At 71.5% G+C, this 115,343-nt stretch carries 101 protein-coding genes, 2 pseudogenes and 1 riboswitch (1 of these 104 running past the window's edge); of the genes and pseudogenes, 52 read left to right on the plus strand and 51 right to left on the minus strand.

Annotated features, from left to right (window positions below):
* Positions 1-359: 359 nt before the first annotated feature.
* Positions 360-1,244 carry a phytanoyl-CoA dioxygenase family protein gene (locus LWF15_RS23215; protein WP_408623833.1) on the minus strand — a complete coding sequence of 295 codons (885 nt, stop codon included), beginning with the start codon at positions 1,242-1,244 and terminating at the stop codon, positions 360-362.
* Between the two features lie 54 nt (positions 1,245-1,298).
* Positions 1,299-2,432, minus strand: a complete 1,134-nt coding sequence (gene kdd, locus LWF15_RS23220) for an L-erythro-3,5-diaminohexanoate dehydrogenase (RefSeq protein ID WP_232813021.1) — start codon at positions 2,430-2,432, stop codon at positions 1,299-1,301.
* A 71-nt stretch (positions 2,433-2,503) separates the two neighbouring features.
* Between kdd and LWF15_RS23225 the strand changes: the two genes are divergently transcribed.
* A complete protein-coding gene (locus LWF15_RS23225) occupies positions 2,504-3,886 on the plus strand; it encodes a KamA family radical SAM protein (protein WP_408623869.1) in 1,383 nt (460 codons plus the stop codon).
* Here LWF15_RS23225 and LWF15_RS23230 read toward each other — a convergent pair.
* Positions 3,859-4,299, minus strand: coding sequence for an Lrp/AsnC family transcriptional regulator (locus tag LWF15_RS23230; protein ID WP_232813023.1), 441 nt, complete (start codon positions 4,297-4,299; stop codon positions 3,859-3,861). The two genes, LWF15_RS23225 and LWF15_RS23230, sit on opposite strands and share 28 nt — an antisense overlap.
* Positions 4,300-4,490: 191 nt before the next feature.
* Between LWF15_RS23230 and LWF15_RS23235 the strand changes: the two genes are divergently transcribed.
* On the plus strand, positions 4,491-5,411 hold the full coding sequence (locus LWF15_RS23235) for a 5'-3' exonuclease (protein WP_269810714.1): 921 nt from the start codon (positions 4,491-4,493) through the stop codon (positions 5,409-5,411).
* Positions 5,412-5,429: 18 nt separating this feature from the next.
* On the opposite strand, the gene LWF15_RS37775 is transcribed toward LWF15_RS23235, so the two are convergent.
* The 7 genes from LWF15_RS37775 to LWF15_RS37780 all read right to left on the minus strand — a co-directional run bounded on the left by LWF15_RS37775 (position 5,430) and on the right by LWF15_RS37780 (position 12,771).
* Positions 5,430-8,219, minus strand: a complete 2,790-nt coding sequence (locus tag LWF15_RS37775; RefSeq protein ID WP_232813025.1) for a DEAD/DEAH box helicase — start codon at positions 8,217-8,219, stop codon at positions 5,430-5,432.
* Between the two features lie 155 nt (positions 8,220-8,374).
* Complete coding sequence (gene tatC, locus LWF15_RS23245; RefSeq protein ID WP_232813026.1) at positions 8,375-9,271, minus strand: twin-arginine translocase subunit TatC; 897 nt, start codon at positions 9,269-9,271, stop codon at positions 8,375-8,377.
* A gap of 48 nt (positions 9,272-9,319) precedes the next feature.
* On the minus strand, positions 9,320-9,628 hold the full coding sequence (gene tatA / locus LWF15_RS23250; RefSeq protein WP_232813027.1) for a Sec-independent protein translocase subunit TatA: 309 nt from the start codon (positions 9,626-9,628) through the stop codon (positions 9,320-9,322).
* Positions 9,629-9,732: 104 nt separating this feature from the next.
* Complete coding sequence (locus tag LWF15_RS23255) at positions 9,733-10,020, minus strand: hypothetical protein (protein WP_232813028.1); 288 nt, start codon at positions 10,018-10,020, stop codon at positions 9,733-9,735.
* Positions 10,021-10,110: 90 nt separating this feature from the next.
* The gene (locus LWF15_RS23260) at positions 10,111-10,392 is read right to left on the minus strand and encodes a hypothetical protein (protein WP_232813029.1); all 282 of its coding nucleotides are present in this window, start codon (positions 10,390-10,392) and stop codon (positions 10,111-10,113) included.
* A 376-nt stretch (positions 10,393-10,768) separates the two neighbouring features.
* A complete protein-coding gene (locus LWF15_RS23265) occupies positions 10,769-11,767 on the minus strand; it encodes a helix-turn-helix transcriptional regulator (protein ID WP_232813030.1) in 999 nt (332 codons plus the stop codon).
* Complete coding sequence (locus LWF15_RS37780; RefSeq protein WP_232813031.1) at positions 11,764-12,771, minus strand: helix-turn-helix transcriptional regulator; 1,008 nt, start codon at positions 12,769-12,771, stop codon at positions 11,764-11,766. Before LWF15_RS37780 ends, LWF15_RS23265 begins: the two co-directional genes overlap by 4 nt.
* Before the next feature lie 71 nt (positions 12,772-12,842).
* Here LWF15_RS37780 and LWF15_RS23275 point away from each other — a divergent pair, with 71 nt between their 5' ends.
* Entirely contained in the window at positions 12,843-14,018 is a 1,176-nt protein-coding gene (locus LWF15_RS23275) for a DUF3866 family protein (protein ID WP_232813032.1), read from the plus strand.
* A gap of 370 nt (positions 14,019-14,388) precedes the next feature.
* Here LWF15_RS23275 and LWF15_RS23280 read toward each other — a convergent pair whose 3' ends face one another.
* From LWF15_RS23280 to dop, 7 genes are all read right to left on the minus strand, one after another.
* Positions 14,389-14,769, minus strand: coding sequence for an FKBP-type peptidyl-prolyl cis-trans isomerase (locus LWF15_RS23280; protein WP_232813033.1), 381 nt, complete (start codon positions 14,767-14,769; stop codon positions 14,389-14,391).
* Between the two features lie 115 nt (positions 14,770-14,884).
* Positions 14,885-15,862 carry an FKBP-type peptidyl-prolyl cis-trans isomerase gene (locus LWF15_RS23285; RefSeq protein ID WP_232813034.1) on the minus strand — a complete coding sequence of 326 codons (978 nt, stop codon included), beginning with the start codon at positions 15,860-15,862 and terminating at the stop codon, positions 14,885-14,887.
* 133 nt (positions 15,863-15,995) lie between these two features.
* Complete coding sequence (pafA, locus tag LWF15_RS23290) at positions 15,996-17,357, minus strand: Pup--protein ligase (RefSeq protein WP_232813035.1); 1,362 nt, start codon at positions 17,355-17,357, stop codon at positions 15,996-15,998.
* Between the two features lie 152 nt (positions 17,358-17,509).
* Entirely contained in the window at positions 17,510-18,388 is an 879-nt protein-coding gene (gene prcA / locus LWF15_RS23295; RefSeq protein WP_232813036.1) for a proteasome subunit alpha, read from the minus strand.
* Positions 18,385-19,203, minus strand: a complete 819-nt coding sequence (prcB, locus tag LWF15_RS23300) for a proteasome subunit beta (RefSeq protein WP_232813037.1) — start codon at positions 19,201-19,203, stop codon at positions 18,385-18,387. Before prcB ends, prcA begins: the two co-directional genes overlap by 4 nt.
* 142 nt (positions 19,204-19,345) lie before the next feature.
* Complete coding sequence (locus LWF15_RS23305; RefSeq protein WP_231442057.1) at positions 19,346-19,546, minus strand: ubiquitin-like protein Pup; 201 nt, start codon at positions 19,544-19,546, stop codon at positions 19,346-19,348.
* A gap of 130 nt (positions 19,547-19,676) precedes the next feature.
* Complete coding sequence (dop, locus tag LWF15_RS23310; protein ID WP_232813038.1) at positions 19,677-21,197, minus strand: depupylase/deamidase Dop; 1,521 nt, start codon at positions 21,195-21,197, stop codon at positions 19,677-19,679.
* A 280-nt stretch (positions 21,198-21,477) separates the two neighbouring features.
* On the opposite strand from dop, the gene LWF15_RS23315 reads away from it, so the two are divergent.
* Complete coding sequence (locus tag LWF15_RS23315; RefSeq protein ID WP_232813039.1) at positions 21,478-21,906, plus strand: DUF3054 domain-containing protein; 429 nt, start codon at positions 21,478-21,480, stop codon at positions 21,904-21,906.
* Between the two features lie 99 nt (positions 21,907-22,005).
* Here LWF15_RS23315 and arc read toward each other — a convergent pair whose 3' ends face one another.
* The 3 genes from arc to LWF15_RS23330 form a co-directional block, all read right to left on the minus strand.
* The gene (gene arc, locus LWF15_RS23320; protein ID WP_232813040.1) at positions 22,006-23,745 is read right to left on the minus strand and encodes a proteasome ATPase; all 1,740 of its coding nucleotides are present in this window, start codon (positions 23,743-23,745) and stop codon (positions 22,006-22,008) included.
* Between the two features lie 307 nt (positions 23,746-24,052).
* A complete protein-coding gene (locus LWF15_RS23325) occupies positions 24,053-25,129 on the minus strand; it encodes a tRNA (adenine-N1)-methyltransferase (protein WP_232813041.1) in 1,077 nt (358 codons plus the stop codon).
* Between the two features lie 88 nt (positions 25,130-25,217).
* The gene (locus LWF15_RS23330) at positions 25,218-26,342 is read right to left on the minus strand and encodes a site-2 protease family protein (protein ID WP_232813042.1); all 1,125 of its coding nucleotides are present in this window, start codon (positions 26,340-26,342) and stop codon (positions 25,218-25,220) included.
* Between the two features lie 208 nt (positions 26,343-26,550).
* Between LWF15_RS23330 and LWF15_RS38215 the strand changes: the two are divergent.
* The 4 genes and pseudogenes from LWF15_RS38215 to LWF15_RS23345 form a co-directional block, all read left to right on the plus strand.
* Positions 26,551-26,688: pseudogene (locus LWF15_RS38215) on the plus strand (PD-(D/E)XK nuclease family protein); the annotation flags it as partial.
* 384 nt (positions 26,689-27,072) lie between these two features.
* Positions 27,073-27,819 (plus strand): annotated as a pseudogene (locus tag LWF15_RS38220) (RecB family exonuclease); the annotation flags it as partial.
* A gap of 675 nt (positions 27,820-28,494) precedes the next feature.
* The gene (locus LWF15_RS23340) at positions 28,495-29,241 is read left to right on the plus strand and encodes an ABC transporter ATP-binding protein (RefSeq protein WP_232813044.1); all 747 of its coding nucleotides are present in this window, start codon (positions 28,495-28,497) and stop codon (positions 29,239-29,241) included.
* 1 nt (position 29,242) lies between these two features.
* A complete protein-coding gene (locus LWF15_RS23345) occupies positions 29,243-31,774 on the plus strand; it encodes an ABC transporter permease (RefSeq protein ID WP_232813045.1) in 2,532 nt (843 codons plus the stop codon).
* A gap of 67 nt (positions 31,775-31,841) precedes the next feature.
* On the opposite strand, the gene LWF15_RS23350 is transcribed toward LWF15_RS23345, so the two are convergent.
* On the minus strand, positions 31,842-32,558 hold the full coding sequence (locus LWF15_RS23350) for an HAD family hydrolase (RefSeq protein WP_232813046.1): 717 nt from the start codon (positions 32,556-32,558) through the stop codon (positions 31,842-31,844).
* A 196-nt stretch (positions 32,559-32,754) separates the two neighbouring features.
* Here LWF15_RS23350 and LWF15_RS23355 point away from each other — a divergent pair, with 196 nt between their 5' ends.
* A complete protein-coding gene (locus tag LWF15_RS23355) occupies positions 32,755-33,627 on the plus strand; it encodes a PAC2 family protein (RefSeq protein ID WP_285624404.1) in 873 nt (290 codons plus the stop codon).
* A gap of 46 nt (positions 33,628-33,673) precedes the next feature.
* Here the strand turns inward: LWF15_RS23355 and mshC are convergent, their stop codons facing one another.
* From mshC to LWF15_RS23375, 4 genes are all read right to left on the minus strand, one after another.
* Complete coding sequence (gene mshC, locus LWF15_RS23360; protein ID WP_232813047.1) at positions 33,674-34,930, minus strand: cysteine--1-D-myo-inosityl 2-amino-2-deoxy-alpha-D-glucopyranoside ligase; 1,257 nt, start codon at positions 34,928-34,930, stop codon at positions 33,674-33,676.
* Between the two features lie 75 nt (positions 34,931-35,005).
* Entirely contained in the window at positions 35,006-35,866 is an 861-nt protein-coding gene (locus LWF15_RS23365; RefSeq protein WP_232813048.1) for an SCO1664 family protein, read from the minus strand.
* A gap of 8 nt (positions 35,867-35,874) precedes the next feature.
* On the minus strand, positions 35,875-36,441 hold the full coding sequence (locus LWF15_RS23370; protein ID WP_232813049.1) for a DUF3090 domain-containing protein: 567 nt from the start codon (positions 36,439-36,441) through the stop codon (positions 35,875-35,877).
* Positions 36,442-36,450: 9 nt separating this feature from the next.
* Entirely contained in the window at positions 36,451-37,182 is a 732-nt protein-coding gene (locus LWF15_RS23375; protein WP_232813050.1) for a histidine phosphatase family protein, read from the minus strand.
* A 68-nt stretch (positions 37,183-37,250) separates the two neighbouring features.
* On the opposite strand from LWF15_RS23375, the gene LWF15_RS23380 reads away from it, so the two are divergent.
* A complete protein-coding gene (locus tag LWF15_RS23380) occupies positions 37,251-38,180 on the plus strand; it encodes an aldo/keto reductase (RefSeq protein ID WP_232813051.1) in 930 nt (309 codons plus the stop codon).
* 62 nt (positions 38,181-38,242) lie between these two features.
* On the opposite strand, the gene LWF15_RS23385 is transcribed toward LWF15_RS23380, so the two are convergent.
* Positions 38,243-40,501, minus strand: coding sequence for a SulP family inorganic anion transporter (locus tag LWF15_RS23385; RefSeq protein ID WP_232813052.1), 2,259 nt, complete (start codon positions 40,499-40,501; stop codon positions 38,243-38,245).
* A gap of 345 nt (positions 40,502-40,846) precedes the next feature.
* Positions 40,847-41,221: a primosomal protein gene (locus tag LWF15_RS23390; protein ID WP_232813053.1), complete on the minus strand. Its 375-nt coding sequence runs from the start codon at positions 41,219-41,221 to the stop codon at positions 40,847-40,849.
* A gap of 115 nt (positions 41,222-41,336) precedes the next feature.
* Here LWF15_RS23390 and LWF15_RS23395 point away from each other — a divergent pair, with 115 nt between their 5' ends.
* Positions 41,337-41,588, plus strand: coding sequence for a DUF5703 family protein (locus tag LWF15_RS23395; RefSeq protein ID WP_232813054.1), 252 nt, complete (start codon positions 41,337-41,339; stop codon positions 41,586-41,588).
* A 44-nt stretch (positions 41,589-41,632) separates the two neighbouring features.
* Here LWF15_RS23395 and LWF15_RS23400 read toward each other — a convergent pair whose 3' ends face one another.
* Complete coding sequence (locus tag LWF15_RS23400; RefSeq protein ID WP_408623871.1) at positions 41,633-42,889, minus strand: M20/M25/M40 family metallo-hydrolase; 1,257 nt, start codon at positions 42,887-42,889, stop codon at positions 41,633-41,635.
* 266 nt (positions 42,890-43,155) lie between these two features.
* On the opposite strand from LWF15_RS23400, the gene LWF15_RS23405 reads away from it, so the two are divergent.
* The 4 genes from LWF15_RS23405 to LWF15_RS23420 all read left to right on the plus strand — a co-directional run bounded on the left by LWF15_RS23405 (position 43,156) and on the right by LWF15_RS23420 (position 50,272).
* Positions 43,156-44,832 (plus strand): MASE1 domain-containing protein, encoded by a 1,677-nt coding sequence (locus LWF15_RS23405; RefSeq protein ID WP_232813056.1) that lies wholly within the window; start codon positions 43,156-43,158, stop codon positions 44,830-44,832.
* A gap of 63 nt (positions 44,833-44,895) precedes the next feature.
* Positions 44,896-46,695 carry a DUF429 domain-containing protein gene (locus LWF15_RS37785; RefSeq protein ID WP_232813057.1) on the plus strand — a complete coding sequence of 600 codons (1,800 nt, stop codon included), beginning with the start codon at positions 44,896-44,898 and terminating at the stop codon, positions 46,693-46,695.
* A 45-nt stretch (positions 46,696-46,740) separates the two neighbouring features.
* Positions 46,741-47,916, plus strand: coding sequence for a 4-hydroxybenzoate 3-monooxygenase (locus LWF15_RS23415; protein WP_232813058.1), 1,176 nt, complete (start codon positions 46,741-46,743; stop codon positions 47,914-47,916).
* 103 nt (positions 47,917-48,019) lie between these two features.
* Positions 48,020-50,272, plus strand: coding sequence for a putative bifunctional diguanylate cyclase/phosphodiesterase (locus LWF15_RS23420; protein WP_232813059.1), 2,253 nt, complete (start codon positions 48,020-48,022; stop codon positions 50,270-50,272).
* Here LWF15_RS23420 and LWF15_RS23425 read toward each other — a convergent pair.
* Positions 50,253-51,002 carry an IclR family transcriptional regulator gene (locus LWF15_RS23425; RefSeq protein WP_232813060.1) on the minus strand — a complete coding sequence of 250 codons (750 nt, stop codon included), beginning with the start codon at positions 51,000-51,002 and terminating at the stop codon, positions 50,253-50,255. The two genes, LWF15_RS23420 and LWF15_RS23425, sit on opposite strands and share 20 nt — an antisense overlap.
* 81 nt (positions 51,003-51,083) lie before the next feature.
* Between LWF15_RS23425 and pcaH the strand changes: the two genes are divergently transcribed.
* Genes pcaH through pcaC form a run of 4 tightly spaced genes read left to right on the plus strand, consistent with a single transcriptional unit; the run spans position 51,084 to position 54,083 of the window.
* The gene (pcaH, locus tag LWF15_RS23430) at positions 51,084-51,866 is read left to right on the plus strand and encodes a protocatechuate 3,4-dioxygenase subunit beta (protein ID WP_232813061.1); all 783 of its coding nucleotides are present in this window, start codon (positions 51,084-51,086) and stop codon (positions 51,864-51,866) included.
* Positions 51,863-52,429, plus strand: a complete 567-nt coding sequence (gene pcaG, locus LWF15_RS23435) for a protocatechuate 3,4-dioxygenase subunit alpha (RefSeq protein WP_232813062.1) — start codon at positions 51,863-51,865, stop codon at positions 52,427-52,429. The genes pcaH and pcaG overlap by 4 nt, the downstream gene beginning before the upstream one ends.
* Positions 52,430-52,434: 5 nt before the next feature.
* Positions 52,435-53,679, plus strand: a complete 1,245-nt coding sequence (locus LWF15_RS23440; RefSeq protein WP_232813063.1) for a lyase family protein — start codon at positions 52,435-52,437, stop codon at positions 53,677-53,679.
* Positions 53,676-54,083, plus strand: coding sequence for a 4-carboxymuconolactone decarboxylase (pcaC, locus tag LWF15_RS23445; protein ID WP_232813064.1), 408 nt, complete (start codon positions 53,676-53,678; stop codon positions 54,081-54,083). The genes LWF15_RS23440 and pcaC overlap by 4 nt, the downstream gene beginning before the upstream one ends.
* On the opposite strand, the gene LWF15_RS23450 is transcribed toward pcaC, so the two are convergent.
* A complete protein-coding gene (locus LWF15_RS23450; RefSeq protein WP_232813065.1) occupies positions 54,084-54,710 on the minus strand; it encodes a LysE/ArgO family amino acid transporter in 627 nt (208 codons plus the stop codon). It lies immediately after the preceding gene.
* Positions 54,711-54,779: 69 nt separating this feature from the next.
* Here LWF15_RS23450 and LWF15_RS23455 point away from each other — a divergent pair, with 69 nt between their 5' ends.
* Entirely contained in the window at positions 54,780-55,670 is an 891-nt protein-coding gene (locus LWF15_RS23455; RefSeq protein ID WP_232813066.1) for a LysR family transcriptional regulator ArgP, read from the plus strand.
* A gap of 2 nt (positions 55,671-55,672) precedes the next feature.
* On the opposite strand, the gene LWF15_RS23460 is transcribed toward LWF15_RS23455, so the two are convergent.
* The gene (locus tag LWF15_RS23460; RefSeq protein WP_232813067.1) at positions 55,673-56,170 is read right to left on the minus strand and encodes an ATP-binding protein; all 498 of its coding nucleotides are present in this window, start codon (positions 56,168-56,170) and stop codon (positions 55,673-55,675) included.
* Complete coding sequence (locus LWF15_RS23465; RefSeq protein ID WP_232813068.1) at positions 56,167-56,553, minus strand: STAS domain-containing protein; 387 nt, start codon at positions 56,551-56,553, stop codon at positions 56,167-56,169. Before LWF15_RS23465 ends, LWF15_RS23460 begins: the two co-directional genes overlap by 4 nt.
* Before the next feature lie 158 nt (positions 56,554-56,711).
* On the opposite strand from LWF15_RS23465, the gene LWF15_RS23470 reads away from it, so the two are divergent.
* Positions 56,712-57,293, plus strand: coding sequence for a biliverdin-producing heme oxygenase (locus LWF15_RS23470; protein WP_232813069.1), 582 nt, complete (start codon positions 56,712-56,714; stop codon positions 57,291-57,293).
* A gap of 15 nt (positions 57,294-57,308) precedes the next feature.
* Positions 57,309-59,552, plus strand: coding sequence for a SpoIIE family protein phosphatase (locus tag LWF15_RS23475; protein WP_232813070.1), 2,244 nt, complete (start codon positions 57,309-57,311; stop codon positions 59,550-59,552).
* Here the strand turns inward: LWF15_RS23475 and LWF15_RS23480 are convergent.
* Both LWF15_RS23480 and LWF15_RS23485 read right to left on the minus strand, forming a co-directional pair.
* Positions 59,534-59,851, minus strand: a complete 318-nt coding sequence (locus LWF15_RS23480) for a DUF202 domain-containing protein (protein WP_232813071.1) — start codon at positions 59,849-59,851, stop codon at positions 59,534-59,536. The genes LWF15_RS23475 and LWF15_RS23480 overlap by 19 nt on opposite strands.
* Before the next feature lie 5 nt (positions 59,852-59,856).
* Positions 59,857-60,219 (minus strand): YidH family protein, encoded by a 363-nt coding sequence (locus LWF15_RS23485; RefSeq protein ID WP_232813072.1) that lies wholly within the window; start codon positions 60,217-60,219, stop codon positions 59,857-59,859.
* Positions 60,220-60,387: 168 nt separating this feature from the next.
* On the opposite strand from LWF15_RS23485, the gene LWF15_RS23490 reads away from it, so the two are divergent.
* From LWF15_RS23490 to LWF15_RS23515, 6 genes are all read left to right on the plus strand, one after another.
* On the plus strand, positions 60,388-61,314 hold the full coding sequence (locus tag LWF15_RS23490) for an LLM class F420-dependent oxidoreductase (protein WP_232813073.1): 927 nt from the start codon (positions 60,388-60,390) through the stop codon (positions 61,312-61,314).
* Positions 61,315-61,409: 95 nt separating this feature from the next.
* A complete protein-coding gene (locus LWF15_RS23495) occupies positions 61,410-62,162 on the plus strand; it encodes an enoyl-CoA hydratase (protein ID WP_269810708.1) in 753 nt (250 codons plus the stop codon).
* A 105-nt stretch (positions 62,163-62,267) separates the two neighbouring features.
* Positions 62,268-63,524 carry an FAD/NAD(P)-binding protein gene (locus LWF15_RS23500; protein ID WP_232813075.1) on the plus strand — a complete coding sequence of 419 codons (1,257 nt, stop codon included), beginning with the start codon at positions 62,268-62,270 and terminating at the stop codon, positions 63,522-63,524.
* A gap of 19 nt (positions 63,525-63,543) precedes the next feature.
* Positions 63,544-65,406: an FHA domain-containing protein gene (locus tag LWF15_RS23505; protein WP_232813076.1), complete on the plus strand. Its 1,863-nt coding sequence runs from the start codon at positions 63,544-63,546 to the stop codon at positions 65,404-65,406.
* A gap of 66 nt (positions 65,407-65,472) precedes the next feature.
* A complete protein-coding gene (locus LWF15_RS36785; protein ID WP_269810709.1) occupies positions 65,473-67,827 on the plus strand; it encodes a zinc ribbon domain-containing protein in 2,355 nt (784 codons plus the stop codon).
* 4 nt (positions 67,828-67,831) lie between these two features.
* On the plus strand, positions 67,832-69,445 hold the full coding sequence (locus LWF15_RS23515) for a serine/threonine-protein kinase (RefSeq protein WP_232813077.1): 1,614 nt from the start codon (positions 67,832-67,834) through the stop codon (positions 69,443-69,445).
* Between the two features lie 6 nt (positions 69,446-69,451).
* On the opposite strand, the gene LWF15_RS23520 is transcribed toward LWF15_RS23515, so the two are convergent.
* From LWF15_RS23520 to LWF15_RS23530, 3 genes are read right to left on the minus strand one after another with little or no spacing between them, the layout of a single operon-like run.
* Positions 69,452-70,612 (minus strand): BTAD domain-containing putative transcriptional regulator, encoded by a 1,161-nt coding sequence (locus LWF15_RS23520; protein WP_232813078.1) that lies wholly within the window; start codon positions 70,610-70,612, stop codon positions 69,452-69,454.
* Positions 70,609-70,929, minus strand: a complete 321-nt coding sequence (locus LWF15_RS23525) for a thioredoxin family protein (RefSeq protein ID WP_232813079.1) — start codon at positions 70,927-70,929, stop codon at positions 70,609-70,611. Before LWF15_RS23525 ends, LWF15_RS23520 begins: the two co-directional genes overlap by 4 nt.
* Before the next feature lie 17 nt (positions 70,930-70,946).
* Positions 70,947-71,870: a DMT family transporter gene (locus LWF15_RS23530; RefSeq protein ID WP_232813080.1), complete on the minus strand. Its 924-nt coding sequence runs from the start codon at positions 71,868-71,870 to the stop codon at positions 70,947-70,949.
* A gap of 51 nt (positions 71,871-71,921) precedes the next feature.
* Here LWF15_RS23530 and LWF15_RS23535 point away from each other — a divergent pair, with 51 nt between their 5' ends.
* Together LWF15_RS23535 and LWF15_RS23540 are read left to right on the plus strand one after the other, a co-directional pair.
* A complete protein-coding gene (locus LWF15_RS23535; RefSeq protein WP_232813081.1) occupies positions 71,922-72,875 on the plus strand; it encodes a LysR family transcriptional regulator in 954 nt (317 codons plus the stop codon).
* A complete protein-coding gene (locus LWF15_RS23540) occupies positions 72,866-73,519 on the plus strand; it encodes a GntR family transcriptional regulator (protein WP_232813082.1) in 654 nt (217 codons plus the stop codon). The genes LWF15_RS23535 and LWF15_RS23540 overlap by 10 nt, the downstream gene beginning before the upstream one ends.
* Here the strand turns inward: LWF15_RS23540 and LWF15_RS23545 are convergent.
* The gene (locus tag LWF15_RS23545) at positions 73,494-74,048 is read right to left on the minus strand and encodes an Rv1733c family protein (protein WP_232813083.1); all 555 of its coding nucleotides are present in this window, start codon (positions 74,046-74,048) and stop codon (positions 73,494-73,496) included. The two genes, LWF15_RS23540 and LWF15_RS23545, sit on opposite strands and share 26 nt — an antisense overlap.
* Before the next feature lie 122 nt (positions 74,049-74,170).
* A complete protein-coding gene (locus LWF15_RS23550; RefSeq protein WP_232813084.1) occupies positions 74,171-75,733 on the minus strand; it encodes an LCP family protein in 1,563 nt (520 codons plus the stop codon).
* 143 nt (positions 75,734-75,876) lie between these two features.
* Between LWF15_RS23550 and LWF15_RS23555 the strand changes: the two genes are divergently transcribed.
* A complete protein-coding gene (locus LWF15_RS23555; RefSeq protein WP_232813085.1) occupies positions 75,877-76,620 on the plus strand; it encodes a VOC family protein in 744 nt (247 codons plus the stop codon).
* A gap of 3 nt (positions 76,621-76,623) precedes the next feature.
* On the opposite strand, the gene LWF15_RS23560 is transcribed toward LWF15_RS23555, so the two are convergent.
* Both LWF15_RS23560 and LWF15_RS23565 read right to left on the minus strand, forming a co-directional pair.
* Positions 76,624-77,106: a VOC family protein gene (locus tag LWF15_RS23560; protein WP_232813086.1), complete on the minus strand. Its 483-nt coding sequence runs from the start codon at positions 77,104-77,106 to the stop codon at positions 76,624-76,626.
* Positions 77,107-77,182: 76 nt separating this feature from the next.
* Positions 77,183-77,512, minus strand: a complete 330-nt coding sequence (locus LWF15_RS23565) for a putative quinol monooxygenase (protein ID WP_232813087.1) — start codon at positions 77,510-77,512, stop codon at positions 77,183-77,185.
* A 144-nt stretch (positions 77,513-77,656) separates the two neighbouring features.
* Here LWF15_RS23565 and LWF15_RS23570 point away from each other — a divergent pair, with 144 nt between their 5' ends.
* The 3 genes from LWF15_RS23570 to LWF15_RS23580 all read left to right on the plus strand — a co-directional run bounded on the left by LWF15_RS23570 (position 77,657) and on the right by LWF15_RS23580 (position 79,356).
* A complete protein-coding gene (locus LWF15_RS23570; RefSeq protein WP_232813088.1) occupies positions 77,657-78,331 on the plus strand; it encodes a DUF2975 domain-containing protein in 675 nt (224 codons plus the stop codon).
* A complete protein-coding gene (locus LWF15_RS23575) occupies positions 78,328-78,570 on the plus strand; it encodes a helix-turn-helix domain-containing protein (RefSeq protein ID WP_285624482.1) in 243 nt (80 codons plus the stop codon). The genes LWF15_RS23570 and LWF15_RS23575 overlap by 4 nt, the downstream gene beginning before the upstream one ends.
* 66 nt (positions 78,571-78,636) lie before the next feature.
* Positions 78,637-79,356, plus strand: a complete 720-nt coding sequence (locus LWF15_RS23580) for a hypothetical protein (RefSeq protein ID WP_232813089.1) — start codon at positions 78,637-78,639, stop codon at positions 79,354-79,356.
* Positions 79,357-79,359: 3 nt separating this feature from the next.
* Here the strand turns inward: LWF15_RS23580 and LWF15_RS23585 are convergent, their stop codons facing one another.
* On the minus strand, positions 79,360-80,568 hold the full coding sequence (locus tag LWF15_RS23585) for a type III PLP-dependent enzyme domain-containing protein (protein WP_232813090.1): 1,209 nt from the start codon (positions 80,566-80,568) through the stop codon (positions 79,360-79,362).
* Between the two features lie 360 nt (positions 80,569-80,928).
* On the opposite strand from LWF15_RS23585, the gene LWF15_RS23590 reads away from it, so the two are divergent.
* The gene (locus tag LWF15_RS23590; RefSeq protein ID WP_408623873.1) at positions 80,929-83,202 is read left to right on the plus strand and encodes a HelD family protein; all 2,274 of its coding nucleotides are present in this window, start codon (positions 80,929-80,931) and stop codon (positions 83,200-83,202) included.
* A 66-nt stretch (positions 83,203-83,268) separates the two neighbouring features.
* On the opposite strand, the gene LWF15_RS23595 is transcribed toward LWF15_RS23590, so the two are convergent.
* The 3 genes from LWF15_RS23595 to LWF15_RS23605 all read right to left on the minus strand — a co-directional run bounded on the left by LWF15_RS23595 (position 83,269) and on the right by LWF15_RS23605 (position 87,292).
* A complete protein-coding gene (locus LWF15_RS23595; RefSeq protein WP_232813092.1) occupies positions 83,269-83,712 on the minus strand; it encodes an OsmC family protein in 444 nt (147 codons plus the stop codon).
* Positions 83,713-83,734: 22 nt separating this feature from the next.
* A complete protein-coding gene (gene ppdK / locus LWF15_RS23600; RefSeq protein ID WP_232813093.1) occupies positions 83,735-86,419 on the minus strand; it encodes a pyruvate, phosphate dikinase in 2,685 nt (894 codons plus the stop codon).
* A 177-nt stretch (positions 86,420-86,596) separates the two neighbouring features.
* Positions 86,597-87,292, minus strand: a complete 696-nt coding sequence (locus LWF15_RS23605; RefSeq protein WP_232813094.1) for a hypothetical protein — start codon at positions 87,290-87,292, stop codon at positions 86,597-86,599.
* 67 nt (positions 87,293-87,359) lie between these two features.
* Between LWF15_RS23605 and LWF15_RS23610 the strand changes: the two genes are divergently transcribed.
* On the plus strand, positions 87,360-88,565 hold the full coding sequence (locus tag LWF15_RS23610) for an amidohydrolase family protein (RefSeq protein WP_232813095.1): 1,206 nt from the start codon (positions 87,360-87,362) through the stop codon (positions 88,563-88,565).
* On the opposite strand, the gene LWF15_RS23615 is transcribed toward LWF15_RS23610, so the two are convergent.
* From LWF15_RS23615 to LWF15_RS23625, 3 genes are all read right to left on the minus strand, one after another.
* Positions 88,543-89,535: a nicotianamine synthase family protein gene (locus LWF15_RS23615; protein WP_232813096.1), complete on the minus strand. Its 993-nt coding sequence runs from the start codon at positions 89,533-89,535 to the stop codon at positions 88,543-88,545. The two genes, LWF15_RS23610 and LWF15_RS23615, sit on opposite strands and share 23 nt — an antisense overlap.
* Entirely contained in the window at positions 89,532-90,134 is a 603-nt protein-coding gene (locus LWF15_RS23620; protein WP_232813097.1) for a GNAT family N-acetyltransferase, read from the minus strand. The genes LWF15_RS23615 and LWF15_RS23620 overlap by 4 nt, the downstream gene beginning before the upstream one ends.
* Positions 90,135-90,214: 80 nt before the next feature.
* The gene (locus LWF15_RS23625) at positions 90,215-91,150 is read right to left on the minus strand and encodes a LysR family transcriptional regulator (protein ID WP_232813098.1); all 936 of its coding nucleotides are present in this window, start codon (positions 91,148-91,150) and stop codon (positions 90,215-90,217) included.
* A 72-nt stretch (positions 91,151-91,222) separates the two neighbouring features.
* Between LWF15_RS23625 and LWF15_RS23630 the strand changes: the two genes are divergently transcribed.
* The 3 genes from LWF15_RS23630 to LWF15_RS23640 all read left to right on the plus strand — a co-directional run bounded on the left by LWF15_RS23630 (position 91,223) and on the right by LWF15_RS23640 (position 93,041).
* Positions 91,223-92,185: an EamA family transporter gene (locus LWF15_RS23630; RefSeq protein ID WP_232813099.1), complete on the plus strand. Its 963-nt coding sequence runs from the start codon at positions 91,223-91,225 to the stop codon at positions 92,183-92,185.
* A 78-nt stretch (positions 92,186-92,263) separates the two neighbouring features.
* Positions 92,264-92,572 (plus strand): hypothetical protein, encoded by a 309-nt coding sequence (locus tag LWF15_RS23635; protein ID WP_232813100.1) that lies wholly within the window; start codon positions 92,264-92,266, stop codon positions 92,570-92,572.
* Positions 92,573-92,588: 16 nt separating this feature from the next.
* Positions 92,589-93,041, plus strand: a complete 453-nt coding sequence (locus LWF15_RS23640) for a GNAT family N-acetyltransferase (RefSeq protein WP_232813101.1) — start codon at positions 92,589-92,591, stop codon at positions 93,039-93,041.
* Here LWF15_RS23640 and cydC read toward each other — a convergent pair.
* From cydC to LWF15_RS23655, 3 genes are read right to left on the minus strand one after another with little or no spacing between them, the layout of a single operon-like run.
* Positions 93,025-96,474, minus strand: a complete 3,450-nt coding sequence (cydC, locus tag LWF15_RS23645; RefSeq protein ID WP_232813102.1) for a thiol reductant ABC exporter subunit CydC — start codon at positions 96,472-96,474, stop codon at positions 93,025-93,027. The genes LWF15_RS23640 and cydC overlap by 17 nt on opposite strands.
* Complete coding sequence (cydB, locus tag LWF15_RS23650; RefSeq protein WP_232813103.1) at positions 96,471-97,472, minus strand: cytochrome d ubiquinol oxidase subunit II; 1,002 nt, start codon at positions 97,470-97,472, stop codon at positions 96,471-96,473. Before cydB ends, cydC begins: the two co-directional genes overlap by 4 nt.
* A 30-nt stretch (positions 97,473-97,502) precedes the next feature.
* Positions 97,503-98,966 carry a cytochrome ubiquinol oxidase subunit I gene (locus LWF15_RS23655; protein WP_408623875.1) on the minus strand — a complete coding sequence of 488 codons (1,464 nt, stop codon included), beginning with the start codon at positions 98,964-98,966 and terminating at the stop codon, positions 97,503-97,505.
* 142 nt (positions 98,967-99,108) lie between these two features.
* Here LWF15_RS23655 and LWF15_RS23660 point away from each other — a divergent pair, with 142 nt between their 5' ends.
* From LWF15_RS23660 to LWF15_RS23720, 13 genes are all read left to right on the plus strand, one after another.
* The gene (locus LWF15_RS23660; RefSeq protein WP_232813105.1) at positions 99,109-99,486 is read left to right on the plus strand and encodes a BlaI/MecI/CopY family transcriptional regulator; all 378 of its coding nucleotides are present in this window, start codon (positions 99,109-99,111) and stop codon (positions 99,484-99,486) included.
* A gap of 7 nt (positions 99,487-99,493) precedes the next feature.
* Positions 99,494-100,483: a M56 family metallopeptidase gene (locus LWF15_RS23665; protein ID WP_232813106.1), complete on the plus strand. Its 990-nt coding sequence runs from the start codon at positions 99,494-99,496 to the stop codon at positions 100,481-100,483.
* Positions 100,484-100,665: 182 nt separating this feature from the next.
* Positions 100,666-101,592, plus strand: coding sequence for an ABC transporter ATP-binding protein (locus tag LWF15_RS23670; protein WP_232813107.1), 927 nt, complete (start codon positions 100,666-100,668; stop codon positions 101,590-101,592).
* A complete protein-coding gene (locus tag LWF15_RS23675; protein WP_232813108.1) occupies positions 101,589-102,455 on the plus strand; it encodes an ABC-2 transporter permease in 867 nt (288 codons plus the stop codon). Before LWF15_RS23670 ends, LWF15_RS23675 begins: the two co-directional genes overlap by 4 nt.
* Positions 102,456-102,477: 22 nt before the next feature.
* Positions 102,478-103,689: a sensor histidine kinase gene (locus tag LWF15_RS23680; RefSeq protein ID WP_232813109.1), complete on the plus strand. Its 1,212-nt coding sequence runs from the start codon at positions 102,478-102,480 to the stop codon at positions 103,687-103,689.
* Positions 103,686-104,372 carry a response regulator gene (locus LWF15_RS23685; protein ID WP_232813110.1) on the plus strand — a complete coding sequence of 229 codons (687 nt, stop codon included), beginning with the start codon at positions 103,686-103,688 and terminating at the stop codon, positions 104,370-104,372. The genes LWF15_RS23680 and LWF15_RS23685 overlap by 4 nt, the downstream gene beginning before the upstream one ends.
* Before the next feature lie 752 nt (positions 104,373-105,124).
* On the plus strand, positions 105,125-108,154 hold the full coding sequence (locus tag LWF15_RS36790) for a sensor histidine kinase (RefSeq protein WP_332879926.1): 3,030 nt from the start codon (positions 105,125-105,127) through the stop codon (positions 108,152-108,154).
* Positions 108,151-108,576, plus strand: a complete 426-nt coding sequence (locus tag LWF15_RS23695) for a roadblock/LC7 domain-containing protein (protein WP_232813111.1) — start codon at positions 108,151-108,153, stop codon at positions 108,574-108,576. Before LWF15_RS36790 ends, LWF15_RS23695 begins: the two co-directional genes overlap by 4 nt.
* Entirely contained in the window at positions 108,573-108,968 is a 396-nt protein-coding gene (locus LWF15_RS23700) for a DUF742 domain-containing protein (protein WP_232813112.1), read from the plus strand. The genes LWF15_RS23695 and LWF15_RS23700 overlap by 4 nt, the downstream gene beginning before the upstream one ends.
* Positions 108,952-109,551 (plus strand): GTP-binding protein, encoded by a 600-nt coding sequence (locus tag LWF15_RS23705; protein WP_232813113.1) that lies wholly within the window; start codon positions 108,952-108,954, stop codon positions 109,549-109,551. The genes LWF15_RS23700 and LWF15_RS23705 overlap by 17 nt, the downstream gene beginning before the upstream one ends.
* Positions 109,552-109,650: 99 nt before the next feature.
* On the plus strand, positions 109,651-110,607 hold the full coding sequence (locus tag LWF15_RS23710) for a glycine betaine ABC transporter substrate-binding protein (RefSeq protein WP_232813114.1): 957 nt from the start codon (positions 109,651-109,653) through the stop codon (positions 110,605-110,607).
* A 1,009-nt stretch (positions 110,608-111,616) separates the two neighbouring features.
* Positions 111,617-114,022 (plus strand): glycosyl hydrolase, encoded by a 2,406-nt coding sequence (locus tag LWF15_RS23715; RefSeq protein WP_232813115.1) that lies wholly within the window; start codon positions 111,617-111,619, stop codon positions 114,020-114,022.
* A 450-nt stretch (positions 114,023-114,472) separates the two neighbouring features.
* A riboswitch (cyclic di-AMP (ydaO/yuaA leader) is annotated at positions 114,473-114,607 on the plus strand.
* A 38-nt stretch (positions 114,608-114,645) separates the two neighbouring features.
* On the plus strand, positions 114,646-115,343 hold the 5' portion of the coding sequence (locus LWF15_RS23720; RefSeq protein WP_232813116.1) for a C40 family peptidase. Its footprint extends 124 nt past the window's final position; only the first 698 of its 822 coding nucleotides appear in the window; the start codon lies at positions 114,646-114,648; the stop codon falls past the right edge of the window.

The raw sequence follows: 115,343 nt of genomic DNA on the forward strand, positions 1-115,343 counted from the left end.
TGGCTTTCGATCGGGGCGACGAGAAGAACATTAGCCCTTCTTCGTTCAGCCGGTCAAATCCGCGTTTCGCGTTCCTGACCAGCGGTAAAACATTCATCAGCGGCAATAGTCAGAGCTCACCCCTATGCCCGGCGAAGGGCAGAGAAATGCGTTCTTGACCATTTCCGAAGATGAAGGCCACCTACCTCGACACCGGCCGCTCACGCGTCCGTTGCTGTCCAGGTCCACCGGCCACCGAAGTGACTGGCGGAGGGCCTCGGAAAACATTACCGGCTCCGGTGTGGGAGTCCAGACCGGACGGGTGCGACGCCGGTCACAATCAGGCAACGACCGCCGCACCCGCCCGGTAGGCCGGGACCTCAGGCCTCCCCCATCACCAACCCCTCGATCGTGTGCTTCTGGCTGATCGGCTCGAGCTGGTCCACCACCGGGCAGACCAGGTGGTCACGAACCCTCTGCGGCAGCGCCTCCCAGTAGGGCCGGGTCACCGCCATGTCGTGCCGCTCGGCATTGCCGGCCCCCGGCGCGTCCACCCCCAGCACCAGCACCGGCCGGGCCTTGGACGAGGAGTTCTTGGTACCGCGGTGGACGGTCAGGGCCGAGCGCGCCGAGATGTCGCCCATCCGCGGGTACTTGCGCACGGCCCGCTCCGCGTAGCGGTCCCAGTCCGACCGGTCGGGGAACATGCCGTGCTTGAAGTTCTCCGCCCAGTCCCACTGGGTGCCCGGCGCGATCTCGAACGGGCCCATGTCCTCGTCGGTGTCCACCGCGGTCAGGTTGAAGGCCAGCGACGTGAGCCGTCCGCCCCGCCGGGTCTCGTCGGGCATCGGGAAGTCCCGGTGCCACGGCTGGTCCATCGCGCCGGCCAGCGGGACGTCGAACCCCAGCTCGATCACCTCGTACCGCGGACCGAGCACCGCCCGGCAGACCTGCCGTACCCAGGGGTGGTCGACCAGGTCGACGAAGCCCCGCATCTGCTCGGGGTGGATCTCGACGTAGTACCGCTTCGGGCCGCGACCCACGGCACCACCGGGCCGCGCCAGAGCCTCCTTGAAGGCGATGTCGATGTCCTCGCGCATCTGTTGCGCCCACTCCCGCGAGAACGCACCTTGTTTCGCCACGATCCCGTCGCCGTAGAGCGCCTCCACGATCGCCGTGGTCTCGCTGTCGGCGCCCTCCGGTACCGGAATCGTGGTGGGCCGCAGGCTGGACAGACTCTTGTTCACATCCTTGTGCACAGTCATCTCCTTATAGGAAACCGCCATCTGCCCCGGGGCAAGGGCAGGCGCTCCCAACGGTCAGATCCGGGCGGCGAACAGCGCCTGCACCCCCGCCGACCCCCGGAACTCGCGCAGGGCCAGCTCGGCGTGCCCCACCGAATACCCGTTGCCCACCAGCATGGTCACGTCGGCGGCGAGCGCCTCCGCCCCCAGCGCCGCGGCGCTGAACGAGGTGGCCATGGAGAAGAAGATGACAGTGCCCCGCTCGGCGGTGGCCAGGACGGCGCCGTGCTCGCACCCGGGCACGTCGACGCAGAGCACCGTGACGTCGGCGGGACCCCCTGCGGCCCGGACCTTCTCGGCCAGCAGCACGGGGTTGCGGGCATCGGCGACGACCACGGTGGTGGCCAGCGGCTGCGGGTCGAGGCGGGAGGCGGCGAGCAGGGCCTGCCGTTCTTCCGGCGAGCGCACCACCCCGATCCGGTGCGTGGCACCGGCCGAGCGGGCGGCGGCCAGTGACAACGACCCGCTCTTGCCGGCCGCCCCGATCACGCACACCACCGAGCCGGGCCGGGGGCTGCGGACCGGCTTGCGGCTGGAGACGACGGTCAGGTCGTCGTTGTCGGGCAGCACCCGCTCCGGGTAGCCGATCGTCATGCCCTTCACCGCCACCTCGCCGACCACGCGCGCGGTGAGCGACGGGGCGCCGCACACGTCGAACACCGCCAGCGCCTGCTCCGAGGGCAGGTCGTCGGGCAGGACCGCGGCGATCGAGCGGCCGAAGAGCACCGCCTGCCCGGAGCAGGGCACCTGTTCGGAGAGCCCGTCCCAGGCCGAAAGGTCGCTCAGTGCCAGCGGTGTGGCGGTCAGCGAGACCAGGGTGGCCACCTGCTGCCCCTGCTTCAGCCCCAGCGGTGACGTCGGCCCGACCTCGAGCACCGTCCCGATCAGCATCCCCCCGGACCCGGTGACCGGGTTGTGCATCTTCCCCCGTTCCTCGACGATCGAGCGCACCGCCTCGCGGATCGCGGCCCCGTCGCCGTCGTGCTCCTGGAACAGCTGGTGATAGCTCGCGGCGTCGAGGTTCAGCCGCTCCACGGCCAGCAGCACCTCGTCCTCCGCCACCGGCGACGTGGCGTCCAGACGCCACGCGGCCTGCGGCAGCACACCCTCCGGCTCGAGCACCCGATGCAGACCCAGCTCATGTCCCATGCTGAAAATCCTCCTGTCAAACTCTCCTGATCCAGCAAATTTTCTCTTACGATCTAGCGGTGACGGAACTCATGGCGGCAGAAATTCCGATCGCCCGGACGGCTCAGCCGTACCGGTACGAGCGGCGAGAGCTGGTCGAGCCGGACTGGACCCGCTTTCCAGGGTGGCGCAACGTCACCCCTGAGGAGTGGTCGAGCGCCCAGTGGCAGCGGGCGCACTGCGTGAAGTCGCTGAAGCAGCTGCACGAGGTGCTCGGATCGATGGCGCCGCCGGAGTTCTACGACGACGTGGCGCAGGACCAGCAGCGGTTCGCCACGATGTCGATGCTGCTGCCGCCGCAGATGCTGAACACCTTCCTCCCCCATGAGGCGAGCTGGCCGACGTCCAAAATTCTGACTGACCCGGTACGGCGCTACATGCTGCCCATGGCCTCCGACCGCCACCCTGTGTGGCCGAGTCACCCGATGGCGAGCCGGGATTCGCTGCACGAGCACGACATGTGGGTGGCCGAGGGCCTGACCCACCGCTACCCCACCAAGGTGCTGGCGGAACTCGTTCCCACCTGCCCCCAGTACTGCGGGCACTGCACACGGATGGACCTGGTGGGCACCTCGACCCCCACCGTCACCAAACTGCGGCTGGCAGGCAAGCCCGCCGATCGCTACGACGCGATGCTTGCCTACCTACGAAGCAATCCTGGGGTACGCGACGTGGTCGTCTCCGGAGGCGACGTCGCAAACGTCCCTTGGAAACAACTGGAGTCGTTCCTGACCCGGCTTCTGGAGATCGACTCGATCAAAGACGTCCGTCTGGCCACCAAGGCCCTCATGGGCCTACCTCAGCACTGGTTGCAGAAGGACGTCCTCGAGGGCGTCGAGCGGGTCGCCCGTCAGGCGCGTCGGCAGGGGGTGAGCCTGGCCGTGCATACCCACGTGAACACGGTGAACTCCGTGACGCCGCTGGTCGCCCAGGCGGCCCGCGCTCTGCTGGAAGCCGGCGTGCGCGACGTCCGTAATCAAGGGGTTCTGATGCGGGGCGTGAACGACTCCCCCGAAGCGCTGCTGGATCTCAGCTTCGCGCTGCTCGACGAAGCCATGATCACGCCGTACTACTTCTACATGTGCGACATGATCCCGGCCTCGGAGCACTGGCGGGTCTCCCTGTCGCATGCCCAGGAACTGCAGCACGCGATCATGGGCTACCTACCGGGATTCGCCACCCCGCGCATCGTCTGCGACGTACCCCTGGTGGGTAAGCGCTGGGTGCACCAGGCGCACACCTACGACCAGGTGCACGGCATCTCCACCTGGACCAAGAACTACCGCACGTCGATCGAGGCCGCCGACGAGGAGGCCATCACCCGCGAGCACCCCTACTACGACCCCATCGACACGTTGCCGGAGTCGGGGCAGCAGTGGTGGGCCGCTCAGATCGACAGTGGGCGCGCCTCGTAGGGAGTGGACAGCACGATCGTGGTGCGGGTGCGCACCCCGGCCACCGCGCGGATCCGGGCGAGCAGTGCCTCCAGCGCGGCGGGCGTGGCCACCCGCACCTTGAGCAGGTAGTTCTCGTCGCCGGCGACCGAGTAGCAGGCCTCGATCTCGCTGATCGGGACCAGCCGCTCGGGCACGTCGTCGGGGGCCGAGTGGTCCAGCGGGGTGACCGACACGAACGCGGTGAGCGGGAGATCGACCGCCTCGGACTGGACCACCGCCGTGTAACCCCGGATGATGCCGCGCTGCTCCAGCCGCCGTACCCGCTGGTGCACCGCGGACGTGGACAGTCCGGTGGCACGCCCCAGGTCGGTGAAACTCATCCGGCCGTCCTGGGACAGGAGCCGGAGAATCTGTCGGTCGATCTCCTCCATCCGGCGAAGGCTACCGGCACGAACTGACTGGTGGCACAGGGTTTGTGTGCGGGTATCGACACATCGCTCAGCGTCACTCCCGCGGACCGCAGAAGGTGGCTCACAGCGATCGTCCATAGCATTCTCGTAACCACGGGAGGGATGGCAGGATCACCCTCGTGCCAGCATTCCCGGATCCTCGCCCCGAGCTGATGCTGCTCGACGCCGCGTCGCTCTACTTCCGTTCCTTCCACGGTGTGCCCGACTCCTTCACCGCCCCCGACGGCACCGTGGTCAACGCGGTCCGCGGATTCCTCGACTCGGTGGCCTACCTGGTCACCCTGCGCGGGCCGCAGCGCGTGGTGGCCTGCTGGGACAACGACTGGCGGCCGGCCTTCCGGGTCGCCGCGATCCCCTCCTACAAGGCGCACCGGGTGGCCAACCCGCGCACCAACACCGAGGAGGTCCCCGACCTGCTGGTGCCGCAGGTCCCGCTGATCGTCGAGGCGCTCGAGCTGCTGGGCATCTGCCGGGTCGGCGCCGACGGCTACGAGGCCGACGACGTGATCGGTACCCTCACCGCCCGCCAGGTCGCCGCCGGGCGCGGTGAGGTGGACGTGGTCACCGGCGACCGGGACCTCTTCCAGCTTGCGGACGATGCGGCGCGGGTTCGCGTGCTGTACGTGGGTCGCGGGGTACGGAAGCTGGAAATGGTGGACGAGGCGTGGCTTTCGGCCAAGTACGGGGTCACCAGTGGGCCGATGTACGCCGAGATGGCCACCCTGCGGGGAGACCCGAGCGACGGCCTGCCGGGAGTGGCGGGCATCGGCGAGAAGACGGCCTCGGGCCTGCTCAAACGGTTTGGCTCGCTGAGCGCCCTGCGCGCAGCCGCCGCCGACCCCGCCTCCGACCTCTCCCCCGGGCAGCGCAAGAAGCTCGTCGAGGCCTCGGACTACCTGGAGGCCGCGCCGGCCGTGGTCACCGTAGCCCCCGACGCGCCCATCCCCGACCTGGACGACGAACTGCCCTCCACGCCGCCCGATCATCAGGCCCTGGTGGCCTTCGCCGAGAAGTGGGGCGTGGAGAGCAGTGTCAGCCGAGTGGTTCAGGCGATGACCAAGGCCACCGCCTGAACCCTCTCAGGTGTGGGCTCAGGTGCGGGGCGGGCCGGCCGCGACGACGCCGCGGCTGACCGCCTCGACCGCCGCCCGGGCCGTCCTGACCAGGGCCGGGTCGTCGCTGGCCTGGGCGATCTGGCCGAGCAGGTCGATCACCTGCTTGCACCAGCGCACGAAGTCACCGGCGGCCAGGTCGGCGTCGCGCAGGACGGCCTGCAGCGGCTGCCCGCTCGCCCAGCGGTGGACCGCCCAGGTGATGCCCGCGTTCGGCTCGGGAGTGACGTCCAGCTTGTGGGCGCGCTCCTCGTCGTCCAGGTTGGACCAGATCCGGGTCATCGTGTCGAGCGCCACCGCCGGAGCGCCCTTCGGGATCCGCGGGGTGAGACCCTGCTCGTCGCGCCGGGACTCGTAGACCACGGCGCTGACCACGGCGGTGAGACCGGGCACGTCCAGGTCCTTCCAGACGCCCTTGCGCAGGCACTCCGAGACCAGCAGGTCCGACTCGGAGTAGATCCGGCGCAGCTGCTCACCGGCCGGGGTGACCTTGTCCCCGGCCAGGTAACCGCGCTCGCTGAGCAGGTCGCAGACCCGGTCGAAGACCCGCGCGATGGTGTTCGTGCGGCCCTCGATCCGGCGGACCAGCGCATCCGTCTCGCGCTTGAGCCGGAAGTACCGCTCGGCCCAGCGGGCGTGGTCCTCCCGGTCGGCGCAGCCGTGGCAGGGGTGGGTGCGCAGCTGGCGGCGCAGCCGGTTCAGCTCCTCGTCGTCGTTGTCCGCCTTGGCCTTCTTCGGGCGCTGCCGGCTGACCACGTCGTCGTGCCTCATCGCCCCCAGCGCATTACGCACCGAGGAGGCCAGGTCGCGGCGGTTGGCGGCGTCGCGGCCGTTGAAGTTCTTCGGCACGGTGATCCGGGTGGTGGCCTCGACCGGGACGGGCACGTCCATCAGCGACAGCCGGCGCACCTGGCGCTCGATGGTCAGGATCGACGGACGAGGGCCCTCCAGGCTGTTCCCTCCGGCGACACCGGGGTCGAGCACGACCGCCCAGCCGGGCTTACGCCCGCCCGGCACCCGGATCACGTCGCCCTTGCGCAGCCGCTCCAGAGAACCGATGACGTCGGCGCGCTGGTCCCGGGAGGCGTTGCGGGACAGCTGGGTCTCCCGTTCGCCGATCTTGCGCCGCAGGTTGGCGTACTCCCTGAAGTCGCCCAGGTGGCACTCCATCGCCCCGGCGTAACCCTCGAGCGCCTCTTCCTGCTTGCGCGCCTGCTTGGCCAGCCCGACCACCGCACGGTCGGCCTGGAACTGGGCGAACGACGTCTCCAGGATCTCCCGGGCCCGCGAGCGGCCGACCTGGCTGACCAGGTTCACCGCCATGTTGTAGGTGGGCCGGAAGCTGGAGCGCAGCGGGAACGTCCGGGTGGAGGCCAGACCGCCGACCACCTCCGGGTCGAGCCCGGGCTGCCAGAGCACCACCGCGTGGCCCTCGACGTCGATGCCGCGCCGCCCGGCCCGCCCGGTGAGCTGGGTGTACTCCCCCGGCGTGATGTCCGCGTGGGTCTCGCCGTTCCACTTGACCAGCTTCTCCAGCACCACGCTGCGGGCCGGCATGTTGATGCCCAGGGCCAGCGTCTCGGTGGCGAAGACGGCCTTGACCAGGCCGCGGGTGAACAGTTCCTCCACGACCTCCTTGAAGGCCGGGAGCAGGCCGGCGTGGTGGGCGGCAACCCCGCGGCTGAGCGCCTCGGCCCATTCCCAGTAGCCGAGCACGGCCAGGTCCTCGTCCGGGATGTCGGCGGTGCGCGACTCGACCACGTGCCGGATCTCGGTGCGCTCCTCCGGCGAGGTCAGGCGGATGCCGGAGTACAGGCACTGCTGCACCGCGGCGTCGCAGCCGGCCCGGCTGAAGATGAAGGTGATGGCCGGCAGCAGCCCGGCGTTGTCGAGGGCGTTGATCACCTCGATCCGGCTGGGGGTGGCGTTGGGCCGCCGACCGCCCCGGGCGAACGTGCCCCGGCTCTTGGACCCCCGGGCCGTGGTGCTGCCCCCGCGCCGGCCGCCGGCTCCCTGGAACTGCCGTTCGCGCCGGTTGGCGTCGCGGGTGATCTGCAGCAGCTCCGGGTTCAGGCCGTCGTCCGACTGCCCCTCGGCGAAGAGGTCGTACAGCTGCCGGTTGGCCATGATGTGCTGCCACAGCGGCACCGGGCGGTCCTCCGAGACCACCACCTCGGTGTTGCCGCGCACGGTGTCCAGCCAGGCGCCGAACTCCTCGGCGTTGCTCACCGTGGCCGACAGGCTGACCAGCAGCACGTCGTCGGGCAGGTGGATGATCACCTCTTCCCAGACCGCGCCGCGGAACCGGTCGGCCAGGTAGTGGACCTCGTCCATCACCACGTAGGCCAGGCCGTCGAGGGCGTCGGAGTCGGCGTAGAGCATGTTGCGCAGCACCTCGGTGGTCATCACCACCACCGGGGCGTCGGCGTTGATCGCGGTGTCCCCGGTGAGCAGGCCGACGTTCTCGGCGCCGTGCATCCGGGCCAGGTCGGCGTACTTCTGGTTGCTCAGGGCCTTGATCGGCGTGGTGTAGAACGCCTTGCGCCCGGCGTCCAGCGCCAAGAAGACGGCGAACTCGCCGACCACGGTCTTGCCCGAACCCGTGGGGGCGGCCACCAGCACCCCCCGCCCGTCGGCCAGGGCCTCGCAGGCGTCGATCTGGAACGGGTCAAGGTCGAACGGGTACCGGGCCCGGAAGCGGTTGAGCGGGGTTTTCGCCTCCTCGTTGCGCTTGCGAGACGCGGCAAATCGTTCGGCAGGCGACGTCACCCCGCTTACGCTACCCGCCGGTGCTCGGGAGCGAGAACCGGTATGGCACCCGGCCCCGCTCCCGGCCGCAATCTGTGCTCGGCCAGGGCGCGTTCGTAAGTCGCTGCCGTGGCGAGGAGGTGCCCGGCAGCAGGCATGGACTTACAAGACACGACCTAACTGCGGTCGAGCGGTTCCGGCGCGTCGATCGGCGAGCTGCCCTCGTCCGCACCACTGTTGCCGCCCAGCGGGCTGGCCTCGTCGTCGCCCAGGCCGAACACCGGGTCGTCGGCACGCCGTTTCGCCCGGCGCCGGTCGAAGAACAGGCTGACGAACACCGACGCCACGTACAGGCCGACCAGCGGCAGCGCCATGATGATCATCTGCACCGCGTCCGGCGAGGGCGAGACGATCGCCGCGAACAGGAAGGCGAAGAACACCGCGATCCGCCAGTGCTTGCCCATCACCCGGCCGCTGACGATGCCCATCAGGTTCAGCCCGACCAGGAACAGCGGCAGCAGGAAGGCCACGCCGAGGGCGAGGATGAGACGCCCGGCGAAGGTGATCACGGTGCCCGCGTCGGGCTGGTTGAGCGAGCCCTCCAGCGCGAACTCGGCACCGAAGGCCACCGCCTTGGGCAGCACCAGGATGGCGACCCAGACCCCGGACAGGAACAGCGGGACCGCGAACGCGACGAACCACAGCGAGGTGCGGCGTTCCTTCTTGGTCAGGCCCGGGGTGATGAACGCCCAGAGCTCGTAGAGCCAGACCGGGCTGGAGATCACCAGCCCGATGTAGACCGCGACCTTGACCTTGATGTTGAAGGCGTCGGCGATCGCCCGGTAGGTCAGCGTGACGTCCTGACCGTGCTCGGAGGCCTCTTTCAGCGGGCCGATGATGAGGTTGTCCATCACCGGCTCGTACAGGAACCACCCGGCGACAGCACCGAGCACCATCGCGACCACGGCGATGGTGACCCGGCGGCGCAGCTCGGCCAGGTGCTCCCGCAGGGACATCCGGCCCTCGGGGTTCTTCGGACGCCGACTCGGCTTGGACGGCTTGGTCACCGCCACCGGCGGTCAGTTCCTCTCAACAGCAGGGATCGGACGGTACGGCGCAGCTCAGGCGTCGTGCCGGGCCTGGTAGCCGGGCTCCTCGCGCTGCTGCTGGGGCGACATCACGCGGCCCTCCATCGGCGTCTCGCCGGCCTGCAGGGCGTCGGCCTGGCGGCGCAGCTCGTCGGCCTGGGCCTTGCGGCGCGCGGCCTCGTCGTCGTTGTCGTCGTCCTTCATCTGCTTGATCTCGGACTTGAAGATCCGCATGGAACGACCGATGCCGCGAGCGGCGTCGGGGAGACGGCGGCTGCCGAACAGGATCACCAGCACGAGGATCATGATGATGATGTGCGAAGGCTCTTTCAGAAAGCCCATGAGCTGTTCCTTCCACTGAACCCGCAGCGCACATTTTGCCCAACGGTCGGTGTCATCGTACGCGGTAGCCGCCCTGCCCGGCAGACCCCCGTTTGCCAGGCAGGCTACCGTTTCCCGCCGCGTCGGCCGGAGTTCGCCCGTCGCGCCAGGAAGCGTTCCTGCCTCAGCTCCAACGGATCGGTGAACACCGCCGGTTCCCGGTCCCGCGACTGGCCCGCCTCGGCGACCTGGTCGAGTTTCGTGCTGATCTCGGCGAACCGGTCGGACGCGGTGGACAGTTCGCCCAGCAGCGCCATCGCCTTGCGCCACAGGCCGAGGCCGAGCACTGCGAGCACACCGGCGGCGGCCAGCACGAGAACGACCCAGACCAGGACCCACCACCACACCGACACCCGGTCAGCCTACTGGTTCGGGTGGGGCAAAAGCCGAAACCGGGCCACCCGTCGTACAGGGGGACCCGGTCGCGGACCAGAACTGCTGCCTCAGGCCGCCGTCTCCGGCGCCTGGGCCCGCGGGCGTGGCCCCTGGGCGGCGGCCGCCGCCGCCAGGAGATCCGCCTGCTCCAGCCAGAGAGCGAAGTCCAACACGTCGTCGTAGTTCAGTGTCGGCCCCTCGTGCTCCTCGAGCACCTCGGCCGGCACGTTCCACGGCTCTGCGACCACCCCACCGGAGATGAGCAGGGCGACCACGTCCCTGCCGGCCGGCTTGCGCACCTCCTCGTGGCACGTGGTGCAGATGAAGGCGTAGTAGGACCAGCTCTTCACGGAGCAGACGACGAGACGCACCTGATGCGGGGTCAACTCAACATCACCGCAGCTCGGGCACGACGCCTTGATCGTCGTCATTTGCGATCCACCTCCAGCAGAGCCGCCATTCATCGTCGAGGGGTTCTTCGGCCACGGCCCGCAACTCCTTAACAGCCGACAGTAATGCCTAGGCCGCCTCGGTGACGCGGGGCGCATCTCTCGTGCTGCGCGTGTCGTTCCGGCGCGGATCGCCACCACCCGGTCGGCCCAGCGCCCCGCCCCGGCCCTGATCTGCACGAAAGGCCATCTATCGGCTCCCGCCCACACCTCGCGGTATCCGGCGCCAGCCCGTCGGCGGCCCCTCGGACGGCTCAATCTTGATCACGCAAAGTAACTACTTGGGTGAGCCGGGCGCGTCCTCGTCGTAGGCCGCCAGCGCCGCCGAGGCGGAGGCCAGCACCTCGTTGGCCAGCCCGGGCGGCGAGACGATCCGCCCCGCCCCGCCCAGCCGCAGCACCAGCCGCGGGATCCAGTCCGGCGCCGCCACCCGCAGCACCACCCGCAGCCGCCCGCCGGGCAGCTCCTCGGTCTCTTCCACCGGGTAGTACTCGGCCACCCAGCGGCCCCGGGGCTCGACCTCCAGCGTGACCACCAGGTCGTCCGGCGAGGGGGTGAAGAGCTGCTCGTCGCCGGCCCGGGACACCGCCTCGGGCGGAGGGGTGCCGTCCTGTTCGAGCAGGCGCAGCCCGGCCACCCGGTCGAAGCGGAAAAGCCGCACCCCCTCGGCCCGGTGGCACCAGGCCTCCAGGTACCAGCGACCGTCCACGCTGGTGACCTGCATCGGGTCCACGTCCCGCTCGGTGATCTCGTCGCGGGTGGGCACCAGGTAACGCAGCCGCAGCCGGCGGCGCAGGCGCAGCGCCTCGCGGGCGGTGCGCAGGTTCTCCTCCGAGGCGCTGCCGCCCGAGGTCAGGTCGATGTCCAGCCGGTTCGCGGCCGAGACCGCGTCCTGCGCCGCGGCCGACAGCTTGACCAGCGCCGAGTCGACCGCCCGCCGGTCGCCCGGGTCGTTCACGTCGCCCAGGTCGGCCAGCGTGCGCAGCCCGGCGATCAGCGCGATCGCCTCGTCCGGGTCCAGCCGTAACGGCCGGGCGATCGCGTCGGCGTTGCTCAGGTAGATCCGCCCGCTGTCCCACTCGGCCGAGATCAGGTCGTCGGGCATGTGCCCGGGCGTACCGCAGACGAACAGCAGCTCGAGGTCGCGCACCAGCTGCGGCTCGGTGATCTTGAAGTGCCGGGCGGCCTCGCCCAGCTCGACCCCGGGCCGGTTCAGCAGCCAGGGGACCATGGTGAGCAGACGCGACAAGCGCGCGGTGGCAGCAACCGCGCTCATCCCACTCTCACCTGCCCCGCCGTCAGGTCGGTGCGTGCCCCGGCCTGGGCCGCGGCCGCCCCCCGCAGCAGGCGGACCACCTCGGCACGCAGATCGGCCGGCTGCACCGCCACCGCATCGGGCCCCAGCCCGGCCAGCGACTGCGCCAGCATGCCCGCGTCGCCGATCCGGATCTGCAGCTCGTCCCACCCGGGCCGGTCCGCCGCCGGGATCGAGGCCACCGACGCCCGGCGAACCCCGGCGCCGCGCCCGGCGCGCAGCAGCACGGTGGCGATGCGGTCGTCGGCGGGCGGCACGTGCTTGCCGATCATCGACTGCGCGTCCAGGTCCTCGGGGATCTCGTAGGTGCCGGCCCGACCGCGGCGCTTCACGTCGCTCTCGATCCGTGAGAGCCGGAACACCCGCGACGCCCCGCGCCCCCGGTCCCGGCCGATCAGGTACCAGCGGCCGTTGCGGCTGGCCACCGACCAGGGCTCCACCTCGCGCACCGCGGCCTCGCCGTTCGGCTTGCGGTAGGTGAAGGTGACCGCCTGCCGGTCGCGGGTGGCCGCGTACAACGGGCCGAAGGCCGGCTCGGCGGTGCGGATCCGCGGCTCCAGGCCGGCCATGTCCTCGTCGGTGTCCACGCCGAGCGCGGTGAGCTTGGTCAGCGCCCGGGCGGCCGGGCCGGCCAGGCTCGCCTGCTGCCAGACCCGGCTGGCCAGGCCGACCACGGCCAGTTCCTGCGCGTCCAGCTCGATCGGCGGCAGGGCGTAGTCGTCCCGGTCGATCCGGTAGCCCGGCTCGTCGTCGAACCAGCGCTCGTCGGTGCCGGTGACCACCGGGATGCCGAGGTCGCGCAGGTCTTCCTTGTCGCGCTCGAACATCCGGTCGAAGGCCTCGGCGGTGTCGCAGTCGGCGTACTGCGGTACGGCGGCCCGGATCTGCTCCTTGGTCAGCCACCGACGGGTGGCCGCGAGGCAGATCACCAGATTGAGCAGCCGCTCGGTACGCCGCGAGGACACCGCACCCACGCTACCCGAGCGCAGCTCCCGGCAAGGACTCCACGGCCGGACTTGAAGGTAAGGTCACGCGCGTGATCCTGTGGCGAGAGGGCCGTGTCACGTCCGAACGACGCGAATGGGACGGAGCGGTCGAGTACGAGGCCGAGGTGTACTCGGCCGGCGTCTGGACGGCCTGCCGGGCGCTGGTCTACCCGTCGCTGGTCGGCCGGCCGGTACCGGGGCAGCGGGTCCTGCTGAACACCACGGCGCTGGAGCGAGGTCTGGGCACCGGGGGCTACGCCCTGGTCGCCGCGATCCTCGACGAGCTTCCGCCTGATCCTCGGCGCGGCCCCGGGCACCTGGTCAAGGCGCGTTACACGCCGCTGCAGGCGATGGTGCTGGGCGTCGACGAGCAGGAGTCGCCGCACCACGAGGTGCTCGCCGAGGCCGACGACCTGCTGGGGATGCCGGTGGTGGTCGCCGACCTGCACAGCTCCCTGCCGGCGATCCTGGCGGGGCTGCGCCAGGCGGCCCCCTCGGCCCGCGTCGCCTACGTCATGACTGACGGCGGCGCACTGCCGGCCTGGTTCTCCCGCACCATCGCCGGCCTGCGGCACGCCGGCTGGCTGGACACCTGCATCACGGTGGGGCAGGCCTTCGGGGGTGACCTGGAAGCGGTCAGCGTGCACACCGGCCTCCTCGCCGCCCGTCATGTGGCTCAGGTCGACGTGGCGATCGTCAGTCAGGGGCCGGGAAACCTGGGCACCGGCACGAAATGGGGTTTCTCCGGGGTCCAGGCCGGCGAGGTGCTCAACGCTGCGGCGGTACTGAAAGGGCGTCCGGTGGCCACGCTGCGGGTCTCCGGCGCAGATGCCCGCGAGCGGCACCGCGGCGTCTCGCACCACTCGCTCACTGCTTACGGACGGGTGGCGCTGGTGAGCGCGGACGTGGTGGTTCCCGACTTCAGTGGCTTTGAGGACGGGGTGGGCCCGGTTCTCGGGGGCAACCCCGAGTCGGCGCCGGTCGGGGACAACGCTCCTACTCCCCTGGCCGAGCTCGCTCCCCTGATCGACCGCCAGGTGGCAGGCCTCTTCGCGCCCGCCGGTCTGCACCGCGAGGTGCGCGTTGGCGTGGACGGCCTGATGGACGCACTCCGCGAGTGCCCCGTGGGCCTTTCCACGATGGGCCGCAATCTGGCCGCCGATCCGGCCGCGTTCCTGGCTGCGGCCGCGGCCGGGCGGCACGCAGGGGTTCTGCTCAACAGCTGACCGGCTCTGCTGTTGCCCCATGGCCTGGGGCAACAGTGGGGCTCCTTCTTGGCTGACAGCCTGTTATCGCAAGCAGGAGTGAGGCCGGACCGGCGGGACCGGAGCAGGCCAACGCAGGCGTGGGACGGGCCAGCGCGGGCTGAGGCAGGCAGGCGGGTGGGACGGGCCAGCGCGGGCTGAGGCAGGCAGGCGGGTGGGCCTGGCCGGGCAGGCGTGGATCGGAGCAGGCCAACGCGGGCTGGGACTGGGCCGGCGCGGGCTCAGCCAGCGCGGGCTGAGGCGGGGGGCGGGCTGCTGGGGCGAGCTGCTAGGGCAGCAGAACGCGAAGCGCCCCTCGCCGGACGGCGAGGGGCGCTTCGAGCAGCTGGGATCAGCGGGCGTCGACGAGGTCCACGACGAAGATCAGGGTCTCGTTCGGGCCGATCGCGCCACCGGCGCCGCGGGAGCCGTAGGCCATCTCCGGCGGGATCACCAGGCGACGACGGCCGCCCACGCGCATGCCGGCGATGCCCTGGTCCCAGCCGGCGATGACCTGGCCGACGCCGAGACGGAACTTCAGCGGCTCGCCGCGGTTCCAGGAGGCGTCGAACTCCTCGCCCGACGAGAACGCCACACCCACGTAGTGGGCCGTGACCGTGTTGCCCGCGGTGGCCTCCTGGCCCTCGCCGACGATCTCGTCGGTGATGGTGAGCGTGGTCGGCGGTTCGCCCTCGGGGAACTCGATCTCCGGACGCTGGCGCTCGAGACTCATTGTTTCTCCTTAGTTGCTTCACTCGGCCCGGTGGCCGGGCCGAGGCTAGGACATCGGCGGCGCGCGATGTGTCAGGCCAGGCTCAAGAGCGGCTCAGACACCTCGCGGCGCGCACTCAGCCGGTGGCGTCGAGGATGTCGACGACGAAGACCAGCGTGTCGGTGCCCTTGATGCCGGCGTCGGGCTGGCCCTCGGCCCCGTAGCCCTCGTCCGGCGGGACCACCAGCATGACCTGGCTGCCGACCCGCTTGCCGACCAGCCCCTTGTCCCACCCGGAGATGACCCGGCCCGCACCGATCGCGAAGCTCGCCGGGGCACCGTTCTTCCAGGAGGAGTCGAAGGCCTTGCCACCCGGCCAGATCACGCCGGTGTAGTGCACCGAGATGGTCTGGCCCTTCTCGACCTTCTTGCCCTTGCCGTTGATCAGCGGCTGCACGACCAGCGAGTCCGGCGCGGCACCGTCGGGCACCGTGATCGTCGGCTCGCCGGTCTTGCTGTCGAGCTTGACCGTGGGCAGGCCCTTCTTGGTCACCTTCACCGGGTCGCCGGTGGCGCGCTTGAGCACGTCGGCGGCACCCTCGATGTCGACCACGAAGACCAGGGTGTCGGTCGGCCCGATGCCCGCGGACGAGACCCCGGAGGTGCCGTAGCCGTCGTCCGGCGGGATCGTGATCAGCATCCGCGAGCCGATGTTGGCGCCCACCAGGCCGGTGACGAAGCCCTTGATCAGCTGGCCGTCCTCCAGGGTGAAGGCGGCCGGCCCGCTGTCGTACGAACTGTCGAAGGTCTCACCGTCGGCACCGTTGATGCCCACGTAGTTGACCGTGACCCGCTGCCCCGCCTCGACCTTCTCACCGTCTCCCGGGGAGATCACCTTGGGCGTGGTCTTGTCCGTCGAGAACGGCGCCGGGACCTCGACCTTCGGGGTCTCGCCGAACTTGCCGGTGACCTCGATCGCGTTGATGTCGGTGGAGGTCTGGTCGGCGGGCTTGTTCCCGCCCCCCTCCGAGGAGGAGTCGGAGCATCCGGAGACCACGGCCGCAGCGGCTACGAGAACCGCACCGGCCCGCAACAGGGCTTTGCGTGAGAGCACGTTCGACCTTCGTCGTGGGAACGGGACGGCGAACACCCTAGGGCATTTTCCTGAGCGTGGAAGATGCCTCGCGTCGCCCGCGGCCACGGGCGCAGTCCGGTCCCGCGCGCCTCGCGGCGGGACCGGACCCGCCTCACATGCTCTGGATCAGCCGCTCGACCCGCTCGTCGACCGAACGGAACGGGTCCTTGCACAGCACCGTGCGCTGGGCCTGGTCGTTCAGCTTCAGGTGCACCCAGTCGACGGTGAAGTCGCGACGCCGCTCCTGGGCCCGGCGGACGAAGTCGCCGCGCAGCTTGGCCCGGGTGGTCTGCGGCGGCACCGACGTGGCCTCGAAGACCTCGATGTCGGCCCCGACCCGCTCCACCATGCCCTTCTTCATCAGCAGGTAGTGCAGTCCGCGTTCCCGGTGAATGTCGTGGTAGGCCAGATCGATCCGGGCGATCCGGGGCGACGACAGCGGCAGACCGTGCTTGGCCCGGTAGCGCTCGATCAGCCGGTGCTTGATCACCCAGTCGAGCTCGCGGTCGACCAGCGACAGGTCGCCGGTGGAGATCGCCCGCAGCCCGCGCTCCCAGAGGTCGAGGACCCGCTTCACCGTGTCGGTCTGCAGGCCCCGGCTCTCCACGAAGTCCTTGGCCCGGGCCAGGTACTCCTCCTGGATCTCCAGCGCGGTGGCCTCCCGGCCGTTGGCCAGGCGGACCTTGCGCCGGCCGGTGAGGTCGTGGCTGATCTCGCGGATCGCCCGGATCGGGTTCTCCAGCGTGTGGTCGCGCAGCACCACCCCGGCCTCGATCATCCGCAGTACCAGGTCGGTGGCGCCGACCTTGAGCATCGTGGTGGTCTCGGACATGTTCGAGTCGCCGACGATGACGTGCAGGCGCCGGTAGCGCTCGGCGTCGGAGTGCGGCTCGTCGCGGGTGTTGATGATCGGCCGCGACCGGGTGGTGGCGCTGGAGACGCCCTCCCAGATGTGGTCGGCCCGCTGCGAGAGGCAGTAGACCGCGCCCCGCGGGGTCTGCAGCACCTTGCCCGCCCCGACCAGGATCTGCCGGGTGACCAGGAACGGGATCAGGATGTCGGACATCCGCCCGAACTCACCGTGCCGCGAGACCAGGTAGTTCTCGTGGCAGCCGTAGGAGTTGCCGGCCGAGTCGGTGTTGTTCTTGAACAGGAAGACGTCGCCGGCGATGCCCTCTTCGTGCAGCCGGCGCTCGGCGTCGACCTGCAGACCCTCGAGGATCCGCTCGCCGGCCCGGTCGTGGACGACCAGGTGCCGCACGTCGTCGCACTCGGGGGTGGCGTACTCGGGGTGCGAACCGACGTCGAGGTACAGCCGGGCACCGTTGCGGAGGAAGACATTGCTGGAGCGGCCCCAGGAGACGACCTTCCGGAACAGGTAACGCGCCACCTCGTCGGGCGACAGCTTGCGCTGCCCCTCGAAGGCGCACGTAACCCCGTATTCCGTCTCCAGCCCGAAGATTCGGCGGTCCATTCCCTTACTGTAGGTGCCTTCTCGCCCATTGGCACCAGTGTGCGGCATTGCATTGACCGCGGATTCGCCCGGATCGTCCGCGGGGAAACGGGGCAGGTCGCTGCCGGGCCCGGCGAGCCCCCTCCCGCCGGGACCGAACGGCAGCGATCCGGTCATGCCTCGGTTCCGCCCGAACTCTCGTGGGGGTGGCCGGGTTGCTGGTCCGGCTCGGTCGAGACCGGGTCACCGGGCTCGGGGGCCGGGGCGGGCGCGGCCGGCGGCGTCTGGTCGCCGGTGAGCGTGTCGTGCGCCCCGGGCCGGGCGTCGTCGCTGCTGGGGACGTCGGTGGTCGGGTCGTCGGGGGCCAGCAGGGCCTCCAGCAGCGGACCGCCCAGGCGGCGGAAGGCCCGCCGCGGACGGGCCCGGTCGAGCACCGCCACCTCGAGCCGGTCGCTGGTCAGGGTGCGGTCGCTGCCGTTGGTGCTGTCGCGGGCCAGCATCTCGACCGCCAGGGTCAGCGCCGCCGACAACGTCAGACCCGGCCGCCAGCGCTCCTGCATGCCCGTGGAGATGGTGTCGGCCTGACCGCCCATCACCACGAAACCCTGCTCGTCGGCCACGGATCCGTCGTAGGTGAGCCGGTAGATCTGGTCGCCGTCGGGGGTCCGGCCGACCTCGGCGACCGCGATCTCCACCTCCATCGGCTTGGAGTCCTGGGTGAACACGTTGCCGAGGATCTGGGCGTAGGCGTTGGCCAGGCCCCGGGCCGTCACGTCGCTGCGGTCGTAGGAGTACCCGCGCAGGTCGGCGTAGCGCACCCCGGCCACCCGCAGGTTCTCGAACTCGTTGTAGCGGCCCGCCGCGGCGAACGCCATCCGGTCGTAGATCTCGCTGATCTTGTGCAGCGAGCGGGAGGCGTTCTCGGCGACGAAGGCGATGCCGTTGTCGTACTGCAGCACGATGACCGGGCGGCCCCGGGCGATGTTGCGCCGGGCGTAGTCCGCCCGGTCTTTCATCTGCTGCTCGGGCGGGACGTAGAAGGGCATGCTCATCGGGCGTCGCCTCGCTCGGTCAGGGCCTGGAAGGCGGCTTCGGTCTCGTCCTGGCCGAGCCTGCGGTAGCCCTCGGCGTCGACCACCGCGACCACCGGGTAGATCCGCCGGGCGACGTCCGAGCCGCCGGTGGCCGAGTCGTCGTCGGCCGCGTCCTGCAGGGCCTCCAGCACCACCGAGACCGCCTCGCCGGCGTCGAGTCCGGGACGCCAGCGCTTCTTCAGCGAGCCCTTGGCGAACAGCGAGCCGGAGCCGGTGCTCTGGTAGCTGTGCTCCTCGAACCGGGCGCCGCTGACGTCGTAGCTGAAGATCCGCCCGACGTTGCGGTCCAGGTCGTAGCCGGCGTACAGCGGCACCACGGCCAGGCCCTGCATGGCCAGCGGCAGGTTGCCGCGCAGCATGGTGGCCAGCCGGTTGGCCTTGCCGTCGAGGGACATCAGGGCGCCCTCGATCTTCTCGTAGTGCTCCAGCTCGACCTGGAACAGCTTGATCATCTCGATCGCCGGGCCGACCGCCCCGGAGATCCCGACGACGCTGTAGTCGTCGGCCGGGTAGACCTTTTCCATCTCCCGGTGGGCGATGTAGTTGCCCGACGTGGCCCGGCGGTCGCCACCCATCACGACCCCGCCGTCGAAGGTGACGGTGACGATGGTGGTGGCGTGCGGGAGTTCGGGCATCACGGCTCCGGCGGGCAGGCTCCGGCCCGGGAGGAGATGGTCGGCGTGGGCGGCGAGGAAATCTGTGAAAGAGGAGTTGCCCGGGGTGAAGAACGCCTCCGGCAACCGCCCTTCACGGAAGGGATCGGCAGCAGTCACGGGCGAAACCCTATCCAGACGGGCGACGTTCGCTCACCGGGAAGACCGCAGAAGTTTTCCGCGTGCGGCGAACGTCGGTGGTGGTCGGCGGCGGCAGCGGGGGTGGGCCGGGCCGGGCCCGGTCCACCCCGGAGAGCTGCCGTCACTGGCCGCCCTTCTGAACGAATCCCTTGACGAACTCCTCGGCGTTGCTCTCCAGGACGTCGTCGATCTCGTCGAGGATCGCGTCCACGTCGGCATCCGTGGTCTGGGCGGCGGGAGCCGCGGGCGGGGCCTCGGGGGCCGCGTCGTCGGCGGGCTCTTCGTCGCGTCGGGTCGGGCGCTGCTGTTCCTGGCCGGCCATGACTGCCTCCTGCGCTCTGAATGAGTGCACTTCCTTGCAGTGATCCTAGGCATGCGTCCGCGATTTCGGCGCGTGCCATTGCCCACTACTGCGAAGTTTTACTCTCCCGACAACGTGTGACGGCCCGGATTCACTCCGCCGCCAGCGCGTCGACCAGTTCGGCGGCCGTCTCGCAGCGCTGCAGCAGGGCCTCCACGTGTTCCCGGGTGCCGCGGGAGGGGTCGAGGGTGGGCACCCGCTGCAGGGCGCCCCGGCCCGGGATGTCGAAGATCACCGAGTCCCAGGAGGCGGCCGCGATGTTGTCGCCGTAGCGGGCCAGGCAGCGGCCGCGGAAGTAGGCCCGGGTGTCGTGCGGCGGCTCGTGCACCGCCTCGGCGATCTCCGCGTCGGTGACCACCCGCTCGACCTGCCCGCGCGAGAGGAGCCGGTGGTACAGCCCCTTCTCCGGCCGCACGTCGGCGTACTGCAGGTCGATCAGCTGCAGCCGGGCCGCGTCCCAGTTCAGGCCCTCGCGGTTGCGGAACCCCTCGAGCAGGCGCAGCTTGGCCACCCAGTCCAGCTCGCGGGCGCAGAGCATCGGGTCCTGGCCCAGCCGGGTCAGGATGCTCTCCCACCGGTTCAGGACGTCGGTGGTCGCCTCGTCGGCGTCGTCGCCGTAGCGGTCGGCCACGTAGGCGCTGGCCTGCTCGAAGAACAGCCACTGCAGTTCCACGGCGGTCATCGAGCGGCCGTCGCGCAGGGTCAGGTGCTGCTTGAGCGTGGGGTCGTGGGAGATGTCGTGCAGGGTGCCCACCGGGCGCTCCACCGACAGGTCCTGGGTGAACGCCGCGTCCTCGATCATCTGCAGCACCAGGTTGGTGGTGCCGACCTTGAGCAGCGTGGCCACCTCGCACAGGTTGGCGTCGCCGATGATCACGTGCAGCCGGCGGAAGCGGTCGGCGCTGGCGTGCGGCTCGTCGCGGGTGTTGATGATCGGCCGCTTGAGCGTGGTCTCCAGCCCCACCTCGACCTCGAAGAAGTCGGCCCGCTGGGAGATCTGGAAGCCGGTGCCGGTGCCGTCCTGGCCCCGGCCGACCCGGCCGGCGCCGGTGAACACCTGCCGGGTGACGAAGAACGGGGTGAGGTGGCGGACCACGTCGGCGAACGGCGTGGAGCGGCGCATCAGGTAGTTCTCGTGGGTGCCGTAGGAGGCGCCCTTGTTGTCGGTGTTGTTCTTGTAGAGGTTCACCTCGCCCAGACCGGGATTGGCGGCGATCCGCCGGCAGGCCTCGAGCATCACCTGCTCGCCCGCCTTGTCCCAGAGCACCACGTCGCGCGGGCTGGTGACCTCGGGCGAGGAGTACTCGGGGTGGGCGTGGTCGACGTAGAGCCGGGCGCCGTTGGTCAGGATCACGTTGGCCAGCCCCGGGTCCTCCGGGGCGTCGGTGAGCTGGCTGGAGTGGGCGCTCTCCCGGGTGATCTCCCAGCCCCGCGCGTCGCGCAGCGGCGCCTCGTCCTCGTAGTCCCAGCGGGCCCGGCCCGCCCGGCTGCCCAGCGGCGCCGCGTACGCGTTGACCACCTGCGACGACATCAGCATGGCGTTCGCCGCGGGGTCGCCGGGGGCGGAGACCCCGTACTCGGTCTCGATCCCCATCACCCGGCGCGCGCTCATCGGTGCCCCGCCCGGGGTCCGGCCTTGGTACCGCTCATCCAGCCCGTCATGCAGCCAGCCTAGGCTGGCTGTCGAGGACGGGCCCCTCCGGCACGGGTGGGCGCGGGCCGGAGGCGGGTTCGGGCGGGTTCCTCACGGGTTAGGGTCAGTCGAACCACGCTCTACGACTACTGTGCGGCGGTACGAGTCGCGGTGCGTGAACTGTGCGGGCACCGGCGACCGGAGAACCGCCTGCGGCCGAACCCGGTGCCGTCGAGCACGAAGAAGGAGCCTCCCGGTCATGATCCCCTCCCCCACCCGGCAGAACCCGCGCGCGCTGGCCGTGGCTGCCCTCGCCGACCTGGCCTGTGTCCTGGTCTTCGTCACCATCGGCCGCAACTCCCACGAGGAGGGCCTCACCCTGTCCGGCGTCCTCGACACCGGCTGGCCGTTCTGGCTGGGCGTGGTCGGCGGCTACGTGGGCGTGGTGGCCTTCCGGCTGGCCCCGGCCAGCCTGACCGGCGCCGCGATGGTGCTGTTCAAGACCCTGCTCGTGGGCATGGTCCTGCGCAACGTGGTCCAGACCGAGGGCACGCCCACCTCGTTCGTCGTGGTCGCCTCGCTCTTCCTGGCCGCCACCCTGGTGGGCTGGCGGGTGGCCGCGCGGATGCTGGCGATGCGCCAGATCCGCACCTCCACGCGCGCGCTGCAGCCGGAACGGGTTTCCTGACCCCCCCGAACCGGCGCTCACGAACGTCCTCAAACAAAACTGCTCCGGCCGGCCCACCTCGCACGAGGTGAGCCGGCCGGAACCGTTGTCGGACGTGCCCTACAGGTACTGACCGGTGTTGGCCACCGTGTCGATCGTGCGGCCGGGCTCGGTGCCCTGCTTGCCCTGGATGATCGTGCGGATGTAGACGATCCGCTCACCCTTCTTGCCGGAGATCCGGGCCCAGTCGTCCGGGTTGGTGGTGTTCGGCAGGTCCTCCGACTCCTTGAACTCGTCCACGCAGGCCTGGAGCAGGTGCTCCAGGCGGATACCGCGCTGGCCGAAGTCGAGGAAGTTCTTGATCGCCGCCTTCTTCGCCCGGTCGACGATGTTCTGGATCACCGCACCGGAGTTGAAGTCCTTGAAGTACAGGATCTCCTTGTCGCCGTTGGCGTAGGTGACCTCGAGGAACTGGTTCTCCTCGGACTCCGCGTACATCCGCTCGACCGTGCGCAGGATCATCGCCTCGACCGTGGCGTTGCGCGAGCCGCCGTTGGCGTCCAGGTCGTCCGGGTGCAGCGGGAGGTCCTCGGTGAGGTACTTGGTGAAGATGTCCTTCGCGCCCTCGGCGTCGGGCCGCTGCACCTTGATCTTCACGTCCAGCCGGCCCGGGCGCAGGATCGCCGGGTCGATCATGTCCTCCCGGTTGGAGGCGCCGATCACGATCACGTTCTCGAGCCGCTCGACACCGTCGATCTCGGAGAGCAGCTGGGGGACGATCGTGGTCTCCACGTCGCTGGAGACCCCGGAACCGCGGGTGCGGAACAGCGACTCCATCTCGTCGAAGAACACCACCACCGGGGTGCCCTCGGAGGCCTTGTCGCGGGCCCGGCTGAAGATCAGCCGGATGTGCCGCTCGGTCTCACCGACGTACTTGTTCAGCAGCTCCGGGCCCTTGACGTTGAGGAAGTAGGACTTCGAGTCCTTCTGCCCCCGGGCCTCTGCCGCTTTCTTGGCCAGCGAGCGCGCCACCGCCTTGGCGATCAGGGTCTTGCCGCAGCCGGGAGGGCCGTACAGCAGGACCCCCTTCGGCGGCTTGAGCCCGTGCTCCTTGTACAGCTCGGGGTGCAGGAACGGGAGTTCCACGGCGTCGCGGATGTTCGCGATCTGCGGGCCGAGGCCACCGATGTCGGAGTAGTCGATGTCCGGGACCTCTTCGAGGACCAGTTCCTCGACCTCGGCCCTGGGCACCTTCTCGTAGGCGAAACCGGCCCGCGGGTCCATCGTCAGCGCGTCGCCGACCTTGAGCCTGACCTCGGGGTCACGCAGCGAGCCGGCCAGGTGCACGACCCGCTCCTCGTCGGCGTGCGCGACCACCAGGGCGCGCCGGCCCTCGTCGAGGATCTCCTTGAGGATGACGATCTCGCCGGTCTGCTCGAAGGCCCGGGCCGCGACCACGTTGAACGCCTCGTTGAGCATCAGCTCCTGGCCCTCGACGAGCTCCTCGACGTCGATCGAGGGGCTCAGCGCGACCCGCATCTTGCGGCCGGAACTGATCACCTCGACCGTGCCGTCCTCGGCCGGGCCGACGTAGACGCCGAAGGTGTTGGGCGGCTGGGCGAGCCGGTCCACCTCGGCCTTGAGCTGGACGATCTGCTCACGCGCGTCGCGCAGGGTGCTCGCGAGGCGCTCGTTCTGGGATCCGAGCTGGTTCACCTGGGCCCGGAGGCGGTCGATCTCGTCGCCCGCCGCCCCTGGAATCCGCGTTGCCGAGAGACGCTCGACCTCCTGCTGGAGGCGAACGATCTCGCGACGAAGCGCGGTCTCGTCAAGGCCGTACCCGCTGCTGTGGTCGGTCATGGCGGTAACCCTCCCGTCCGGCGCAAGGTCGATGACTCGACCCTAGCCCGCCTGCACACCTAACGGCGTGGCGGCGTAAATCCATCCACGAGATGAAATCTCGTGCCCGGCCCACTCCGTCGGCGACCGGGAAAGGAGCATCCTGACACGTTCGGAGTGACAATGGGTGGCTCAATCGTCACCGAGACTTCCACTGCCGGACAGCCAAGGTGACGCAGATCTCCTCCCCTGTTCTCCCGACCGGCCAGGACCGCTCCTTGGACCGACCTTTACCCGCGAACGGCGAAAAATCCAGTCCGGGAAGCCATCAATTAGCAGGATCGAAACCTGGACGCGGGTCGTCGTCGTGTTCCGCGGCGGGGTCGGTGTCCAGATCTTCCTGCAGCGCAACCAGCTCCGACGGCGTGTTGGTGACCTCGCGCCGCACCTTGCGCACCTTCTTGTCGGACACCGGGCGCTCGCCGAGGTCGTCGGCGGTCCACTCGCCCCAGGCCTCGGAGACACCGGCCTCGCCCTCGGAGGCGGCCTTGGCCGGACGCCGGCGACGGGCCGGCGCGGTGAGCCCGTCGGCCATCCGCCGGGTGGTGAGCAGGAAGCCGGTGTGACCGACCATGCGGTGCTGCGGGCGCACCGCCAGCCCCTCGAGGTGCCAGCCGCGCACCATCGACTCCCAGGCCTGCGGCTCGGTGAAACGGCCGTCGGCGCGCAGGGCCTCGGCGGTGCGGGAGAGCTGGGTGGCGGTGGCCACGTAACAGATCAGCACGCCACCGGGCACGAGCGCCTTGGCCACCGCCTCGAGGCAGTCCCAGGGGGCCAGCAGGTCGAGCACGAACCGGTCGGCGTCGGTCTCCACCACGTCGGTGGCCACGTCACCCACGGTGATCTGCCAGGCCGGGTGCTCACCGCCGAAGAAGGTCTCGATGTTGGCCCTGGCGATGTCGGCGAAGTCTTCGCGGCGCTCGTAGGAGTGCACCAGGCCGGTGTCGCCCACGGCCCTGAGCAGCGACATGGTCAGGGCGCCGGACCCAACACCGGCCTCGATGACCCGGGCCCCGGGGAAGATGTCGGCCATCTGCACGATCTGGCCGGAGTCTTTCGGGTACACCACGGCGGCACCGCGCGGCATCGACAGAACGTAGTCGGCCAGCAGGGGGCGCAGCGCCAGGTACTCGACCCCGGCGGTGTTGCGCACGACCGAGCCGTCGGGCTGCCCGATCAGCTCCTCGTGGCGGAAGTACCCGCGGTGGGTGTGGAACTGCTTGCCCGGGGCGAGGGTGATCGTGTGCAGCCGGCCCTTGGGGTCGGTGAGCTGCACCCGGTCACCTTCCCGGAACGGGCCCCGGCGGTGTTCGGCGCCGGTCGGGGCGGGGGGTGCTTCGGTCATGAGGAGCGAGTCTATGGGCGGTGGGGGGGTGGGTGGTGCCGGGTGCCCGGGGGGCTGTTTTTGTTTGAGGACGTTTGTCAGCCCGCCTTCAGGGGGCGACGAAGCGGGCCACGTCTTCCCAGTCGAGAACGCCGACCACCACCTCGTCGGGGCCGAGCACGGCGTAACGGGCGGACGGGGCGTCCTGCAGGGCCTGGATCAGCGACTGCCCGGCCAGGCCGGTGGTGAGCACCGCACCGTCGGGCAGGGCCTCGGCCACCGCGTTGGCCCCGACCTCCTCGGCCCGGGCAGCGGGCACCCCGGCCGCCGCGTGCTCGTCGACGATCGCCGCCGGCCGGCCGTACACGTCGAGCACCACCACGGCCGTGGCCCCGGCCCCGGCAGCCGACATCAGGGCCCCGGCCACCGTGGCGTTGGAGGGGACGGCGACGGCGGGCTGCAACAGGTCGTCGATCAGCGCCGCCTCGGCCCGGATGTTCCAGCGCGCCGCCTCGACCGCCTGCCCGGCCCCGCGCCAGAGCAGGAAACCGACCAGGACCAGCCAGACCGCGCTGCTCATCCGGTGCTCGCCGGTGGCCACCGACCAGGCCGCGTAGACCACCGTGCCGACCGCGACGACCCGCCCGGCGTTACCCGCGAACACGGCTGCCACCAGGCGATTGCCGCTGATCCGCCAGACCACGCCCTCGACCACCCGGCCGCCGTCGAGCGGCAGGCCGGGCAGGGCGTTGAACACCGCGACCACCAGGTTCGAGGTGGCGGTGGCGGCGAGCAGCAGCCGGGCCACCGAGCCGGGCTCGGCCTGCTCCATCGCCCGGTCGGCGCCGAGCGCGATCAGCAGGTTGGACAGCGGGCCGACGACGGCCACCACGATCGCCCGCCAGGGCGAGGCCGAGGGTGCGTCGAAGGCGGTGTGGCCGCCCCACAGGTCCAGGACGATGGCCGTGGCCGGGGTGCCGGTGGCGGCCGCCGCCACGGCGTGCGCGGCCTCGTGCACGAACACGCTGAGCAGCAGGATCAGGGCGAAGACGAGGGCGATGACGTAGGTGAGCGGCCCGGTCACGTCCACCCAGGCGCGCACGGTGGGGGCGAACAGCGCGGTCATCACCACCGCGATCAGGAACCAGGACGGGCGCAGGTAGACCGGCACCGGGCCGACCCGGCCCAGGCGGATCCCCGACTCGGTGCGCACGGCCTCGTCGGCCGCGCTCATCGTCGCCGCACGTTCGGCGGGGACGGGTGCGGGTGCCGGATCTGCCCACCGGGCCCGGGATTGCTCACAAGGCAGATGTTAGGGCAGGCCGGGCGGGCGCTCACCGGGACATTCCGGACGCCGGGCGCGGGCTCGGTGAACTGTCGGACCCCACGTCTAGGGTCTTCGTATGGCCGCCGCCCTGTCCCCCTCCCGGGCCTCCGACTTCATGCAGTGCCCTCTGCTCTACCGCTTCCGCGTGGTCGACCGCCTGCCCGAGCGTCCCAGTCCTGCTGCCCTGCGCGGCACGGTGGTGCACACCGTGCTGGAGAGCCTGTTCGACCTGCCCGCCGAGCAGCGCACGCTCCAGGCCGCGCGGGATCTGCTGCAGCCTTCCTGGGAGAAGGTGCTGGCCGAGCGGCCCGAGGCGGCGCAGTTGTTCGGGGGGCCGGGCCCGGGTGGTGACGAGCAAGTTGGCGCGGACGGCGAAGAGCGGGCCCGCACGGGCAGCGAAGAGCAGGCCCGCACGGGCGGCCAAGAGCAGGCCGGGACGGGTTCGCAAGACCATAGTGCTGGTTCCGGGGGTGGCGAGGGCTCAGTGGGGCCGGCGAGTGGGGGACGGCCAGCTGAGCAGACCTCTGAGCAGACCTTGGAGCAGACCTCGGAGCAGTCCTCGGAGCAGCCCGCTCTGAGCGGCGACGGGTCCGGGCGGCCGGCAGTGGAAGCAGCCGGGCAAGCACCCGAGGAAGCACCCGAGGAAGCACCTGGGGAAGCACGCGGGGAAGCACGCGGGGAAGCAGCCGGGGGCGGTGAGAACCAGGAGAGGCCGGGGGCCCAGGCCGACCTGGAGGCCTGGCTGGCCTCGGCGTCGGAGCTGATCGGCCGCTGGTTCGCCCTGGAGGACCCGACCCGTCTGGAGCCGGCCGACCGCGAGCTCTACGTCGAGACCACCCTCGACAACGACCTGGTGCTGCGCGGTTACGTGGACCGGCTCGACGTGGCGGCCGACGGCCGGCTGCGGGTGGTCGACTACAAGACCGGCCGCTCCCCCGGCGAGGCGTTCGAGGCCAAGGCCCTGTTCCAGATGAAGTTCTACGCCCTGGTGCTCTGGCGCACCCGCGGCCGTCTGCCCACCGTGCTGCAGCTGGTCTACCTGGGCAACGGCGAGATCCTGCGCTACGAACCCGACGAGCAGGACCTGCTCGCCGTGGAACGCAAGGTGAAGGCCCTGTGGGAGGCGATCGCCCTGGCCGCCGAGACCGGCGACTGGCGCCCCTCCCCCAGCCGTCTGTGCACCTGGTGCGACCACCACGCCCTCTGCCCCGCCAAGGGCGGCACCCCGCCGCCCATCCCGCCCGAGGCCCGGGCCCGGGTGCTGGGCATCACGCCGGAGGAGCCGGAGCAGCCGGTCGGGTCGGGGGTGCCGGAACAGCCGGTCGGGTCGGAGGAGCCGAAGCAGCCAGTCGGGTCGGAGGAGCCGAAGCAGCCAGTCGAGTAGGGCGCGAGCGAGCAGGGGGCGAGCGAGGGCGCGGCGTACCAGTCTCCCGATTCCGCCAGCCGCCAGCCGCCAGCCGCCAGCCGCATTGTCCGGACGGCTGCTCGCTCCGGACACAGACGTTCCGAAGCCGCTTCCGCCTTCCCTCCCCGTGCCCCCTCCCCGTGCCCCTCCCGTGCCCTCCCCGGGCCATCTCGTCCTCTGGTTCCCAGGCCCGCCCCCGGCCGTCCCGCATCTCCATCCCCGGCCCATCCGTGCCCAAGGGCCGCTGACGTCGGGTCCCCGGCCACGGGCGTCCGTCAATTCAGGGTTTGGACGGCACCCCACGAGATCCCCTGATCCCGGCCGCACGCTGCTGAGCTGCCCCTACCGGCGTCCCGGAGCCGAGCCGGCCGACCGGTAATTCCCGGCCCGGCCCACCGCCCGGATGACAAAATGTCCGCCGACCGGTGGACGACCCCTGGCCCGGTACGGAGCAAGATCGGGGTTGTACTCAGGGTGGAACCCGAGGTGAGGGGGCTCATGCCTCGGGCGTAATTGGATCACTGCCGGGACGCGCTCGCCGCGGCCCGGCCGAGGTCGGCGTCGCAAGGCGCCTTCGGCCGGCTCGGACCGGTGATCTCTGGGGGGATACGGAGTCCCCATGCTGTGCAGTCCGACGACTCAGGGGAGAACACGGTGGGAACCGAAGCGATCGCGAGAGCGGTTGATCTGCAGAAGATTTACGGTACGGGCGAGGCACAGGTCAAGGCTCTGCGGGGGGTCAGCGTCGACTTCGGCCGGGGTGAGATGACGGCCATCATGGGCCCCTCCGGGTCCGGCAAGTCCACCCTCATGCACTGCATGGCCGCCCTCGACCGGCCCACCGACGGCGAGGTCGAGATCGACGGGGTGCGGGTGCGGGGGCTGAAGGACAAGGCGCTGACGCAGTTGCGGCGGGACCGGCTGGGTTTCATCTTCCAGTCGTTCAACCTGGTGCCCACGCTGACCGCCAAGGAGAACATCACGCTGCCGCTGGACATCGCCGGGCGCAAGGTCGACCAGGAGTGGTTCGACCGGGTGGTCGACACCGTCGGCCTGCGCGACCGGCTGAGCCACCGCCCCACCGAGCTCTCCGGCGGCCAGCAGCAGCGCGTCGCCTGCGCCCGGGCCCTGGTCAGCCGCCCGGCGATCGTCTTCGCCGACGAGCCGACCGGCAACCTGGACTCGCGGGCCAGCGCCGAGATCCTCTCGTTCCTGCAGAACTCGGTGCGCGAGTTCGGCCAGTCGATCGTGATCGTCACGCACGACCCGGTCGCGGCCGGGTACGCCGACCGCGTGCTGTTCCTGGCCGACGGCGAGATCGTCGACGAGATGGCGGCGCCGACGGCCGACAAGGTCCTCGAGCGGATGCGGGGCTTCGACGCCGTTGGACGGCGTAGCTGACATGCTCAAGGTCACCGTCAAGGGAATCTTCACCCACCGGCTGCGTTTCGCGCTCACCGCGCTGGCCGTCTGCCTGGGGGTGGCGCTGGTCGCGGGCACGCTGGTGCTCAGCGGCAGCATCAACCGCACGTTCGACGGCATCGTCGAGCAGACCTCGGCCGGCACCGACGTGCAGGTGCGCGGGGCCGAGCTGGAGACCACCACCTTCGACGGCACCCGGCAGCGCGAGCCGCTGCCGCTGTCGTTGCGCGAACAGCTGCAGGCGGTGGACGGGGTCGAGCGGGTGGCGGCCGACATGGGCGGCACCGCGATCCTGGTCGGCGAGGACGGCACCGCGGCCCGCAACGGCGGCGCGCCCAACCTGGGCTTCGCCTACTACCCCGACGACCCGGTGGTCGAGCTGACCGACGGTCGCGGTCCGGAGAAGAAGGGCGAGGTGCTCGTCGAGAACACCACGCTCGAGCTGGCCGGACTGAAGGTCGGGGACACCACGCGGGCGCTGATCCAGAACGACCCGCAGGACGTCACCATCACCGGCTCGTTCGACTTCGGTTCCGGTCTGGCCGGCGCCACCCTGGTGCTGCTGGACGAGCAGACCGCGATCGACACCTGGGCGCCCGACGGGAAGGTGCCCTCGTTCACCCTGGGCGCCGACGACGGGGTCAGCCAGGAGCAGCTGCGCGACGCCGTGTCCTCGGTGATCCCGGCCGGCGCCGAGGCGATCACCGGCTCCGAGTTCTACGACGAGCAGAAGGACGCGGTCGCCTCGGGGATCGGTTTCATCACCACGTTCCTGCTGGTCTTCGCCTCGATCGCGGTGTTCGTGGGCGCGTTCATCATCGCCAACACGTTCTCCATGCTGGTCGCCCAGCGCACCCGGGAACTGGCCCTGCTGCGGGCGGTCGGGGCCTCCCGCGGTCAGGTGCTGCGGGTGGTGCTCGGTGAGGCGGCGATCCTCGGCCTGGTCGGCTCGCTGATCGGCCTCGGTCTGGGCGTGCTGCTCGCGGCCGGGCTGCAGGCTCTGGTCGAGACCTTCGGCCTGGAGATCACCGGTGGTCTGCCGGTCAGCGTCAACACGGTCGTGATCAGCCTGCTGGTGGGTCTGGTGGTGACCATGCTGTCGGCGGTGATGCCGGCTCTGCGCGCCGCCAAGGTGCCGCCGATGGCCGCGTTGCGCGACGACGCGCAGGTGCCTCCGGGCGGGGTGCTGCGGCGCGGCATCATCGGCCTGGTGCTGGTGCTGCTCGGTTTCGCCGCGGTGCTGCCGAGTTCGCTGGGTGACGAGCCGAACTGGCCGCTGATCGGCCTGGGCGCCGCTCTGCTGCTGCTCGGCCTGCTGGTGGCCGCGCCGTGGCTGACCCGTCCGGTGGTCCGGCTGGTGGCGGCGCCGTACACCCGGATCTACGGCACCGTCGGCCGGCTGGCCCGGGAGAACGCGCTGCGCAACCCGCGCCGCACGGCGACCACGGCCAGTGCGCTGATGATCGGCCTGGCCCTGATGTCGAGCGTCGGGGTGTTCGCCTCCTCGGCCAACGCCAGCGTGGCGGAGGCGGTGGAGACCGACCTGTCGGCCGACTACGTGCTGAGCACCGGCGGGGCGAGCGTCATCCCCACCACGGTGGCCGACGAGGTCGAGAAGCTCTCCGGGGTCACCTCGGTGGCCACCGTGCGGGACGTGCCGATGCAGATCGACGGCGACGGGGTCTACGCGGTCGCCGCCGAGGCCCGCGCGATCAGCGAGAACATCAAGGTCCAGGTGAACGCGGGCTCGCTGGACGCGCTCGACTCCGGTCAGGTGGTGATCAGCCAGAGCATCGCCGACGACCGGGGCTGGAAGGTCGGCGACCAGCTGCCCCCGGCCGACATCGGCACCCAGGTCGGTCAGGAACTGACCGTCGGCGGGATCATCGAGGACTCGCTGCCGCTGGACAACGCCCAGGTGCTCTTCCCGATGGAGCTGTACTCCGAGGCGGTCCCCCCTGCTCAGCAGGGTGACTTCCTGCTCTACGTGAAGTCCGACGGGGCCGACTCCGCCGGGCTGCGCGAGGAGCTGACCAAGACCGTCGAGCCGTTCCTGGTGGTCTCGGTGCAGGACGGCGAGGAGTTCGCCGACGCCCAGGCGGCGCAGATCAACCAGCTGCTCTACCTGATCTACGCCCTGCTCGCGCTGAGCGTGCTGATCGCGGTGCTGGGCATCGTGAACACCCTGGCCCTGTCGGTGTTCGAGCGCACCCGGGAGATCGGGCTGCTGCGGGCGGTCGGGATGAGCCGGCGTCAGCTGCGGCGGATGATCAGCGCCGAGTCGGTCAGCACCGCGGTGTTCGGTGCGGTGCTGGGCATGGCGCTGGGCCTGGTGCTCGGGCTGGTGCTGCAGCGGGCCCTGGTTTCCCAGGGGCTGGAGACGCTGTCCATCCCGTGGGCGACGCTGGTGGTCGTCCTGGTCGCCTCGGCGATCGCCGGGATGTTCGCGGCGATCATGCCGGCCTGGCGCGCGGTGCGCCTGGACGTGCTGCGGGCCATCACCGCCGAGTAACCCGACCACCGATGGACGTCCGCCCGCCCCGATCGGGGCGGGCGGACGTCCATTGTTCGAAGTTCTTTCAGAAGAGCAACTGGCCCAGATCCTTGGCACTCCAGCCGGCCAGGGTCTCGACCACCGTGCGGCCGGGGCCCTCGGGCACCGGCACCAGATGCTGCACGGCCAGCACGGGAACCCCGGCGGCCTCGGCCGAGGCGATCCCGGTCAGGCTGTCCTCGATGGCCACGCACTGGGCCGGGGCCAGCCCGAGCAGCTCGGCGCCCTTCAGGTAGGGCTCCGGGTGCGGCTTGCCCCGGGTGACCTCGTCGCCGGTGACCAGGAACCGGAAGAACGAGCCGGGCAGGGTGCCGACGATCGCCTCGGCCATCTCCCGGTACGACATGGTGACCAGGGCGCAGGGCACGCCCAGTTCGTTGAGCTCGGTGAGCAGCTCGCGGGCGCCGGGCCGCCAGGGCACCTCCACGGCGATCCGCCGCACCACCCCGGTGGTGAGCCGGTCGATGATCTCCTCGGCGGGCAGGGTGACACCGCCGTGCTCCTGGATGTAGTGCGCCGAGTCGATCAGCGCGTTGCCGATCAGGTTGTGCGCGTGCTCGTCGGACCAGGTGCCGCCGAACTCGGAGACCAGCAGGTGCTCCTCGGCCATCCAGTACGGCTCGGTGTCGACCAGGGTCCCGTCCATGTCCCACAGCACCGCCGCGGGCAGGCCGGAAGCCCTGAGGTCGGCGGGGTGGGCGGGAGCGGAGGGGTTCGGCTGGGGGGAACGGCTGTCGTTCACGATGCTGTGGTTCTCGCCTCTGGGGGTGGACGGTGCGCGGACGCGGCCGAGCCGGATTCTTCGGCGAGTCTAGAGCGTTGGGGACAGCCATCCGCAGGAGAGCCCGGGCGCCCTTAGGCTGGGGGCCGCGACGGGCCCACCGGGCCCACCGGCTGCCGGATGACGAAGACGACGAAGATGTGAGCGAGGAGAAGGCGTGACGGATCTGTCGGGCGTGCCGCCGCTGCGGGACCCCGTGATGGTGGCTGCCTTCGAGGGCTGGAACGACGCGGGCGAGGCCGCCAGCGGGGCGATGGCGCACCTGGAGAAGGTCTGGGGGGCGCAGAGCGTCGGCGAGCTGGATCCCGAGGAGTACCACGACTTCCAGGTGAACCGGCCCAGCGTGGGCGTGGACGAGGACGGCCGGCGCTCGATCACCTGGCCCACCACCCGCCTGTACTGGGCGCGGCCGCCGGGGGCGAGCCGGGACGTGGTGATCGTGCGCGGGATCGAGCCGTCGATGCGCTGGCGCCGCTTCGTCGGGGAGGTGCTGCAGTACGCCGACGACCTCAAGGTCGGCACCCTGATCACGCTGGGCGCGCTGCTGGCCGACGTGCCGCACACCCGGCCGATCCCGGTGACCACCACCAGCGACGACGAGCGGCTGCTGGACAAGCTGGCGGTGGAGCCCTCCCGGTACGAGGGCCCGACCGGGATCGTGGGGGTGCTGCAGGACACGGCGACCAAGGCCGGGCTGCCCAGCCTCTCGCTGTGGGCGGCGGTGCCGCACTACGTGGGGCAGTCGCCCTCGCCCAAGGCCACGCTGGCCCTGCTGCGGCGGATCGAGGACGTGCTCGACGTCACCGTCCCGCTGGGCGACCTGCCCGAGGACGCGCGGGCCTGGGAGCGCGGGGTGGACGAACTGGCCGAGGAGGACACCGAGATCGGCGAGTACGTGCGCCAGCTGGAGCAGGCGAAGGACACGGCCGACCTGCCGGAGGCCAGCGGCGAGGCGATCGCCAAGGAGTTCGAGCGGTACCTGCGCCGGCGGGACCCGGGTGACGAGGGTCCCAAGCCCGGCATGATGTGAGAACAGGAAAGGCCCGCTGCGGCGGGCCTTTCCTGCGTTCAGCTGCTCAGAAGCGCACGCCGAGGAGGGCGTCGACGGTACGCCCCACCAGACCGGGGGCAGCATCCACCGAGGTGTCCCCGCCGAGCGTCGCATCCACCCAGGCGTCGACCGCGGCCAGGGCCTCGGGCGCGTTCAGGTCGGTGCCGATGGCCTGACGTACGGCGGCCAGCACCGGCTCCGGGTCGGCGCCCTCCTGCCGGGACATCGCGTCCTTCCAGCGCTCGAGCCGGATCTGCGCGGCGCTGAGGTTCTCGTCGGTCCAGTCCCAGCTGGTGCGGTAGTGGTGGGCCAGCAGGGCCAGGCGGATCACCTGCGGATCCACGCCGGCCTCGCGCAGCTTGGACACGAACACCAGGTTGCCCCGGGACTTGCTCATCTTCTCGCCGTCCAGGCGGACCATGCCGGCGTGGGCGTAGTGCCGGGCGAACGGCGCCTGACCGGTGATCACCTGGCCGTGCGAGGCGCTCATCTCGTGGTGCGGGAAGAGCAGGTCGTCTCCCCCGGCCTGCACGTCGAAGCCCATCCCGAGGTGCTCCAGGGCGATCGAGGCGCACTCGATGTGCCAGCCCGGCCGCCCGGCACCCAGGGTCTCGCCCTCCCACGAGGGCTCGCCCTCACGGGCCACCCGCCAGAGCAGAGCGTCCAACGGATGACGTTTGCCCGCCCGGTCGGGGTCTCCGCCACGCTCGGCGAAGGTGACCCGGGCCTCGTCCTCGGACAGCCGGGCCACCCGGCCGAAGTCCGGGTCGGTGGTGACGTCGAAGTACACGTCCTGCGCGCCCGGGTGCAGCGCGTCGGGCGTGGGCACCAGGTATGCCTTGCCCGCCTTGACCAGGTTCTGCACGGCGTCGACGACCAGCGGGATCGCCTCCACCGCGGTCATGAACACCCGGGGGGCGAGGACGCCCAGGGCGATCATGTCGTCCTTGAAGCGCTCGGTCTCCCGGTCGGCCAGGGCCCGCCAGTCGTCGCCGGTGGCGTTCGCGCGCTCCAGCAGCGGGTCGTCCACGTCGGTGACGTTCTGCACGTAGAAGACCTCGTGCCCGGCGTCCCGCCAGGCGCGGTTGAGCAGGTCGAAGGCCACGTAGGTGGACGCGTGCCCGATGTGGGTGGCGTCGTAGGGGGTGATCCCGCAGACGTAGATGCGGGCCTCACCATCGGGCTGCGTGGTGACCAGCTGCCGCTCGGCGGAGTCGAAGATGCGGACCGGGGCACCGGTGCCGGGCAGACGGGGGACGGCGGGAGAAGGCCAGGGGATCACGTCCGGAGCCTAACCGACACCCCGCGGGCCTGTCTGTGCAGGTCCCGGGCGGGTTTTGGAATAAAACGCAGTTCGTCAGAAGGGTGGCCAGGGGATCGCGGCCCAGTCTCCCGGCGGCTTCGGGAACCGGCCCCGACGCAGCAGCTGAGCGGCCCGCCGGGCGGTCCGGTCGATCTCGTCGCCCTCCAGCAGACCGGCCAGGACCGTGCGCAGCTCCCCGTCGCCGGTGAGGTCGGTCACCAGGGCGTCGAGAAGCTCACAGGCCTCTTCGCCGAGCCTTTCACCCGCCCAGCCCCACAGCACGGTGCGCAGCTTGTCGTCCAGGTTGAAGGTGAGGCCGTGGTCGACGCCGTAGAGCCGGCCGTCGGTGCCGCGCAGGATGTGCCCGCCCTTGCGGTCGGTGTTGTTGGCCACCGCGTCGAACAGGGCGATCCGCCGCAGCCCGGGATCGTCGGCGTGGGCCAGGACCACCGGGTCGCCGGCCGCGTCCTCGGCCACCAGCACGCGCTTCCAGTCCTGAGGCAGCGCCTCGGGGGCCACCACGTCGACCACCCCCGCACCCGGCTCCCCCATCACCGGCTCGACCGCCAGCGGCAGGCCGCCCAGGCCGGTGGCCGGCTCGTGGTCGGCGGGCGCGTTGATCCACAGCTGCACGCTGCCCGGGCCGAACGGGCCCTCGCGCAGCACGGTGGGCGGGACCACGTCCAGGCCGGTGTGCGCGGACAGCACGTAGCTGGCCGTCTCGCGCAGGCCCAGGGTGCGGGAAGGGAAGTCCCACAGCGGCTTCTCGCCCGAGATCGGCTTGTACACGCAGCCGGTGGCCACCCCGTCCAGGCTCACCGCCGCGTAGAGCGTGGCGTTGCTGGCCCCGGCGATCCGGCCCTGGATCTCCAGTTCGCCCTCGGCCAGCAGCTTGAGCAGTTCCGGCTCTTCCATCCGCGCGATCAGCGCCGGTACCCGTTCGCCCGGGGGCAGATGTGCCCCTCCGGATCCAGCGGGAACGTGCAGAACGGGCAGGGCGGGCGGCCGGCGCCGACCACCGCCAGGGCGCGCTTGGCGAAGGCCCGCGCGGCGGCCCCGGCCAGCGAGACCCGCAGCACCGCCCCCTCGGCGTCCTCGTCGTTGTCGGGCAGCTCGTCCTCGTCCTCGTTGAGGTTCTCGCCCGCCTCGAAGCACTCGATGACGACCCGCTCGAGCTCGCCGTCCCAGGCCAGGCTCATCGTGCCGACCCGGAACTCCTCCTCGATCGGGGTGTCCAGCGGGGCCGTGTCCTCGGTGCGGGTGGGCGCCAGGGCGGGCACGGTGGCGTTGCCCTGGCTGCGGCGCAGCACCTCGTCGAGCAGTTCGTCGACCCGTTCGGCCAGCACCGACACCTGCTGCTTCTCGAGCTGCACGGTGGTCAGCCGGTTACCGGCCCGGGCCTGGAGGAAGAAGGTGCGGGACCCGGGCTGGCCCGTCGTCCCCGCGACGAACCGGTCCGGCGACTCGTACTCGTACACCTGGCGCGGCATGAGGCGACCCTATGACTTTCCGGTCGCGCTCGCCGCACCGCCGCTGCCGCCGCCGACCGCGGCGTCCGACTCGGCCAGGCCCTCCTGCCCCGCCGGCGGCGGAACCGGCACCAGAGCAGCCAGATCCACGCCGGAGTCGTTGACCCGTACGGCGAACGGGCGCAGCGGTGTGAAACGGATCACGGAGACCGAGCAGGGGTCGACCACCAGCCGCTGGAACTGGTCGAGGTGCATGCCGAGGGCGTCGGCCAGGATCGCCTTGATCACGTCGCCGTGCGAGACCGCCAGCCACATCGCGTGCTCGCCGAACTCCTCGGCGACCCGGGCGTCGTACTCGCGGACCGCGGCGACCGCCCGGTGCTGCATGTCGGGCATCGACTCGCCGTCGGGGCCCGGGAACGTCATGGCCGAGGGATGCGCCTGGACCACCGGCCAGAGCTTCTCCTGGGCCAGTTCCTTCAGCGGGCGGCCGGTCCAGTCGCCGTAGTGGCACTCGCCCAGGCGGTCGTCGGTGAGCAGCGCCGGGCCGTCGGGGCCCAGCAGCGCCGAGGCGGTCTCCTGGCAGCGCTGCAGCGGGCTGGCCACGGCGAGCCGCAGGGGGATCTTCTCGAGCCGGGCGGCGAGGGTGCGGGCCTGGGCCTGACCGGTCTCGTCGAGACCGACGCCGGGGGTCCAGCCGGCCAGGACGCCGGAGGCGTTGGCCGCCGTGCGGCCGTGGCGGACCAGGAGAACTGTGGGCACGGGTAGAGCCTAGTTCGCCCATTGGGGCAGGCGCCGCCGGGCACTGCTGCACGCTAAGTTGGCCGTTTATGGAGCAGCGCTACGTGGGCCGCACCGGTCTGCGTGTCTCCAGGCTGGGCCTGGGCACCATGACGTGGGGCCGGGAGACCGATCCGGACGAGGCGGCCGACCAGCTGAGAGATTTTCTCGAGGCCGGCGGGACACTGGTCGACGTGGGCAGCCGCTACGGCGCCGGGGCCTGCGAGGAGACGCTGGGCAAGCTGCACCAGGCCCACGGGGTGCGCGAGGAACTGGTGATCTCGGCCAAGGCCGTGGTGCCGCTGCACCGCCAGGGCCCCGACCTCTCCCGCCGTTCCCTGCTCGCCGCCCTCGACGCGTCGCTGAACCGGCTGGCCACCGACCACGTGGATCTGTGGACGGCGCCGGGCTGGAGTTCCGCGGTGCCGCTCGAGGAGACGCTGTCGGCCCTGGAGACCGCCGTGCGCTCGGGCCGGGCCCGCTACGCCGGGGTGGCCAACGTCGACTCCTGGCAGGCGGCGCTCGCCGCCACCGGGGGGCAGCCCCTGGCCGCCGTGCACACCGAGTACTCCCTGGTGCAGCGCCAGGCCGAGAACGAACTCATCCCCGCCAGCCAGCACCTGGGCCTGGGGGTGATCGGCTGGTCCCCGCTCGGCCGGGGCGTGCTCACCGGCAAGTACCGGCACGGCACCCCGGCCGACTCGCGCGCGGCCTCGGCGCACCTGGCCCAGTTCGTCGAGCCCTACCTCGACCGCTCGTCCCGCCGGATCACCGATGCGGTGATCGCGGCGGCCGACGGCCTGGGCTTCTCCCCGCTGGAGATCTCGCTGGCCTGGGCCCGCGACCGCCCCGGCATCAGCTCGGTGCTGCTCGGGGCGCGCACCGGGGCCCAGCTGCGGCAGGCCCTGGGCAGTGAGGACGTGCAGCTGCCGGTCGAGATCCTGGGCGTGCTCGACGAGGTCTCGCTCTCAGCCCTGTGATCGAGGTGGACCGGGTGGTTCCCGGTGAGCTGGGCCACCCGGTCCGCCTCGTCAGACCCTCGTCAGACCCCGGCGGGGAGGCTGAACTCGCCGCTCTCCGGTTCCAGCACCCGCACCTCGGCGGCGCCGATGTCGAAGAACATGCCGACCAGCTCGAGCCGGTCGGCCTCCACCCGGCGACGCACCAGCGGGTGTTCCATCAGGTGGCGGAGCTGGACGACAACGTTGACCTCGGCCAGCCGGGCAACGTCGTCGGTGCCCGCCTGGGCCCGGAACGCGCTCAGCGACTCCTCGGCGTGGGCGAGCCAGCCCGGTAAGGCCCCCTCAGCCTCGGCCGACGGCTCCAGCAGCGCCCGCATGGCCCCGCAGCCGGAGTGCCCGCAGACCGCGATGGTGGTCACCCCGAGCACCCCCACCGCGTACTCGACCGCCGCGAGGGTCGAGTCACCCGGATCGGAAGGCCTTACCGGCACCAGGTTTCCGACGTTGCGCACGGTGAACAGGTCACCCGGGCCCGAGTCGGTGATCAGGTTGGGCACCACCCGGGAGTCGGCGCACGTGATGAACAACGTGCTGGGCGACTGGGATTCACGCAGTTCGTGCAGAACTCCCCGCATCCGGGGGGCGAGGCGATCGTGGAAGTTGCCCACCCCGTCCATCAGTTGGCTCGGGGTCTCGGGCTCCTCAGGCTCGCTGTCGGACGAGATCTCGACCTTGCCATGGCTCCACGGCGCCGACGGCATCGCGCCGTCCAGAACCCTTCCCCGGGGCGGCTTCCCACCACCGACGACCTCGCTCAGCACGGCCGCACCCTGTTCCCGGACCGTCACCGTGCCACCCGCCCGGCGATGCTCCTGCACCCAGCCGAGCAGGTGTTCCGAAGCCGCCTGGTCGAGGAAGTCCAGCTCGACGTCGAGCCGGACCGGCGCCCCCTCAGGGATGCTGCCCAGCCGCCGGGCCAGACGGGGCAGCGCCACGAAGGTCAGCGTGCCGGTCAGGACCACCCGCCAGGTGCCTTCGGCGGTACCGGCCGGGATGACCTGCACCTTGGCCGCGATCGTGCGGCGGGCCGCGAAACCGAGCGCCACCAGGATGCCCAGGAGCACCCCTTCGAGCAGGTTCAGGACCAGCACCCCGGCCAGGGTGACCACCCAGACCGCGCCCTCGCCGTGCCGGTGGGCACTGCGCAGGTGGCCGAGATTGACCAGCCCGATGCCGATCACCACGAGGAGCCCGGCCAGCACCGACAGCGGGATCTGTTTCACCACCGAGACCAGGACCACCGAGAACAGCGCGACCCAGACCGCGTGCAGCACGGCCGACCATTTGGTCTTCGCCCCGGCCCGCACGTTGGTGGCGCTGCGCACGATCACCCCGGTGACCGGCAGCCCGCCGGCCAGGCCGGAGAGGATGTTGGCCGAGCCCTGGCCGAGGAGCTCACGGTCGAGGTCGGCCCGGCGGCCCTGGTGCATCTTGTCCACCGCGACCGACGACAGCAGCGTCTCCACGCTGGCCACCAGGGCCACGGTGAGCACGCCCACGCCGACCGAGAGCCAGGCCTGCTCGGGCAGTTCCGGCAGCTGCAGGGCGGTGAGCAGGTTGCCGGGCAGATCGACCCGCTCGACCGCGAACGGCAGCGAGGCGAGCGTCATCAGGGTGACCGAGGCAAGTGGCGCCGGCACCTGACCGAGCGGGCCCAGGTGCCGGGTGAGCCGGGGCCACACCAGGTTCAGGGCGATGGTGCCCACCCCGAGCAGCGCCGAGGCGGTGTGCAGGGTGAGGACCTGGCCGGGCAGTTCGAGCATGCTCTCCAGCGCCGAGCTGCGGGAGTCGGCCCCCAGCAGCACGTGCAGCTGGCCGACCACGATGGTCAGGCCGATCCCGGCGAGCATGCCGTGCACCACGGCCGGCGAGATGGCCAGCGCGGCCCGGGCCACCCGGGTCAGGCCGAAGCCGATCTGGACGACTCCCGCCAGCACGGTGATCAGGCAGGTGACCCGCCAGCCGTGCTCGGAGACCAGACCCGCCACCACCGCGGTGAGACCCGCGGCGGGACCGGTGACCTGGAGGGGGGCACCGCCGACGAGACCGGTGACGATGCCCCCGACGACGGCAGCGATGATGCCGGCCACCACGGGGGCACCGGAGGCGACGGCGATGCCGAGCGACAGGGGCAGGGCGACCAGGAAGACGACCAGGGACGCCTCGATGTCGGCCCGCCAGTGTGGCTGGGGTTCAGTGTGTTCAGTGGCTTCGTGCCCGTCGGGTTCTCCGGCCGACAGCCGGGAGGGAGTGACGGTGGACGTGGATTCCTGGCTCATGGACTTCTCTCCTGGCGTCGTTCGCGGCGTCTGGAGGTGCATGGCAGTACTGGATCGCGTTGCATCGGGCGTCCATGCCCAGAATTCGTCTCAGAAATCACCAAGAGTTAGTGACTGAGGACTGTCAGTGACCAGCCTGCGGGCGGAAGTGGGCCCTGGTCAATTCGAAACGCGTGAGAATGCGTTAAGACTGCCGGGTTTTCGACTTCTACCCGGGCGAAAGATGTTTCCGGAGAGGGACTTACGCGTTACCGGGAAGTTTCCGCAGAGGCCGGCGAGAGGTCGGCTCCGGGCATGACTGATCCCGGCCTCACCCTGGGGTGAGACCGGGACCGGTACCGGGACTCAGGCGCGCGGGGCGGTGGCGGGCCGGCCGGTGCCGTCGCCCACCTCGTCGTCCGCGTCCTCGTCGTCCTCGTCGTCGTCCTCGTCGTCGTCCTCGTCGTCGTACTCGTCGAGGTCGTCGTCGTCCTCCCCGTCCTCGTCGTCCTCGTCGTCGCTCGCCAGGGCGTCCTCGGCGTCGTCGTACAGGACGAACGGGGTGACCTCGTCGAACGCGTCGTAGAGCGACTCGTCGTAGGTCTCGAAGGCGTCGGCCAGGGTCTGGTAGGCCGCGACCACCGATGGGTCGGCCTCACCGGCCCGCCGGGAAGCTGCCTCGAGGTGCGCCTCGAGAGCAGCAATCAGGCGGTCAAGAGCAGCTCGGGGCTCCGTCGTCATGGCATGACCGTATCGGTTCGTGATGACATGGTCCGACGTGGCTGCCCGCGGACACGGGCGGATCAGCAGAACACGTGTCGGTGACCGGTCCGGAATATCGGCGAAGAGAGCTGCCTTGAGCGATGACGTGCGAGATCCAGCCACCCGGGTGCGCCCGGCCGACCCGTCGGCCACCCCGTTCTCACCGGACTACGAGTACCGGATCCTCTCCCTGCCCCGCGGGACCGGGCGGGCCGAGGCCCGCCAGCTGCTCACCGAGCAGGCCGAGTACGGCCGCTGGGAGCTCGCGCGGGTGCAGATCTCGTTCGGCGGCGGCCGGCGGGTGTGGCTGCGCCGCCGGATCATGCGGGTCGAACGGACCCTGTGAGGCCCTTCCCGGGACCCGCGCGACGCGGGTCCCGGGAACGACCGTCAGACCAGTTGCAGGAACCGGTCGAACGCCCGCACCCCGAACCGCAGCGACTCCAGCGGCACCCGCTCGTCGACGCTGTGGAACATGCCGGCGAAGTCGAGGTCGGCCGGCAGCTTCAGCGGGGCGAACCCGTAGCCCCGGATGCCCAGCCGGCTGAACGCCTTGTTGTCGGTGCCGCCGGAGAGGCAGTAGGGCAGCACCGCCGCGCCCGGGTCCAGCTCCAGCAGCGACTGGCGCATGGCCTGCACCAGCCCGCCCTCGAAACCGGCCTCCAGCGCCACGTCGCTGTGCAGCACCTCGACCTTCACGTGCTCACCGGCCAGCTCGGTCAGGGTGCGCATCAGCTCGTCCCGCTGACCGGGCAGGAACCGGCAGTCGACCAGGGCCGAGGCCTGGCCGGGGATGACGTTGTGCTTGTAGCCGGCCTCGAGCACGGTGGGGTTGGCCGTGTTCTGCACCGTCGCCTCGAGCCAGCGCGCGGTGCTGCCGAACATCTCGCGCAGCTTCTCCACGTCCACCTCCTGCCCGGTCAGCAGCTGGACGCCGGTCTGCTCGTGCACGCCCTCGAAGAACGCCTGCACGGTCGCCGGGATCACCGTGGGCCACCGGTGGGCGCCGATCCGGGCCACGGCCTGGGCCAGGTGTGTGACCGCGTTGTCGCCGTTCACCTGCGAGCCGTGCCCGGCCCGGCCGGTGGCCACCAGACGCACCCAGGCGATGCCCTTCTCGGCGCTCTGCAGCAGGTAGGTGCGCCGGCCCTGGAGCTCCACGGAGAACCCGCCGACCTCGCTGACCGCCTCGTCCACGCCCTCGAACAGGCCCGGGTGGTTGTCCACCAGCCAGCTCGAGCCCTTGACCCCGCCGGCCTCCTCGTCGGCCATGAAGGCCAGCACGATGTCGCGCGGCGGGCGCCGGCCCTCGTGCCGCATCTGGCGGATCGTGGCCAGGATGATCGCGTCCATGTCCTTCATGTCCACGGCGCCGCGGCCCCACAGGCAGTCGTCGACCACCTCGCCGGAGAACGGGTCGACCTGCCAGTCCTGCTTCTGCGCGGGCACCACGTCCAGGTGACCGTGCACCAGCAGGGCGGGCCGGTCGGAGGCCTCCCCCGGGATCCGGGCGACCACGCTGGTGCGGCCCGGCTCGCTCTCGAACACCTGCGGCTCGATCTGGACGTCGGCCAGCAGCCCGGCCACGTACTCGGCGGCCTTGCGCTCGCCCGGGCCGCTGTTGTCGCCGTAGTTGCTGGTGTCCATCCGCAGCAGGTCGCGACAGATCGTCACGACCTCCTCGGAGGCCGGGGCCCGCTCGCCCGCGAACTGCGGATCGGCTCCGGCCGGCACAGGTGCCGCTGGCCTTCTCATGACGTGGACCTCCACACGGATCGCGTCGGACCGGACTGATCCGGGCCGGTCCGGCCACGGTACACACGCGGGAGGAGGTCAAGCGCCCAGCCCGCCCCGCCGATCCTGTGCTCGACGATCCGGGCCGACGCCCGGGCCCCGCGACCGGGAGAGGCTGGGTGCCGACTGCGGCCGTCCGCCTGCGTGGCGGCAGCGAGGAGGTGGGGGCCGGCCGGCTGCTCGCCCGCTCGGCCCTGCTCCTCGGGCTGACCCTGGTCACCGCCCTGGTGCTGGCCCAGGTGACCTTCCGGCTGCTGCGCGACCCGGACCTGGGCGCCTCGGTCTGGTGGCCGCTGGGCGGCGTGGCGGTGGCGCTGCTGGCCCGCCTGCCCACCCGCGACTGGCCGGCCGCCCTGACCGGATCGGCCGTCGCCCTCTTCCTGACCGGTGTCGACACCCACTACGGGGTGGCCGCGGCGCTGGGCCTGGCGCTGGCCAACGGCGGGGAGCTGCTGCTGACGGCGCTGCTCGCCCGGCGGGCGTTCCCCCGCGGCGTGCTGCTCGACTCCCCCACGGCCGGCATCCGCTTCGCCCTGTGCACCGTCTCCGGAGCCATGGTCGGCGCCCTGGTGTTCACCCTCACCCAGGTGCTCGACGGCGCCGGCCCGGCCTGGCCGCTCTTCCACGGCTACCTGCGCGCTCACCTGCTCGGCCTGCTGATGGTCTCGCCCCTGTTCCTGGTCGCCCCGGCCGAGGGCCGCCGGCGGCTGGACCTGGAGTGGGCCGCCCAGCTGGCCCTGACCGGGGCGGTCGCCGGCGGGGTGTTCGGCACCGGCCAGACGGTGGTGCCCTCGTTCGTCTGCGCGGTGCCGCTGATCTGGGGCGGGCTGCGGCTGGGCCCGCTCCGGGCGATGGGCTCGCTGCTGCTGATGGCCCTGATCGCCACCGTCGGCACCCTGCAGGGCAGCGGCCCGGTGGTGCAGGAACCGCCCTGGGCGCAGACGCTGGCCGTGCAGGTGGTCCTGTTCGCCGCCACTCTGTGCACGCTGTGCGTGGTGCTGACCGCCGCCGAGAAGTCGGCGCTGCTCCGGGCCGCGCGGGACGACCGCGCCGACCTGGCCGAGGCCGAACAGATCGCCGGCACCGGGACCGCCGTCTGGGACCTGCGCACCGGCGAGACCCGCTGGAGCGAAGGGCTCTACGCCCAGCTCGGGCACTCGCCGGACAGCGTCTCCCCCGCCCCGGAGGCCTACCTCGAGAACATCCATCCGGACGACCGGGGCGTGGTGGCCGCGACCCTCGCCCGGGTGCCGGACGCCGAGCGGCTGCCGAACATGGAGTTCCGCCTGCTGCGCCCGGACGGCACCGAGCGGATCATGACCGTGCGCAACCGGATCGACCGGGATCCGGACGGCACCGCGGTCCAGGTGCGTTCCACCGTGCTCGACGTCACCGCGACCCGCGAGGCCGAGGCCGCCCTCCGGCGCACCCACCGGGCGCTGGACGCCGTGGCGAACGTGGCCATCGTGGGGATCGACCCGGCCACCCACCTGATCACCTTCTGGGGCCGGGGCGCGCAGGAACTGCTGGGCTGGACGGCCGAGGAGACGATCGGCCGGCGCACGCCGCTGATCTACCATCTGCCCGCCGAGCTGGACCGGGCGATGGCCGAGACCGGCCTGACCGACCCGGTGCGGGCGGCCGCCGAGGTGATGGCCGCCGGTGCCCGCCGCTGGACCTGGGTGCGCAGGGACGGCAGCCACTTCGCCGGTCAGGGCTCACTCACCACCGTGACCGGCCCGGACGGGGAACCGGAGACCCTGATCGGGGTGATCGTGGACCTCGGTCCGGTCTGAGGGTCACGCTGCGCACCCGCCCCCGGCGCGCCGCCGCACGCCGGATACGGCAGGCTTCACCCTGTGTACTACGTCGGAGTGGATCTTGCCTGGGGCGAGCGCAAGCCCACCGGGCTGGCCGTGCTGGACCAGGACGGCGGTCTGGTGCACGTCAGCACCGCCCAGAGCGACGAGGACATCCTCGCGGCGCTCGCGCCCTACACCGCCGGCGACTGCCTGGTCGCGATCGACGCACCGCTGATCGTCCGCAACGAGACCGGCAACCGGCCCGCCGAGGCCGCCCTGAACAAGGACTTCGCCCGTTTCCACGCCGGCGCGCACCCGGTGAACACCACCAAGCCGGAGTTCTCCGGCACCCCGCGCGGCGCCCGCATCGCCTCGGCGCTGAAGCTGGACCTCAACCCCCGTTCCGGCCGCGGCCGCCGGGCCGTCGAGGTGTACCCGCACGCCGCCACCGTCGCGCTGTTCCGGCTCGGCCGGACGCTCAAGTACAAGGCCAAGCCCGGCCGCACCCGGGAGGAGCTGCAGTCGGAGCTGCTGCGCCTGATGAGCCTGGTCGGGGGGCTGGCCGGGGCCGAGCCGGCGCTGCACACCGACCGCCCGGGCTCGCGCTGGCCGGAACTGATCGAGGCCGCCACCGGGGCCGAGCGCAAGAGCGAGCTGCGGGTGGTCGAGGACCAGGTGGACGCGGTGATCTGCGCCTACGTGGCGCTCTTCACCGCCCGGCACCCGCAGATGGTCACCGTCTACGGCGACGTGGAGAACGGCTACATCGTCACCCCCACCCTGCCCGAGGGACTGGAGCCCAGTACCCACGAGGACGTCACCGCCGAGGACCCGGTCTCGGTCGCCGTGCGCGAGTACGCGCTGCGCCAGCCCGCCCTGGTCGAGGCCGCCGACCGGTTCTGCGTGCTGGTGAAGTCGATCCTCGACGAGGCCGGGATCAATTACCTCAGCGTCACCGGCCGGGCCAAGGCGGTGGCCTCGTTCGCCGGCAAGGCCGCCCGCCGCACCGCGGACGGCGAGCTGGTCTACTCCGAGCCGCTGCGCGAGATCAACGACCAGATCGGCGTGCGGGTGATCACCTACGTGCAGGACGACGTGGCCACCGTGGCCGACGTGATCCACGACCAGCTGCTGGTCAAGCGCGACCGGGACATGGGCGAGGAGACCGCCCGGCAGGGCCGTTTCGGCTACCGCAGCCGGCACATGCTGATCGCCCTGGACGCCGCCCGCGAGGGCCACTCCGAGTACGAGCCGCTGCGCGGGATGGCCGCCTCGCTGCAGGTGCGCACCGTGCTGCAGCACGCCTGGGCCGAGTTCGAGCACGACATCCGTTACAAGGGAACGGTTCCCGCCGAGCAGGCGCCCGAACTGGACCGCCGGTTCACGCTCGCCGCCGGTCTGCTGGAGCTGGCCGACCAGGAGTTCTCGATCATCCGCGACCGGCTCGCGGCCAACCGGGTGCTGCCCGGGGAGGAGCCGGCCGGGAGCGGGGAGACCACCGGCCGGGACACCGCCGACGACGACTCCCGGATCGGGGCCCGGGAGCTGGCTGCGTTCCTGGCCGGGCAGTACCCGGAGGCCGGCTGGTCGCGCACCGAGCACTACACCTGGATCACCGGGCTGCTGGCCGAGCTCGCGATCACCTCGCTGCCGGAGCTCACCGAGGTGCTGGTGCCGGTCAACGAGCTCGACCTGAACGCCCGGATGGACTACAAGTACCCGCCCGGCGCGGTCCGCCGGCTGGACGACGCGCTGCTGGCCGCCTTCGGCGAGAAGTACGTGGCCCTGCCCGGCAACGCCGACCGGCGGGGTCTGCTGAAGTCCCGCCTGGAAAAGCTGCAGGCTTCCACTGAGTGAAAGCCCGGCACCACGTCCGCCCGAGCCATGAGGTGCACTGACGCCATGCGTACCCAAGTCGCCATCATCGGTGCCGGCCCGGCCGGGCTGCTGCTCTCCCACCTGCTCGACGCCCAGGGGATCGAGTCGGTGGTGATCGAGACCCGCAGCCGCGAGTACGTCGAGGCGCGGATCCGGGCCGGGATCCTCGAGCAGTCCACGGTCGACCTGCTCACCGAGGCCGGTCTGGGTGAGCGCCTGGCCGCCGAGGGCGATCCGCACCGCGGCATCTACCTGCAGTGGCCCGAGGAGCGTCACCATCTGGACTTCGTCGAGCTGACCGGGCGGGCGGTCACGGTGTACGGCCAGACCGAGGTGCAGAAGGATCTCGGGAAGGCCCGTGACGCCGCCGGGCAGCAGATCGTCTACGAGGTGAGCGAAACCGCCCTGCACGACTTGGGCACCGATCGTCCTTACGTCACCTACACCGACAACAATGGACGTCCGGCGCGCCTGGACGCGGAGGTGGTGGTTGGGTGCGACGGGTCTTTCGGGCCGAGCCGCTCCGCCGTGCCGGAGGCGGCCCGGCAGACCTGGCAGCGTGCCTACCCCTACTCCTGGCTGGGGGTGCTGGCCGACGTCGCCCCCTCCACCGACGAGCTCATCTACGCCTGGCACCCGGACGGTTTCGCCCTGCACTCGATGCGCTCGTCCACCGTCAGCCGGTTCTACCTGCAGGTGCCGACCGACACCGACGTGGCCCAGTGGTCGGACGAGCGGATCTGGGAGGCCCTGGCCACCCGCCTGGGGCACGGCCAGAACGGCTGGCAGCTCACCCCCGGGCCGCTGACCGACAAGAGCGTGCTGCCGATGCGCAGCTTCGTGCAGCAGCCGATGCGGCACGGGCGGCTCTTCCTGGCCGGCGACGCGGCCCACATCGTGCCCCCGACCGGGGCCAAGGGCCTGAACCTGGCCGTGGCCGACGTGGCCCTGCTCGCCCCGGCCCTGACCGCGCTGCTGCTGAAGGGTGACCGCGGCCCGGCCGAGGCCTACTCCGCCGACGCGCTGCGCCGGGTCTGGCGCTGCACCCACTTCTCCTGGTGGATGACCACCATGCTGCACACCTCGGCCGACCCGTTCGAGGCCCAGCTGCAGCTGTCCCAGCTGAGATGGGTCACCAGCAGCGAGGCCGGCGCCCGGGGCCTGGCCGAGAACTACGCCGGTCTGCCGATCGGGTTCTGAACCCGGTCACCTTCGGTCACCTCGGGCGGGCCCGGCCCCGCCAGGAGGGTGACCGGGGTGGCGGTTTCTCCACCTGGCCAGTGCCGGGGCCGAACGCACGACCATGCGCCTCGACGCCGCAGGCCGGTATCTGCTGGTGGCCGCCGTGCTGCTCGGCTGCTACTGGCTGGCGCCCGCCGGCGCCCCGCGAGCCGCGTTCCAGGTGGCCATCAGCGTCAGCAGCATGCTCGCCGTGCTCGCGGCCGCCGCATGGGACCGGCCCCGCCGGCTGACCTGGCTGATCTTCGCCACGGCCCCCGGCCTGAGCGCGGTCGGTGACGGCTTCATGGCCTGGCACCAGCTGCGCGGCCTGCCGGTGGACTACCCGAACCTGGCCGACGCGTGCTGGCTGACCGGCAATCTGACCGCCGCCACCGGCCTGGCCCTGCTGCAGCGCGGCAAGCGGGTGGACGCGGCCGGGCTGCTCGACTCCGCCGTGGTCACCGTGGGCGGGGCCCTGGTGCTCTGGGTGGCCCTGTTCACGCCGTTCCAGGGCGGTCTCGACCTGGCTGAGACCGTCGGCCTGCTGTACCCCCTGACCACGATCACCATGCTGGCGGCCGCGATCTGGCTGGTCACCAGTGTGCCCGCACCGCTCGAGGGCCGGGCCACCGCGGCCCTGACCGCCGGGGTGCTGCTCGGCCTGGTCGGCAACGTGATCTACGGCGCCAGCGGTGGCACGCTCGACCCCCAGCACCGCTGGTTCGAGACGTTCTACCTCCTGATGTACGCAGGCTGGGGCTTCGGGGCCGTGCGCGCGGCCACCGTCGCCGCCCGCCAGGACATGACCCCCACCTGGGCGATCTCACCGGTGCGGCTGGTCACCATGTACGCCTCGCTGCTGGTGGTCCCGGGCGTGCTGTTCCTCGACCACGCGCGCGACCTGCGGCTGCCTCTGCTGCCGATCGCGGTGGTCTCCACCCTGCTGTCGTTCCTGGTGCCGGCCCGGCTCTGGCTCTCCACCCGGCAGCTGCGGGTCTCCACCCGCCAGCGTGACGCCTACCGGGACGACCTGGAGCACCAGGCCGCCCACGACCCGCTCACCGACCTGCCCAACCGGGCCTACATCCGGGAACTGCTCGGGGCGCTGATGCACCGGGCCCGGCGCGGCGGCGAGGAGGTCGCCGTGCTGTTCGTCGACCTGGACTTCTTCAAGCGGGTGAACGACCGGCTCGGGCACGCGGCCGGCGACGAGGTGCTGCAGACCGCCGCCCGGCGGATCCGGGGCGCCCTGCGCCAGGGCGACATCGTCGGACGGCAGGGCGGGGACGAGTTCGTGGTGCTGATCGACCCGGTGCCCGGCCCGGCCGAGCTGGTGGAGATCGCCGAGCGCATCCTGGACACGGTCGGCGCCCCGATCATGACCGCCGGCGGCCGGGCGGTGATCAGCGCCAGTGTGGGCATCGCCCTGGCCCGGGACGGCCAGATCGACGCCGAGCAGCTGCTGCAGGACGCCGACCTGGCCGCCTACCGGGCCAAGAGCCACGGCGGCGGGCGGGTCGAGATGTTCGACGACGCGCTGCGGACCGGGCTGCAGGCCCGGGCCCGGCTGGAGGACGAGATCCGGCACGGCCTCGCCACCGGCGAGTTCGAGCTGCACTACCAGCCGGTGTTCGAGGTCGCCGGGGGCCGGCTGCACTCCTACGAGGCGCTGATCCGCTGGCACCATCCCGAGCGCGGCCTGGTACCGCCCGACCAGTTCATCCCGACCGCCGAAGAGAGCCTGCTGATCTGCGAGATCGGCCGCTGGGTGCTGGCCGAGGCGACCCGCCAGCTGGCCGTCTGGACCCGGCAGGACCCGGCCGGGCACGGCGGGGTGACGATGGCGGTGAACATCTCGGCCCGGCACCTGGCCTCACGCACCCTGCTCGAGGAGGTGGGCCGGGCCCTGGCCGACAGCGGGATACCGCCCGCCCGGCTGACTCTCGAGATCACCGAGACCGTGCTGCTGGACGAGCCGGCCGCCGACACCCACCTGAGCGACCTGCGGGCGCTGGGGGTGTCGGTCAGCCTGGACGACTTCGGCACCGGCTACACCAGCATCGGGCAGCTGCAGAAGCTCCAGGTCGACACCCTGAAGATCGACCAGAGCTTCCTGCGCTCGGGTGAGGAGGCCGGTCAGCAGCTGGTGCAGCTGATGGTCACCGCGGCCCACGCGTTCGGCCTGGACGTGGTGGCCGAGGGGGTGGAGACCCAGGAGCAGCTCGACCGCCTGGGCCGGATCGGCTGCGAACTGGCCCAGGGCTACTACCTGGGCCGGCCCCGGCCGGCCCGCGACATCCTGGTCACCGGCGGCGTCAGCGCAGCGAACGGCTGATCCCCTCGGCCGCCACCTGCAGCGCCGCGATCATCCGAGGCTTGTCGCGCTTCAGCGAGGGCACCACCATGCCGAGCGCGGCCACCACCTCGACCGGCCCGCCCGAGCGCGAGCGCACCGGCACCGCCACCGAACAGCCGCCCAGGCTCATCTCCTCGACGGTCTGGGCGTACCCCTCCCGGCGCACCCGCTCCAGCTGGGCGCCGATCCGGCCGGGCTGGGTGATCGTGTACGGGGTGATCCGCCGCAGGTCGGCCAGCACCCGGCGCTGCACGTCGGCCGGGGCGTGGGCGAGCAGGACCTTGCCCACCCCGGTGGAGTACAGCGGCAGCCGGGAACCGATCTCGCTGACCACCGGCACCGACTGGTGCCCGGCGAGCCGGTCGACGTAGAGCACCTCGTCGCCGTCGCGCACCGCCAGGTGCACGGTGGCCAGCGTGGCGGCGTAGATGTCGTGCAGGAAGGGCGAGGCCACCTGGCGCAGCCCGGTCTGCACCGGCGCCAGCAGCCCCAGGTCCCAGATCCGCCGCCCGATCACGAAATACGTCGAGCCCGGGGCCTGCCGCTCGAGGGCACCCCACTCCAGCAGCTCACCGGCCAGCCGGTGGGCCGTGGCCAGGGGCAGGCCGGCCCGGCGGGCCAGCTCGGTCAGGGTGAGCCGGCGGTGGTGCTCGTCGAAGGCGCTGAGCAGGGCCAGGGCCCGCGACGTCACGCTCACCGGTGCGCTCACGATCCCACCTTTCGGCCCGTTCTTCCACTGAACGGAAGTCTCACCTGTCCGGGCCGCCTTGTAAACGCCTAACTTCACGGCATGCCCACCCCGTCGTCGGACGCCGCCGTGGCGACCCAGGAGCAGATCAGCGCCGAGATCGCCGCGATCGAGAAGGCCCACGCCGCAGCCGCAGTCGCGCTCCCCCAGCCGGCGCTGGACTATCCGCCCTACCGCAGCAGCATCCTGCGCCATCCCACCAAGGACCTGCACCACGCCGACCCCGAGGGGATCGAGCTCTGGGCCCCCTGTTTCGGCCACCAGGACGTCGACGCGCTCGAGGCGGACCTGACCATCCAGCACTCCGGCGAGCCGATCGGCGAACGCATCGTGGTCACCGGGCGGGTCACCGACGGCGACGGCCGGCCGGTGCCGCACCAGCTCGTCGAGATCTGGCAGGCCAACGCGGCCGGCCGCTACGTGCACCAGCGCGACCAGCACCCGGCCCCGATCGACCCGAACTTCACCGGGGTCGGCCGCTGCCTGACCGACGAGACCGGTACCTACCGCTTCACCACGATCAGGCCCGGGCCCTACCCCTGGAAGAACCACCAGAACGCCTGGCGCCCGGCGCACATCCACTTCTCGCTGTTCGGAACGGATTTCACTCAGCGCCTGGTCACCCAGATGTACTTCCCGGGCGATCCACTCTTCCCGCTCGACCCGATCTACCAGTCCATCACCGATCCCCGCGACCGTGACCTGCTGGTGGCCCGCTACGACCACCAGGTCACCCGGCCGGAGTGGAGCACCGGCTACCGCTGGGACATCGTGCTGACCGGTTCGCACCGCACGCGTTTCGAGGCGGAGGGCGACGACGAATGAGCACGCCCACCCCGGGCCAGACCGTGGGCCCGTTCTACGGCTACGCCCTTCCCTACACCGGCGACTGCGAACTCGTCCCGCCCAACTCCCCCGGCGCCGTCCGGCTTCACGGCACGGTCCGCGACGGCAACGGGAACCCGGTGCGTGATGCGCTGATCGAGATCTGGCAGCCCGCTCCCGACGGCTCGGTCGTGCGCCAGGGCGGTTCGCTGCACCGCGACGGCTTCACCTTCACCGGCTGGGGCCGCGCCAGCACCGACAACACCGGCCATTTCACCTTCAGCACGCTCGGTCCCGGAGGCGAGCAGCCGTTCTTCGCCGTCACGGTGTTCGCCCGGGGCCTGATGGACCGGCTGTTCACCCGCGCCTACCTGCCCGGGCCCGATCTGGACGAGAACGCCTTCCTGGCAAGTCTTCCCGAAGAACGCCGCCGCACACTGATCGCCACGGCCGAGCCCGACGGCTGGCGGTTCGACATCCGGCTCCAGGGCGAGGACGAGACCGTTTTCCTGCACTTCCCCGGCCACCGGCCAGGAAATGTGGCCACCGGCGCGGCAGACTGACGCACGTGGACAGCCTGTTCTGGCCCGGCGCCGAGCGCGCCGGGGACCTGATGACGCCGGCCGCGCTCGTGCGGGCCATGGTCGAGGTGGAGCGAGCCTGGCTGGAGGCCCTGGTCGCCGCCGGTGTCGCTCCCGCCGATGCGGGCGGCCAGTTGGGTGCCTTCGAAATTGAAGACGCCCGGGGCCTGGTCGCGAAGGTCGCCTCCGGTTCGGAGGCGGGTGGCAACCCGGTGATCCCGCTGGTGCGGCTCCTGCGGCAGCAGTTCTCCGGCCAACCCGCCGCGAAGTGGCTGCACCGCGGCCTGACCAGCCAGGACGTTCTCGATTCGGCGCTGCTGGGATGCCTGGGCCGGGTGCTCGCCCAGGTGCGGGCCGAACTCGACGGCCAGATCGCGGCGGTGGCCCGTCTGGCCGATCGGCACCGGGCCACCCCGATGGCCGGGCGCACCCTGACCCAGCACGCGGTTCCCACCACCTTCGGAATGAAGGCCGCGCAGTGGCTCACCGCCCTGCTCGACGCCCGCGACGGTCTGGACCGGCTGCCGCCCCTGCCCGTCCAGTTCGGTGGAGCGGCCGGCAACCTCTCCGCCGTGGTCGAACTGGCCCGGCTCGCCGGTTCTCCCGATCCGGCGGCGACGGCCGTCACGATCCTGCGGACCGCGGCCCAGACCCTGGATCTTCAGTTCCGCACGCCCTGGCACACCGCCCGGGCACCGATCACCGCCGTCGGTGACGCCCTGGTGGGCTGTTGCGACGCGTGGGGCCGGATCGCCCGTGACGTGATCGAGCTCGGGCGCCCCGAGATCGGGGAACTGGCCGAACCGGTGGCCGAGGGCCGGGGCGGCTCCTCGACCATGAGCCAGAAGCGCAATCCGGTGCTCTCGGTGCTGATCCGGCGTACCGCCCTGAGCGCCCCCCAGCTGGCCGCCACCCTGCACCTGGCTGCCGCCGAGGCGGTGGACGAGCGGCCGGACGGCTCGTGGCACGCCGAGTGGCCTGCCCTTCAGTCACTTTCACGAGGTGCGGTGGTGGCCGCGGCGCAGGCCGGGGAACTGCTGGCCGGGCTCGAGGTCTCGCCCAGTCGCATGGCCGAGAACCTGCAGGCGGCCGGCGAGGGCATCCAGGCCGAGCAGAGGAGTATGGCCCAGCTCTTCCCCTCTCCCAACCAACCCGAAACCTATCTGGGGCTGACCGATTTCGTCGTGGACGACGTCCTCAATCGGGCCCGTGAAACCAGGGAGCGCAGATGAACCCCCTCGACCGCGACCAGAGCGTCGGCGAGCGCATCGACGCCGGAACGGTGGTGCGCCGCGAGGTGCTGGGCGCCGAGCACGTCGACCGGGCCACCGCCGCGGCGACCGAATTCACGCGCGACTTCCAGCAGTTCATCACCGACTACGCCTGGGGCGGTATCTGGACCCGGCCCGGGCTGGACCGGCGCAGCCGTTCGATGATCACCCTGACCGCGCTGATCGCCCGGGGCCATCACGAGGAACTGGCCCTGCACGTGCGGGCGGCCCGCACCAACGGCCTGACCGACGACGAGATCAAGGAAGTCATTCTGCAGAGCGCGATCTACTGCGGTGTGCCGGACGCGAACACCGCCTTCCGGATCGCCCAGAAGGTGCTCACCGAACTGGACGCGCCGAGCTGATCACACGCCGAGGGCGATCCGCACGCCGATCATCACCATCACCACCGCGATGATGCCGTCCAGAATCCGCCAGGCCATCGGCCGAGAGAACACCGGCCGGAGCAGTCGCGCCCCGAAACCCAGTGCACCGAACCACAACACGCTGGCCAGGATCGCCCCGGCCACCCACCACCAGCGGCCCACCGACTGGCCGTTGGCGATCGAGCCGAGCAGGATCACCGTGTCCAGGTACACGTGCGGGTTGAGCCAGGTCAGCGCGAGCATGGTGACCACCACCCGGCCCACCCGCGCCGGGCTGCCGCTCTCGGCCACCTCGAGCACCTCACCCGAGGGCCGCAGGGCCCGGCGTGCGGCAGTCAGGCCGTACCAGAACAAAAAGGCCGATCCGAGAACGCGAATCACGGTGAGAGCCACTGGCGCGCTCTGCACCACCGCGCCCACCCCCAGCACCCCGGCCAGGATCAGGACCGCGTCGGAAACTGCGCAGATCACCACCGCCGGCGCAACCACCCCCGATCGCTCGGCGATGCCGAGGCGCAACAGGTAGGCGTTCTGGGCGCCGATCGCCACGATCAGGGTCAGACCCGTCATCAGACCAAGGACGGCGGGCACGAGGGTCGCACTCATGTCACCGAAGGTAGGAGCCGGGCGGGGTGAAGTACAGCTCATCTTTCTGAAGCTACGTAAGCTCTGCTTATGCGATTCCACCGCGACCACCTCGAGACGCTGCTGGCGGCCGTGGACGAAGGCACCTTCGACGCGGCCGCGGTGCGGCTCAACATCACCGCTTCGGCCGTCTCCCAGCGGATCAAGGCGATGGAGCAGGCCGCCGGGCGGGTGCTGCTGCAGCGCACCACGCCGATCCGGCCCACCGCCGACGGCACGGTGGTGGTGCGGCACGCGCGCCAGGCCCGGTTGCTGGAAGAGGAGACGGCGCGGGCTCTTTCGCCCGCCCCGGTCGGCGCGATGCCCTCGATCGCGCTCGCGGTCAATGCGGATTCACTGAGCACCTGGTTCCTGAGCGCCCTGGCCGACGTGCTGCAGGACACGGCGGTGGTGTTCGACCTGTATCGCGAGGACCAGGAGCGCACCTCGGACCTGCTGCGCTCGGGCACCGTGATGGCAGCGGTGACCGCCGAGGCCGCCCCGGTGCAGGGCTGCTCGTCGGTGCGACTGGGGACGATGCGCTACCACGCGGTGGCATCGCCCGAATTCGTCGCGCGGCACCTCGGCGGGGGCGCCGGCGACCTGACCCTGATCGACCAGGCTCCGCTGGTGGACTTCGACCGTCAGGACGGGCTGCAGCAGGCTTTCCTGAGGCGCACGGTCGGGCACGATCCGCGTTCACCGCGGCACTACGTGCCTACCTCGGAAGACTTCGCCCGGGCGGTGAAGGCCGGTTTCGGCTGGGCAATGCTGCCCGACCAGCAGTGCTTGGACGACGTGGCCGCCGGGCGGCTCGTGCTGCTGGCTCCCGACCGGCCCGCTGGGGTCGAACTGCACTGGCAGCGCTGGAAGCTGGAGTCTGCGCTGCTGGACCGGATCAGCCGCGCGGTGCGGGAACAGGCGGGGCGCGAACTGCTCTGAGATCAGCCGATGGCCTGGTCGAGCACCGCGATCATGCGCTGCGGGGGCGCGTCGGCCACCAGCGCCCAGACCAGTTTGCGGCCGCGCTCGAGGCACCAGCCCATCTCCAGCGCCATCGACGAGATCAGGCGCAGCCCGAGCCCGCCCACCGCGTTCACGTCCGGGCCGGGCGAGGCCGGGATCCGGTCGACCGCGGCATCGGAGACCACCAGCAGCCATCCCCGGCTGCCCCGGGACAGCGAGGCCGACACCGGTGACCTCCCGTGCCGCAGGCCGTTGATGGTGAGCTCGCCCATGGTCATCGCCACCCGCTCGCTGGCGGCGGAGAAGACGTGCCCCGAAGGGTGCGCGGCGTTGTGCGACTCACCCGCCGCCGCCACGGCGTTGCGGGCCTCGTCACGGGCCCGCACGGATCCCTCGACCGAGTCGATGACCCAGTCGAGCCGCTGCGCCCAGAAACCGATCGGCGGCCGACCCTCGGCCAGGGTCGCCGCACTCATGACTGACTGGCCGAGATGTCGCCGGCCTGCTGCTGCTCGGGCAGCCAGCGGGCCAGGTCGCCCGCGCCCACCAGGGTGATCAGCTCGGCCACCCGGCGGGAGGGGCCCTGCAGCAGCAGCTCGGCCCCGGCGCTGCGCAGACCGGCGGCCAGGCGGACCACGAACGAGATGCCCACCGAGTCCATCATGGTGACCTGACGTACGTCCATCACCGTCTGCCGGCCCGCGTCGATCGAGAACCGGCCCGCGTACTCCAGGTCGTCGCTCACCCGGACGTCCACGTCGCCGTAGAGAATGACCAGCGTGCAGTCGTCCTGCGCGAGCACGACCACGTCACCCGGGGCGTCGTGGTCCGGCCCAGAGGTCTGGTGGTTCCGGGACACCTTCGCCTCCTTGTCTGCCCCGTGGCAGTCCCCCGTCTGCCCAGCTCGTCCCGCACGAAGACGCCCACGCACCGTTTCTGGACGCGCACGGACTCCGGCAGCTTGCATCGTTATGCTATCTCACCTGGCATTTCCCGCCCGGCAGCCGGAGGAGGCTCATGACCGACGTCGCTGGTGGTCACGGGGTCGCGGCTCTGCGGGCGGCCACCCGCCCGGCGCACGAGCGGCTCGACCGCCTGGTCGACCTGCGCAGCTGGGACCGGGCCACCCACCAGTGGTGGCTGCAGCGCATGCTCGGCCTGCACGAGCCGCTGGAACGCGAGCTCGCGGCCGAGGGGCCGATCGCCCCGGCCCGTCGGCGCAGTACCCAGATCGAGGCCGATCTGCGCAGCCTGGGCCTGACCGCGGCTGCGGTGCGGGCGCTGCCCCGTAGCCCGCTCCCGCCGGCCCCGACCGGCCCCCGGGCCCTGGGGCAGCTCTACGTGCTCGACGGTTCCGCCCTGGGCGGCGCGGTGATCGCCCACCACGCCATCGCGGCCGGAGTGCCGCAGAGCGCCTGCACCAGCCTGGTCCACTCCAAGGCCCGGATCGCCTGCTGGCGGGAGACCCGGCAGCGGCTGGACGATCTCGGCCCCGAGGCGCTGACCCACGCGGTCCGCGCCGCGGTCGAGCTGTTCGCCGTGTTCGAGGCCTGGCTGCACACCCCGGCCCCCGGCCGGCCCACCCTTCCACCGAGGTAAGGCCCTTCCCCGACCGTGAGCGAGCAGATGATCAGCCCGGCCGACCTGGACCAGTGCGCCCAGGAGCCGATCCAGTACCCCGGCTCGGTGCAGCCCCACGGCGTGATGGTGGTCGTGCACCCCGGCCACCAGACCCTGCTGGCCGCCTCGGAGAACCTGGGCCGGTTCCTGCCCGGCGCCGCTGCCACCCCCGGCGTCGGCGCGAGCGAGGTGTTCGGCCCGGATCTGTGGGCCACGATCGCCGAGCGGGTCGCCGACGACGACCTGCTCGAGCCGATCCGCTGGCGGGGCCCGGCCGGCGGCCCCTGGGCCGGGCGCGCGGTCGACGTGCTGGTGCACTTCGCGGGCGAGAACCGGCTGGTGGTCGAGCTGGAGGCGGTGAGCGACGCCTCGCTCGGCCGGTCGGTCTCGCTGTCCGCCACCAACAACCAGATCACCCGGCTGCGGGCCTGCACCACCGCGGAAGAGGTGCTCCAGCGGCTGACCACGGCCGTGCAGCGGGTCACCGGGTTCGACCGGGTGATGGTCTACCGGTTCGACCGGGAGTGGAACGGTGAGGTGATCGCCGAGCACCGGCGTCCCCACCTGGAGCCTTTCCTGGGCCTGCGCTACCCCGAGTCGGACATCCCCGCCCAGGCGCGGAAGCTGTACACCCTGAACCGGCTTCGCTTCATCGTCGACTCGCACGCCACCGCGGCCCGGCTGGTCCCGCGCACCCCGGAGGACGACGGCGGCGAGCTCGACCTGTCGTTCGCACCGCTGCGCAGCGTGTCGCCGGTGCATCTCGAATACCTGCGGGGCATGGGGGTCCGGGCCTCGATGTCGGTCTCGATGATGCGCGAGGGGCGGCTCTGGGGGCTGGTCGCCTGCCACCACTACGACGGCCCGCTGCAGCCCTCGCACGACGAGCGCGCCGCGGCCGACTTCCTCACCCAGGCGGCGATGGAGATCGTCACCACCCGCCAGGCCGGCGCCGACGCGGCCCACCTGGCCGCGGGACAGAGGCGTCTGGAACAGCTGCTGCCGATCCTCGACCAGCCCCAGCTGTCCCCCACCGAGGCCCTGGCGCGGACCGACCTCGGCCCGGTGGCCGCGCTGGCCGACGCCAGCGGGGTGGTCGTGCGGGCCGGTTCGGTGCAGGCCACCTGGGGTGAGGTTCCCGGGCCGGAGGTGGCCGAACGCATCGTGCAGGCGCTGGCCCGCACCGACGGCGTGCCCGCCTTCACCGACGACCTGCGGGGGCTCGGGCTGGGCAGCGACGCGGTGGCCGGGGCCCTGGTGCTGCCGGTCAGCCCCGGGCACTGGGTGCTGTGGCTGAACCGGGCGGTGGAGCGCACCGTGCGCTGGGCCGGCGACCCGGACGACAAGACCATCACGATCCGCGCCGACGGCAGCGCCCGGATCGGGCCGCGCCGTTCGTTCGAGGCCGCCGAGCAGAAGCTGCGCGGCCGCAGTGCCCCCTGGGACTCCTGGAAGGTGCAGGCAGTGACCGCGCTCGGCAGCGCGGCGACCACCCAGCTGCGCCGTTACGAGCGCGACGCGGTGAGCATCGTCGAGGACTTGCACGACTCGCTGCACCCCACCCGTCTGCCCCACCTGACCGGCGTGGACCTGGAAGTGCGTTACGTGCCCGCCCCCGACGGGCGCTTCGCGGGCGACTGGTGGGACTGCTTCGAGCTCCCCGGAGGCAAGCTGGCGCTGGTGGTCGGCGACGTCACCGGTCACGGCAGTGCGGTCACGGCCACCATGACGCAGCTACGTACGGCCCTGCGCGCCTACCTGCTGGAGGGTGCTCCCCCGGCCGAGACCCTGGGCCGGCTCGACGCGCTGGCCCACATGATGTTCCGGCCCACCCTGGCCACCGTGGTCCTGGCCCTGTACGAACCGGCCACCGGCGCGCTGGAGATCGCCCGGGCCGGTCACCCGCACCCGGTGCTGGCCCGCGCCGGAGAGGCCGGGCCGGTGCTGATCGACGCCCGGCTGCCGATCGGCCTGGGTATCGACACCCCGGCGACGTCCTGGTCGGGCACCCTCGAGGAGGGCCAGACGCTGATCCTCTACTCCGACGGGCTCAGCGAAGACCGGGCGCTCTCCCCGGAGGAAGGCATCCAGCGGCTGGCCGGCATCGTGGCCGGAGTCAGCCAGGAGCCGCTCAAGGTGATCGCCGACACGCTCGTCGAGGCCGTGCCCCCGCCGCGTACCGACGACACCACGCTGCTGATCGTCCGCCGCCCCGGCGTTCAGGACCAGACGCAGTAGAGGGCGGCCAGGGCCAGCAGCACGGTCAGCAGGGTGCCGGTCAGCACCGCCCGCGGGTGGTGCACCGGATCGGCCTGGTTGAAGTCGGCCACCCGCTCGCGGTGCCGGGCGCGCTGCGCCAGGCCCAGGGCGGCCGCGGTGACCACCCCGGTCAGGGCCAGGACGATGGCCACCACGATGGTGTCCGGCCGGCCCGCCCGGATCATCAGCAGCGAGACCACGGCGAAGGCCAGGGCGGTGCGGATCCAGGCCAGCGTGGTGCGTTCCACCTGCAGGCCCGGGTCCTCGGAACGGGCCACCGGCTTCAGCCGGTGAGCAGGACGACGCCCACCAGCACCAGCGCCGCGATGCCCACCCCGTAGCCGAGCAGCCCGGCCAGCCCGAGCAGCGGCAGCGGCTCACCCGCCCGCATCGCGCGCTCGCTGGCCCACCAGCGGCGGTAGGCCGCGACGCCGAGGGCGCCGCCCATCAGCAGCAGCAGTGAGCTGATCAGCTCCCGTTCCAGGTCGGGGACGTCGGTCAGGAAGGCGTCCGCACCGATACCGCCGGCGATCAGGCCGAGCGACGTGCGGATCCAGGCCAGGAACGTGCGTTCGTTGGCCAGGGTGAACCGCGGGTCCGGAGCCTTCCCCTCAGAGAGGAGCCTGCGCTCCCAGGAAGGCACCATGAGACCCATGGTCGGCGCTTAACCGTGCGTTCACAAGCCGCCGGACGAGAGTGAGACGGACGCAATTCCATGCCGTTTCGACCGGTTCTGGCTTGCCGACAGGAACACTCGACAAGCTCGGGCAAGGGCTCGCGAGCTGCGGCGGGGGCCTTCTGACAGGCTGTGCCCATGCGTCTGGCCATTTTCACCGAGCCCCAGCAGGGCGCCTCGTACCAGGATCTGCTCGCGGTCGCCCAGACCGCGGAGAACGCCGGGTTCGACGGCTTCTTCCGTTCCGACCACTACCTCACCATGGGCGGCGACGGCCGGCCCGGCCCGACCGACGCCTGGGTGACCCTGGCCGGCCTGGCCCTGCAGACCTCCCGCATCCGGCTCGGCACGCTGGTCACCTCGGGCACCTTCCGCTACCCGGGCCCGCTGGCGGTCAGCGTGGCGCAGGTCGACCAGATGAGCGGCGGCCGGGTCGAGCTGGGCCTCGGCGCGGGCTGGTTCGACGCCGAGCACTCCGCCTACGGCATCCCGTTCCCCTCCGTGGGCGAGCGCTTCGACCGCCTGGAGGAGCAGCTCGAGATCATCGACGGCCTGTTCCGCACCCCGGTCGGCGAGACCTACGACTTCACCGGCAAGCACTACCGGTTCGCCGACTCGCCGGCCCTGCCCAAGCCGGCCCAGGAACGCCTGCCGTTCATCGTCGGCGGCAAGGGCGCCAAGCGCACCCCCGCGCTGGCCGCCCGGTTCGCCGCCGAGTTCAACACCCCGTTCGTGAAGCAGGCCGAGGTGGCCCCGCTGTTCCAGCGGGTGCGCGAGGCCTGCGCCGCGGCCGGCCGCACCGACCTGCCGGTCTTCTCCTCGGCCGCGGTGCTGTGCGTGGGCCGCGACGAGGCCGAGGTCAAGCGCCGGGCCGCGGCGATCGGGCGGGACGTGGAGGAGATGCGCGAGAACGGCGGCATCGTCGGCACCCCGGACCAGGCGGTCGAGGCGATCGGCCGGTACGCCGAGGCCGGCGCCACCCGGCTGTTCCTGCAGACCCTCGACCTGTCCGACCTCGACCACGTCGAGCTGGTCGCCTCCGCGGTGGCCCCGCAGCTGGCCTGAGCCCGGTGATCATGCACCTCCGGCCGGCCCGGAGGTGCATGATCACCCCGCGGCCGCCTAACATCTCTCCCTCTCGGAGGGTGGGTGGTACGGCGATGAAGTCGGTCCGGCTAGAAAAGGACGGGCCGGTGCGGCACATCGTGCTGGCCGCGCCCAAACGGCGTAATGCGCTGTCCGCCCAGATGCTGGACGAGCTGGCCGAGGCGGTCGCCCGGGTGGCCACCGACGACGCGGCCCGGGCCCTGGTGATCCGGGCCGAGGGCAAGGCGTTCTGCGCCGGGGCCGACATCCACGGCCTGTTCGGCGACCTGAACCGGCCCACCGCGCAGATCCGCGACGACCTCAAGCACATCTACGCCAGCTTCCTCGGGGTGGCCGACCTGCCCATCCCGACCATCGCCGCGGTGCACGGGGTGGCCGTCGGGGCGGGCATCAACATCGCGCTGGCCTGCGACATCGTGATCGCCGGGCGCAACGCCCAGTTCGCCGTCACGTTCGCCGACATCGGTCTGCACCCCGGCGGCGGGGCCAGCTGGTTCCTGACCCGCCGGATGGGCGCCGACCGGGCCCTGGCGGCGATCATCGCGGCCGAGACCATCGACGCCGACAGTGCCCTGCGGCACGGCCTGGTCACCCAGGTCGCCGACGACCCGGCCGAGGTCGCCACCCGGCTCGCCCACCAGGCCGCCTCCCGCGACCCGGGCCTGATCCGCGACGCCAAGCGGGCCGTGCAGATCGCCGAGACCTCGGAACTGCCCGAGGTGCTGGAGTTCGAGTCCTGGGCCCAGGCCGCCACCGTGGGCCGGCCGGACTTCGCCGAGTTCGTGGAGCGCTTCACCAAACGCTGAAGCCCCGGCCGTCCCACCGCCGGCAGCCTTCAGTGAACCTTCATCGGCCGCCTGCACTCTTCATCCCGTCAGCACGAGAACGACGGGCGCAGGAGGAGGCAGACCGTGCCGGTGACCATCAGCAACGCCGCCGAGAACGGCACCACCCGGCTTTCCGGGGCCGAAGGGCCCCGGGCGGGTGACCTGACCGCACACCTGATCGCCACCGACGTCTGGTCCGACCACCTGCTGGTGCGGGCCGGGATCCCGGTGGTGGACGCCCGGCTGGTCACCGTGGGCGGTGGCCTCGGCTCGTTCCTGCTGGCCGACCGGCTGCTGATGGCCGGAGCGCCGGCCGGGGACGTGCGGGTGCTGTCCAACCTGGACGTGCCCTGGCAGACCTACGAGCACCTGGCCCGGGTCTCCCAGGTGCCCACCCCGGAACGCGAGCAGGTGCTCGAGGGCCTGCGGCGTGAGCACGACCGCATCGGATACCCGGAGCTGCTGGCCCGGGGCATGGTGCGGATGGTCCGGCGGCGGCAGGGCGGCGGGTACTTCACCGTGCTCACTCCCCCGGCGGGCACCACGCCCACCCCGCGGGTGGTCTACCGCAGCCAGTTCGTGCACCTCGCACTGGGTTACCCGGGCCTGCGGTTCCTGCCCGACCTGCAGCGCTACCGCGCCGACACCGGTGACCACCACCGGGTGGTCAACGCCTACGAGGGACACGAGCACGTGTACCGCGAGGTGGCGGCCCGGCCCTGCACCGTGGTGCTCAGGGGCACCGACCCGGTCGGTGACCGGATCGTGAAAAGGCTTACGGACGATCGTGAGCGCCTGCGTACAGGGGTCCGGATCGTGCGGGCCGGGTTCGGGCGGCCGCGCACCCAGACCGACCGCCGGTTGCACCACCAGTTGCGCCAGGGCACCCAGGAGGGCTGGTACCAGCTCGTGAACGGGGAGGCCCAACTGCTGCGAAGGCACGGCGACCGGCTGTCGATGATGCTCACCCCGGGCGGGCTCGAGCTGGGGTGCGACTTCGTCATCGACTGCACCGGCCTGGAGACCGACATCGCCCAGCACCGGGTGTTCGACGACCTGCTCGGGCACAGCGGGGCCCGGCGCAACCCGGTGAACCGGCTGGCGATGGAGCGCAGCTTCGAGGTGCACGGCACCCGCAACGGCATCGGCCGGATCTACGCCAGCGGCGCCGCCACCCTCTCCACCCCCTCTGCTGCCACCGAACCGGACAGCATCACCGGCCTGCAGGCAGCGGCCCAAGAGATCACCCGTGACCTGGTCCGGCAGGGCTTCGCCCGGCGCTCCGGGCCCGGCCGGGCGGCCCGGCAGTGGTGGCGCCGCACCCGCAACCAGCGACCCTGACCAGGAAGGACGAACCGAGATGAACACCATCGAGAGTAGTTGCACGGCAGTCCTTCCCGGTGACGGGCTGGTGCATCGTGGCCCCGGCGCCGTGGTCGTCCTGCCGCACCTGACCGAAGAGCAGCTGCCGCAGGCCCGGACCATCCTGGCCGCCTGCGCCCGGCTGACCGACGACCTCACCGGGCGCACGACGGTGCTCGCCATCGCCGAGATGGCCACCCGTTGCCCCCGGCCGGGGCTGCCCGCTTTCGGGCTGGCCCTGGACACCGACCTGGGTCTGGTCGTGATGCTCCACGACCAGACTGCCGCCGAGATCCACCGGCCCGGCCAGGAGGTGGCGCGACTGAGCGGCACCGACTCGCTGGCCTGGGTGGAGCGGCGATTCACCGGGCGGGTCGACAGTTTCGGACTGTGGACCGGCTCGCACCAGACGTACCCCGGGACGGGATCAGCGGCAATGGAGGGGATTCCGCTGAACCTGTCCCGGGGTACTCTCCCCGGCGCCGGGGTGTTCCTGACGAACGGTGAAGAAGACTCTGCGGAGGCGCCTTTCGCCCACGCCGAGCCGATCGCGCACCAGGCCGTCGTGGTGGAGCAGGACCTGCTGGAGACCGCCGAGCGCCGGGTCGAGATCGCCCGCACCAGCGAACAGCCGGTGCCCCCGCCCTACGCTCCGAGCGCCCCCACCACCTATGCCCGCGTGCCCTACGCCTTTCCGACCCGCGCCGGCACGCCTTCGCCGACCCGAGGGGGACCAGCAGGGCAGCCGGACCCTGCCTCCGGACCGGCGTCGGACGCGGCACCAGGCTGGGCCTCGGACCAGGCGTCGGACCAGGCCTCGGACGCCGCACCGGACTGGGCCTCGGACCGAGCCTCGGACCTGACGCCGGACTCGACGCCGGACCTGGCCACCGAGCCTCTGACCCACGACGCCGCACCCGAATCCACTGGCCGGCGCGCCGGACCCGGCGACCTTGAACAGGCCGACTCCTCTGCCCCGGCCGACTTCTCAGCCCTGGCCGGCCCCTCTTCGCCGGCTCATCAGGCTCACCTCACTGACTCCTCCGCGCCGACCCACCAGGCTCACCAGGCTGTCCCAACTGCCCCGGATGACCAGGCCGATCCAGCCGGTCAGGCAGGTCAAGCCGGTGCCGGTCCAGCCGGTGCCGGTCGCGCCGGGGGCCAGGACGCCGACTCCTACCTCCTCGACGACGCCGACCCGGCCGACGACGAGCGCGGCTACGGCTCCCAGCTCCCCTCCACGCCCCACCTCGGCCAGGCGCAACTCCCCATCCAGGCCCACCTCCAGCCGTTCGCCGAGACGGCCGCCGTGCAACAGCCGCGCAAACCAGTTCCCCCTCAGCCTCTTCGCACCCCCGGCGGCGGTGTCTCCGTCCCCCGCCCGAACGTGCCCCCGATCGAAGGAGTGCTCTGCGCGCGCGGGCACTTCACCGACCCCAAGGCCACCTTCTGCGCGATCTGCGGCCTGTCCATGCAGCAGGTCACCCGCCGGATCACCTGGCGGCCCCGGCCCACGCTCGGGGTCCTCGTGCTGGACGACGGCACCTCGGTGACCGTCGACCACGACCTGATCATCGGCCGCGACCCGACCGCGCACCCGGCCGTGGTGGCCGGGGACGCCAAGCCGATGTACCTGAACGACGAGCTCAACGGCGTCTCCCGGGTGCACGCCCGGATCACCCTGGTCGACTGGTCGGTGTGCCTGACCGACGAGGAGTCGGCCAACGGCACCTTCCTGATGGACGCCAACGGCACCCACGCGGTGCACGGCGAGGACGCGGTCGAGCTGGCCGGCGGCTCGGTGATCCGGATCGGCCGCCGGACGCTCACGTTCGACGGGTATCACAGTGCAGGCGAATAATCGGCAAGGGTATGTCGGCTATGTCACGACCACCGATACTCTCCGGAGGGAACCGAGGAGGCAGGAATGAGCGTGCGCCCCAGCCAGCGCGGCAATCGCCGACGGCGCTTCGCCGTTCTCGCGCTCACCCTCTCGGTGCTCGCCGTCGTCTGGAGCACCCAGACTGCCGCCGCGCCGCACCCGGCCGCCCCGGCGTCCACCTACCCCGAGCCCACCGGTGGCCACGACTCGCACGGCAGTAGCGGCAACGCCTCCCCGGCCCCCGGCTCGTCGCCCACCGGCACCGAGCACGACGCCGATGCCCACGTCGACCTGCCGCAGGGCGGGCAGGAGTGGTCCACGCCCGACCTGGTGGCCCAGGGCGCGCTGGTCCGGATCGAGACGGTGGCCGACGTCTACGTCGCGCTGCACCACTTCCACGTCGAGAAGTACAGCTACACCGAGGTCAGCGACCCGCAGGCGGTGGCCACCGGCACCTTCGTCAACGCCCAGGGCCTGGTGATCACCAGCAAGGGCGCCCTGCACGACGACGCCGAGCAGATCGAGCGCTTCGGCACCTGGGGCGTCAACCGGGCCTTCGTGCAGGCCGAGTTCATGAAGGAGATGCCGGCCGACCCGTTCGCCCGCACCGAGATCACCGGCAGCACCAAGGGCCGCCTGGCCGACACCCCGCCCACCGACCCGGAGATGAACGACCGGCTGCAGAACTGCTACGAGTGGGAGACCTCGCACCACTGCGCGGTCTTCGTGGTCATGCACCAGCGGGTCGTGCCGAGCGTGCAGGACAAGGACAGCACGGCACTGGAAGGGCTGCCCCAGTCCGACGCCCGGGTGGCCGCACTGGCCACCCAGCCCCGCGGGATCACCCCGCTCACGCTGCAGCTGGCCAACCCCGAGCCGGGCAGTAAGTACTGGGTGGTCAGTTCCCGCGGGGTGAACGAGGAGCCGCTGGTCGGCACCGGCACCCTGACCGACTCCGAGCGCGACCCGCTCTCGGCGCAGGACCTGGCCAAGTGGCAGAAGGAGTTCGGCGACCTGGCCGAGGGCTCACCGGTGATCTCCGAGCGCGGTGACCTGGTGGCCTTCCTGGGCACGGCCGAGGGCAGCGACGAACTGGCCGCCGTCTCCTCCTCGCACATGTCCAACGACCTGCGCACCTTCGGCCTGACCCGCGACTCCAGCCCGGTCGACGCCCAGTTCCAGGACGGGCTGGAGCTTTTCGAGGCGGACCAGTTCGCCGCGGCGGTGCCCAAGCTGAAGGTGGCGGCCGAGGCCACCGGCGGGCAGCGGGTGGCCCGCGAACTGCTGGCCCAGGCCGAGGAGAAGTCCGGCACCGCCGAGGACCTGTCCGACGAGGCCGACGTGCTGGCCGCCACCGGTGAGCCGGCCTCGGGGTGGAGCGGACTGGCGATCGCCGTCTTCGCCGGCCTGGTGGTGCTCGTGCTGATCGGGATCGGCATCGCGGTGGCCACCGTCCGGCGGCGCAACTGGCCGAGCGACGAGTCCGCGGAGGCCGGCGCATCGGGCCAGGCCAGCGGATCGGGCCAGGCCAGCGGGTCAAGCACGTTGGGCGGTTCAGGAGGATCTGGCGGATCAGGCAGATCTGACGGGTCAGGCGGGCCTGGCGGGTCGAGCAGGCCCGGTGGCTCAGACGACCTGGGCGGGCCAGGCGGATCTGGCGGTCCCGGCAGATCAGACGGACCAGGCGGGTCTGGTGAGCGTTCGGTGGGCGAGACCGATCAAGTGGTGGCGTTGGCCGGCAGGCCGGGTTCGGCCGGGCACGACACGCCGGCCAGGTACGGCGCTCCGGCCGGACTCACAACTCCGACCGGGCACGCCGCCTCACCCGATCACACCGCTCCGGCCGGGCACGGCACTCCGCCTGGGCGAGGCGCCTTCGGCAACCGCACACCGGACGGGTCGGCGAGCACCTACGTAGGCAACGCCACCGGCGCCCAGCACCAGGCGGGCCGCACCTCGGACCCAACTGGCCGACCCGGCAACCCTTCCGGCGTGTACCCGCCCCTCGGCAACGCGCCGGGTCCAAACCAGCCGGCCGCCCAGGCTCCCGGCACCCAAACGCCCGCCGACAACGGTCCGGGCCCACAGACGTCCGCAAACAACCAACCCGCCGGCCCCCCAAGGTTCGGCGACAATGCCGGGGGCTCACCGGCGTCTTCAAACAGCCAGCGCATCGGCATCCCGACCACCCTGTTCGCCACCGGCACCACCGACCCGAAACCAGACCCGGGCGAGGCACCCACCCTGAAACGCGGCGAAACCCCGCCCGTAGCACCGCCGCCACCCCCGGCTCGCCCGTCGGGCGGTTTCTGCCGCCAGTGCGGGGCGCAGCTCTCCCCCGGAGACCGGTTCTGCTACTCCTGCGGCGCACCGTCGGGCTCCCCCGCGAGCAAGGGGTGAGGGCATGGACGCGCGTGGACAGATGATGCTCTCCCCCGGAGACATCCTTGCGGGGTACGAGATCGAGGGGTACATCGCCCGGGGCGGGATGGCGGTGGTCTACCAGGCTCGTGACCTGTCCCTGGGCCGGCGGGTGGCGCTGAAGCTGATCGCGCCGGAACTGGCCGACAACGACAAGTTCCGGCAGCGGTTCATCCGTGAGTCCGAGCTCGCCGCCTCGCTCGACCATCCCAACGTGCTGCCGATCTACGCCGCCGGGGAGTCCGAGGGCCTGCTCTACATCGCCATGCGCTTCGTGGACGGGCAGGACCTGGGCCGGCTGATCGCTGCCCGGGGGCGGCTCGACCCGGCCGACGTGCTGCCGATGTTCACCCAGGTGGCGGCCGCTCTCGACACTGCCCACGCGCACGGCCTGATCCACCGCGACGTCAAGCCGGGCAACATCCTGATTGCCCAGACCCCCGAGAACCACGTCTACTTGACCGATTTCGGCCTCACCAAGCGGTCCACCAGCCTGTCCGGCTTCACCACCGCCGGACACTTCATCGGCACCATCTCCTACGTTGCGCCGGAGCAGATCGGCGGCCAGGAGGTCACCCACGCGGCCGACGTGTACGCCATGGGGTGCGTTCTCTACGAAGCACTTTCCGGCGCACCGCCGTTCCAGCGCGACGACGACGCGGCCATGCTGTGGGCGCACATGTCGGCCGACCCCACGCCGCTGGCCGGTTTCGTGCCGGACATCCCGCCGGCGGTGGACGAGGTGATCGCCCGGGCGATGGCGAAAGACCCCACGCAGCGCACCGTTTCCTGCCGCGCAGTGGTCGCCGAGCTGCGTGAGGCGTTCCGCACCGGCCAGGCCCCTCCGGTCGAGACGTCGTTCGCTCTGGGCCAGCGCCGTCCGCCGGCCGACTCGATGGACGACCAGCCCGGCCTGGACGAGCCCCTGCTCACCCCGCCGGCCCCGATCGTGGTGCCGGCCAACGCGGCCGAGCCCGGCCGCAAGGTGCTGCGCAAGGCCCCCTGGATCATGGCCGCGGTAGCCGTGGTGGCCCTGCTCAGCTCCGCCTTCTTCGCCCTTCCGCGCTGGCTGCAGCCGGATTTCGTGAGCTACCGGGGTGAGGACGAGTCCACCTCCTGGCTTGCCTTCGACCGCCCGTCGGACTGGTCGCTGCACCCGAACCTGAGCAAGACCTGCTTCTGCACGAACCAGTACGGCGCGGTGCTGGAGACCGGTGACTGGGGCAACGTGATCGCGGCGATCAAGAACGACGTCAGCGTGGAGGGCCTGTACGCGGAGCAGACGCCGCGTCTGGACCTGGAGGACGCGAGCGCGGTCAGCCGGCACCTGGACACGTTCCTGGCCGAGAACAAGAAGGAACTGAGCACCCCCGTGCGCACCACGGTGGACAACCGCTCGGCCTGGGCGGTGGAGGGCACGCTGATCGCCAGCAAGGACCCGAAGCTGCGGCTGAGCATCCGCTACCTGATGGTGATGTCGGCCTCCGGCCGCAGCACCGACCACATCGTGATCTTCACCCGCGACCAGGACCGTGAACGGCTCACCGACCGGCTGGACCGGGTGGAGCAGTCGATCCGCCTGCTCGAGAACGGCTGAGCCGGTTCAGGGCTTCTCCGGTTTGACCGCGGTGACGGTGTGCTGCCGGGAGCCGATCCGCTCCGAGGGGGCGCGCAGGAAGAGTGCCGTGTCGCCGACCTGCACGGTACCCCGCAACCGCAGCGCCGCAACGTCTTCCACCCGCGTACCGTCGACCGTCACGCCGTTGGTGGACCCGAGGTCGCGCACCTCGAACCCGTCGGCCGTGCGCACGATGCTGGCGTGGCGGCGTGAGACCAGCGGGTCCCAGTCGATCCGGATCTCGCAGTCGGCCGAGCGCCCGATCACCACCGGCGACCGGTCGAGCATCGGCCGGGCCTTGAGCATGCCCGCCGCATCGAGCCAGACCAGGGTCGGCGCGGTGCTCACCGGCAGCACCGGCGGGGCCGATCCGCCGGCCACCGACTGCCCCACCGAGTCGGCCTGGCGCAGGATCATCGTCTCCAGCTCGCGCAGGGCCGGGCCCGGGTCGAGCCCGCCCTCCTCGGCCAGTACCTCACGGGCGCGGCGGTAGGCGGCCAGCGCCTCGCCCTGCCGGCCGCCCACGTTCAGCGCCAGCATGAGCTGCCCCCACAGGCGTTCCCGCAGGGGCGCGGTGGCCAGCAGTTGCTCGATCCGCTCGGGCAGGTCCGGGGCTCCGCCGCCCTGCAGCTCCGCGTCGAACAGCACCTCGGCCGCGGAGATCCGCAGCTCTGCGTAGTAGGCGCGGCGCCCCTCCAGCGCGGGCACCGGTACGTCGTCGCAGAAGTCGCCCCGCCAGGCCTCCATGGCCACCCGCAGGCGTTTCACCGCCCCCGGGGTGAGATGGGCCCGCAGTGCAGCCAGGGCGTCGTCGAGGGCGGCCGCGTCGGTGGCCACCACCGCGCCGTCGAGCCGGTAGCCGGCCCCCACCCGTTCGAGCGCGGTGCCGTAGGGCGCCAGCAGCGACCGCAGCTGCGAGACGTGCACGTGCAGCGTGTTGGGGGCCGGGTTCTCCACGTCGAAGAACGCGTCTTCGAGCAGGGCACTCGTGCTCACCGTGCGCCCGCCGGCCGCGGCCAGCTGAGCCAGGATGGCCCGCCGGCGCCGGCCCATCACCTTCACCGGGCGCTCGTCCACCCGCAGCTCCAGCGGCCCCAGCAGGCCGATCTGGACGGGCTGGACGGGCTGGACCGGGTGCCCGGTCACAGGTACGGGGCGATCTCGGCGAGGATCAGCTCACGCGGTCTCACGCCCTTGATCCGGGCGGCCTCCTGGCCGGCCCGGAACAGCACCAGCGTGGGCATGGCGGTGACCTGGTAGAGGTCGGCCACCACCGGGTTGTCGTCGACGTCGAGCACCACCACACGCAGCCGCCCAGCCTCGTCGGCGGCGATCTGCTCGAGCACCGGCGCGATCATCTGGCAGGGCGGGCACCAGTCGGCGGAGAACTCGACCAGCACCGGCAGCGGGCTGGCCAGCACATCTGCGGCGAAGGAGGCCTCGGTGGTGGCGGTCAGGGACACATCGCCCACGATAACGCTCAGCGGGCCGGCACAGCCTCCGGCTCCGCAGGCTCCACGGCCTGCTCCCGGTCCGGGGAGGTGCCGTTGACCAGGTACGACCCGGCCAGCACGAGGACGAATCCGAGAACCGTCCAGGCGGTGACCTTCTCGTCGAGGAACACCGCTCCGGCGATCACCGCGACCACCGGGTTGAAGTAGACGATGGTGGTGGCCCGCACCGGGCCGACCTCGCCGATCAGGGCGAACAGCAGCAGGAAGGCGGCGGCGGTGCAGATCACGGTGAGCACGGCCACCGCCACCAGCACCTCGCCCGAGGGCACGGCGGTGGGCAGCCCCGGCCCGAGAAGCACCAGCGGCAGGTAGATCACCGCGGTCACCACCACCCCGGAGGTGACCACCGGCAGGCCCGGCAGGTCGCCCAGGTAGCGCGCCAGGATCACCGGCCCGATCGCGTAACCGACCACCACCACGCCCATCTCGGCCACCGCACCAAGGTCGGAGACGTCCAGGTCGAGCCCGACCAGGGCGCTCACCCCGACGGTGCCGAGCACCAGGCCGAGGGCCCCGCGCCCGCCCAGCCCCTCGGCCTGCCGGGTGAGCAGGGCGATGATCACCCCGACCACCGGCACCGCGGAGATCAGGATGGCGGCGGTGGAGCTGGACAGGGTCTGCTCGGCCCGGTTCAGGAACAGCCAGGGGAAGACGATCTCGGCCACGGCGTAGGCCAGCACGGCCGGCCAGCGGCGCACCAGCTCGGGGATCGCCGCCCGGTCGCGACGGCTGAGCAGGGTCAGGGGCACCAGCAGGAGCGAGGCCAGGCCGGTGCGGGCCAGCACCAGGACCGCGGGCGAGAGCTCCTCCAGCGCGACCTTGATGAACAGGTAGGGGATTCCCCAGGCCAGCCCCAGGCTGACGAAGATGATCAAGGCTCGGCGGCTCATGTCCTCCAGAATGCTCTCGTGCAAATCGTTAAGTCCATCTAGATTTTCTTCATGTCAATCGACAGTCCGGACTTCACGATCGATCTGCGCAAGCTCCGGCTCCTGCGCGAGATCGATCACCGCGGCACGGTCGCCGCGGCGGCCGCAGCCCTGCACCTGACCCCCTCGGCGGTGAGCCAGCAGGTCGCCGGGCTCTCCCGCGAGCTCGGGGTGGCGCTGCTGGAGAAGCAGGGCCGCGGGGTGCGGCTGACCGGGCCCGCGCGGGTCCTGCTGGGGCACGCCTCGGCGATCGCGGCCCAGCTCGAGCGGGCCCGCGCCGACCTGGCCGCGTTCGAGGACGGGTCGGTCGGCGAGGTGCGGGTGGCCACCCTGCCCAGCGCGGTGGCCGCCCTGCTGGGCCCGGCGATGGCCCAGCTGCGCGCCGAGAAGCCCGGTCTGCAGGTGCTTTCCCGGGACAAGGGCCCGACCGGCGCCGTGCGGGCCCTCGACGACGGCGAGGTGGACATCGCGATCACCGTGGACCATCCCGGCTGTCCCCGCCCCGACGACCTGCGCTACACCCGGGTCGACCTGATCACCGACATCCTCGACGTGGTGGTGCACCGTGACCACCCGCTGGCCGGGGCCGCGCAGGTCGACCTGACCCAGCTGGCCCACGACGAGTGGATCTCCGGCGACCCGGACGACGCCTGCTCGGTGATCACCGACAGCGTCTGCTCGGCCGCCGGGTTCCTGCCCGACGTGCGGCACTGGACGATCGAGTACGACGCCCTCGGCGCCCTGGTCGCGGCCGGCATGGGGGTGGGCCTGGTGCCCCGCCTGGCCCAGCCGCTGCGGTTCACCGAGTTGCGCACCATCCCGGTGGCGGGCACCTCGCCGGTCCGGCAGGTGTGCGCGTTCACCCGGGCCGGGGGCACGGCCGGCGCACCGACCCAGGTGGTGCTGAAGAAGCTGAAAGAGGTCGCCGCCGTCCGCCACGACTCCACCCTCGGCACATGGGCCTGACGCCGCGCACGGCGCACCAGAACGTCACCGAACGGCTGCGCGAGGCCATCCTCACCGGCGAGCTCCAGACCGGTACCCATCTGGTGCAGTCCGAGCTGGCCGGCGCCCTGGAGGTCAGCGTCACCCCGGTGCGGGAGGCGTTGCGCGAGCTGGAGAGTCAGGGTCTGGTCGACTCCGGCCCGTTCCGCGGTTCGGCCGTGCACCAGGTGAGCCTGGAAGAACTGCAGGAGATCCACGAACTGCGCCGGCTGCTGATCCCCACCGCCGCGCGGGAGCGGGTCGGCACCGTCACCGACGCCGAGATCGACCAGGCCCGGGCCCTGCTCGGGCAACTGGCCACCGACCTGCCCAACCGGGTCTGGGTGGAGACCGCCCGCACCCTGCGGCGGGTGCTCGAGGGCACTTCCGAGCGACGCAACCTGCGGGCCATCCTGGCCCGGCTCTCCGACATCTCCGAGCTCTACGCCGGGCTCGCGGTGCACACCGAGAACGACCGGCGCAGCGTCCTGGGCGATCACGAGGCCCTGGTGCAGGCCTACTCCGAGCGGGACGCCGAACGCGTGGCCGAGGTCGAGCTACGCCGGCTCGACCAGGCCACCCGCCGAACCGCGGCGGCCCTCAGGCATTCATCGAGAACCCGTTGAGCCGCCGCCACTCCTGGTCCAGTTCGCGGGCCCGGCGCCGGTCCAGCAGCGCCCGGGTGCCGCGGTAGCAGCCCCCGCCCACGACCACCGCGGCGAGCATCAGGCCGACCCCCACGCCCACCGTGTCCAGCCAGACGTGCAGCCTGGTCATCGGGGCGCCGGTCATGTTCCCGGCGTCGTCGACCCAGACCGGCACCAGGTCCCCGGCCCGGGTGGAGCCGGTGACCGCCACGTGCCCGGTGTGCTCCACCGGGCCGGGATAGTTCCAGCTCAGGGTGGCCAGGTGGTTGCGGGCGATCCGGGTCTGGGAGTCGCTGCCGACCACGGTCGCCGAGATCAGCTGCCGCGAGCCCAGTTCCCGGTCGGAGACCGCGGAGAAGTGCTGCCAGGTGCGCAGACTGCCGAACAGGGCGACCGGGACCATCGCGACGACGAGGACGACGGCAGCCAGTCCGGTCCAGGCCTGGATCCGGTCGCTGCGCCGTCGCAGCGGGTTGTGGTCCCGGCCCAGACCCGGCCGGGAAGCCATCGAGAACCTCATACCCCCTATTGAGTCCCTCGAGGGCCGGTTACGCCATCCGGCGGACCGGATCAGGACCGATTCGGGGAGATTTAGGGACGAGTGGCACCCCGGATCCGGCGAAGGTCACCTCAGGCGTCGGAGTCGGGGACGTCGGTGGCCAGTTCGTAGGCGCGCACCGGCGACATCGAGACACCCTGGTAGGTCACCGTGTTCTGGGTGCTGACCGGGACGCAGCCGGACTTGTCGGCGCTGGAGGCGTGCGCGTCGGACAGGGCCTCCTCCCGCTGCGCCTTGGTGATCTTGGGATAGGTGGTGCCCTTGGTCCAGTCCTCGCCCACCACCAGCGTCACCGCGTCGACCTCCTCGTCGGTGGCCAGCAGCGAGGAGGGCATGTTCAGGTCGGTGGCCAGCTGCTCGGCCTGGGCCAGCTGGCGGCTGCCGTTGTAGAGGATCGCGCTGGTGGCCTGGTCGTCACCGGAGGAGGAGTCGGTGGCGGCGATGTACCCCTCGGTCTTCAGCGCCCGGGTGAGCCGCTTGGCCCGGCCGTCCTGCCCGCTGCGGTTGCGTACCTGCACCGAGAAGAAGGTGCTGGTGGTGGCCTGCGGGGTGGGCGAGGCGCTCGAGGTGGCGGTCGACGTGGCCGCGGTCTTGTCCTTGCTCAGCGACCGGTCGGCGATGATCGTGTCGAACAGCTTCTGCGCGGCGTCGGCCGGCACCACCCGGTTCGGGTTCTCCGGATCGGGCACGGTCTGCATCGTGGTGAACGTGATCCGGTCGGTGTCGACCTTGTTGAACTCGCCGGCCAGCTCGACCAGGTCCGGGATCCCGCTCAGCTTCTCGTCCACCGTGAGCGCCTTGGTGGCGGCGTTCGCCACACCGTAGAGCTTGGTCGGGTTCAGCAGTGTGCCGCGGTCTTTCAGGGCCCGGATCGCCGCAGAGAGAAAGGCGTGCTGGCCGTAGGTGCGGCCCAGGTCGCTGCCGTCGCCGAAACCGTGCCGGGTACGCACGAACTGAAGCGCCGCCTCCCCCTTGAGGGTGTGCTTGCCCTTCGACAGCTTCAGGTGCGAATAGGTGTCGTAGACGTTGTTGTCCACGCACACCTCCACCCCGCCGGTGGCGTCCGACATCGCGATCACCCCGGCGAAGTCGACCAGCACGAAGTGGTCGATGGTGATCCCGGTGAGCTGGTGCACCGCGGCCACCTGACAGCCCGGGCCGTAGTTCAGGCTGGTGTTGATCTGCCCGTAGCGCTCGCCCACGCTCTCGCCGGTGGCCGGGTCGTCGCAGCCGGGCAGGTCGGTCATGGTGTCGCGGGGGATGCTCATCGCGGTGATGTTGGTGCGGTCGGCCGAGACGTGCACCAGCAGCTCGACGTCGGCGTTGGAGTGGGTCTCGTCGCAGGCCCCGCCGAGCTTGCAGTTGGCCTTGGACGAGCGCGAGTCGGTGCCGATCACCAGCACGTTGACCGGGAACCGGCCCTGGTCGTCGGCCTGCTGCACCCCGGCGCTGCCGGTGGTGCCGGTGTACAGCTCCGAGGAGGAGATGTTGGCGTTCAGCCGGGTGTAGAGCACGAAGCCGCCGCCCGCGGTGGCCAGCAGCAGCACGACCAGCGTGTACAGCGTGAAGGTGAGCCAGCGGCCCCGCCGGGCCGCACCCGTGGAGTGGCGGACCGGCTGCTGCTCGCCGCTCATGAGCGTGGTCTCTGCACTGGCACAACGGGCCACACTAGCCGCGGGGTCTGCACGCCCGGGCGGGCTGTGCCACAGGTCATACCGGTCACCTGCTACTCCTCGGCAACCGGGGCACGAATTGTTAGCCCGGTTAGCCTACGGTCATGGCGATCCGCTGGACGACCCTGTTCCTGGACTTCGGCAACGACGACTTCGAGGCCGGCTCGCAGTTCTGGAGCCGGGTCACGAACAGCCACCTCTCCCCCGCGCGCGGTGAGCAGGGCGAGTTCGCCACGCTGCTCCCCGCCGAGGGCGACGCTTACCTGCGGGTGCAGCGGCTGCGTTCCGGCGCCTCCCGCTGCCACCTCGACCTGCACCTGGATCCGGCCGACCAGGCCCCCACGGCCGCGCGGGCCCGCGATCTCGGCGCGACCCACCTGACCCACGAGCCCGGCCTGGACGTGTTCACCAGTCCGGGCGGGTTCCCGTTCTGCCTGGTGCCGTGGGAGGGCGAGAGCACGGTGCCGGCCGCACACCCGCTGCCCGTACTGCCCGGCCCGGACGAACCGGCCCGTCTGGACCAGCTCTGCCTCGACATCCCGCCCGCGCTCTGGGAGGCGGAGACCACCTTCTGGGCCGGCCTGACCGGCTGGGGGCTGAAGCACTCCGCCGACTCCGAGTTCGCCCGGCTGCACCAGCCCGGCACCCTGCCCCTGAAGCTCCTGCTGCAGCGACTGGACGACCCGGCCCCCGCGGTCACCGCCCACCCGGACTTCGCCGCCGGAGAACGCACGATCGCTGAGGCCCACGCCGCCCTGGGGGCGGTCGTGGGCCCGGTGAACGAGCACTGGACGGTGATGACCGATCCGCGCGGTCGCACCTACTGCCTGACCGAGCGCCGGCCCTGAGACTCACCCCTCGCCGTCGGCGGCCTTCAGCAGGTCGGCGATGACCAGGCGCTTCATCCCGAACATGGCGGTGATCGCGCGGCTGCGGCGGCCCTCGTCCGGATCGACGACCAGCTCGTTGAACATCTCCGGCACGATCTGCCAGGACACCCCGAACCGGTCCTTCAGCCAGCCGCACTCCACCTCCTGACCGCCGTCGGCCAGCAGGCCGAACCAGTAGTGGTCGACCTCGGCCTGGTCGGCGCACAGCACCACCAGCGAGATCGCCTCGGTGAAGGGGAACTGCGGGCCGCCGTTGATGGCGTTGAACCACTGGCCGTCGAGCAGGAAGTCGATGGCCATCACGCCCTCGGTGGGGCCGTGCTGGTTCTCCGGCCCGTAGTACGAGGTCCGCACCGTGCGCGAGCCGGGGAAGATCTTCGAGTAGAAGGCCACCGCCTCCTCGGCGTTGCCGTCGAACCACAGGCTGGGCTGGATGGTGGGCATCGTGAGCTCCTTCCGGTTCCGGTCGTCCCGACCAGGAGAAGACGCCGGCCGGCCGGCGAACTCATCGGCCGCGAGGTCAGCCGATCTGCAGCTCGCCCATCGGGTCCCAGCCGGTGCGCCCGGCCCCCAGGTCGGAGAAGATGATCTTCGGGGTGGCCGCCAGCATCGGCCGCATCTTCTCCAGACCGGGCCGGAAGTGCGGGGCGGCCACGTGCGCGGCCCCCGCGTCGGCGTCGGCGAAACCCTCGGTGAGCACGTACTCGTTCGGGTCCTCGGCGTTGCGGGCCCAGAGGTACCACAGGCAGCCGGGCTCGGCCCGGACGGCCTCGGTGTCCTCCCGCAGCTCGTCGAGGAAGGTGTCCGCGTACTCGGGCTTCACCGGGAAGCGCACCGTGATGACGATCATGGAGGCGATTTTAGGACGGGTGTGCTCGAGTCGGCGGGCAGCGGCGCCGGACGGCGAACTCTGGACAGAACGGACCCAGATGTCCATACTCACCGGCAGAGGCTTATCGAATTTCGATATGCCCGTGAGTGGGGGGAGCACGACATGCGCCTGGGGGCCTTCGTCATCGAGCGGGATCCGGTCTACGTCGGAACCCGCTCTCTGCAGATCATCTCGCACACACTGGCCCTGGTCGGCGTGATCGCCCTGGGCGCCTCGGCCGTGCTGCTGGGCGCCTCGGTGTTCCGGTCCCACCAGTCCATCGACCTGCCGGTGCAGCTGCAGGACACCGCGGTGGTGGCCCGGGTGGGCGACTTCGTCACCCAGAACGCCCGTACCCGGGCCGAACTCGCGGTCTCGGACGGCGAACTGGCCCTGAAGGTCATCGATCCGCCGCGCCTGGAGATCTTGCTGGGTAACGCCGGCCCGATCCTGCTGGGGCTGGCGATCGGTATCAGCGCGTTCCTGCTGCGGCCGGTGCTGCTGTCGGTCGCCAACGCGCAGCCGTTCCGGCCGGGCAACGCCCGGCGGCTGGCCCACGTGGCCGTGGTCACCACCTGCGCCACCGTCCTGGTGCCCGTGTCCCCGGCCCTGACCACCATGTTCGCTCTGGACCGGCTCGGGCTCACCGGGGGCAGGGAGGGAGGCGACAGCCCCTTCGTGTTCGGCGTCTCCTTCTCGCTCACCCTGGTCATCGTGCTGCCGGTGGTCCTGCTGGTGCTGGCCGAGGCCTTCCGGCAGGGCGAGAAGCTGCACCGCGACGTCGAAGGCCTGGTGTGAGCCCGGCCGAGTCCGAAGTGGTCTGCCACCTGGACCGGTTGCTCGAGGCCCGCCGGATGACCCTGACCGAACTGTCCGCGCGGGCCGGGGTCACCGTGGTCAACCTGTCGGTGCTGAAGAACAACCGGGCCCGGGCCATCCGGTTCTCCACCCTCACGGCGATCTGCGACGTGCTCGGCTGCGAACCGGGTGACCTGCTGTCGGTGCGGCCGCTCGGGGAACCGCTCAAGGAGCCGTGACCGGCTGCCGATCTGCAGGGGTACCGCCGGAGGAACGGGTCTTCGGCGAAGCCTCTGGAGGGCACCATGTCGGTCGCCGAAATCATCCAGGCCTTCGGCTGGATCCCGGTGTGCTGGCTCTTGGCCGTGCACATCCTCATCCGTCTGGGCCGCCTGCCCCGCTACGGCGCCGCCGTCCGCGTGGCCGGCTACGTCGCCGCGCTCACCATCGTGGCCGCTGCCGTGTCCACCCGGATGTGGCCGATAGCGGTGCTCGGCCTGCTCTTCATGCGGACCGAGCTCCTGGGCCACCGTCACGCCGACGAGCGGGACGACAACCGGCTGATGACCATGTTCGAGCGGTTCCGCCGCTCCGCCCCGGACACCGGCGGAGAACCGGGTGTCCCCCGCGCCCGCAGGCCCCTGCACGAGGGTGAGGAACTGGTCGACGACGTCCGGATCCACCACGGCTCCGGCACCCCCGCCCACCTGCCCGGCCGGACCGCGGCGTCGGCGGCCACGCTGCGCGCCCGCACGGTGCCCCCCAGCCACGCCAAGGACGACCCGGACTTCGTGCCCGCCTCGGTCGGTCTGCGCGAACCCCACCACGACCACCAGGAGGAGAACCGCAGCGGTATGCGCTTCCTGTCCTCGGCCAAGCACTTCACCGACCTGGTGCTGAAGGTGGAGATCATCGCAGTGGTGGTGGTCGCCCTGGTGCTGTTCGGGGTGTGGGCCGAGGGTCAGCGCCGCGAGTTCACCCGCACCACCAACTCCAACGTCTGCGAGATGTCGTTCAGCTGCTAGGTCCTAGGACTGCTCGGAAGAGGCCGACAGGTAGTCGAACACCGGGTGCGGGTGCATCAGGAAGTCGTGGTGGGAGATGTTCCAGGCGTAGGCGCCGGCCATCCGGAACACCAGCACGTCGCCGATCCGTAGGTCGCGCACCGCGACCCCGGCGGCGAGCTGGTCCTTCGGGGTGCACAGCTGCCCGACCACGGTGAGCGCGTCATCGTTCACCGGCTCGCCGGTGCGCTGCGGGCCGGGCAGCGCGACCACCGGCTGGCTGTGCCCCTTGGTGGCCGGGGTGCGCAGGTGGTGGGTACCGCCCCGGGCGATCGCGTACGCCTGGCCGCGGGTGTACTTCAGGTCGAGCACGTCGCTGACGTAGTAGCCGGCGTGCACGCTGACCGCCCGGCCCGGCTCGACCCGCAGCACCACCGCGTCGCGACCGGCCGTCTGGGTGACCTCGGCCAGGCCCTTGGCGTAGACCAGCCAGTCGAAGTGGTGCCCCGGTGCGGTGTAGTCGACCGACATCCCGCCGCCCAGGTTCACCTCGGGTGCGCTCAGGCCGGGCAGCCGGTCGCGCAGCCACCACAGCGCCCAGGCCAGCACCCGCTTGTCCAGCGCCAGCTTCTGCTCCGCGTCCAGGCCGGAGGCCAGGTGCACGTGGATGCCCCGCACCCGCACCCCGCTGCCGGCCGCCCCCGCGTCCCGGGCGGTCCGGGCCGCCTCGGCCAGCGACTCCTCGTCCATCCCGAACGGCCCGCTCATGCTCAGCGCCGCGCCGTCCACGCCGAACGGCAGGTTGGCCCGCAGCAGCACGTCCACCGGGCGACGCCCGGCCAGGGCGATCACCCGGTTCAGCTCGCGCAGGCTCTCCACGTGCAGTCGCCACACGCCCCGCCGGATCGCGGACACCAGCTCGCGGTCGGTCTTGCCCGGACCGCCGAACGCCACCCTGGCCCCGGGCAGCGTGTCCATCACGTGCTCCAGCTCGCCGCCCGAGGCCACCTCGATGCCGTCGGTCAGCGGGGCCAGCACCCGCAGCAGCTGCGGGTCGGGGTTGGCCTTGGCCGCGTAGAGGAACTCCACCCCGGCTCCGGCGAGGGCCTCGCGGATCTGCCGGGCCTGCATCTGCAGGGCGGGCAGGTCGTAGAGATATGCCGGAAGCCGATTCTCCGCAGCCAGGGCCAGCGCCCGTTCGCGCACGGCCGCGGGGAGCACATTGTCACGCATCCGCCGATTGTCGCCGAACCCGGACCCGCCCGGCGCCGCCTTCACCCGCTGGGGACATGAAGGTGACATGAACGACAGTACGGGTCGCCGCAGGTCACTCTGGGAGACAGAAGGGTCGCGCAGGGGTCGCGCACCGAGCGGGGAAAGGGATATCTTCGGAAATTGATTCTGCATTCTTGATTGAATTCAAAGAATGCCATCCGACAGGCCAGATTGTAATTATCGGAGGATGAATTGTCAAAGCGCGACGGTGGCTCCCGGGCCCCGGCCGACGACGAACCGGCCGACCCGGCCGACCCGGCCGACCCGGCTGACCTGGCTGACCTGGCTGCCGTGGCTGAGGAGCAGGACTACGTGTCGATGCTCTACGCCCACGTCGACGACCTCCGTGACAGCCTGGCCGCCCGGCAGACCCGGGCGCTGGCCGCGGCCGCCGGCACCCGTCAGGCCCGGGTCGAGCGGGAGGCCTTCGTGCACCTCTACGGCGGCCGGCTGACCCAGCTCAACGCCGCCGAGAACGCGCTCTGCTTCGGCCGTCTCGACCTCGACGACAGCGACCGGCCGCGCTACGTCGGGCGGATCGGCCTGCACGAGCCCGACCAGGACTCCGAGCCCCTGCTGGTCGACTGGCGGGCCCCCGTCGCCCGGCCGTTCTACCTGGCCACCGCCCTGCAACCCGACGGGGTGCGTCGGCGGCGGCACATCCGCACGGTGGGCCGCCGGGTGGTGCACCTGCACGACGAGAACCTCACCGGCGCTGCGCCGGACGCGGCCGGTCCTGACTCCATCACCAGCGAGTCGGCGCTGATGGTGGCCCTCGACCGGGCCCGGACGGGCCGGATGAGCGACATCGTCGAGACGGTGCAGGCCGAGCAGGACCGGATCATCCGCTCCGACCTGTCCGGGGTGCTGGTGGTGCAGGGCGGGCCGGGCACCGGCAAGACGGCGGTGGCCCTGCACCGGGCCGCCTACCTGCTCTACCACCACCGCGAACAGCTCGAGCGCCGCGGCGTCCTGATCATCGGCCCGAACACCACGTTCCTGCGCTACATCGCCGAGGTGCTGCCCGCGCTCGGTGAGACCGGCGTGCTGCTGGCCACCACCGGTGACCTGTTCCCGGGTGTGAGCCCCACCCTCACCGAGCCCGGCGCGGTCACCGCGCTGAAGGGCCAGCTGCTGATGGCCGAGGTGGTGGCCGGCGCGGTCGCCGACCGCCAGTGGGTGCCCGAGGACGACGACGAGATGGTCGCGATCCGCCACGACGGTCAGCTGCTGCGCCTCGACCGGCAGGCCTGCCTGGCCCTGCGCGAGCGGGTGCGGGGCAGCCGGCTGCTGCACAACGAGGCCCGGCCGCTGGTGCGCCGGCTGCTGGTGAAGGAGTTCGCCCGGCTCTGGGCCGAGGCGGTGGGCGAGGACCCGCTGGGCGGCGAGAACCTGCTCGGGCCGGAGGATCTGGCGATCGTGCACCGTGAGCTGGATGAGAACGACGACGTGGACGGGGTGGTCGACTGGCTCTGGCCGGCCCTCACCCCCACCCGGCTGCTGCGTGAGCTGTTCGCCTCCCCGCGCCGCATCCGGGCCGCCGCCGCGCAGGTCGGGCTCACCCAGACCGAGCAGGACTGGCTGGTCCGCGAGGGCAACGGCTGGTCCGAGGCCGACGTACCGCTGCTCGACGAGGCCGCCGAACTGCTGGGCCGCGACGACTCGGCGGCCCGGCGCCTGGCCGGTGAGCTGCAGACCGCCAACCTGGAGTACGCGCAGGGGGTGCTCGACGTGCTGCGCGGCTCGGAGTCCGGCGACTTCGAGGACGAGGAGAGCGAGATCCTGGCCGCGTTCGACCTGATCGACGCCGAGACCCTGCTCGGCCGGCAGGAGGAGGCCGACCACCGCACCGCCGCCGAGCGGGCCGCCACCGACCGCACCTGGCGGTTCGGGCACATCGTGGTCGACGAGGCCCAGGAGGTCTCACCGATGGCCTGGCGGCTGCTGCTGCGGCGGGGGCGCTCGATGACCCTGGTCGGCGACGTGGCCCAGGCCAGCGAGCCGGCCGGCGCCGGTTCGTGGCGTCAGGCCCTCGGGCCGCACGTCGGCGACCGCTGGCGGCTGGAGGAACTCTCGGTCAACTACCGCATGCCGGCGCCGATCGCCGAGGTCGCCGCCGGGGTGCTCAGGGCGCTGGATCCCGATCTGCCCAGCCCCGAGGCGGTGCGCCTCGACGGGGCCCGGCCGTGGAGTCACCGGAGCACCGACATCTTCGCCCAGCTACCCGATCTGGTCGGCGGTGAACTCGAAAAGATCGACCCGGAGCGGCGTCTGGCGGTGGTGGCGGCTCCTGACCAGTCTGCCCAGGTGTTCGCCGCACTGGAGAAGGAACTGCGCGAACCGGTGGCCCGGGGTGAGGATCCGGACGAGACGGGCACTTCCGGGCCGGCCCGGGTCGTGGTCCTGGAGCCCCGCGAGACGAAGGGTCTGGAGTTCGACGCGGTCATCGTGGTCGAACCCGAACGCATCCTCGCCGCCTCTCCCCGCGGCCTGAGCGACCTCTACGTGGCGGTCACGCGGGCCACCCAGCGCCTCGGCGTGGTCCACTGCGCCGAACTGCCGCAGTCGCTGGCCGCCTTACGGCCGCAGTAGAACCCGACCAGAACGAAATTGAGGACGCTTGTGGGCCAGGCCCACAAGCGTCCTCAATTTGTGCTTCTACTCGGTTTCTTCGTCAGCGGTACGCACCGCGATCGGGGTGCCGTTCTCGATCGTGCGCGACACCGTGCAGGTACGGTCGTGGGAGGCCTTGATCGCGCGGGGTAGCAGCATCCGCGCCGCGTCACCGGCCTCGCCCTCGGGGAAGCGCACGTCGAAGGTCAGGACGATGTCCTCCAAGTGGTTCTCGCCGTTCTCCCGCACGTAGCGGGCGTCCACCCGGGCCGAGAAGTTGTCGGCCGGCGACCGCCGCCCGGTGACCACGTCGACGTCCACCGCGGAGCAGCCGGCGATCGCGGCCAGCAGGAGCTCCACCGGGGAGAACCCGTCCGCGTCGTTACTGCCGAAGCGCAGCGTGTTGCCGCGCTTGTTGGTGGCCAGGTAAACGCCCTCCTCGACACGTTCGAGGGTCACCGAGCGGTTGTCGTCCTTCTGTTCAGCCATCCGGCGAGCATCGCACGAGCCGCTACTGCACCGCCGCGCGGCCCGCCTCCAGCCGGGCGATCGGCACCCGGAAGGGGGAGCAGGACACGTAGTCGATGCCGACCTTGTGGAAGAAGTGGATCGACTCCGGGTCGCCGCCGTGTTCTCCGCACACCCCCAGCTTCAGGTCGGGGCGGGTGCGGCGGCCGTCGGTGGAGGCGATCTGGATCAGCCGGCCCACCCCGTCCACGTCCAGGCTCTCGAACGGGGAGACCATGAACACGCCCCGGTCGAGGTAGGTGGCGAAGAACCCGCCCTCAACGTCGTCGCGGGAGAAGCCCCAGGTGGTCTGGGTGAGGTCGTTGGTGCCGAAGGAGAAGAACTCGGCCGCCTCGGCGACCCGGGTGGCGGTCAGCGCGGCCCGCGGCAGCTCGATCATCGTGCCGATCGGGATGTCCAGCTCCACCCCCTTCTCCTGCTGCACGGCGGCCAGGATCTGGTCGGCCTCGTCGCGGATCAGGAACAGCTCCATCACCGACCCGACCAGCGGGATCATGATCTCGACCCGCGGGGTGCGGCCCTCGGCCCGCAGGCCGGCCGCGGCCTCGCTGATCGCCCGCACCTGCAGCGCGAACAGTCCGGGCAGCACCAGGCCCAGCCGGACCCCGCGCAGGCCCAGCATCGGGTTCGACTCGTGCAGCTTCTCCACCGCGGCGAGCAGGCGCTCCTCGTCCGGGTCGGCATCGCCGGCGGCCCGGTCCAGCGCCACCTTGACCGTGAGTTCGGTCCGGTCGGGCAGGAACTCGTGCAGCGGCGGGTCGAGCAGCCGGATCGTCACCGGCAGGTCGTCCATGGCGGTGAGCAGCTCGACGAAGTCGTCGCGCTGCAGCGGCAGCAGCTCGTCGTACACCGCCTGCCGGTCGGCCGCGTCGGAGGCCAGGATCAGCCGCTCGATCAGCACCCGCCGCTCCCCCAGGAACATGTGCTCGGTGCGGCACAACCCGATCCCCTGCGCGCCGAGATCCCTGGCCCGGGTGGCGTCCTCGGCGTTGTCGGCGTTGGTGCGCACCCGCAGCCGCCGGATCGAGTCGGCGTGAGAGAGCAGCCGGTCCACCGAGCGGACCAGCTCGGCGGTGTCCTCGTCGACGTCCTGCAGCGCGGCCTCCAGGCCGCTCTCCAGGTAGGTGGCCACCGGGGATGAGACCACCGGTACCTCACCGGCGAACACCTCCCCGGTGCTGCCGTCGATGCTGATCATGTCGCCCTCGTTCAGCGCATGGCCGTTCACCTTGGCGGTGCGGGCGCCCGCGTCCACGTCGAGCTCGGCGAACCCGCAGACGCAGGTCTTGCCCATGCCCCGGGCGACCACGGCGGCGTGACTGGTCTTGCCCCCGCGCGAGGTCAGCACACCCTTGGCCGCGATCATCCCGCCCAGGTCGTCGGGGTTGGTCTCGCGGCGCACCAGGATCACGTCCTGGCCCTCGGCGGCGGCCTTCTCGGCCGTCTTCGAGTCGAACACGATGTGCCCGGTGGCCGCCCCCGGCGAGGCCGCCATCCCGGTGCCCAGGTGCTCCTTCTCGGCCGCGGCGTCGAACCGCGGGAACATCAGCTGGGCCAGCTGCGACCCGTCGACCCGCTGCAGCGCCTCGTCCATCGTGATCAGGTTCTCGTCGACCAGCTGGGTGGCGATCCGGAAGGCGGCCGCGGCCGTGCGTTTCCCCACCCGGGTCTGCAGCATCCAGAGCTTGCTGCGCTCGATCGTGAACTCGATGTCGCACAGGTCGCGGTAGTGCGTCTCCAGCCGCCGCATCACCTGCAGCAACTGCTTGTAGGAGGACGGGTCGACGTCCTTCAGGTCGGCCAGGCTGAGGGTGTTGCGGATACCCGAGACCACGTCCTCGCCCTGCGCGTTCACCAGGTAGTCGCCGTAGACCCCGCCGTGCCCGGAGGCCGGGTCGCGGGTGAAGGCGACTCCGGTGCCCGAGGTCTCGCCCATGTTGCCGAACACCATGGTGCAGATGTTGACCGCCGTGCCCAGGTCCTGCGGGATCCGCTCGCGGCGCCGGTACAGCCGGGCCCGCTCGGTGTTCCAGGAGTCGAAGACGGCGCGGATCGCCATGTCCAGCTGCTCACGCGGATGCTGCGGGAACTCGTCCCCGCTCTCCGTCGCGATCACCGACTTGAACGTGTTGACCAGGGTTTTCAGGCTCTCCACGTCCAGCTCGACGTCGGTGTCCACGCCCTGGGCGGTCTTGGCCTCCTCCAGCGCCCGGGCGAAGATCTCCCCGTCGATCTCCAGCACCGTCTTGCCGAACATCTGCAGCAGCCGGCGGTAGGAGTCCCAGGCGAAACGCTCGTCGCCGCTCTCCTCGGCCAGGCCCTTGACACTGGCGTCGTTCAGCCCGACATTGAGCACCGTCTCCATCATGCCGGGCATCGAGTGCATCGCGCCGGAGCGCACACTCACCAACAGCGGGTCGTGCCGGTCGCCCAGCCGACGGCCCAGGTCGTCCTCCAGCCGGCGCAGTGCCATCGTCACCTGCACCCGTAACTCGCCCGGCTCGGTCCCCGCCGCCAAGTAGGAACGGCAGGCCTCGGTGGTGATCGTGAAGCCCGGGGGAACCGGGAGCCCGAGGTTGGTCATCTCGGCCAGGTTGGCGCCCTTGCCGCCGAGAAGCTCCCGCTGCTCCTTGTTGCCTTCCGAGAACGCGTACACGTACTGGGTCATCGATCCATCACGCCTTTCCGCCGGGCAAAGCTGGAGAATCGGATTCCGCAAAGGCCGAGGGTAGGCAGGAAAAACTTGTCCGGACAGGGGGTGCCGGATCGGCGGCCGGGCTGGTTGCGCGGGCCTGACCTGCGGCTTCACCACCTGCTGGCGGGTGGGCGACGATGCGCCCGGCGGTCAGGCGAAGGCCGCTTCGGACACGTCGCCCAGGAACTCGACCAGGTTGTTGCCGTAGCTGCGCGGGTCGATGATGCGCAGCACCAGGCAGAACTCGCGGCCAGGTGGGTAGGTGGCCGCGAGACGGCGGCTCTCCCGGGCGAGAAAGCGCGCCCCCGCGTGATTGGCAGCGGCAGTCTGCCCCAGGATCAGGAACAGGGGCTTACGGGCCTGGTCGGCCCCGCGGTACAGCCGGGCCACCAGCACGACCACCGACTCGCCCTGCCGGTAGGGGTAGCGCTGCGCCCCGACCCGCAGTTCCGGATCGCCGTTCCCGTCTTCTCCCTCACCCACGCCGGGCAGGAACTGGCGCAGGTGGGCGGCGGTGCGGTCGTTGGAACTGGGCCCGCCCACGCAGAACTCGGTCTGCTCGCCCAGCCCGCCGCGGGCCGACTGGTACATGTGGAAGTCCGGCTCCGCGTCGCAGCTCTTCACGATCACGGCCAGCTCGACCATCGCCGCCACGTCACCCCGGCTGACGCTGCGCTCGCGACCCCAGGTGTCCCGGCCCACCACCACCGTGGCCCGTTGCCCGGTGCCGAGGCCGAAGAACCGCCGCACCCGGGCCCGGCGCCGGTACCGGCCGAGCACCCCGGCCAGCCACAGGGCCCCGCCGAAGAGTGCGCTCGCGACCAGGTTGACGGCCAGATCCCCCACGACAAGTGACTTTAACGCCACCTCTGGCCCCTTGCCCCACTTCGACCTGATTCCGAGGATGGGTGACATGCCGTACCCGGAGCGTGTCGCCCACATCGCAGCCCTGGCCTTCGACGGGCGCCGGTTCCGGCCCGAGGGCGCCACGGTGCTCGTCGAGGCCGGCTCGATCCTCTCGGTCGAGCCTGGTCAGCGACCGGTGCCGGAGGGGTTCGCGGTGCGCCGGCACGAGGACGCCACCCTGCTGCCCGGGCTGATCGACACCCACGTGCACCTGATCGCCGACGGGAAGGACGGGGCGCTCGGCCGCGATCCGGGCCGCAGCGCCGAGGAGCGCGAGCAGGTGGTGCGCGAGTCGCTGCGGGCTCACGCCCGGGCCGGGGTGACCACCGTGCGCGATCTGGGCGACAACCACTGGTCGGTCCTGCAGCGCACGGCGGCCTGGGACGAGCCCACGGTGATCGCTTCCGGGCCCCCCATCACCACGCCGGGCGGGCACTGCGCGGCCATGGGCGGGGAGGCCGCCGGGCCGGAACAACTGCTGGCCGCCGTGGACGAACGGGCCCGGCGGGGCGCCGACCTGGTGAAGATCGTGGTGAGCGGCGGGGCCATGACGCCCGGCTCCGACCTGCTCTCGCTGCAGTACTCCTTGGAAGACGTGGCGCTGGTGGTGAAACGGGCCGCCGACCACGGCCTCCGGGTGGCCACGCACGCCCACTCGCTGGACGCCGTGCAACTCTCCATCGACGCCGGCGTGCAGAACATCGAGCACTGCACCTGCCTGACCAGCCATGGCGTGCAGACACCCCCCGACCTAGCGGCCCGCCTGCGGGACAACGGCATCCACATCGGCCCGACCTTCGGCCGCATCCCCGGCAGCCGGCCCTCGGCCCAGGCGCTGGAGGTCACCCGGCGCACCGGCCTGGTGCCGGAACACCGGTTTGCCCAGGTCGAGAAGCTGCACCGGGAGGGCGTTCTGGTGATCAGCGGATCGGACGGCGGCATTCACGCGGCCAAGCCGCACGGCATCGTGGCCCTCGCGGTGGCCGAACTGGTGGCGGCCGGGATCGCGACAGACGACGCTCTCGCGACCGCCACCTCGGTGTCCGCGCAGGCGTGCGGGCTGGAACGGACGAAGGGGCGGCTGGCCGCCGGGGCGGACGCGGACCTGCTGGTGGTGCAGGGCGACCCCCGGGCCGACATCGCGGCGCTGACCAGGGTGCTGACGGTGGTGAAGGGCGGGGTCGAGCTGTCTACGGACGCCGCAGGACGATGACCGAGTTGATCACGTCGTTCAGCGGGTGCAGCACCCCGAGCTGTTCCCAGCCCTGCAGTTCGCCGGCGCCCACCGCCGGGTAGAGCAGCCGCCGCAGACCGGCCGCGCTGCGCACCAGCAGCACCGCGCCCGGGCGCAGACGCTGCCACAGCGAGCCGAGGATGGCTTGTTTGGACTTGGCGTCCAGCCCGGCCAGCGCTCCCAGCACCACCACGTCGGCCTCGGCCACCCCTGCGAACTCGGACGCCTCAGCCCGGTGGAACCGCACGCCCCCAGCCGCTGCCCCAGGGTCTGCCCCGGTGTTTGCCCCGAGCAGGGCCGCCACGCAGGCCGAGCCGAGGGCGACCGCTTCGGCCGAGTGGTCGACCAGGTCGATCGGCACCCCCAGTTCTTCGTAGAGACAGACCGCGCTGAGCGGGAGCGGACCGGCCCCGAGGAAGCAGATCCGCCGGGCGGCCAGGGGTTCGGTGCCGAAGCAGCGCAGCAGGTTGATCTCGAGGCGGGTGAGGTCGCGGTAGTTGTCCAGGTAGGGGAAGCCCTCGAGCTCGTCGCGCGGCTTGTCGGCCGCCACGATGCGGCGGGCCCAGTGCGTCTCCATCAGGTACTCGCCCCGGGCGCAGACCTCGTGCAGGCCGGGCAGTTCGGCGGCGATCCGCTCGTGCTGCAGCACCCTGACGGCCTGGGCCGAGAGGTCTCCCCCGTGCTCGCTGCTCAGCCCGACCAGCTCGGTGAAGAGCCGGTCGACGTCGGCCGAGGGCTCCAGACCGGGCTGCCGGCCCAGCTTCTCGTAGATCTCGGCGACCCGGACCGCCAACTGCTCCACCTCGGCGGCCGGCCCATGCTCGTCGCCAGGCGCGACCTCGCGTATCTCGAGCCCTTCGACGCGGTGGACCCTGGCGCTCCGGTCAGCGCTGTCCGGGACGATCGCGACCCCGGCTTCGGCCCCCTGGACAAACGGCTCGCGACTCACCGCCGACCGGCCACCGCACCCAGGCGGCCGGCACCAGCCTGGCGAAGGCTCTGGCGGCTCAGTTCGGCCACGTCGATCTCGAAGTGCACGGTGTTGAACGGGTCGGGCCGGGTGTCGAGCACCTCGAGGGTGGGCATCGAGCGCCAGAACGCCTCGGCCCCGGGCACTCCCGCATCGGTGTGCAGGTACACCGTCTCGTATCCGCCCGCCCCGACCGCCCAGGCCGTGGCCTCGGCCACCAGACGCCGGGCCAGACCCCGCCGCCGGGCCTCCGGGCGCACCCAGACCCGCACCAGCTGGCAGACCTCGGGCCGGTTGTAGCGGGCGCTGAGCCAGGGCGGGTTGGGCGGGGTGGCCAGCCTGCACGGGCGCACCGCGGTGGTGGCCAGCACCCGGTCATCGCCGTCCGGCGAACCCGGCTCGACGGCCACGAACAGCGCGGCCCGCGGGTCGTGCAGGTAGGTGGCCGCCAGGTCGTCGATGTCGCGGTGCCAGCGTTCCTGGTAGCCGCCCATGTCGCGCTCGAGCACCTCGCGCATGCAGGCCACCGCGCCACCCAGGTCCGCGGTCGTCGCCCGCCGGATCTCCACCTCGTCCATCTCCCTGTCCCCCGTCGTCGATCTGGTCATTTCAGGTCCGGGCGTCAGACGATAGCCGATTCTTTGATAATGACTCTCATTCACCCGGCAGTAACCAGGCCGCTACCGGTCTCGGACATCGGCGCGAAGAGCGCGCTGCACCGGTCCAGCACGTGCCGCACCGCCGGGCTGGCCGACATCGAGTCGCGCCAGATCAGCTCGATGACCCGGGTCGGCACCGGCCCGGAGACCTCGACCGCGACCACTTCCGGCGGCAGCGCGCCCCGGCCCAGCCGGGGCACCAGGGCCACCGCCTGGCCCTGCGCGACCAGCTGCACCTGGGAGGCGAACTCGCTGAACCAGAAGCGCACCCGGGGCGGCCGGGCGAACCCGGCGAACATGTAGAGGAACCAGCCGTGGCAGATCGTGCCCACCGGCGTCGAGGCCCACGGCTCGTCCACCAGATCGGCCGGAGTCACCCGGCCGGCCCGGGCCAGCGGGTGCCCGGCGTGCACCAGCAGGTCGGCCGTGTCGAAGCCGACCAGCTGCCGGGCCACGAAGTCGGGCGAGTGCAGCGGCACGCCCACCCAGTGGTGCACCAGGCCCACGTCGGCCTGGCCGGTGGCCACCGTCTCCACCGCCTCCCGGGGCTCCTGCTCGAACACCTCCGGCACCAGGTCGGGGCTGGTCCGGGCCAGATCGGCCAGCAGCGGCGCGACCAGGCCGCGCACGGCCGTGGAGAACGCCACCACCTGCAGCGGGCCGACCGGTTCGCCCCGGTCACCGCCCAGCCCGGCGGTGGCCGCCTCGACCTGGCGCAGGATGCCGTGCCCGTGCCGGACCAGGTTGCGGCCCTCACCGGTGAGCACCACGCCCCGCCCGACCCGCTCCAGCAGCACCGTGCCGAGCTCCTTCTCGAGGCGCTTGATCTGCTGGGACACCGCCGAGGGGGTGTAGCCACCGGCCGCCGCGGCGGCCGCGACCGTTCCGTGCACCTCGACCGCGATCAGCGAACGCAGGGCCACCAGATCCATCATGAAGCAAAGCTACCGATTCTCCGGCAACAGAAGTCGATGGACGTGAATGGTCGGCGGCCTCAGGCTGGGCCCGTGACCACTCGCGACTCGCTGCTGGCCGTGCTCGTCACGGTGATCTGGGGCATGAACTTCGTCGTCATCGACGAGGGTCTGGCCGGTTTCCCCCCGCTCCTCTTCGTTGCTCTGCGGTTCGTGGTGGTGCTGTTCCCCGCGGTGTTCCTGCTGCCCCGCCCGGATCTGCCCTGGAGCACCCTGCTGCTGATCGGCACCTTCCTCAGCCTGGGCCAGTTCGCCCTGCTCTACGCCTCGCTGCACGCCGGGATGCCGGCCGGTCTGGCCAGCCTGGTGCTACAGACGCAGGTCGTGGCCACGGTGGTGATCGCCGCCGGGGTGCTGCACGAACGGCCCAGTGTGCGCGCCGCCTGCGGGGTGGCGCTGGGTGCGGCCGGGCTCGCGGTGGTGGCGCTCGGCCGTTCCGCCGAGACCCCGCTGATCGGTCTGGCCCTGTGCGTGCTGGCCGCCCTGAGCTGGGCGTTCGGCAACGTGCTGAGCCGCCGGGCCGCGGTGAAGTCGGGGCTCTCGCTCACCGTCTGGTCGGCCGTGGTGGTGCCGGTGCCGATGATCGGCCTGTCGCTGCTGCTCGACGGCCCGCAGGCGGTCGGGCACGCGCTCACCCACATCACCTGGGGCAACATCGCCTCCACGATCTACACCGCGGTGCTGGCCTCGCTGGTCGGGTACGGCATCTGGAACACCCTGCTGGCCCGCTACCAGGCCGCCCAGGTGGTGCCGTTCACCCTGCTGGTGCCGGTGGTCGGAGTGATCACGGCCTGGCTGGTGCAGCACGAGCGCCCCGGCCCGCTGGAACTTCTGGGCGGTCTGATCCTGCTGCTGGGCGTGGCGGTGGTGGCGATCCGCCGTCCGTTCGCCCGGGCGGGTGAACGGGCGGGGGAGCCTCAGCCCGCGGGTGTCCTCCCGGAGGATGACGCCGGTACCCAGGTGCACCCGAGTTCAGCCCGGGGGCTGACGCTTTGAGCCTCCCTGCCGACGGAAGCTGGAGCGTGGGAACAGCCGATCCCACCATCCAGTCGCCGGCACCAGGAGGAGACCGTCATGTCCGTAGAGCTCGTGGCCCTCGTCCCGGGCGCAGCCGTCCTGCTCGCCTGTGTCTCCGGGCGCTGGCTGGCGAACCGCAACCGAACTGAGGACGCTTTCGAGGACGGAGCGCCCAACCGTCCGTTGGTGGGGGCGGTCACTTCGGAAGACCTGGCCGGCCTCCCCCTGGTCGCGCCGGAGCGGGCCGGCTACGGCACCGCCAGTCGCCTGCTCGTCCTGGCCGCGCAGGAACGTTCCCGCGCAGGCTCACGTAACCTGACCGTCCCGGCCCGCGACCACCGCGAAGGTGGTTCCCAGGCCGCCTGACCGATCGATTGGCCTGATGAGCGACCTGACCTTCCGCCGCGCAACCCTCTCCGACGTCCCCGCCATCGTCGGCCTGCTGGCCGACGACCGGTTCGGGGCCACCCGCGAGAGCCCGGACGACCTGGACCTCTACCGGGCGGCCTTCGCCCGGGTCGACGCCGACCCCCAGCAACTACAGGTGGTCGGCGAACGGGACGGGGTGCTGCTGGCCACCGCCCAGGTCACGTTCATTCCCGGCATCTCCCGGCGCGGAGCCACCCGGGCCATCGTCGAGGCGGTGCGGGTGGCCGGCACCGAGCGCGGCGCCGGCCTCGGCTCGGCGCTGATGCGGTGGATCCTCGACGAGTGCCGGGCCCGGGGCTGCGACCTGGTGCAGCTCACCTCGGCGGTGGAACGCCAAGACGCGCACCGCTTCTACCGCCGGCTCGGATTCGTCCAGTCCCACGCGGGTTTCAAATATCAGCTGTGAGCCGGCCCGCCTCCAGCCGCAGCACCTGGTCCACCTGGTCCAGCCCTTCGTCGCGGTGCGTCACCAGCAGCACCGACCGGCCCTCCGAGGCCTGCAGCAGGTCGTCCAGCACGGCCTCGGCGGTCTCCACGTCGAGGCTCTCGGCGGGCTCGTCGAGCACCAGGACCGGCCGATCGGCCAGCAACGCCCGGGCCAGGGCGAGCCGACGGCGTTCTCCGGCCGACATCGTGGCCCCCCGCTCGCCCAGCCAGGTGTCCAGCCCGTCCGGCTGAGCGGCGAGCCAGCTGCCCAGGCGGGCACGGTTCAGGGCGACGCGGAGTTCGGCGTCGGCGGCGTCGGGCCTGGCCAGGCGCAGGTTCTCCCGCAGGGTGCTGGCGAACACGTGGTCGTCGTCGGACACCAGGCCCACGCTCTGGCGCACCTGGTCCCCGGCCAGGGTGCGATAGTTCCGCTCGCCCAGCCCCACCTCGCCGGCCCGGGGGTCGAGGAATTTGAGGACGACGCCGGCGAGGGTGGACTTGCCACAACCGGAAGGTCCCTGGACGGCAAGGCGACGGCCTGGGCCCAGATCGAGGCCGAGCCCATCGAGAACCGGTGCCGCCTGGGGGTTCCAGCCTGCTGTCACGTCGGTGAGCCGCAGGTCGGCAGCAGCACCGGACGGCGCCGCCTCCACCGGATCCACGCTGGGAAGTGGGGTCTGCAGCACCTCGTCGAGGCGCCGCCGGGCGATCCGCCCTCTCGTGCGGGCGTTCACGGCCTCGGGCAGCGTGGCCGTCACATCGCCCAGGGCCAGCGCGCCCAGCACCAGCACCCCGACCTGCTCCAGGCTCAGGCTGTCCAGCCCGCCCAGACCCGTGGTCACGAACATGACCCCGGCCACCGCCAGTCCTGCTCCGGTCATCCGCAGAGATTCGGCCGAGACGTTGCGGCGCACCTGGTTCCGGTCCACGTCCGCGGCCCGGCGACCCGCCAGCTCGACCGGCTTCACCCCGGCCTGCTGAGCTCCCAGAGCATTGACGTCCTCGGCGCCGGACAGGACTTCCACAACGGTTTGCGAGTACCCCGCCTTGGCCTGCGCGCTCTGATCGGCACGGCGATCGGCCCCGGCGGCGGCCACGATCGGCGCCACTACGGCCGCCAGCGCAAGACCGGGCAGCGCAGCCAGGGCTGCGGCCGGACTGATGATGGCGGCGACGATCAGAGAGATGATCAGCGTTGCCGCCGCGACGATCGCCGGGCGGCGCCAGCGCAGCATGCTGTCGCCCACCGCGTCGACGTCGTCCACCAGTCGGGTCAGCAGGTCGCCGCGCCGAGGAAGGGCAGGACCGGGAACGCGGGGGATCAGGTCGGCATAGACCCGCGCCCGCAGCTTGCCCAGGTCGGCCAGAGCAACGTCATGGGCGACGAGACGATCCAGATAGCTGAACAGCGGTCGGGTGACGGCGAACAAACGGACGCCTACCACGGCAACACTCAGAGTGAGTACCGGCGGCTGTCCCGAGGCCTTGGTCAGCAGCCAGGCCGCGACGGCGGTAAGGGCCACTCCGGAAAGGGAAGAGAGCGTTCCCAGCAGCACGGCCAGGTTCATGGAGGCGGTGCACAATCGGGCCGGCACCCAGGGCCGCGCAGGCCGGGCCTCAGCCCAGGCGCGGCCGAAACCAGGCAGCCCGGCGTCGTTCTCCCAGGACGAGGCGCGTTGCGGACTCCGCTGCACCGGAACCCGGGCCGCCCCCGCGCCGGCGGCCGACACCGCGACCTCGGCCAGCACCTCGAGCGCGGCCGACATTCCCCCGGGCGCACTGCCCCAGAGCTGAGTCACCTCGTCCGCCGCCGCGATCGCGGCCGGACGGTGAGCCACCATGACGATCGAATCCCCCACCTCGACCCGGCGACGCAGACCGGCCAGCACTGCCAGCTCCGTCTCCTCGTCCAGGTGCGCAGTGGGCTCGTCGAGCAGGATGACCGGCCGTCGACCGCCCTCCACGAACACTCGCTCAGCCTGAACCAGGGTGCGGGCCAGGGCGATGCGCTGCCGCTGTCCGGCGCTCAGATTCCGGCCGTCCTCAGCCAGATCGGTGGACAGCCCGAGCGGCAGCGACGTGATCCACTCCAGCGCAGCGGAATCCCGCAGCGCCGCCTCGATCACCTCGTTCGGGGCGCTCGGCCAGGCCGCGGTCACGGCCTCGCCCAGGGTGCGGGCGAGCGGGAAGGTGGGGCGCTGGGGAAGGTAGACCATGGGCACGACGCTGCGCACCGAGCCCGCCGAGGGCTGCCGCACTCCGGCCAGAACCCTGAGCAGGGTGGTCTTCCCAACGCCGGAAGGCCCGGTGATCGCCGTGATCTGCCCTTGAAGCACCCACAGCCCGACTCCGGAGAGCACCGGTTCCGCCCGGCCGGGCACCGGCACCGTCAAGCCCTCGGCCAACAGCGCGACCCCAGCCGGCAGAGCACCCGCGGTGACGGTCGGGGTCACCGGCTCAGGAGCAGTCAGGAGGACGGATGCCTCGTCGAGAATGGCGACGGCATCGGCACTCTCGTGGAAGCGTGCGCCCAGCTCCCGCACCGGCCGATAGGCCTCAGGGGCGATCAGGATGGCGACCAACGCCGTCTTCAAACTCAGATCTCCGGCCGCCACCCGCAGACCGGCCTCCACCGCGACCAGGCCGACCGAGAGCGTCGCCACCAGATCCAGCGCGGTGCCGGACAGGAAGGCGATGCGCAGGACCCGCACGGTGGCGGCGCGGTGCTGCTCCCCCACCTCGCCCAGCACCTCGACCTGACGTTCGGCGCGGCGATACGCCCGCAGCGTGACCAGGCCCTGCACGACATCCAGGAAATGCGCTGAGAGCCGGGACATCAGCTGCCACTGCTGGGCCGACCGCCGCTCGGTCAGCCAGCCCACCAGCGCGGCGAACAGCGGGATCAGGGGCAGCGTGACCACCACGATCACCGCCGACCGCGGGTCCAGCAGCACCAGCAACGCGATCACCGCCGGCGGCAGCAGCACTGCCGGGACGACCGCCGGCAGGTACCGGGTGACGTACTTCTCCAGCGTGTCGACCCCGTTGGTGGCCAGCGCCGAGATCGACCCCGGTCCGGCCTCGGCCAGACGGTCGGGCGCCATCCCCAGGGCCGCACCGACCAGCTTCGTCCCGAAAGCCACCCGCGCCCGGCCCGCGGCCCGCGCCGTCAGGATCTGCTCGGCCGCCCGCAACCCGCTGCGGGCCACCGTGACCGCGACGAAAGCCGCCACCGGCGTCCACAGTTCGTCGTCCGAGGCGAACCCGGCGACCACCCAGGCCGCGGTCAGCAACTGCCCGATCAGCGCCACCGCACCCAGCGCGGCGAGTGCGCCCAGCACCAGGGCCTCCCGGCGCAGGCCGGGCACGAAGGCGAAGACCCGGGTGTCCACCGGTCCTTGGGGCCTGGTCATGCCGGGGTCGCGACCCGGTCGCTGCTGATCCGGCGGCGGAAGATCCAGTACGAGAACGCCTGGTAGGCGAACACCGCCGGCAGGATGAACAGACCGGCCCAGCTGACCAGCTCGATCGCGAAGTCCGAGACCACCGCCTTTTCCATGGTCACCGACCAGGCCGGGTCGAGCGTGCTGGGCAACAGGGTGGGAGCGTGCCAGGCCAGCGCGAGAGTGGTTGCCAGAGCGATGATCAGGGCGCCGCCGGCGAAGGCCAGACCTTCCCGGCGGAAGTAGGCGGCCAGCATGGCCAGCAACGCCGGCAGGGTGATCAGCACGATCACCACCTGCCCGGTCAGGGCCGAGACCACCAGCGCCCCGGCGGCCAGCACACCCGCGGTGCGGATGGCCAGCGGGCGCGACCACTGGCGCAGCGGGCCGGTGGTGCGCAGGCTCAGGAACAGCGCGCCCATCAGCACCGCCATCGCCACGGCCCCGGCCGCCCCGGCCGCGGCCGGCCAGGTCAGCAACGGGGAGAGGCTGCGGCTCCAGCCCGAGCCCATCACCTCACCGTCGGCGTTGATCGCCAGCCCCTCGGCCAGCACCGCGAACGAGGCGCCCCACAGCGCCACCACCAGCAGCGACGAGGCGGCCATGACCTGGTCGCAGCGCTGCTTCCAGCGCTCCTCCCCCTCGCCGTGGTACTTGCCGCGGAACTCCAGGGCCACCCCGCGGGCGGCCAGGCCGAGCAGGATCAGCACCATCGGCAGGTACAGGCCGGACAGCATGGCCGCGTACCACTCCGGGAAGATCGCGAACATCAGGCCGATCGCGGCGACCAGCCAGACCTCGTTGCCGTCCCAGGTCGGGGCGATCGTGCGTACCGCGGCGTCCCGCTCGGGCAGCGGGCGCCGGGCCAGGCCGACGATCATCCCGACCCCGAAGTCGAACCCCTCCAGCACGAAGAACAGCACCCAGGCGACGACGATCACGCCGAACCAGATCACGGGCAGGTCCATCAGAAGTCTCTTCTCCCAGACGGGTTTCGATCAGTACGTGAGGACGAGGCGCTCGCCCGAGTCACGATCGGCTTCTCGATCAGGTTCTGGATCGGTGCTCGAGTGGTGGCCGGGCTCTTCGGGCCCGGCTCCCGGCCCGGAGCGCACGAGGCGGCACATCAGCCGCACCCAGACCACGGCGAGCACGCCGTAGACCACGGTGAAACCGACGAGCGAGAGGACGATCTCGGTCCCGGTGACCCCGGCGCTCACCCCTTGCTCGGTGCGGAACAGCCCGAAGGCCAGCCAGGGCTGCCGGGCGGTCTCGGTGAAGATCCAGCCGATCGCGTTGGCGGCCAGGGGCATCAGGCCGATCACCGCGGGGACCATGACCATCACCGGGCGCAGCCGGGGGTGGTGCAGGAACGCCGGCAGGTCCCGGTCCTTGCGGGTGGCCAGCAGGTAGAGCGCGGCCAGCCCGGCGGCGGCCATGCCCACGCCGATCATCAGGCGGAACGACCAGAACGCGACCGGCACCCAGGGGATGTAGTTGGCCTCGCCGTACTGCTGGGTGTACTGCGCCTGCAGGTCGTTGATGCCCTGCACGGTGCCGTGGAAGTCGTGGGTGGCCAGGAAGGACAGCAGGCCCGGGATGTCGATCTTGATCGAGGGCTCGCTCTCGCCCGGCCCGGCGTAGGAGAACAGCGAGAACGGTGCGCCGCTGGTGGTGCTGTACAGCGCCTCGGCGGCGGCCATCTTCATCGGCTGCACCTCGGTGATCACCACCCCGAGCCGGTCGCCGGTGATCGCCGTGCCGATCCCGGCCAGCACCATCGTCCAGGCGCCGACCTTGCCCATCACCCGCACGGCGGCGCGGTCCACCCCCGGCCTGCGCAGCTGATTCCACACCGAGATGGCCAGCAGCAGGGCCCCGCCGGTCATCAGCGCACCGGTGGCGGCGTGCGGGTAGGCGGCCAGGTTGAGCTCGTTGAACAGCAGGCTGGAGAAGTCGTGCAGCTGGGCCCGGCCGGTCTCGGCGTCGATCGAGTAGCCGATCGGGTTCTGCATGAACGAGTTGGCCGACAGGATGACGAAGGCCGAGAGCTGGGTGCCGATCGCGACCACCCAGATGGTGGCCAGGTGCAGCCCGCGCGGCAGCCGGTCCCAGCCGAAGAACCACAGCCCCAGGAAGGTCGCCTCGAGGAAGAAGGCGAGCATGCCCTCGATCGCCAGGGTCGGGCCGAACACGTCGCCGTAGAAGCGGGCGAAGCTGCTCCAGTTCAGGCCGAACTGGAACTCCTGCACCAGGCCGGTGACCACCCCGACGGCGAAGGTGATCAGCAGCAGCTGCCCGGTGAGCACGGTGACCCGTTTCAGGTCGTCCCGGCCGGTGCGCAGCCAGGCGGTGTGGAACAGCGCCGTGAGCAGGGAGAGGCTGATCGACAGGGGCACGAAGAGGTAGTGGTAGATGGTCGTCACCGCGAACTGCAGCCGCGCGAGGTCGGTGACGTCCAGAGGCCAGTCCATGGTTTTCGTGCCCTTCGGCCGAGGTGGGACGGGACGATGAGCCCTACGACTCATCTACGACAGAGTGTAGTACGACTGGGCGTCGTACTACAGCCGGGCGTACTACAGCCGCACGTATTAGGATGGGCGGGTGAGCCTGGGTCATCTCGAACGCGACGTCATGGACTGTCTGTGGTCCGCACCGGCCCCGATGACGGTGCGGGACGTGCACGCGGCCCTGGGCGAGCAGCGCGAGGTGGCCTACACCACGGTGATGACGGTGCTGCAGCGGCTGGCCAAGAAGGGCATGGCCCGGCAGACCAAAGACGGCAAGGCGCACTTGTACTCGGCCGCCGAGTCGAAGGAGCAGATGGCCGCCGAGCTGATGATGGACGCGCTGGGTGACGTCGGCGGGGCGCAGGCCCGGCAGACGGCACTGCTGCACTTCGTCGGCCGCATGTCGGCCAACGAGGCCGAGCTGCTCAAGGCCGCCCTGAGCGCCGGCGGCTCGCCGGAACGCGCTCCGTGACCCGACTGTGAGCCCCGCGGTCGGGCTCTGGCTGCTGGCGATCACGCTGACCTGGCCGGTGCCGGCCGTTCTGGCCCGCGCCCGTCGGCTCCTCACCGTGCCCCGGGCCGCTGTCGTGCTCTGGCAGGCCGTGGCGGTGGCCGCTCTGCTGGCGGTCTTCGGCGCCTCGTTGGCCACGATCCAGGCCCTGGTCACCGGCCTGCTCACCGCCGACGGGGGCAGGCTCACCGGTGTCGGCGAACTGCGGCCGACCGGCGTCCTGCACCTTTCCATCGCGGTCGGGCTGATCGCTCTGACGGTATTCGCCCTCGTGCGGCTCAATTTCGCCGGCGTGCAGGTGGCCCGGCGGTTGCGCCGGCACCGCCGTCGGCATCGCGACCTGGTCGATCTGCTGTCCACCACCGGCGGCGAGAACGTGCGCGTACTCGACAGCGGCGAGCGGGCCTACGCCTACTGTCTGCCCGGCCGCGACTCCCGCGTGATCATCAGCGACGCGGCCCTGCGCGATCTCACGCCCGAGCAGGTCGCCGCGGTGATCGAGCACGAGCGCGCCCACCTGCGGGCCCGGCACGACCTGCTGCTGGAGTTCTTCACGGTGTTGTACGAGGCGGCCGGGCGGCGGGCCGGTACCGAGGCCGCCCTGATCCAGACTGCGGTGTTGGTCGAGTTGCTGGCCGACGATGCGGCCCGGCGGCTGTACGGGCCCCAGCCCCTGATCGCTGCACTGGCCACGATGGGCAACAGCACAGCGCTGGAGAACCCGGCCACCCCGAAGTCGTCGCACACTCCGGCGCCCGAAGCGGCGGCCGGGCTCAGCGACGAGGTGGTCGGCATCGGCGTGCTGCCCCGGCTGCGAAGACTGGTCGATGCGCCGGTCTCGGTGGCCCCACCCGGTCTGGCGGTGGCGGTGTACCTGTTGGCGCTCGCCCTGATCACCGTGCCCACGGTGGCGTTGGCACTGCCGTGGCTGACCAGCACCTACGAGATCATTCGCTGACTCGGCCCGCAGCGGACCGGGCCGGTTGTTCATCCATTCGCGCACGGCCTGTTATCGCAAGGCGGGCACGACAGGTATGCCTGAGGGCATATGCCGGTCTGTCTTTGGGCCGCCCGACCACCCCGCCGACTGCTGCCGTCCGCCAGATCCCGCCGCGCCCGTCCGTTCCTAGGCTCTTCGACATGATCGAAGTCGAGAACCTGCGCAAGGAGTACGGCGCCAAGGTCGCCGTCGAGGACCTGACCTTCACCGTGCCCTCCGGCACGGTCACCGGCTTCCTCGGCCCCAACGGCGCCGGCAAGTCGACCACGATGCGGATGATCGCCGGCCTGGACACCCCCACCCGCGGCCAGGTGCGGGTGAACGGTGCCGACTACCGCCACGCCGCCGCGCCGATGGCCGAGCTGGGCATCCTGCTCGAGGCCAAGGCCGTGCACACCGGCCGCTCGGCCCGTAACCATCTGCTGGCCCTGGCCGTCACCAACGGGATCCCGGCCCGCCGGGTGGACGAGGTGATCGAGATGGTCGGGCTGCACCAGGTCGCGGCCAAGCGGGTCGGTGGCTTCTCACTGGGCATGGGCCAGCGGCTCGGCGTGGCCACCGCCCTGCTCGGCGACCCGCGCGTGGTGATCCTGGACGAGCCGGTCAACGGTCTCGACCCCGAGGGCGTGCTGTGGATCCGCAACCTGCTCAAGGCGCTGGCCGAGGAGGGCCGCACGGTGTTCGTCTCCTCGCACCTGATGAGCGAGATGGCGCTGACCGCGACCCGGCTGGTCGTGGTGGGCAAGGGCCGGCTGGTGGCCGACACCACGGTGGCCGAGTTCGTCGCCCAGGCGGCCGGCAGCGGGGTGCTCGTGCGCACCCCGGAGGCCGTCAGGCTGCGTGAGGTGCTGCTGCGCCCGGGCGTCACCGTGACCAGCGAGGCCGAGGGCCTGCTGGAGGTCAGCGGTCTGAGCGCCGAGGAGATCGGCGACGCGGCCTGGAAGGCGAACCTGCCGCTGCACGAGCTGACCAACCGCACCGCGTCCCTGGAGGACGCCTTCATGCAGATGACCCACGACGCCGTGGAGTACCGCAACCAGCCGATCGCCAAGGAGGCCGCCGCGTGAGCACCTCGACCACCACCCAAGACACCTCGCAGGCGACCGAGCCGACCGGGGCCGCACCGACGTCCTCAATCAGCAAGGCCCCCCAGATCCGGGTGACCCAGGCGCGGGTGATCCACTCCGAGTGGATCAAGTTCCGCACGGTGCGCTCCACCGTGTGGACGCTGTTCACCGCGGTGTTCCTGCTGATCGGGATCAGCGCGCTGATCGCCGCGGTCACGATGAACCAGTGGGACACCATGGACCCGGACGTCCAGGCCACCCTGGACCCGATCGGCGCGGCCACCTCGGGCAGCACGTTCGCCCAGCTCGCCCTGAGCGTCCTCGCGGTGCTGATGATCACCGGCGAGTACACCACCGGGATGATCCGGGCCAGCCTGACCGTGGTGCCCCGGCGGCTGCCGGTGTTCTGGGCCAAGCTGATCGTGTTCTCGGTGGTCACCTTCGTGGTCAGCCTGGTGTCCTCGTTCGTGGCCTTCTTCCTGACCCAGGCCATCCTCTCGGCCAAGGACTTCGGCGCCTCGATCAGCGACGAGCACGCGCTGCGGGCGGTCTTCGGCCTGGCCCTCTACCTGACCGTGGCGGGCGTGATCTCGATGGCCATCGGTGCCCTGCTGCGCTCCACCGCCCCGGCGATCTTCACCATGGTCGCGGTGTTCCTGGTGATCCCACCGGTGCTCTCGCTGCTGCCCGCCTCGGTCTCCGAGGACATCCTGAAGTACCTGCCCAACTACGCGGGCTCGGCGATGTTCACGGTGGGGGCGGAGAACTCCCTCTCCCCCGGCGGCGGTCTGCTGGTGTTCTGCCTCTACGCCGTCGTCCTGATCGCCGCCGCCGCGTGGCGGATGCGTAAGGCAGACGTCTGATCCGTCCATCAGGATGAGCCCCATGAACGTGTCGGACGTGCAGGACGTGCGAGACGTGCACGCCCCCGTCGGACGTCTGCTCGCGCGCACCCGCCGCGAGTGGACGTCCGACGTGCTGCTCACCCTGCTGGTGATGGCGACGGTGGTGCTGCGCTCCGACGTACCCCCGGTCAGCGACACCGCCGCCGCGATCGAGATGTTCCTGGTGCTCCCGCTGGTGCTGCGCCGGGTCTTCCCCAGCACCGTCTTCGTGGTGCTGCTGGTCCTGTTCGGCACGCTCCCCCTCTGGTCGACGGTGAGCGGGCCGAACCTGGCCGTACTGGTGGCCCTCTACACAGTGGCGGCCAACCAGTCCCGGGTCCGGGCCAGTGTCGCGGCGCTGGCCCTGGACATCACCTACGTGGTGCTGGTGAGTGCGTCCCCCCGCGTCAACTGGGTGGACGCGCTGCTGGTGTGCACCGCCGCCACTGCCGCCGCCCTTGCGTTGGGGCTGTGGATCGGCACCCGCCGCAGCTATCTGGCCGAGCTCCGCGACCGGGCCGAGCGGCTGGAACGCGAACGCGACCAGCAGCACGAACTGGCCGTGGCCACCGAACGGGCCCGGATGACCCGCGAGATGCACGACATCGTGGCGCACCACCTGACCGTGGTGGTGGCGTTGAGCGATGCGGCTGCCCGTACGGCGCCCAGGTCGCCGGAACAGGCGGCCGAGGTGATGCGCCAGGTCTCCGCCACCGGGCGGCAGGCACTGGCCGAGACCCGGCGGGTGCTCAACGGCAGCAACGGAAGCTCGGAGGGCGAGGGGGACGGGCGGGCGCCGGTTCCCGACCTGCGCGGGATCGATGATCTGCTGGAAGGCGTGAGGACGGCCGGGTTGCCGGTGTCGTACCAGGTCGCCGGGGATCCGGGGAAGGTCGCGATCGAGCCGGGGGTGCAGCTGACGGTGTATCGGCTGGTGCAGGAGGCGTTGACGAACACGATGAAGCACGCCGGCGCGGGGGCGACGGCGACCGTGCGGCTGGAGTACGGGGACAGCAGAATTGCGGTCGAGATAACGGACGACGGTGGTGGGCGCCGGGCTGCGGCGGCACCTTCGCGGGGTCCTGGGAGAGGGCTGACGGGTATGCGCGAGCGGGTTCACGCCTACGGCGGCGAGGTGGACTCCGGGCCTCGGCACCCGGCCGGCTGGCGGGTCTCGGCCCGGATCGCGGCCGGGCCGCAGGGGGCGTCGTGATCAGTGTGCTGCTGGTCGACGACCAGCAACTGCTGCGGATGGGCTTCCGGATGATCCTCGACGCGGAAGACGACCTGACCGTGGTCGGCGAGGCGGCGGACGGCCGGGCCGGTGTGACGATGGCCGCCGCCCTGAAACCGGACATCGTGCTGATGGACGTGAGAATGCCGGGGATGGACGGGATCTCGGCCACCGAGGCGATCCTGAAGGCGGACCCGCAGGCCCGGGTGCTGATCCTGACCACCTTCGACGTGGACGAGTACGTGTACGCCGGGCTGCGCGCCGGGGCCAGCGGCTTCCTGCTCAAGGACGCCCCGACCGACGAGCTGATCTCGGCGATCCGCACGGTCGCGGGCGGCGAGTCGGTGCTGGCCCCGACCACCACCACGCGGCTGATCAGCCGGCTGGTCACCCTGTTGCCGACGAGCTCGCCCGGTTCACCCGGTGACGGCCCGGGCCGGGCCGAGGCGGTGCTGGCCGAGCTGACCGATCGCGAGCGTCAGGTCTTCCTCCTGGTCGCCGCCGCCCGCTCGAACCGGGAGATCGCCGCCGAGCTCCACCTCTCCGAGGGCACGGTGAAGATCCACGTGGGGCGGATCCTGAACAAGCTGGGTCTGCGCGACCGGGTGCAGGCGGTGGTGCTGGCCTACGAGTCGGGTCTGGTCGTTCCCGACCGCTCCTGATCTGCGTCGTCCGGGTGTCACCCCCGGGCCGGCCGGGGTGATGGGGCGACTACGCTTCGTAGCGCGCAGTCGCGGGCCGGGAAATCTGGCAACCCTTCGCCTCGCATATTCGGGGAATTCCCCAAAAGCACCGTTCGGTCTTTGACGCAGAGTCGGCGAAGCACTTTCCCGTTCATCACACCCGTCACTCAAGACGACAGGTGTTGCACTCGCGACGCATCCGCACCCACTTCGGATTTCCAGTGGAATGTAATTAAGGCGGTCCACGTCCGCATTTGATCGGGCATTTATCAATCCCGTTGAACTTCAAGCTCGTACGAAACATCAGGTTATCGCAGACGTCACGTTTCCCTGCCGGCACCCCCGCCTGCCTGCGGCGATGCCAGAACGACGTTCTGTCGACCAATTCCGCCGTTTCACTGTTCAGCGGCGCGAAGGACTGGTTAAGTACATCCCGCCGCGACTACTCCTTTACGCACAGCTACGAACCAGAGGCTGCTTCTCTGGTACATTCCCGGCCCCCGGCCGGGCAGTGGGACGAAATCTTCTCGACGGGCGGATCCAGGCCTCGGCGGGATCCGCACCAAGCCACGGAGGAACCGTTGACAGCGGTCCAGCACGAGCCGGCGCAGCTCGGCTCCGGTCGCCCGGCTGCTCCCGCCCCTGGGGAGCCGGCCTTCCCGGAGCCTCGTCACCAGGCAGGCCCTTCCAGTGGCGGCCGACGGGCCGGCGGCAGCACGGTCGGCCGGCGCGTGGCGCGCATCCTGGCCCTGCCCGCCGCCGTGATTCTCCTTCTGCTGGGCCTGCTCTCGGCGCAGCAGATCGGCAGCTACCGGGACGCGGCCGCCACCTCCGACGCGGTCCGCCTCTCGCTCGAGGTGCAGAAGCTGGTCAGCGCACTGCAGACCGAGCGCGGCGTGACCGCGGCGGTGCAGGGCGGCAACGGCAGCTTCACCCCCGAGCTGGCCCCGGCCCGCACCCAGGTCGACGCCCAGCGCGGCGTGGTGCAGAACCTGCTCGACGACGGCGACGCCGAGCAGGCCCGGGTCGACGCGGCGCTCAGCCAGCTCGACGGCCTCTCCGCCATCCGGGCCACCACCGACGCCGGTGAGAGCGTCAAGAGTGCCGAGCGTGCAGCCACTTTCGAGTACTACAGCGCCCGGATCGGGGCCCTCGCCGACGTCGACCTCGGACTGGCCAACAGCGGCGACACCGAGCTGCGCCGGGGGCTGACCGCCTTCCGCTCGCTGCAGCAGGCGATCGAGGGAATGTCGGCCGAACGGGCCTTCCTCAACGGCGTGTACTCGGCCGGCGGTTTCAGCGGCGACGAGTTCGTCCGGCTGGCCGACCTGCGGGCCGGGTACCAGTACTCGCTCGACGAGTTCGCCGAGCACGCCACCGCCGAGCAGAGCCGTTCGCTGGCCTTCATCTTCTCCACCGGCGCGGCCCAGGTGGTGCAGGCCTTCGAGCAGACCGCGCTGGAGGCCGGAGACGGCCGGCACCTGAACGTGAACCCGCAGTCGTGGTGGTCCGGCATGGGCACCCTGCTGGCCGACGCCGACCAGCTCGAGCAGCACGTCGGCTCGCAGATCCAGCTGCGGGCGCACGACCTGCAGCAGGAGGCCGCCCAGCGGATCGTGCTGCTGCTGGCCGGCGTGGTGGTCTGCCTGGCCGGCTCGGTCTACCTGTCGGCGCTGGCCTCGCTGTCGATCACCCGGCCGCTGGCCGCGCTCGCCGCCGAGGCCGACGACCTGGCCGCCGAGCGTCTGCCGGAAGCGGTCCGGCGGGCCCAGACCGCCGACCCGGACGCACCCCCGCAGCGGCCCGCGCCGGTGGCCGTGCCACCCCGCGCCACCGACGAGATCCGTTCCGTGGCAACCGCTCTTGACCGGCTTCAGGGCGCCGCCTACGACCTGGCCACCGAGCAGGCGGTGCAGCGGCGCGACACCATCGAGTCGCTGGCCAACCTGGGGCGCCGCAACCAGAACCTGATCCGCCGCCAGCTCGGCTTCATCACCTCCCTGGAGCGCGAGGAGGTCGACCCGAACGCGCTGGCCAACCTGTTCGAGCTGGACCACCTGGCCACCCGCATGCGGCGCAACGCGGCCAGCCTGCTGGTGCTGGTCGACGCCTCCCGCCCGCGCACCTGGTCGCAGGCGGTCCCGGTGGCCGACGTGATCCGGGCCGCGGTGTCCGAGGTGGAGGAGTACCGCCGGGTGGCGCTGCGCCGGGTGGACGAGGCGAACGTGATGGGCGGGGCGGTCGGCTCGGTCGCGCACCTGCTCTCCGAGCTGATCGAGAACGGCCTGACCTTCTCCCCGCCGGACAGCGAGGTCGAGGTGCAGGGCCGGCGGATCGCCGACGGCTACCTGATCGCGATCACCGACCAGGGCGTCGGGATGAACCCGGAAGAACTGCGGATCGCCAACAGCCGGCTGCGCGGTGAGGGTGACTTCATCGCCGCCCCGACCCGGTTCCTCGGTCACTTCGTGGTGGGCAAGCTGGCCCGGGACAGCGGGGTGCAGGTCGAGCTGCTGCCCTCGCCGGTCACCGGGGTGACGGCCCGGATCACCCTGCCCGCCTCACTGCTGGCCGCCTCGCTCTCCGTGCAGGTGCAGTCGCTGGAAGCCCTGCAGGAGGGCCCCTCGGCCGGTGGCGAGCAGGCCCAGCTGCTGGCGCTGCCCCGGCTGAACGGCCTGGACCGCCGGGACCGGCTCGACCGGTTGGACCGCCTTGACCGGCTGGAGGAGCTGGAAGGGCTGGAGCAGGTGCCCGACGACGCGCGGGAACTGCTCGACACGAACGCCGGCTTCGCAGCCCCCGCACCGGGCAGTCACGAGGTGCTCGAGCCGGACCACCAGGGCATGGCCGGGCCGATCCGCCGCGATCCGGGGAACTCGTTCCCGGGCGGCACCTACTCGGGCACCCCGCGCCCGGGCCACCGCGCCCCCGAACCGGGCACCCTTCCGGGCGGGATCGGGATCGGCCCGCTGGACGACCTGGGCGAGATCCACGACGCACAGGTGCGCGAGGTCACCTCGGACGTGTCGCACCCCTCCGGGGTCGACCTGCCGGTGATCGAGCCCGAGATCGACCAGCCCCCGGCAGCCTCCACCAATCCCCCGGCCAACCTGCCCCACCCGGCCCACCCGGCTCATCGGGTCGAGACCGACCCGAACGGCCTGGCCCTGGGCCGTACCGCCGGTCTCGCCGGGCCCGAGCAGCTGGCCGGGACCCCGCGCTGGGCCAAGCCCGGAGACCTGTTCGCCCGGCAGTTCGGCTCCCGCGGTCCGGACGAGAAGCCGGAGAAGCTCGACAAGGCGGCCAAGGACGAGGCCCGCCGCCGGCGCGACGCTCCCGACAAGTTCACCGACCTGCGCACCCCCGCGGCCGGGATCGCCCGCCCTCCGGGCTCGCTGACCCGTCGCGACGCCCGGGGCAGTGTTTCCGGCGGTGCTCCCAGCAGTACTCCGGGCACGGGCGGCCTCACCATCGAGGCTGAGCGCACCCAGAACGGGCTGCGCAAGCGGGTGCCCCGTAACCAGCGCCAGGGCTCGCGCCGGGTCATCGATCTGGACGCCCGTACCGACTCCTCGGCTTCCGAGGCCAGGTCGCCACAGGTGATGGCCGACTCCCCCGCCGACGTCAGTGCCCGCCTGACCGCCCTCCGCGCCGGGATGCGCCGTGGGCAGTCCGGCGGTGACCGAGCAGAGCACCGGGTCACGAGTGCAGAGGAGTCAGCTGGGATGAGCTGGGACGAGCGAGGAATGAGCGAACAATGAGCGTCCACACCCATACCGACCGGCACCAGTTCGGCTGGCTGCTGGGCAATTTCGTGCACCAGACCGACGGGGTGCGGGAGGCGGTGGCCGTGTCCTCGGACGGGCTGCTGATCGCCAGCTCCGACGGCCTGAGCCGGACCGAGGCCGACCACCTGGCCGCGATCGTCTCCAGCCTGTCCAGCCTCGGCCGCTCGGCCGCCCGGAGGTACGACTTCGACGGGCTCAAGCTGGTGATGATCGAGATGAACCGCGGATTCCTGCTGGTCTCGGCGATCGCCGGTGGTAGCTGCCTCGGGGTGGTCGCCGAGGGCGACTGCGACCTGGGCCTGATCGGCTACGAGATCGCCTCGCTGGCGGAGCGTTTCGGTCCGCTGCTGACGCCCGCGCTGATCTCCGAGTCCCGGCAGCATCTGCCGCAATGACCGGGCCACGGGGGCAGACCGGCCGGCGGGCCGCCGGTCCGGGCGGCGCCGACGAGGAGTTCGACCCGGCCGACGACATGGTGATCCGCCCCTTCCTGCTCACCGGCGGGCGGACCCGCCCGGTCCAGGAGGGCCTGCGGGTGGAGACCCTGATCCACGCCCGGCCCCGCAGCGCCACCGCGGTGCTGCGGTTCGAGCACCAGCAGATCGTCCAGCTCTGCCGCGAGCCCACCTCGCTGGCCGAGATCTCGGCCGCGCTGCGGGTGCCCTTCGGGGTGGCCCGGGTGCTGGTGTCCGACCTGGTGGCCGACGGATCGGTGGTCGTCACCGAACGCGAAGAGCTGTCGATACAGCTGATCGAGAGGATCCGCGATCGTGTCCGCGCTCTATGACCGGCCCGCCCGCACGGTGGCCCCGGTATCCGTGAAGATCGTGATCAGTGGCGGTTTCGGCGTCGGCAAGACCACCTTCGTCGGCTCGATCTCGGAGATCGAGCCGCTGCTGACCGAGGCCGACATGACCGACGAGTCGGTCGGCGTGGACAACCGGGACCCGGTGCCGGGGAAGGTCACCACCACGGTGGCCCTCGACTTCGGCCGGATCAGCCTGGACGAGACGCTGCGGCTGTACCTGTTCGGCACGCCGGGCCAGGACCGGTACGCCTTCCTCTGGGACGACCTGGTGGAGGGAGCGCTCGGCGCGGTGGTGCTGCTGGACACCCAGCGGATCGAGGACTGCTTCCCGGCGATCGACTACTTCGAGGAGCACCGCGTGCCGTTCCTGGTGGCGGTCAACCACTTCCAGGGCACCCGCCACTTCGAGCTGCGTGAGGTACGCGAGGCCCTCGGGGTGGACGACCTGGTCCCCCTGGTGCCGTGCGACGCGCGTCGGCGCGAGTCGGTCAAGGGTGTGCTGGTCGCGCTGACGGAAGAGGTGCTGGCCCGGCGGCTGGCCGAGCAGGCCGCCGTCTACTGACGTCTACTGACTTGCTCTGTTCCTCACCGGACGACCGCAGCGTCGGCGCTCGCAAACGTCCTTAGTTCTCGTCTGCTCCAACCATGCAAGGAGACAGTTGTGACTCGACGGGCCGTCCTGGCCGCCGGAGCGGCGTTGCTGGCCATCAGTGCCTGCGGCTCCCCCGCGCCCGATCTGGTGGCCGCGCCCGGGGTACGGCCGACGGACTGCGGAACGGTGACGCTGGCCGAGAACCCATGGGTGGGTTACGCGGCCAACCTCGCCGTGATCAGCTACCTGGCCCGCAACGAGCTGGGCTGCCAGGTGGAGGTCCGGGCCGAGGCGGAGGCCGAGTCGTGGCAGCACCTGGCCGACGGCACGGTCGACGCGATCCTGGAGAACTGGGGGCACGACGACCTCAAGAAGAAGTACATCGACAACGAGAAGGTCGCCGTCGAGGCCGGGCTGACCGGCAACCGGGGCGCGATCGGCTGGTACGTGCCGCCGTGGCTGGCCGAGGAGCACCCGGACATCACCAACTGGCGCAACCTGAACAAGTACACCGACCTGTTCCGCACCGACGAGAGCGGCAGCCAGGGCCAGTTCCTGGCCGGTGACCCCTCGTACGTGACCAACGACAAGGCGCTGATCAAGAACCTCGGGCTGGACTTCAAGGTGGTCTACCTCGGCGACGAGGACAAGCTGATCGAGGCCTTCCGGGCGGCCGAGCGCGACCGCGAGCCGATGATCGGCTACTTCTACTCGCCGCAGTGGCTGCTGTCGGAGATCGAGCTGGTCAACATCAAGCTGCCGGCCTACACGCCGGGCTGCGACGCCGACCCGGACGCGGTGCGCTGCGACTACCAGCCGTACGACCTGGACAAGATCCAGAACCGGGAGTTCGCCTACTCCGGGAGCCCGGCCGCCACCCTGATCCAGCGGTTCCGCTGGTCCGACGCCGACCAGAACCAGGTGGCGCGGGACCTGAACGCCGGGGTGGAACCCGACGAGGCGGCGAAGCGCTGGCTCGACGCGAACGAGAAGACCTGGAGGGCATGGGTGCCCACCGGGAGCTGACCGGACGGGCTGCCCGTCGGTACTCCCCGAGATGTCCCGCGAGCCCGTGACTTTGCGCAGACTTACCCTCTGACCTGCGACGACACGCCTTCGCCGGGTGGTGGGGCTTCTCACACCGCGAGCACCGGATGTCGCGATCGGCTGACCGGCACGTCCGGGAATGAGTAGGGTGACTTAGCGCTCGCATGATGCCGGGCCCACAGATCACGGAAGCCCGTCCCATGGCCGAGCGAAGGCAGAGAGGTCTAGCCGCGACATGCCACGTCCGAGCGTTTCGGATCAGGATCAGCATCCCCGCAGTCGAAGAGAGATGCGGGAGCTGGAGCGCCAGAAGGCAACCGCCCCGGAGCCCCCGGCACCACCGAACCCCCCGGTGCCAGAGGCAACTCCGGACGAGCGAGGCCACGGCCGCCGCGCGGCAACCCCTCCCGCCACATCATCACCACGTTCCGCTGCCGACCCGGCACCCTCCGTATCATCGCAGACGCCGGACCCTTTCGGACCCCGGGGTCTGGTTCCCGACGCCGGACAACCTGTTTCGGGCTATGCACCCTCGGTCATCTCTACCGTAACGGAAGACTCCCGTCCAGGTGGGTGGAACCCGGAGCGCAACCCGGAGCGGCCGCAGGAGTGGGTGCAGGACCGCCCCTCCTCACGCGTCGCGCCCAGTGGGCACCGCCGGTCCGAGCCCAGCCGGCCGGACTCCGCCGACGCGTGGGCCCCGCCGTCCTCGTTCCAGAGTCAGCCCGGGCAGTACGGGCGACCGTCCGATCCCAGGCCTGACCCCAGGTCCGACCCCAGGTCAGATTCCGGCCCCTTCGGACGTCCGCCCGTGACTCCGCCGCCTGGTGGCTACTACAGCCCTTCCGCGGTGACCCCGCCGTCGATCCCCATTCCGATCGCGCCTTCGCACGGTCCCACGCCCCAGCTCCCCGGCCCCGAGGCGCCCGGTCGTCCCCTGCCAGGGCTCCCTGGCCGCCCGGGCACCCCGGCCAACGGTGGGCCCCGCATGCGCGACCACGGCACCCCCACCGGCTTCACGCCCCCCGGCCTGGACCGACAGGGCTTCGACCGGCCGGCGGCTGAGCGACCCGACGGCCGGTGGGACGGCCCCCTGCCCGGTTCGCGCCCCGCAGCGCCGCCTCTACCTGACGCCCCGCAGAACCGCTCGCAGGGTGGGCCCTACACGCCTACCCCGCCGGGCTCCCTGCTGGGCGGTGGCTTCACGGAGTCCCGCTCCTCCGGTGGTGCGCCCCTCGACGACCCGTTCCCCGGTTCCCGCGACACCTCCCGTCGGGGACCTGACAGCGGCGACTCCGGCCCGTTCGCTCCTGGCCGGGACAGCTCCCGCCGGGGCAACGGAGACTCGGGCCCCTTCCCTGCTTCCCGCGACACCTCTCGCCGCGGGCCTGGCACCGGTGACTCGGGCCCCTTCCCGGCCTCGCGCGAAGAGACGCGCCGCGGCCCGGCCGGCAACGACCCGTTCCCGCCGTCCCGTCGCGGCCCGGGCTCAAGTGACTCGGGACCGTTCCCGGCGTCCCGTGAAGATTCGCGGCGTGGCCCCGGCGGCAACGACGACCCGTTCCTGTCGTCCCGCAGCGGCCCCCTGCCCAATGACCCCACCCGCCGCGGACCCGGCACGGGTGACTCCGGACCGTTCCCCTCCCGCGAATCTCGCGAAGACTCCCGGCGCAGGCCGGGCCTGGGCGACTCGGGGCCCTTCCCGTCCCGCGACGAGACGCGCCGGGCGCCCGGCAGCGGCGACTCGGGTCCGTTCCCGGCCTCCCGGCAGGACGCGCGCCGCAACGAGACCCCCACTCGTCGTGAATCGGCGCCCGACGACCTGCCCAGCAGCTCCCGCAGCCGCCGTTCGGCCAAGAGCGACGACCGGGCCCCGGAAGGCGACGGCACCACGCCGCCCCCCGGCTTCGCACCCCGCGGAAGGTTCGGCCGCAACGTCGACCTGCCCCGTGGCGAACGCGGCGAGCGTGGCGAGCGTGCCGACGCCACCACACCGGCTCCCCCGCGTCCCGACTCGGGCCCGCAGGGACTGCTCGACCGTGAGCCACGCCGCCCCAGCGGCCTCGGTGAGCGCGGTGAGCGCGGCGAGCGGCCCGAACGCAGCGGTCCGCGGATCGGCGGCGGCACCCGCCCGGGCTCGGCCAGTCGCAACAACACTCCCCCCGGCAACCGAGGCATCGGTCCCCGCCCGCAGCAGGCGCCCCAGCAGGGCCTGCGCCCGGTCAAGAAGACCTGGCGCGACTGGCGTCCCAACCAGATCGTGCTGCGCCGTAACCAGGTGCTCACCCTGGGCCTGGTCACCGTGCTGGTGGCGCTGATCGCGGTGGCGGGCGTGTACCGGTCGATGACCGCACCCGACTCGGCCCCGGTGTCGGGCACCACGGCCGGCGGCCCCGAAGAGGAGGAGACCGCCGCCACCGCCTCGACCGTCCAGTCGCTGAAGGGCCGGATGGGTGCCTACACCGGCACCGACGCCCAGGCCTACCGCGAGTTCGAGGACTGGTGGGGCATGGACCTGAAGTACGTGGTCGACTTCGGCGAGCGCGACACCTGGGACCAGATCTCCAACCCCTCACGGGTGCTCGACGAGTGGGACGACGGCAAGTACCGGCTCGTCATGGCCGTGCCGATGCTGCCCACCGAACTCCTCCCGGCCGGCGTGGAGGTCTGGGACGAGGCCGCGATGCCGACCAAGAAGCAGGAGATGGCCAAGGGCGCCGAGGGCGCCTACGACTCCTACTTCACCCAGCTCGGCGAGAACCTGGTGGCGGCCAACCAGAGCGACGCCATCCTGCGGATCGGCTGGGAGATGAACATCGAGTCGTGGATGTGGGGCATCGACGACCCGAAGCCCTACCGCGAGTACTTCCAGCAGATCGTCAAGACCATGCGGGCCGTGCCCGGGGCGAAGTTCGAGTTCGACTTCAACGTCAACAACGGCTACAACCCCAACCCGGCCGACAAGTACTACCCCGGTGACAAGTTCGTCGACTACATCGGGATCGACGTCTACGACCTGCACCAGGGCAACTACCCCTACGGCAAGAAGTGCAACGCCGCCTGCAAGGAGGCCAAGCAGGAGCGGGCCTGGACCGAGAACATCTACGGCGGCACCACCGGCCTGGGCTTCTGGACGCAGTTCGCGGCCGACCACAAGAAGCCGGTCTCGATCCCGGAGTGGGGGCTGTGGGACCGCTACAAGGACCACACCGGCGGCCTCGACAACCCGAACTTCATCCGTTACATGCACGACTACCTGACCCGGAAGTCGAACAACGTGGCCTACGCCAACTACTTCGAGTTCAACTCCGACCAGGGTGAGCACAGCCTGATCAAGTCGTTCCCGAACGGGGCCAAGGTGTTCAAGGAGCTGTTCGGGCCGGCCAAGAAGTAGATCTTCAGCGTCACTACTCCGTCACGTTTCGTCACCACCGGCCGGGTCGTCGCACCCGGCCGGTCCGGTTTTGATCACGACTTTACGTTTCCTAAGCATTACGCTGGGCAATCAGCAATCCATCAGGCGAGTTGCCCGAAGGGGCAGCAGCGGGCACGAGCCGTTACGGTGCACGCTTAAATCCGCATGAGCTTGGCCACACCCGGTCACTGTTGATCACAACCCGCCCTGAGCAGGGCAGATATCGGATGCGGGGCACTACCGAACGTGTCCGGACACGTAGCACACAAGGTGCGTAGCGATATTACCCGGATCACACTTTGGTGATCACATTTTGATTACTCCCCGATTGGCCGTAGTGTCTCGCTCGGCCCTTCACCCGAGGGGTCGGGCGACCGCCCTGCCGAGGTCCGTCGGCGGCCGCTCAGTAAACCCAGACGGACGCCGGGGAACCACCTGGTACCGGATCCACCAGCAGTCCAGCAGCACCGGATCCGGGCCGCGGGGCGAAGCCGACTCAGCACGAGCCGGCCGGGCATCTTCCGCCCGAGCCCGTCAGCTCACCTGGTAGGCGAGGGAAGGACACCACCTCTTTGGAGAAATCGCGCGTTCGAAGATCCGTCATGCCGCTCGGCGCCGTGGTCACCGGAGCAGCGTTGACACTCACCGGAGGCATCCCGGCGCTCGCAGCCGACGGATCCACCGCCGCGGGCGGCACCGACGAGGCCCAGCAGAAGAGCGCAGGCCTGAAGACCGCCACCGTCAAGGTGAGCGACACCGAGACGGCGAAGATCACGCGCAAGGCGACTGCGAAGTCCAGCGCGCGGTACACGAAGAAGATCAAGGCGACCGCGAAGGTGACGGCCTGGTCCACGCGGACCGCCAAGGTCACCCGCACGGTCACGGTCACCACGAGCGCCTCCGACTACGACACGGCGGTCGCCGAGGCCCGGACCGAGGCCAAGAAGAAGGCGCACGCGCGGGCGAGGTCGGCCGCCATCGCCGAGGCCAAGAAGCAGGCCGTCGCCAGCTCCCGGCAGAAGGCCAAGCACCGCGCCGAGAACAAGGCGGAGCGGCTGGCCTTCGAGAAATTCGGCCAGGAGGTCGTGGCCGACGCCGCGAAGCTCAAGGGCACGCCCTACCGCTGGGGCGGCACCACCACCAGCGGCTTCGACTGCTCCGGCTACGTGGGTTACGTGATGCGCCAGTCCGGCGTGACGCACCTGAGCCGGACGTCGCACGCGATGCGGGGCGACACCAAGAAGATCTCCAAGCGCGCCAAGAAGAAGGGCGACCTGGTGTTCTTCGCCAACAGCGGGGG

Source organism: Kineosporia rhizophila, from assembly GCF_021277265.1.
GTDB classification, from domain to species: Bacteria; Actinomycetota; Actinomycetes; order Actinomycetales; family Kineosporiaceae; genus Kineosporia; species Kineosporia rhizophila.

Bases quoted from the DNA above. Each gene is read 5' to 3' on its own strand.
- pafA (WP_232813035.1), bottom strand. From the start codon at position 17,357: ATGGACCGCCGAATCTTCGGGCTGGAGACGGAATACGGGGTTACGTGC.
- cydB (WP_232813103.1), bottom strand. From the start codon at position 97,472: ATGGACCTGCCCGTGATCTGGTTCGGCGTGATCGTCGTCGCCTGGGTG.
- LWF15_RS23485 (WP_232813072.1), bottom strand. From the start codon at position 60,219: ATGGTGCCTTCCTGGGAGCGCAGGCTCCTCTCTGAGGGGAAGGCTCCG.
- LWF15_RS23365 (WP_232813048.1), bottom strand. From the start codon at position 35,866: ATGGAAGAGCCGGAACTGCTCAAGCTGCTGGCCGAGGGCGAACTGGAG.
- LWF15_RS23695 (WP_232813111.1), top strand. From the start codon at position 108,151: ATGAGCGTCCACACCCATACCGACCGGCACCAGTTCGGCTGGCTGCTG.
- dop (WP_232813038.1), bottom strand. From the start codon at position 21,197: ATGAGCGCGCGCCGGGTGATGGGGATCGAGACCGAGTACGGGGTCTCC.
- LWF15_RS23380 (WP_232813051.1), top strand. From the start codon at position 37,251: ATGGAGCAGCGCTACGTGGGCCGCACCGGTCTGCGTGTCTCCAGGCTG.
- cydC (WP_232813102.1), bottom strand. From the start codon at position 96,474: ATGACCAGGCCCCAAGGACCGGTGGACACCCGGGTCTTCGCCTTCGTG.
- LWF15_RS23370 (WP_232813049.1), bottom strand. From the start codon at position 36,441: ATGCCGCGCCAGGTGTACGAGTACGAGTCGCCGGACCGGTTCGTCGCG.
- LWF15_RS23580 (WP_232813089.1), top strand. From the start codon at position 78,637: ATGTCGGTCGCCGAAATCATCCAGGCCTTCGGCTGGATCCCGGTGTGC.
- LWF15_RS23530 (WP_232813080.1), bottom strand. From the start codon at position 71,870: ATGAGCCGCCGAGCCTTGATCATCTTCGTCAGCCTGGGGCTGGCCTGG.
- LWF15_RS23315 (WP_232813039.1), top strand. From the start codon at position 21,478: ATGATCCCCTCCCCCACCCGGCAGAACCCGCGCGCGCTGGCCGTGGCT.
- tatA (WP_232813027.1), bottom strand. From the start codon at position 9,628: ATGGGCTTTCTGAAAGAGCCTTCGCACATCATCATCATGATCCTCGTG.
- LWF15_RS23460 (WP_232813067.1), bottom strand. From the start codon at position 56,170: ATGAGTGCGGCGACCCTGGCCGAGGGTCGGCCGCCGATCGGTTTCTGG.
- LWF15_RS23330 (WP_232813042.1), bottom strand. From the start codon at position 26,342: ATGAGCGCGGCCGACGAGGCCGTGCGCACCGAGTCGGGGATCCGCCTG.
- LWF15_RS23230 (WP_232813023.1), bottom strand. From the start codon at position 4,299: ATGGAGGAGATCGACCGACAGATTCTCCGGCTCCTGTCCCAGGACGGC.
- LWF15_RS23625 (WP_232813098.1), bottom strand. From the start codon at position 91,150: ATGATGGATCTGGTGGCCCTGCGTTCGCTGATCGCGGTCGAGGTGCAC.
- LWF15_RS23590 (WP_408623873.1), top strand. From the start codon at position 80,929: ATGCTCTACGCCCACGTCGACGACCTCCGTGACAGCCTGGCCGCCCGG.
- LWF15_RS23415 (WP_232813058.1), top strand. From the start codon at position 46,741: ATGCGTACCCAAGTCGCCATCATCGGTGCCGGCCCGGCCGGGCTGCTG.
- LWF15_RS23345 (WP_232813045.1), top strand. From the start codon at position 29,243: ATGCTCAAGGTCACCGTCAAGGGAATCTTCACCCACCGGCTGCGTTTC.
- LWF15_RS23490 (WP_232813073.1), top strand. From the start codon at position 60,388: ATGCGTCTGGCCATTTTCACCGAGCCCCAGCAGGGCGCCTCGTACCAG.
- LWF15_RS23680 (WP_232813109.1), top strand. From the start codon at position 102,478: ATGAACGTGTCGGACGTGCAGGACGTGCGAGACGTGCACGCCCCCGTC.
- ppdK (WP_232813093.1), bottom strand. From the start codon at position 86,419: ATGACCCAGTACGTGTACGCGTTCTCGGAAGGCAACAAGGAGCAGCGG.
- LWF15_RS23545 (WP_232813083.1), bottom strand. From the start codon at position 74,048: ATGGCTTCCCGGCCGGGTCTGGGCCGGGACCACAACCCGCTGCGACGG.
- LWF15_RS23700 (WP_232813112.1), top strand. From the start codon at position 108,573: ATGACCGGGCCACGGGGGCAGACCGGCCGGCGGGCCGCCGGTCCGGGC.
- LWF15_RS23225 (WP_408623869.1), top strand. From the start codon at position 2,504: ATGGCGGCAGAAATTCCGATCGCCCGGACGGCTCAGCCGTACCGGTAC.
- kdd (WP_232813021.1), bottom strand. From the start codon at position 2,432: ATGGGACATGAGCTGGGTCTGCATCGGGTGCTCGAGCCGGAGGGTGTG.
- LWF15_RS23305 (WP_231442057.1), bottom strand. From the start codon at position 19,546: ATGGCCGGCCAGGAACAGCAGCGCCCGACCCGACGCGACGAAGAGCCC.
- LWF15_RS23420 (WP_232813059.1), top strand. From the start codon at position 48,020: ATGCGCCTCGACGCCGCAGGCCGGTATCTGCTGGTGGCCGCCGTGCTG.
- LWF15_RS23495 (WP_269810708.1), top strand. From the start codon at position 61,410: ATGAAGTCGGTCCGGCTAGAAAAGGACGGGCCGGTGCGGCACATCGTG.
- LWF15_RS23400 (WP_408623871.1), bottom strand. From the start codon at position 42,889: ATGGACACCAGCAACTACGGCGACAACAGCGGCCCGGGCGAGCGCAAG.
- LWF15_RS23565 (WP_232813087.1), bottom strand. From the start codon at position 77,512: ATGATCGTCATCACGGTGCGCTTCCCGGTGAAGCCCGAGTACGCGGAC.
- prcA (WP_232813036.1), bottom strand. From the start codon at position 18,388: ATGAGCATGCCCTTCTACGTCCCGCCCGAGCAGCAGATGAAAGACCGG.
- pcaC (WP_232813064.1), top strand. From the start codon at position 53,676: ATGAACCCCCTCGACCGCGACCAGAGCGTCGGCGAGCGCATCGACGCC.
- LWF15_RS23715 (WP_232813115.1), top strand. From the start codon at position 111,617: ATGCGCGACCACGGCACCCCCACCGGCTTCACGCCCCCCGGCCTGGAC.
- LWF15_RS23635 (WP_232813100.1), top strand. From the start codon at position 92,264: ATGTCCGTAGAGCTCGTGGCCCTCGTCCCGGGCGCAGCCGTCCTGCTC.
- LWF15_RS23670 (WP_232813107.1), top strand. From the start codon at position 100,666: ATGATCGAAGTCGAGAACCTGCGCAAGGAGTACGGCGCCAAGGTCGCC.
- LWF15_RS23550 (WP_232813084.1), bottom strand. From the start codon at position 75,733: ATGAGCGGCGAGCAGCAGCCGGTCCGCCACTCCACGGGTGCGGCCCGG.
- LWF15_RS23450 (WP_232813065.1), bottom strand. From the start codon at position 54,710: ATGAGTGCGACCCTCGTGCCCGCCGTCCTTGGTCTGATGACGGGTCTG.
- LWF15_RS23455 (WP_232813066.1), top strand. From the start codon at position 54,780: ATGCGATTCCACCGCGACCACCTCGAGACGCTGCTGGCGGCCGTGGAC.
- LWF15_RS23555 (WP_232813085.1), top strand. From the start codon at position 75,877: ATGGCGATCCGCTGGACGACCCTGTTCCTGGACTTCGGCAACGACGAC.
- LWF15_RS23390 (WP_232813053.1), bottom strand. From the start codon at position 41,221: ATGACGACGGAGCCCCGAGCTGCTCTTGACCGCCTGATTGCTGCTCTC.
- LWF15_RS23505 (WP_232813076.1), top strand. From the start codon at position 63,544: ATGAACACCATCGAGAGTAGTTGCACGGCAGTCCTTCCCGGTGACGGG.
- LWF15_RS23265 (WP_232813030.1), bottom strand. From the start codon at position 11,767: ATGAGCGCGGTTGCTGCCACCGCGCGCTTGTCGCGTCTGCTCACCATG.
- LWF15_RS23470 (WP_232813069.1), top strand. From the start codon at position 56,712: ATGACCGACGTCGCTGGTGGTCACGGGGTCGCGGCTCTGCGGGCGGCC.
- LWF15_RS23535 (WP_232813081.1), top strand. From the start codon at position 71,922: ATGTCAATCGACAGTCCGGACTTCACGATCGATCTGCGCAAGCTCCGG.
- LWF15_RS23620 (WP_232813097.1), bottom strand. From the start codon at position 90,134: ATGGACGAGGTGGAGATCCGGCGGGCGACGACCGCGGACCTGGGTGGC.
- pcaG (WP_232813062.1), top strand. From the start codon at position 51,863: ATGAGCACGCCCACCCCGGGCCAGACCGTGGGCCCGTTCTACGGCTAC.
- pcaH (WP_232813061.1), top strand. From the start codon at position 51,084: ATGCCCACCCCGTCGTCGGACGCCGCCGTGGCGACCCAGGAGCAGATC.
- LWF15_RS23585 (WP_232813090.1), bottom strand. From the start codon at position 80,568: ATGCGTGACAATGTGCTCCCCGCGGCCGTGCGCGAACGGGCGCTGGCC.
- LWF15_RS23540 (WP_232813082.1), top strand. From the start codon at position 72,866: ATGGGCCTGACGCCGCGCACGGCGCACCAGAACGTCACCGAACGGCTG.
- LWF15_RS36785 (WP_269810709.1), top strand. From the start codon at position 65,473: ATGAGCGTGCGCCCCAGCCAGCGCGGCAATCGCCGACGGCGCTTCGCC.
- LWF15_RS23515 (WP_232813077.1), top strand. From the start codon at position 67,832: ATGGACGCGCGTGGACAGATGATGCTCTCCCCCGGAGACATCCTTGCG.
- LWF15_RS23280 (WP_232813033.1), bottom strand. From the start codon at position 14,769: ATGAGTCTCGAGCGCCAGCGTCCGGAGATCGAGTTCCCCGAGGGCGAA.
- arc (WP_232813040.1), bottom strand. From the start codon at position 23,745: ATGACCGACCACAGCAGCGGGTACGGCCTTGACGAGACCGCGCTTCGT.
- LWF15_RS23595 (WP_232813092.1), bottom strand. From the start codon at position 83,712: ATGGCTGAACAGAAGGACGACAACCGCTCGGTGACCCTCGAACGTGTC.
- LWF15_RS23385 (WP_232813052.1), bottom strand. From the start codon at position 40,501: ATGAGCCAGGAATCCACGTCCACCGTCACTCCCTCCCGGCTGTCGGCC.
- LWF15_RS23235 (WP_269810714.1), top strand. From the start codon at position 4,491: ATGCTGCTCGACGCCGCGTCGCTCTACTTCCGTTCCTTCCACGGTGTG.
- LWF15_RS23215 (WP_408623833.1), bottom strand. From the start codon at position 1,244: ATGACTGTGCACAAGGATGTGAACAAGAGTCTGTCCAGCCTGCGGCCC.
- LWF15_RS23640 (WP_232813101.1), top strand. From the start codon at position 92,589: ATGAGCGACCTGACCTTCCGCCGCGCAACCCTCTCCGACGTCCCCGCC.
- LWF15_RS23560 (WP_232813086.1), bottom strand. From the start codon at position 77,106: ATGCCCACCATCCAGCCCAGCCTGTGGTTCGACGGCAACGCCGAGGAG.
- LWF15_RS23325 (WP_232813041.1), bottom strand. From the start codon at position 25,129: ATGACCGAAGCACCCCCCGCCCCGACCGGCGCCGAACACCGCCGGGGC.
- LWF15_RS23570 (WP_232813088.1), top strand. From the start codon at position 77,657: ATGCGCCTGGGGGCCTTCGTCATCGAGCGGGATCCGGTCTACGTCGGA.
- LWF15_RS23610 (WP_232813095.1), top strand. From the start codon at position 87,360: ATGCCGTACCCGGAGCGTGTCGCCCACATCGCAGCCCTGGCCTTCGAC.